Genomic DNA, 91,679 nt, shown 5'->3' with positions numbered 1-91,679 from the left:
CGGCAACCGTCGCGGTGGCTCCGGCTCCCGCAACGGCGGCGGCCAGCGCCGCGAACGCGCCTGATAATTGAACGATCGAAAAGCAAAAAGGCCGGGGATATCTCCGGCCTTTTTGTTATCCAGCGCATCGGCCCGAAAATCGGAATCGATTTTCGGAAAGCACGACGCGTAGATTCAAAGAGTTAGAGCGTCCTTTGCGCGTCCGAAAGGACGCACGGCGCTCTAAACCTCCGCAGGCCTATGCTCGCTGAACGCCTTGCGGTTGGTGAGATAGACGCCTGTCACGACCACTACGGTGCCGACGATCAACGGCAGGGTCAGCGGTTCTCCGAAGGCGATGAAGGCTTCGAGAGCGACCGCTGGCGGCATCAGGTAGATCAGCGAGGCGGCGCGTGACACCTGGCCCCGACGGATCAGATGAAGCAGCAGCCCGACGCCGCCCATCGACAGGCCGAAGACCGACCAGGCAAGCGCGCCATAGGCCTGTGCGGCGCCGTCGAAATGCTGATGCTCGAAGATCAGCGAAAGCGGCAGGGTAAGGATCAGTGCTCCGATATATTGCAAGGTCGCGATGGTTCTGAGGTCGCCGGATTGCAGGTGCTTCTTCTGATAGAGCGTGCCGTAGGTGACGGACGCCATAGCGACCAGGTTGATCGCCAGCGGCAGGGCGGCATGCGTGAGATCGGCGGTCGCCGGATCGAGCAGCTTCGGCGAAACGGCGATGGCAATGCCGATGAAGCCGAGAGCAAGGCCGAGCTTCTGTGCCTGCTGCAGCCGTTCGCCGATGAGGAAGGGAGCTGCCATCGCCGTCAGCAACGGCTGCAGCGCCGCGATGATGCCCGATATGCCGGCCGGCACGCCATTGGCGATCGCCCACCAGAGACCGGCGAGATAGAAACCATGCAGGAAGAAGCCGGAATAGACGGCGCGCAGCGTCGCCGCCCGACTGGGCCATTGCGCCCGCACCACCAGGCAGAGCGCCAGGAATGCCGCCGCCGACAGCGCATAGCGTATCGAAAGAAAGGTGAAGGGCTCTGAATGCAGCGAGGCGTATTTCGCCACTACCCAGCCCGTGGACCAGAGCAGGACGAAAACGGCGGGGGCAAGGCGATCGAGAGACATGGGGCATGGCTCGGGAGAGAAGGGTTCGCCGTGCTGATAGCCCCACCCGGCGGCTGCAGTCAAAAGCGAAGCGTTGATGCTTATTTGAAATTTCGCTGATGCAACGACCCGATGGCGGTTGCCACGGAGGGCGGCGAAGCTCGCGCACATGACCATATTCGATCGCCCTGGCCGAACGAAAAACGGTCACATGCTCAGATTTTGCGCAGCCCTTGCGATTGATTATCCGCCATGCCGCATCGCATCACCTTAAATGCCCAGATTTTCACCCGTTTCCCGCAGCGCAAAATCTTTTCCTCGAACTGCGCATGGTTCTTGCATTGCCATTTGCGTTGTATTCAAATGAACAAAAAGGGGAGCCGAGCCTTTGGCATTTGACGAAATGATTACCGGGGACGAAAGTCCTCGCGCGCCTTATGAAAAATACTTCGAGTGGTACAACAGCCAAGACCGGGCGCATCTGATATCCAAGTCCCGCGATGCGGAAAACATCTTCCGGAAGACCGGCATCACGTTCGCGGTCTACGGCCACGCCGACAGTTCCGAAAAGCTCATCCCCTTCGACATCATTCCCCGCATCATCTCCGCCCGCGAATGGCGCAAGCTCGCCCAAGGCATCGAGCAGCGGGTGATCGCGCTTAACGCCTTTCTGGACGATATCTACCATAAGCAGGAGATCATCCGCGCCGGCCGCGTTCCGCGTGAGCTGATCGAGAACAACGTCACCTTCATCCCTGAAATGATCGGTTTCCGCCCGCCCGGCGGCGTTTACACGCACATCGTCGGCACCGACATCGTGCGCACCGGAGAGGACCAGTTTTACGTGCTGGAGGATAATGCCCGCACGCCCTCCGGTGTCAGCTACATGCTGGAAAACCGGGAAACCATGATGCAGATGTTCCCTGAACTCTTTCATGAGAACAAGGTGCAGCGTGTCGAGGATTACCCCTATCTGTTGCGCCAGAGCCTCGCCTCGCTCGCCCCTCCTGGCTGCAAGGGCAAGCCGCGCGTCGCCGTGCTGACGCCGGGCATTTACAATTCCGCCTATTATGAGCATTCCTTCCTCGCCGACATGATGGGCGTCGAACTGGTCGAAGGCTCGGATCTGCGCGTCATCGACGGCAAGGTGAAGATGAGGACGACACGCGGTTACGAAGCGATCGACGTGCTCTACCGCCGCGTTGACGACGACTTCCTCGATCCCCTGACTTTCCGGGCCGATTCCGCGCTCGGCATTCCCGGCATCATGGATGTCTACCGCTCCGGAAACATCACCATCGCCAATGCGCCGGGCACCGGCATTTGCGACGATAAGGCGATCTACTCCTATATGCCCGAGATCGTCGAATTCTATACCGGCCGCAAGGCGCTGCTCGAAAACGTGCCGACCTGGCGCTGTTCGGAAGCCGATAGCCTGAAATATGTGCTGGAGCATCTGGAAGAGCTGGTGGTCAAGGAGGTGCACGGCTCCGGCGGCTACGGCATGCTGGTCGGCCCGACGGCATCGAAGAAGGAGCGCGCCGATTTCGCCGAGAAGCTGAAGGCCAAGCCGAACAATTACATCGCTCAGCCGACGCTGTCGCTCTCCACTGTGCCGATCCTCGTCAACAAGGGCATCGCGCCGCGCCATGTCGACCTTCGCCCCTATGTGCTTGTATCCGACAAGGTTCAGATCATTCCGGGTGGTCTCACCCGCGTGGCGCTGAAGCAGGGCTCGCTGGTGGTCAATTCCAGCCAGGGCGGCGGCACCAAAGACACCTGGGTATTGGAGGACTGATGCTCGGAAGAACCGCAAACGGCCTATACTGGATGTTCCGTTACATCGAGCGCGCCGAAAATATCGCCCGCCTCGTCGATGCTGGGCTGCGCATGTCGCTCACCCGCAGCAGCGCAGGCGATGACAATTGGGATGGCGTGCTGCAAAGCGCTGGGGTGCGCGAGGCATATGACGAGGGCCACACGAAGCTGACGAATGCCGACGCGATCGACTATCTGCTGCGCGATCGCGCCAATCCATCGAGCGTCATGTCCTGCATCGAGTCCGGCCGCAACAATGCCCGCATGGTGCGCACCGCGCTGACGCGGGAGACCTGGGAAGCCACCAACGAATGCTGGATCGACTTGAAGTCGCTGCTCGAAAAGCGCGTCAAGGCGGCCGAAATGCCAGAGGTGATCGATGTCATCAAGCGCCGGGCGGGCCTCATCCGCGGTGCCTTCCATGGCTCGACACTGCGCAACGAGCTCTATAATTTTGCCCGCATCGGCACCTTCATTGAGCGGGCCGACAATACCAGCCGCATCCTCGACGTGAAATACTACGTGCTGCTACCCTCGGTCTCGGCCGTCGGCTCCTCTCTCGACAATGTGCAGTGGGAATCGATCCTGCGCTCGGTCTCCGCCCACCGCGCCTATAGCTGGGCCTATGACGGCGAGTACCGGGCGATGAACATCGCCGACTTCCTGACCCTCAATGTCCAGATGCCGCGCTCGCTTGCCTATTGCTACGAGAAGATCGTCAGCAATCTCGGCTATCTCGCCCAGGATTACGAGGAGCGGCTCCCTGCCCACGATACCGCGGATGCGATCCGCAAGACACTGCAGACGAGAGCGATCCGGGATATCATGGATCAGGGCCTGCACGAATTCCTGGAGGATTTCGTCTCGCGCAATAACAAGCTCGGCGCGGAAATTTCCGACGGCTACCGGTTCTATGTATAAGCGGATAACAATATGAGACTGAAGATCAGCCACCTCACCGAATACCGCTACGACGGACCGACGCAGTTCTCGCTGCAAAGGCTGCGGCTGACGCCGCCGACGAGCCCCGCCCAGAAAGTGCTCGGCTGGGCGCTGAACGTCGAGGGCGCGACCCCCGAAGTGGAATATGACGACCAGTACGGCAATCACGTCAATCTGGTCTCGCTGGAAGGCGAGCAGGATGTGACGCGTATTCTCGCCGAAGGCGAGGTCGAGACGGAGGACAATAACGGCGTCACCGGCCCGCATACCGGCTTCTGCCCGCTTTGGCTCTTCCTGCGCGACACGCCGCTGACCAAGGGCGGCAAGTTGGTCAAGGAACTGATCAAGGGCGTCGGTGGCGATAACGAGCTTGCCCGCATGCACGCGCTGATGGCCGCAATCCACGAAACGGTCGACTACAAGCCCGGCACCAGCAACACCGAGACGACCGCCGAACAGGCGTTAGAGAAGAAGAGCGGCGTCTGCCAGGACCATGCGCATATTTTCATTGCCGCCGCCCGCGCCTTGCAGGTACCGGCGCGTTACATCTCCGGTTATTTGATGATGGAGGAAAAGATCGAACAGGCTGCGACCCATGCATGGGCCGAGGCCCATATTCCCGGCCTCGGCTGGGTCGGGTTCGATCCCGCGAACGAGATTTGCCCGGACGCGCGCTACATCAGAGTCGCCTCCGGCCTCTGCTATCGCGACGCCGCGCCGATTTCAGGCATGCGCATCGGCACGCCGGGCGAAACGCTGTCGGTTACCGTGAAGGTCGAGGACGGCGGACAGATGCAAAGCCAGAGCCAGAGTTGAGCCGACCGCAAAGACAAATGGCCGGCGATCCGCGCACTCTTCGAACATAGCCTCGACAAGGATCCCAGCATGGCCATGTCGAACGGCTGATTGCCGTTAGCCTGGAAAAACCGGCGGACAAGAAAAAAGCGGGGTGATGCCCCGCTTTTTCCATATCTTGGGTAACCCGACTAGTGGCTGTCCTTGCCGACCGCGTTTCCGCGACATCCCTTGAGGAAGTCGAGGTCGGCGCCGGTATCAGCCCCCTCGACATGCTGCTGATGCAGGAAGGCATAGCCGGATGTCGGCAGATCATGGTTCGGCTGCCACTCGGCGAGCCGCCGCGCAAGTTCCTCCTCGGAAATGTCGAGATGCAGACGACGGTTCGGCACATCAAGCTCGATCATGTCGCCGTTTTTCACAACCGCGAGCGGCCCGCCAACCGCCGCTTCCGGGGAGGTGTGCAGCACGACGGTACCGTAGGCCGTTCCGGACATGCGGGCGTCGGAAATGCGCACCATGTCGAGGATGCCCTTCTTGAGCACCTTCGGCGGCAGCCCCATATTGCCGACCTCGGCCATCCCGGGATAGCCCTTCGGCCCACAGTTCTTCATGACCATGATGCAGGTTTCGTCGATGTCGAGGTTATCATCGTTGATCTTGGCCTTGTAGTCGTCGATATCCTCGAAGACAACAGCCCTGCCCCGGTGCACCAGCAGATGCGGCGAAGCCGCTGAAGGCTTCAACACCGCGCCCTTCGGCGCGAGGTTGCCGCGCAGCACGACGATGCCGCCCGAAGCTGTCAGCGCCTTTTCGGCCGGCAGGATCACGTCTTCGTTCCAGTTGACGACGTCCTTGACCTCGTCCCAGACGGTTTCGCCAGATACCGTCAGCGCATCCTTGTGCAGGAGGCCCGCCTCCCCGAGGCGCTTCAGTACCACCGGCAGGCCGCCGGCATAGAAGAACTCCTCCATCAGGTACTTGCCCGACGGCATCAGGTTGACGATTGTCGGGACGTCACGGCCACAGCGATCCCAGTCGTCAAGCGAAAGATCGATGCCGACACGGCCGGCGATCGCGAGCAGGTGGATGACGGCATTGGTCGATCCGCCGATGGCCGCGTTGGTGCGGATGGCATTCTCGAAGGCTTGCTTCGTCATGATCTCGGAGGGCTTCAGGTCGTCCTTGACCATCTGCACGATACGCCGGCCGGTGAGCTGCGCCATGACCTTGCGGCGGGAATCGACGCCCGGGATCGCGGCGTTGCCGGAGAGCGCCATGCCGAGCGCCTCGGCCATGGAAGCCATGGTGGAGGCCGTGCCCATGGTGTTGCAGGTGCCCGACGAACGGCTCATCGAGGCTTCCGCCTCGAGGAATTCGGCCTGCGTCATCTCGCCGGCCTTCACCATTTCGGAAAACTTCCACAGATGCGTGCCCGAGCCGACCCGTTCGCCGCGGAAATAGCCGTTCAACATCGGCCCGCCGGTGACGACGATCGAAGGCAGGTCGCAGGAAGCCGCCCCCATGATAAGGGACGGCGTGGTCTTGTCGCAGCCGACCAACAATACGCAGCCATCCATCGGCTGGCCGCGGATCGCCTCTTCCACCGCGAGCGCGGCAAGATTGCGGTACATCATCGCGGTCGGGCGGAAGGTGTTTTCGGATGCCGAGAACACCGGCACCTCAAGCGGGAAGCCGCCGGCCTCCCATACGCCGGCCTTCACCTTTTCAGCGAGCTCTCTGAGATGACCGTTGCACGGGGTCATATCCGACCAGGTGTTGAGGATGCCGATCACCGGCCGGCCGTCGAACAGGTCGTGCGGATAACCCTGGTTCTTAAGCCAGCCGCGGTGATAGATCACGTCGCGGCTCGTACCGCCGTACCATTCCTGCGACCTCAGCTTGCGCGGCCATTCCGCTTTCTTTTTCATCGTCTCTATCCTTCGGGATATCGCCGGACCGCCTCGTACGGCCCGGTTCATCGCATTTGTCTCAAGCCAGCGTGTAGGCGGTCTTGACGGTTGTGTAGAATTCGGCGGCGTACTTGCCCTGCTCGCGCGGGCCGTAGGACGAGCCCTTGCGGCCGCCGAAGGGAACGTGGAAATCGACGCCGGCGGTCGGCAGGTTGACCATCACCATGCCGGCCTCGGAATTGCGCTTGAAATGCGTCGCATGTTTCAGGCTCGTCGTCGCGATGCCGGCAGAGAGCCCGAACGGCGTGTCGTTGGCCGTCGCCAGCGCCTCGTCGTAATCCTTGACCCGGATCACCGACACAACAGGCCCGAAGATCTCCTCGCGCGAGATCCGCATCTGGTTGGTCGCTTCGGTAAACAGCGTCGGCTGCAGATAGAAGCCGGGCGTTTCGCGGGCGATCACCTCGCCGCCGAAGGCGAGTTTCGCGCCTTCTTTTCTACCGATCTCGATATAGTCGGTATCGGTCTTCAGCTGCCGCTCATCGACGACAGGGCCGATATGGGTGCCGGCCTTCAGAGCGTTGTCGACGACGAGCGTCTTCAGCTTGTCGGTCAGCGCCGCGACGAATTTGTCGTGGATGCCCTCGGTGACGATGAGGCGCGACGACGCGGTGCAGCGCTGGCCAGTGGAGAAGAAGCCGGAATTGGCGGCTGCCTCGACGGCGATGTTGAGATCGGCATCGTCGAGCACGACCATCGGGTTCTTGCCGCCCATTTCCAGCTGGAACTTGCGGTTATGCTCGATCGAGGCAGCGGCGACGCGCCTGCCGGTGCCGGTGGAACCGGTGAAGGTGATACCGTGAACGTCGGGGCTTTCGAGCATGGCCTGGCCGACGACCGAGCCCTTGCCCATGATGAGGTTCAGCACGCCCTTCGGCAGGCCGGCGCGATGCAGGATATCGACGATCGCCCAGGAACAGGCGGGCACCAGTTCGGCCGGCTTGAAGACGATGGTGTTGCCGTAGCAGAGCGCCGGCGCGATCTTCCAGGCGGGAATGGCGATCGGGAAGTTCCACGGCGTGATGATGCCGATGACGCCGAGAGCCTCGCGGGTGATCTCGATGCCGATATTCGGACGAACCGACGGCAGGACCTCGCCGGCCAGCCTCAGCGCCTCACCGGCGAAGAATTCGAAAATCTGCGATGCGCGGATAACCTCGCCGGTGGCTTCCGGCAGCGTCTTGCCTTCTTCGCGGGCAAGCAACGCCCCGAGCTCGTCCTTGCGCGCCATGATCTCGTCGCCGGCCTTCTTCAGGATGACGTGGCGCTCCCAGATGCCCGAACGCGACCAGGCCGGGAAAGCGGCCTTGGCGGCAGCGATGGCGTTTCTCGTGTCATCAGCGCTGCCGTCGGCATAGAGGCCGACGACCTCATTCGTATCCGACGGGTTGATGTTCTTCGTCGCGTTCGAGCCGACCCATTCGCCGGCGATCAGATTTTGATAAATGGTCATGGGCTTAACAAGCCTCCTTTACCGTTTACGAGCAAAGATCCGGCCGCCAATGCGGCCAGGCCTTGAATTCAAAGCTGCCTGACGGCGATCTCTTCCTCGGCGGCAACCTTGAGCGGATTACGGAGCGAAAGGCCGAATTCGGCGACTTCGATCTCGAAGACATCGCCCTCTTCCGTCTTGACGCCATCGGCAAAGGAAAGGGTCGCCGTGCCGAACATATGGACGTGAACATCGCCCGGAACACGGAAGAGGCCATATTTGAAGTGGTGATATTCCAGATTGGCGAAGGTGTGCGACATGTTCGCCTCGCCGGACAGGAACGGCTTTTCGAAAATCACCTTGTCGCCGCGCTTGATGCGCGAGGTGCCGCGAATATCGTCCGGGGGCGCGCCGACGCGGATTTCCGGACCATAGGCGGCCGGTCGCAGTTTCGAGTGGGCCAGAAAGAGATAGTTGATCCGCTCGGTGACGTGGTCCGAAAATTCGTTCGACAGTGCAAAGCCGATGCGGAACGGCGTGCCGTCCTTGGCGATCACGTAAATGCCAGCCATTTCAGGCTCTTCGCCGCCGTCGAGCGCGAAAGAGGGCGAGATGAGCGGCGCGCCGGGGGCTGCGGCGCCATAGCCGTTGCCCTTGTAGAACCATTCGGGCTGGACGCCCTTTTCGCCGGCCTTCGGCTTGCCGTTCTCAAGGCCCATCTTGAACATCTTCATCGAGTCCGTGAGGGTTTCCTCGGCGGCTTCGGTGGTCTTCTTGTGCATCGAATCGCGCGTTGCCGCCGATCCCAAATGCGTCAGGCCGGTGCCGGTCAGATGCAAGTGGGCGGCATCGGGATGGGTGATCGGCGGCAGGAAGCGGCCGTCCGCATAGGCCTTCTCAAGATCGACGCCATCGCCGTAGCCATGCGCTTCGATGACGGCGGCCAGCGACTTGCCGCCGTCTGCGGCTTCCATCGCCAGCGCATAGACGCTGACGGCATTCTTGATCGACCTGGCAGCGCCGCCCGCCTCGCGCACGGCGACGATGATCTCTCCGTTTGCACCCTTGATCTGTGAAATAAGCACGTTACTCATCCTTTTCCTTTGGCGATGGCACAGCTACGCCTCTCCGGCTCCAGGCGGAGCCGGAATTCAGGTTTCTTATGACTGCGATGCGGGTGCCGAGCTAAGCTCAGCCCTTGTTCTTATTGTAAACGTCGAAGAACACGGCAGCGAGAAGCACCGCACCCTTGACCATCTGCTGCGAGTCGGTGCCGAGACCGTGGATCGACATGCCGTTGTTCATGATGCCCATGATCAGAGCGCCGATAACAGCGCCGGTCACCTTGCCGACGCCGCCCTGGGCGGATGCGCCGCCGATGAAGCAGGCCGCGATCACGTCGAGTTCAAGACCGAAGCCGCCCTTGGCCGTCGCCGAGTTGAGACGCAGGGCAACGATCAGTCCGGCCAGTCCGGCAAGCAGGCCCATGTTTGCGAACGTCAGGAAGGTCAGCCGCTCGGTGTTGATACCGGAAAGCTTCGTCGCCTTCTCATTGCCACCCATGGCGTAGATGCGGCGGCCGATCGTCGTGCGGCGGGTAATGAAGGCATAGGCAGCCACCAGAACGAGCATGACCATCAGCACATTCGGGAAGCCGCGATAGATCGACAGCTGGTAGCCGAGCGCCAGAATGGCGAGGGTGACGAGGGCGTTCTGGACGAGGAAAAAGCCTAGCGGCTCGACGTCATTGCCATGCTTTTCATTCGACAGGCGCTTGCGCCATGCCAGATAGAAGAGGGTTACGGCGCCGACGACGGTGAGAATGATCGAGGTCGAGTTGATGCCGCCCATATCGAAAGCGTTCGGCAGAAAGCCGATGCTGATCAGCTGGAAAGCCGGCGGGAAAGGACCGATGCTGGTGCCGGTCCCCGATGCCGTCATCACGAACAGCGTCAGGCCGCGGAAGACCAGCATGCCGGCCAGCGTGACGATGAAGGACGGGATCTTGTGGTAAGCGACGAAATAGCCCTGGATGCCGCCGACAAGCGCACCCATGGCCAGGCATACGATACCCGCCAGGACATAGTTGGTGTGCCATTGCACCGTCATGACGCCGGCGATGGCGCCGATAAAGCCGACGACGGAACCAACCGAAAGGTCGATATGGCCGGCGACGATCACCAGCAGCATGCCGAGCGCCATGATGACGATGAACGAGTTCTGCAGAATGATGTTGGTCAGGTTGAGCGGCCTGAAGAGAACGCCACCGGTCGAGAACTGGAAGAACACCATAATCGCGATGAGCGCGATAAACATGCCGTATTCGCGGATGTTGCCGCGAACGTAGTCTCCGACGGAGACGACACGCCCCTGCTCAGCGATGGGTTGATTGATCGGCGTCATTGTTTCTTCTCCCCTGAGCGCATGATAGCGCGCATGATGGTTTCCTGGCTTGCTTCTCCCTTCGGCAGTTCCGCGACGATGCGTCCTTCGTTCATCACGTAGATGCGGTCACACGTACCGAGCAGTTCGGGCATTTCCGACGAGATCATCAGAACGCCCTTTCCATCGGCGGCAAGCTGGTTGATGATAGTATAGATTTCGTATTTTGCGCCAACATCGATGCCGCGCGTCGGCTCGTCGAGGATCAAAATATCGGGATCCGAGAACAGCCACTTCGACAGCACCACCTTCTGCTGGTTGCCGCCGGAAAGATTGACCGCCTCCTGGAAGATGCTGGAGGAGCGGATGCGCAACTTCGACCGATAGTCGGTCGCAACCCTCGATTCCTTGACGCTGTCGATAACGGACGCGTTCGACACCGCCTTCAAATTGACGAGCGTCGTGTTGTGCAGGATCGTGTCGTTGAGCACGAGGCCGAGCTGCTTGCGGTCTTCGGTAACGTAGGCGAGACCTGCATCGATCGCCTTGCGCACAGTGCTGACGTCGACCGGCTTGCCGTGCATCAGCGCCTCGCCCGAAACCTTGTGGCCATAGGCCTTGCCGAAGAGGCTCATGGCGAATTCGGTGCGCCCTGCCCCCATCAGCCCGGCGATACCGACGACTTCGCCCTTGCGGACGGTGACGTTGATATTGTGCAGGACCTGACGGTCGCGGTGCTGCTGGTGATAGGCGTTCCAGTTCTTCACTTCGAGAATGGTTTCGCCGATCGGCACCGAACGCGGAGGGTAGCGGTCCTCGAGATCGCGACCGACCATGTTGCGGATGATGATGTCTTCGCTGATCTCGTCCGCATGACAGTCGAGCGTCTTGACGGTCATCCCGTCGCGCAGGACCGTGATCTGGTCGGCGACCTTGCGGATCTCGTTCAGCTTATGGGAAATGATGATCGAAGTGATGCCCTGCTTGCGGAACTCGATCAGCAGGTTGAGGAGAGCGTCGGAATCGCGTTCATTGAGCGAGGCTGTGGGCTCGTCGAGGATGAGCAGCTTGACGCTCTTCGACAGCGCCTTGGCGATCTCGACGAGCTGCTGCTTGCCGACGCCGATATCGGTGACCAGCGTGTTCGGAGATTCGGACAGGCCTACTTTCTTCAGCAGCTGCTTGGTGCGGTTGAATGTCTCGTCCCAGCTGATGACGCCGCTCTTGGCATTCTCGTTGCCAAGGAAGATGTTTTCGCCGATCGACAGCAGCGGCACGAGCGCCAGTTCCTGGTGAATGATGACGATGCCGATTTCTTCGGAGTCCTTCAGGACCTTGAAGTTGCGCGTCTCGCCTTCATAGACGATGTCGCCTTCATAGCTTCCAGTGGGATAGACGCCTGATAGCACCTTCATCAGGGTCGATTTGCCGGCCCCGTTTTCGCCCACCAATGCGTGGATCTCACCCTGGCGAACCTTGAGGTTCACATTCTCCAGCGCCTTGACGCCCGGGAACGTCTTGGTGATGCTCCGCATTTCGAGGATAGTATTGTCCATAGTCAAAGTTCCAGCGCCTGCAGCCGTCAAGCGGCTGGGCGATCATAAAATCGAAGACCGGAACCCGCAAGCGCGGGCTCCGGTCCTTCTCATTACTTCAGCTTGTCTTCAGAGTAGTAACCGCTGTCGACGAGGATCTGCTTGTAGTTGGTCTTGTCGACGGCAACCGGCTTCAGCAGATAGGACGGGACGACCTTGACGCCGTTGTCGTAGGTCTTCGTGTCGTTGACCTCAGGCTCCTTGCCCGACATCACGGCATCGACCATGGCAACGGTGACCTTGGCGAGTTCGCGGGTGTCCTTGAAGATCGTCGAGTGCTGTTCGCCAGCGATGATCGACTTGACCGACGGGATTTCAGCATCCTGACCGGTGACGATCGGGAGCGGCTGAGCCGCAGTACCGTAACCAACGCCCTTCAGCGAGGAGATGATACCGATGGACAGACCGTCGTAAGGCGACAGAACGGCATCGACCTTGGCGTCGGTGTAGTTGGCCGAGAGCAGGTTGTCCATGCGGGCCTGGGCCGTTGCCGGATCCCAACGCAGCGTGCCGACCTTGTCCATGCCGGTCTGGCCGGACTTCACGACGAGCTTGCCGCTGTCGATGTAGGGCTGCAGAACGGACATTGCGCCATCATAGAAGAAGAAGGCGTTGTTGTCGTCAGGCGAGCCGCCGAACAGTTCGATGTTGAACGGGCCCTTGCCGTCCTTGAGGCCGAGGCCGTCAACGATGGAGCCAGCCTGCAGAACGCCGACCTGGAAGTTGTCGAACGTCGCGTAGTAGTCGACGTTGCCCGAATCGCGGATCAGACGGTCATAAGCGATGACCTTGATGCCGGCGTCGTGTGCCTTCTGGAGAACGTCAGAAAGCGTCGTGCCGTCGATCGAAGCGATGACGAGAACCTTGGCACCCTTGGTGACCATGTTTTCGATCTGCGAAAGCTGGTTCGGAATGTCGTCGTCGCCATACTGCAGGTCAGTGCCGTAACCGGCAGCCTGGAGCTGCTTGACGATGTTGTTGCCGTCGTCGATCCAGCGGGCCGAAGCCTTGGTCGGCATCGCAATACCGACAGTGCCCTTATCCGCGGCCAGAGCCGGCGCAACGAACGAAGCGACGCCGAAGGCAGCCGCAGCCATCAATGAGATAATGGATTTCATTTCTCTCTCCCTTGTTAATAAGCAGCGGACGAAAAATCGCCCGCCCCGAAACTGTGGCAGGTTCCGTATTGGATAGTTACTTCAGATGGTGAGAAACGAAGTAGGTCTCCTCCACGATCTCACACGTGTTGAGTGCCAACCAGCACACGGCGGCAAACTGGTATGGATTCCTATAACTGTCAAATAGAATAAGTGCTAACGTGCATAACAATTTTGGTATATCGTTAAAAAGTATTACTTTTGATGGAGCGCAGCGAGGAGGCTGCAACCATGACGGTTATTTCTGAGCCATTTTTGATGGATCACGTCGATATCCACAGCGATAATTTCGGCGATGACAGCCTTTTGCGTGCAGGACTTAAGCTGAATCACCTGCGGATGATCGTCGCAATCGAAGATAGTGGACAGATTTCCGCAGCTGCGGAAGTCCTGAACATCTCGCAGCCCGCCGCATCGCGGATGTTGTCCGAAATGGAATCAATCACCAAGACATCGCTCTATGAGCGCGTGGCCCGCGGCGTGGTGCTGACGACCTTCGGCGCAGCGCTTGCCCGGAGAGCCCGGAAGATCCTTTTGGAACTGCGCGAGGCGAGCCGCGAGATCGGCGAACTGAAAAGCGGCAAGGGCGGCTCGGTCTTCATCGGCTCGGTGACGGCGCCGGCCATGAGCCTCGTCGTGCCGGCGATCAACAAGGTGCGCAAGGCCTATCCCGGCATCGAGATCAACATCCAGGTGGAGACGAGCAACGTGCTTGCCCGCGAACTGCTCGCCGCCCGCCATGACTTCATCATCGGCCGCATTCCCGATGATCTCAACCCGCGCCTGTTCGAGGTGACGGAGATCGGCATCGAGCGGGCTTGCCTGATCGTGCGCAGCTGCCATCCGCTCATGAAGCAAAAGACCAGCAGCCTTTCCGACGTAAGGGATTATGACTGGGTGTTCCAGCCGCCGGGCACGCTGCTGCGCCGCACGATCGAGGACGTTTTCCTGTCGCAGGGTGTGGCGCTGCCGGAAAATATCGTCAACACCTCCTCGCTGCTTCTGACCTGCGCCATCATCTGCGAATCCGATGCGATCGCTCCGGTCGCCATCGACGTCGCCCAGTTCCTTGCCAGCCAAGGCTCGAATGCCTCGGACGTATGCATGCTGCCGATCGATTTCGACATCAACGTCAAGCCCTACAGCATGATCACGGCGAGGGAGCGGGCGCTGCCGCCGAGCGCAAGGCTGCTCTACGACATCATCCTCGAGGAGAGCCGCAAGCAGGCCGGCTGACGACGGCCGCAAGCCCTGCGCCATCTTGCTCTCTTCTAATGCGCCTGGAGCAATTCCAGCAGAAGTGTGCAGCGGTTTTGCGTCCGGAATTGCGTGAACAAGGAGATAGAGCATTTCCGTGGTTCGAAGAAAAACGGAAATGCTCTCAGGGAAAGCGGATGCTGTTCGGGCAGTCGGTATTTCAATCAGTCCTCGAGCGGCTGAAGGCGGAGGACGAGACGGCCGAAGACGCCGAAGCGCCGGCCGCCCATCGCGTGTCCGGCCTCGGCACCGGGCTTGCCTTCGATGTCATGGAGGGCGTCTCAGTCGCGTCGCAGCGCGTCGGCCAGGCTTATTTCGACAATCTGGATCTCGATGCCGCCGCTGGGGTCGTGGAGAAACCGGCGCCTGCGCCTCCAGCCGAGCCCGTCATGCCGGATCATCTCACCCGCACGGCACCGCAGGAGGTTGCCGCCGAACTGGCGATCTCCGCCGCCGATACGCCACTGACGCTCCGCGAGAAGCGCCGCGCCTTCGCCCGCGCCAATCATCCCGATGGCGTAGAATTGCCCTTCCGTGACAATGCGACGAAGCGCATGATGCTGGCCAATCTGCTGATCGACGAAGCACTGCGGCGATTGAGCCGCTGACTATTCCGCCTGCCCGTCCTTCGAAGGTTTTTCAGCGGCCGCCGCGGGTTCGTCCTCGTCCTCGGCATCAGGCTGCACCGGTGGCTCGATGGCCGGAGGCTGCGGATTGAAGGTCCAGAACAGCATATAGAAGGAATAGGCGCCTGCCCCGCCGGCCAGCACCGCCCAGAACGGATCGCCGGTGACAAGTTCGACCACGGCCCAGCCGAAGCAAACGGCAACGATGGCAATCCGCACCCAGAGGCGCCGATATGCCGGATGATTCGGATCGATGAGTTTCATTCCTGCCCCGCGGTCGCATTTGTCGCACTGCCTTCGGCCCGTGCCGCGATTGTCTCTAGAGCCTTTCCTGGCCAGATTAAAGTAGTCTCTTGGCTGAAAGGCCGGGCACTTTCCGCCAGGATCACAGGCAATCGGCTCTGCCCTGACCAAAATCTGCTCCGGCAGAATACGTCAATCCGACCATCAAAGGCTCTGGCCGACCATGAAAGGCTCTGGTTCGAATCTTGCAAATGTGAAAGATCCGCGGGCTTGACGCGGTCCACAGAAGATGGAATGAAAATTCCAGAATATTGGCAATTCGGTTCATTTGTTCCGAATTCAAGGGAGGTTAGAATGACAGTGAGATTTGGTCTTCTCGGCGCCGGCCGCATCGGCAAGGTCCATGCAAGGGCCGTCAGCGGCGACGCAAATGCGACGCTCGTCGCGGTCGCCGACGCCTTTCCGCAGGCCGCCGAAGCGATCGCCTCCGCCTATGGCTGCGAAGTCCGCACCATCGAGGCGATCGAGGCAGCCAAGGATATCGACGCCGTCGTCATCTGCACGCCGACGGATACCCATGCCGATCTGATCGAGCGCTTCGCCCGCGCAGGCAAGGCGATCTTCTGCGAAAAGCCGATCGATCTCGACGTCGCCCGCGTCAAGGCCTGCATCAAGGTGGTGGAAGAGACCGGCGCCAAGCTGATGGTCGGCTTCAACCGCCGCTTCGACCCGCATTTCATGGCGGTGCGCAAAGTCATCGACGAAGGCAAGATCGGCGATGTCGAAATGGTGACGATCACCTCGCGTGACCCCGGCGCCCCGCCGGTCGACTATATCAAGCGCTCGGGCGGTATCTTCCGCGACATGACGATCCATGACTTCGACATGGCCCGCTTCCTGCTCGGCGAAGAGCCGGTATCGGTTTTCGCGACCGCTGCAGTTCTCGTCGACAAGGCGATCGGCGAAGCTGGCGACTATGACAGCGTCTCGGTGATCCTGCAGACGAAATCCGGCAAGCAGGCCATCATCTCCAATTCCCGCCGCGCCACCTATGGCTACGACCAGCGCATCGAGGCGCACGGCTCCAAGGGCCTCGTCTCGGCCGAAAACCAGCGCCCGGTCTCCATCGAAGTCGCAAACGGCGAAGGCTACACCCGCCCGCCGCTGCATGACTTCTTCATGACCCGTTATACCGAAGCCTATGCCAACGAGATCGCAGCCTTCATCGCCGCGATCGAGAAGGGCTCCAAGATCTCTCCATCAGGCGCCGATGGTCTCGCAGCGCTCGCGCTCGCCGATGCCGCGGTCCAGTCCGTTAGGGAAGGCAAGCTTATCAAGATCGGCTGACGGCCCTCTCCCGACCGGAAGCCATTCATGAGATGGCCGGGCACCCGCCCGGCCATTTCGCGTTTGGCAGACATTCAATCAGGCAACGTGCTGTGTCGCGCCCCCCTCAAAGTCGCATACTACAGATCAGCCCGTTGCTGCTGCGATCCCCAGACGCCGGTTGAAAGAAACCCTCAACCCGTCTCTTGAGTGGCCGCCGATCCCTGCACGCCCGAAAGCACGATATCCTCGTCGATCACCGACAGCGCCCGGTTCAGATGTCCTTCGAAGACCAGGATCTGCTCGTCGGCCACCACCCTGATCTCGGGCATGCCTTCCATGCGCACGATATGCGACTGCCCCAGACCCTCTTCGATCCCTTGCCGAAGAAGGTCGTAATACCGCGTGCCCGGTCCGGTGATGGCGATCGGCATGCGCTCCGTCAGGCTCAGCATGCGCGACAGCCCGTTGCCGAGCGCCAGCCCTGCCTGGCGAAAGGCGAAGGCGGGGACGCGGTGGCCCTGGCGCGCCTTGGCGGCGATCTTGTCCAGTTCCGCTACCGGCACGAACTTTGCCGGAATCGTATCGAGCGGCACCTCGAAGGCGCTGCGCAGGATCGCGTAGAAACCGGCATAGGCCTCGATGCAGCCGCGGGTGCCGCAGCGGCAGAGCCCACCATTGGCCATGTGCAGCATGTGCCCGAAATTCGGCGCCGATATCTCCTGGCCCGTCTGGTTTCCGCGCCTGACGATGCCGAGCCCGACGCTATGGCCGAGCGAAAGGGCGGCGAGCGAACGGAAATCGGCGCCTTTCACCATCTCTTCACGCGCGCCGAGCGCTGCCGCGACCAGTAGCGTCTCGTTGTCGAGGATCACCTTGGCCTGCCATTCCGGCCGGAGTGCCGATTCGAAATCGATCTGGTCACTGCCGAAAATCGGCGACCAGACGAGAACCGGCTCGGTGGAATTGACCAGCCCCTTGCTGCTGATCGAGATCAGCAGCACCTTTTCTTGGCTGATCTTCGAGCGATCGAGAATGCGCAAAAGCCCGGCCCGCACTGCCGCGACGAAGCGGCCAGCACCCGCAGGATCATGCGAACGTTCCTCGCTGAAGCGGTCGATCAGCTTGCCGGCATAATCGACCAGCGAATATTGCACCGCATCCGAGGAGATGATGACGACGATGAGATAGCCGCAATCGCGTCGCTGCCGCAGCAGCACGCGCGGCCGGCCGCGGCCGCTTGCCGGCTGATGTTCAGATTTTTCGATGATCTGGGCTTTTTCCAGCTCAGTGGTGATGGCCGAGATGGTGGCCGACGACAGCCCGGTGAAATCGGATATTTCGGTATGCGCGAGCGCACCGTGGCGACGCAGCACGGACAGCACGAGCACGCTGTTTCTCTGCCGGACCAGCTCCGTGCTCGACTTGGTCAGCATGAACGCCGCCCTCTCTCCCTGCTTGCTCCACCCTTGGTTTCCACTGCATCTCCAGCCGATGTTTCGCAAGGAAATTAAGCCGGCAGTGCAGTGTTGACAGTTGAAAAAATCTCTGACACTAAATTTCTCGACTGTCGAGAAAAAAATCCGAACCTTTCTCGACAGCTTTTCGCGGTGGCCGGAGGAAGCATGGGCTGGGCCGGTCGCAATCCACTCGGGAGGACATTATGAAGTCGATTTTGAAATTGATGGCCGGTGCGGCCATCCTCGTTTCCGTGCATACCGCTGCCATGGCTGCCGATCTCGTCGTCGGTGTTTCCTGGTCGAATTTCCAGGAAGAACGCTGGAAGACGGACGAAGCCGCCATCAAGAAGGCTCTCGAAGCCAAGGGCGCCAAGTATATTTCCGCTGACGCGCAGTCTTCTGCCGCAAAGCAGCTTACCGACGTCGAATCGCTGATCTCGCAGGGCGCCAACGCGCTGATCATTCTCGCCCAGGACTCCGACGCAATCGGCCCGGCGATCGAAAAGGCCGCCGCTGAAGGCATCCCGGTCGTCGGCTATGACCGCCTGATCGAAAACCCGGCTGCCTTCTACATCACCTTCGACAACAAGGAAGTCGGCCGCCTGCAGGCTGAGGGCGTTTTCAAGGCCAAGCCGGAAGGCAATTACGTCTTCATCAAGGGCTCGTCTTCCGATCCGAATGCTGACTTCCTGTTCTCGGGCCAGCAGGAAGTGCTGAAGGCCGCCATCGACGCCGGCAAGATCAAGAATGTCGGCGAGGCCTATACGGACGGCTGGCTGCCGGAGAACGCTCAGCGCAACATGGAGCAGTTCCTGACCGCCAACAACAACAAGGTTGACGCCGTCGTCGCATCGAATGACGGCACCGCCGGCGGCGCGATCGCTGCTCTCGACGCACAGGGCCTCGCCGGCTCCGTTCCGGTTTCCGGCCAGGACGGCGACAAGGCAGCACTCAACCGCATCGCTCTCGGCACGCAGACGGTTTCCGTCTGGAAAGACAGCCGCGAACTCGGCAAGCGCGCCGCTGAAATCGCTCTCGACCTCGCCGGCGGCAAGGACATGAGCAAGATCGACGGCGCCCAGGCTTTCAAGGGCGGCCCCAAGGGCGTCGAAATGCAGTCGGTCTTCCTGAAGCCGCTTGCGATCACCAAGGAAAACCTGAACGTCGTCATCGACGCCGGCTGGATCTCCAAGGCTGAAGCGTGCCAGGGCGTCAAGGCAGACAGCGTCGCTGCCTGCAAGTAAGCCACGGGCTGTAAACTGAAATTGCCGGCGCCGCAGCGGAACACCGTTGCGGCGCTGGATGCGGATGAGAATTCCAACGACGAAGTTTTCTCCGCCTCGCCGCACCATCGCGGGTTTTCATTCCCTGCCGGAACGGTGTCGCGACGCCACGCGACCGGTTTCCGGAAGCATCGCGGTGGTGAGTTGAAGAACAGACGCATGACGCTGATGGCAGCCTCTAGCACGCCGGCGCGTCCGTCCAAACAAAGTGGGGGAACGGCAAACCCATGGCCGAAATGGTAAAATCCACAACATCAAGCGGACCGCGAGCGGCGGAAGCCAGTGCGGTGACCCGCTTCTTCCGCGCCACCGAGATCGACACGCGTCTGCTCGGCATGATCGGCGCGCTGATCATCATCTGGATCGGTTTCCACATCATCACCGGCGGTCTCTTCCTGACCCCCCGCAATCTCTGGAACCTCTCGGTCCAGACCACCGACATCGCCGTCATGACGACGGGCATGGTGCTGATCATCGTCACCCGCAACATCGACCTGTCGGTCGGTTCCGTGCTCGGCCTCTGCGGCATGATCATGGGCGTGACGCAGGCCAAGATCCTGCCGGAATATATCGGCTTCGACAGCCCCTTCACCTGGGCGATCACGCTGCTGGTCGGATTGGCGGCAGGCTGCCTGATCGGCGCCTTCCAGGGCATCATCATCGCCTTCCTCAACGTTCCCTCCTTCATCGTCACGCTCGGCGGCCTGCTCGTCTGGCGCGGCGCCACCTGGCTCGTCACCAGCGGCCAGACGGTTGCCCCGATGGACCAGACCTTCCGCATCATGGGCGGCGGCGCCGAGGGCTCGATCGGCGCCACCTGGAGCTGGATCGTCGGTATCGGCGCCTGCCTCTTCGTCATCGCAAGCATCGTCGGCTCACGCCGGCAGCGCCGGCGCTTCGGTTTCCCGCGCCGGCCGATGTGGGCTGAATATTTCCTCGCGGTCCTGAGCTGCGTGCTCATCCTCGGCGCGGTCTGGATCGCCAACAGCTATTACTGGCCGATCAACATCGCCAAGAAATATGCCGAGACCAACAATATTCCCTGGCCCGAAACCGGCCTGGACATTCCCTACGGCATCGCCGTGCCGGTGTTGATCGCGATCGTCGTCGGCATCATCATGACCTTCATCGCGACAAGGCTGCGCTTCGGCCGCTATGTCTTCGCGATTGGCGGCAACCCCGAAGCGGCCGAGCTCGCCGGTATCAAGACCCGCTGGGTCACCGTGCGCATCTTCGCGCTGATGGGCATTTTGGCCGCTATCGCGGCCGCGATTTCCACCGCCCGCCTCAATGCCGCAACGAACTCGCAGGGTACGCTCGACGAGCTCTACACCATCGCCGCCGCCGTCATCGGCGGAACGTCGCTGGCAGGCGGCACCGGCACCATCGCCGGCGCCATGCTCGGCGCGCTCGTCATGCAGTCGCTGCAATCGGGCATGGTGCTCGCGCATGTCGATACGCCGTTGCAGAGCGTTGTCGTCGGCACCGTCCTTGTCGTGGCGGTCTGGCTCGACACCGTCTACCGCGCCCGTGCCAAGTGAGAGGAGCCCTAGACATGGCTGATCAACGCACTCCCCTCGTGGAACTGAAAAACATCTCGATCTCCTTCGGCGGCATTCACGCCGTGGACAATGCCTCGGTCGATCTCTACCCGGGCGAAGTGGTCGCCCTGCTCGGCCACAACGGCGCCGGCAAGTCGACGCTCATCAAGATCCTCTCCGGCGCCTACAAGCGCGATGGCGGCGAGATCCTGATCAATGGCGAGCCTGCTGACATCCGCAATCCGCGCGATGCCAAGAAATACGGCATCGAGACGATCTACCAGACGCTCGCCGTCGCCGATAATGTCGACGCCGCCGCCAACCTCTATCTCGGCCGCGAGCTGAAGACCCGCTGGGGCACGCTCGACGACGTGGCGATGGAGGCCTCGGCCCGGGAGGTGATGGGGCGCCTTAACCCCAACTTCAAGCGCTTCAAGGAGCCGGTGAAGGCGCTCTCGGGCGGCCAGCGGCAATCGGTGGCGATCGCGCGTGCGATCCTCTTCAACGCCCGCATCCTGATCATGGACGAGCCGACGGCAGCACTCGGCCCCCAGGAGACGGCGCAGGTCGGCGAGCTGATCAAGCAGCTGAAGAAGGAAGGCATCGGCATCTTCCTCATCAGCCACGACATCCATGACGTCTTCGATCTGGCCGACCGCGTCTCGGTGATGAAGAACGGCCAGGTGGTCGGCCACGCCCGCACCGAGGATGTGACCAAGGACGAAGTGCTGGGGATGATCATCCTCGGCAAGGTGCCGCCAAAGGCAATCCCCGGCCCCGGCGCCATGCAGATCTGACCGCCGCCAGGCGACAGTCGACGACAATCACGCTCCGCCGCCCGCAAGGCCGGCGGAGTTTTCATATGCATTCACCGGACTGACGGATAAAAACGTCCGCCAAATCGCAAGCATCGGTATTTCCGAGAATTTCGCGATTGAAGCCAGCCGCAAGCTAGGCTAAGAACCACCCATCGGACAGGCGATTCAAACCGCCTTCGGCATGCACCCGTAGCTCAGCTGGATAGAGTGTTGGATTCCGATTCCAAAGGTCACAGGTTCGAATCCTGTCGGGTGCGCCAGTCTTTTCAAACGTTTATCGTATGTTTCCAAACCTGACTGCCATTCGCTCGACGGTCGCCGATGGATCACTCGCAGATTTGCGAGTCGACGCGTTCTGAAAAACTACTGGAATTGCACGGTCGGCCGGCAAGTCGATAACGCTCTTCAACTGAAAGAAAGGCTCGCTACGACGTGGAGCCCGAAACAGGGAAACGAACTCAAAAAAATCTGTCGGCACGGGAACAATATGCTCCGTTGATCGTAAAACCTTCGGGTCGTGCGGAGATTCGTTACACTTCGCTACATGCGACCCACCTCAACCTTAGCCCCGCTCCATAGTGGGGCCTTTTTTGTGTCTACGGCAGTGGTATGGGTGGCCCTCTGCACTAAGGCAGCGCCGTTGCGTTTACCTCGACGAGCGGCGTTGTGGACGGCAGACCTATCTAGCGACTCCGCCTGCGGATAAGCTCCGCAGGCGCCTCCTCCAGGCGAATTCGCGGTATCTAGCTCTGCGACGAGCATTACGAAGTTCCGACCGATTCCGGCACGTGCGACCGTCGACTTCTCCCACCCGAATAATCACATTGATGGTGTCGCCTCGGCGCTGACATCGACGAATTATCGCGAGTGAGTCGGACTTCGGTCCGATGGTAGACAGCAATCTCTCTGCTAATTTCCGTTCCGCTGAGACTGCAAAACTCAGCACGAAAAGGGTGTCTGCCCCTGATCCGGAGCACCCTTTTCAAACTCGTTTTCGGGGCATCTTGCGTGCGATGGTGTTGCCAGTTCCATCGCATCTTAAGCGGGCGGTCGTCAAAGTCGAAGTCTGTGTTTCCTTCCACGGCAATTGCTCATCGATACGGCTCTGCTTGTGACCATCGACGATGGCAGTGAGCGTGGCGGTCAGATAGGTCTGCGGATCGACGGCTCGATGAGCGAAGCAATGGTCGCCCTGTTCTCCTGCCCCTCGCCTTCAAATCGAACGTAGAACGGTCGCGCGCGTGAGCAACACGTCTTCGAGCAAGATCAACCCTGGTTTGGTAACGGCTTACCCTCGTAGCGCACGCGAAAATTCCTCCTGTGAAAATCCTGCTCGAAGCAGACGAAGACGAGTTCCAGGTCATTGGCGCTGTCGCGCTTCCCAAGGAGACTGAGCGTGACAACGATAACGCCACTGTATCCGCGCGTCAGGCGGAAAGCCGCGTTGCGGATGTCGGTCCCTTCTGGATCCCTCCGGTCTTCGCGGCGCTCATAGATGACCCAGAAGCGGGCAGCATCCCAAGTCTGCCGTAGGATTTGGCTGACCTCTGCCTTGAACTCTTCGGCATGCATTGCCGGACCCCAAGACAATGCCGTCTCGCCCGCATCGCTAACGACATTGAGGTAACCGTCATATCGGTAGGCGCCTGACAGTGACCGTTCGATCATCTCGAATGCCGTGTTTTCGGTGATTGTTGTTTTGAAGAGAATTGCCATGGAATCGCTGCGTGCCACTGCCGATATGTCGGTGAGACGGCGAGACTACTGGGTGTCGCCTGGGCGAGCAACGGTGACTTAATTCGGGCATCCGAGTCCGCCGCATCGTTCCGGAGATCTGCCTGCCCATACCGGAGACATAGGTAACAGAACGTCCCTAAGACATGGGTGACAACCTTGTGCCGAACGGGTTCTCGATGGTTTGCAAAGTCCTCTGCTCCAGATCGATATATCGGAGATCATAGCGCATGAAGCTGACGAGCCAAACGCCGTCATCGACCTCCTCGATGTCGAGCTCTGGCCGGCCATGACTGTGAAGATATTGATCTTCTTGGGGTACATGCAGATGCGGCCGCAATCGATCACCAGTACGTCACGGTCGTGGAAGCGGATTCGTGCTTGGCTCCCATGAATGGGCGCAGGGGCGCGATTTCGCCTCGGGTTGGGGCCTGCATCCTCAATTCGCCAAGCTCACGCATCCGCTCGTTAGCAATTTGTTGACCATAAGCTGGCTTTACTAAGCGTGATGGATGCGGAGGTTCCCGCCCGTCGTCGAGTGTTTGGTGTGGGCGGGTTTGTTCGTGTTGAAGTATCCAGTGCAAGGATTGTCGGCCGGGGCCTTGGGCGGAATTGCCACGCTACTGTCGCGTGCGGAACGGTTGGTCGCGCAGACCATTCTGCCGGCTCTGTTTGCGCTGCCGGCCCTTGTCGGCTCTGCATCATTTGCCTCGGCGGAAGATCGGGCCCTGAAGCTGTTCTTTACCCATACGGGCGAGAGGGCCACGATTACCTATAAGCGGGACGGAAAGTTCGATCCCAAAGGCCTCGCCCAGATCAATCGGTTTCTGCGCGACTGGCGAAGGAACGAGCCGACCCGGATGGATCCCCGGCTGCTCGACCTGGTCTGGGAGGTGTACAAGCGCAGCGGCGGCAAGGACTACATCCATATCGTCTCCGCCTATCGTTCGCCCACCACCAACAACATGCTCCGCAACCGCTCGCGCAGCACGGGCGTCGCCAAGAAGAGCCAGCACATGCTGGGCAAGGCGATGGACTTCTACGTTCCCGGCGTGAAGCTTTCGACGCTGCGCGCATTGGCAATGCAGATGCAGGTCGGCGGTGTCGGATATTATCCGACCTCGGGATCGCCCTTCGTGCATCTCGACGTCGGCAATGTCAGGGCTTGGCCCCGCATGTCCCGGCAAGAACTCGCTCGACTATTCCCGAACGGGCAGACCATGCATCTGCCTGCCGATGGCCGGCCGCTGCCGGGATACAATCAGGCAATTGCGAACTACAAGAAGCGCGTCGGCCCCACCTCGATCCAGATCGCCAGCACCGCGGGAGAAGACGAAGAAGCCGGAGCGTCGACCACGTCGAGCAGCGACACCACAGACAATAAGCTCGTGACGGCGCTTCTGCCCGCGCCCCGGAGCCGGGCACTGAATGCGCTGGCGCTGCAGACCGGCGCGGTCGAGCGGGATGACAAGCGATCCGCTTCGGACCTTGCATCTTTGCCGATTCCGATACCGGCGATGCGGCCAGCCACGCTCGAGCACGACGTTGATATGGATGACAAACTGGAGACTGCATCGATCGGTCCAATTGCCGTGCTTCCGGACAGCCCGGCGCCTGCATTGCCGGGCTACGCGCGCTTCGAACCTCTCCGTGTTGCACACCAGGCCTCCAGGCAGGGCGCTGATATGATCGCCTCCCTGCCGATGACCGCTTCCTGGGAAGAAGCAAATTTCCTAGAATCGACGTCCGACGCGGCGCTGATGAAATGGGCGCTGCATTCTCCCGGCGAGGTGATGGAATTGAGCGCGCCTCGCGTTTCCCCCCGCGCGGTTCATCGGGAGGTCAATGCCGCGACATCCGGTGAAGCTATCATTCCGGTGGCCGCCACAGACCTGTTCGATGCGAGCCGGTTTGCGTCGCCTCCGGAGGGCTGACCTCAATCATCAGAGCTTGATGCGCAGCACCTCTTACGACATGCGACTTCGGCGCGGTATCCGCTTATTGTCCCGGAGCGGTCTCTATGGGGTAGTGAGCATCCTCCCACGCGGGAAAGCCACCGGCAAAGTGGTAGACATTCTTAAACCCCCATACCAAGGCTTTGGCCGATGCGTAGGCGGAATCGCCGCAATATTTGCCATGGCATGAGAAGATCACTTCCTCCTCCCTGCTCACGGCCTTCGATAGCGTGTCCCTTGCCAGAACCTCCACGACCGATAGGTTGATGGCTCCCGGCGCATGCCCGCGACCAAAGCTCAGAGCGGTGCGCACATCAACGAGCTTGACGCCGCGGTCGTGCAGCCGCTTGGCCGTCGGGGCGTCTATTTCAGTGGCTCCCTTGATATTGTATTCCCCGTTGCTTTTGCCGATCAGGCGAGCGTATTCGTCATAGGAAATATCTGTGCCCGCTCCCTCCGGCACGCCGGCTTTGCGCAAGCCCTCCTTCAGGCGCTCGCGATAGGTCGAATCGTAGTTGAAAATGTCGCCGTACCAGTACCATCCCAGTTCCTGCACCGTCAGCGGCGAGTAGCCGGCGGGAACCGCGAGCGCGTTGTATTTTTCGATGTTTTCCTGAACGCCGTCCGTCCGCCCGAGGTGGCCGAAGCTCGACACCAGCGTGGCGTAGTCTTCACTGACGTCTGATTGCCTGATCACCAGCAGTTCGAGGTTCTTCACCGCCTCCTCATATTTCTCCTGGTGGAACTGTGAAATCGCAAGAACCCTGAGATAGCTCGGCGGATATTGCGGGTCGACACGCATGGCTCGTTGCACTTCGCGTTCGGCTTCCGGAGCCTGGCCCGTTGCGTTCAAAATGCGCGCTTTGCTGAGGTGATTTTCGGGATCATTGGAATCGAGTTCCATGGCACGACTGATTTTGGCAAAGGCGTCAGCATACCGGCCCTGCCTTGCCAGCACCTCAGCGGAGATCGCATAGGCAAGCGAAGTGGGCTTTCGAACCGCAAGAGCCAGGTGCCGATCCACACGTTCCATCGCCCTCTCGAAGCCAAGGTTGGCGGCCTCCCAATTGGAAACGGCAATCCTCCAATTCGCCGAAGCGAGCGCCGCATGAGCGCGGCTGTAATCGGGGTCGAGCTCGATCGCCTTTTCGAAAAAGGGAATTGCCTTGAGGGTTTCATTCTCGCTGTCGTGGCGCAGGTGATCCCAGCCTTGCAGCAAAGCGTCGTAAGCCTGCGCGCTATTCGTCTCCGCCTGCTCGGACTGAGATCGCTCCGCCATCGTGAACTTGACGGTGAGCGCAGACACGATCTCGCCGATGACCTTATCCTGAAGCGTAAAAATCTCGCTCATCGCGCCGTCATAGCGGTCAGCCCATAGATGATGGCCGCCGAGCGCGTCTATGAGCTGTGCGTTGATGCGGACCTGGTCCCCCTGGCGGCGCACGCTGCCTTCCAGGATATAACGGACCCCGAGTTCCTCGGCCACCTGCTGAACTTTGATGGGCTTGCCCTTGTAGGCGAAGGTGGAGTTTCGAGCGATAACAAAGATGCTGGACAGCTTCGAAAGGTCTGTGATCAGATCTTCCGTCATGCCGTCGGCGAAATAGGCCTGTTCCGGATCGGAACTGATGTTGTCGAACGGCAGGACGGCAATAGACGGCTTGTCAGGCAGCGGGAGTGCCATGCGAGCGATCGATGCCGTTTCCGCGCTGGTCGTCCATGGACCCAGCCATATTGCGACGACGGCAGCCACCAGAACCAGAGCCACCGCCGCGAGCGGTCCCCAACTGCGAAGACGCTGGATTTTGAACTGCCAGCGAGGAGCGTTTCCATCGAACAGCACGCGATAGGTGCGTACGGGGCGCGCGATGTTTTTGACATGCTGCTCGCCAATAAATTCAAGCGGCAGTTCGAGCTTGCCTTGCAAATGATCGAAAGCAGTGCCGGATACAAAAAGCCCTCCGGACTCACATATCTGCTCCAGGCGAGCAGCGACGTTGACCCCATCGCCCAGCAAATCATCGCCCTCCACGACGACGTCGCCCAGGTTGACGCCCATGCGGAACAGAAGCCGCTGTTGGGGCAGGATATCCACTTGCCGTGCTGCAACCTGCTTTTGCAGGGCAACCGCACATAGGACAGCATCCACGACGGAGCCAAATTCCACGATCGCGCCATCGCCCATGAGCTTCACTGTGCGTCCGTGATATTCCGCGAGCAGTGGGTCGAAGACTTCGGAGCGCAATCCCCTCATCGCGGCCAGCGTACCGGCCTCGTCATCCTCGATAAGTCTTGAATAACCAACGATATCGACGGCGAGAATTGCAACCAGCCGCCGCTCGGCATGATCGTCTCCCATGGTCATCCTCTCCAGCGAGGTGACGAAAGCCACGCTTAGCGGATCCTTCGGTCGACGGGAACACTCCTCCGGCCTCCGCTATTCTACTCCCGTTTCCTTCTCCAGACGAATGAACTCTTTCGAAATATGGCTTATCCGGTTCGCGCTGGTCATATCACCGCCTGCGCGACAAGCATGTCGACGTGTACGCCAATGAGTTCGTATTTCCGTTGGAACAGGCGAAGACACTTCCAGACGCATAAACCCGGCAAAATGTTGCGGTATCCTTGCCTGCCTGAAAAGGCGCGCGGGCGCCGTCGTTGGGACGGTCGAACTACGAAGCCCCCCCGTTTCCGCGCGCGCAAACTCAGACCAAAGTCCGACCCACCCCGGACTTCGTGCCCATACAAAACCTTCGCCCGCTGTAATAACAATAATATATTCTCAAGTAACGAGGCGAGGCGATGTGAGAAACTGCGTTCACTTCATTGGATCGCATTTACCTGACGACTTCTACTTGGAAAATGATACCCAGAAACTGGTTGTTGTTGACAATCTTTGCACCAGACCTTTCGAAAATATAGCACATATTCGGGATGCCCGTTTTCACAGGCAACCTCAGCTCCCTGGATCCGGAGTTCGTCGGAGAGGTTCTCGATACCATGCCGGCTCCTTCGATCGAACCCGCAAATGGCGGCGGCCGTCTCATGCGGATAGTCGAGATCGGGCAGGTCGTCATGATCGCGCCACGATCGGCTGTAGCATCCGGTCCGGCCCGGCTGCTCGTCATCGAGCGCGGCATCGACAGAAACACCTTAAAGTAGGTACTTTTAACAATTGACATTAATAAGTGAGTATTTCTTAGAACTCTTCTAAATAATTGTCATGCATTACAGGCAATGCTAATAAACAAGTAGCTTAATCTCAAGTCACGAGGCACGAAGCAATGAAAAGCGTATTGATTTCTGGCGGGGCTGGCTTCATCGGATCCCACTTGTGTGATCGACTTTTGCTGAGGACGGATATTCAGAAGCTGGTCGTTGTTGACAACCTCTGGACCGGGCTTTTCGAAAATATCGCCCACATCCGGGACCCCCGTTTCCACTTCGTGAAATCCGACGTCGAGACACTGCAGACCTCGGATAAATTCGACGAAATCTATCACCTTGCATCCCCCGCATCGCCGCCATGGTACATGAAGGAGCCGAAGAGAACGATCTCCGCCAATCTTCTCGGGGCATTCCGGTTGCTCGACTTGCTGAAGAAAGGCGGACGTTTCGGTTTCACCTCTTCTTCCGAAGTCTATGGCGATCCTCTGGTGTCGCCGCAGCCCGAATCCTACAAGGGTCAGGTCGACTGCACCGGACCGCGCTCATCCTACGACGAGAGCAAAAGGTGCACGGAGTCGCTGCTGTTCGAGATGCAGCGTACCCAAGGGCTCGACGTCAAGATCGTTCGCCCCTTCAACATCTATGGTCCGCGGACACGCTCCGACGATGGTCGCGCGGTCTCCAACTTCATCACTCAGGCGCTTTCGGGTCGCCCGATTACCGTGTTCGGCGACGGCCTTCAGTCACGCAGCTGGGGCTATGTCGACGACATTGTCGACGGCTTCGCGAGATATTTCTGGATGAATCAAACCGACTATAAGGGGCCACTGAACGTCGGCAATGATCGCGAGATTTCGGTTCTCGAGGTCGCCCAATATGTCTCCAAACTCGTCGGCGGCGTGCCGATCGTCTTCGAGCCGTCACCGCCGCAGGACCCCACGAACAGACGGCCGGACCTGACCAATGCGCACTATGTCATGCCCGAGTGGTCGTGCAAAATCACCTACGAACAGGGCGTGGCGATGACGCTCGATTGGTTCAGGGACCAAATGAAGGCGCACGCGGCCGAATAAACCACGATGACTTTCGAGACTCGCGTCCTGGATGCAGGTGGCGTATGTTCACGGTGCGATTGAGAGAGTAATAATGCGAGAACCAATTCCGTCCGATCTGAAGGATATAAGTTTTCCCATACCGATTCACTATCTCGATCTCGCCACCTCTCACCTCGCCGATTCGCCCCCGGTCTCCGATGGGCTCGTGGTCTTTCTGTCGGATGGTCTTCCCGTAGGACAAGCCTATATCGAAAGGCCCGAGGCGGCAGCGGCACTCGCTGAGCGTGTCGTGCGGCCCGAGACGCTCGAGCATGCGCGTCAAGTCGCGCAAACCCCTGTGGGCAACCGTGACGTCAGCATTCTGATTTGCACAAAGGACCGGCCGGACGAACTACGCCGTTGCCTGGCCTCGATCCCCAAACAGTCGCTCAGCCCCGTCGAGATCATCGTGGTGGATAATGCCTCTGCAGGCGAGGCAACGCGTCGCGTGGTAGAGGAATCGGGCGCAACCTATGTCCGTGAAGATCGAGTCGGGCTGGATTATGCGCGCAATGCGGCGGTTCGTGCGGCAAGAACCGAATTCGTCGCGTTTACGGACGATGACGTCGTCCTCCATGAGCGATGGCTGGAGAACCTGATGAAGGGGTTCGAGCTGCCGGAGATCGCCTGCGTCACCGGGTTGGTCCTTCCCGGAGAACTCGCAACGCCTGCGCAGTTTATCTTCGAAAAGCATTGGGGTTTCGGCCGTGGCTATCTGCGGCAGGATTTCAATCAGGACTTCTATACCAGGGATGCACGTTACGGCGCTCCGGTCTGGACGATAGGAGCCGGCGCAAGTCAGGCCATCCGCCGCAAGGTCTTCGACGAGATCGGCCTGTTCGATGTCCGCCTGGACATGGGCGCTGCCGGATGCTCAGGCGATTCCGAATACTGGAACCGGCTCCTCCATCATGGTCATGTCTGCCGCTACGAGCCGACGGCGGTCGCCTGGCACTTTCATCGCAAGGATATGAAGGGGCTCGCCAAACAAATCTACCAATATATGAGTGGCCATGTCGCAGCCCTGCTGGTCCAGTATCAGAACACAGGAAATAACGCCAATCTGCGGCGCATCCTGCTCTCGTTTCCGAAATATTACGCCGGAAGGCTCCGAAGACGGCTTCGCAAAGGCACGACGTCGCACGACGTCTTCCTGAAGCAGGAGATGCTCGGAAGCGTAAATGGCGCTCTCTACGTTCTGCGGCGATGGAAGAGGCCCGCATGGTGATCGCCGCAACGCCTGACATTTCATTCCTCATCCCCGCCTACAATGCAGCCGATACGCTAGCCGAATGTCTTGCCAGCCTGCAGCAGCAGTCGCGATCGAACTGGCAGGCCGTCGTGGTCGATGACGGCTCGACCGACCGCACCTGGGAGGTTCTCGAGAGCATCGCAAACACGGACAGCCGCATTCTCCCCGCCCGTCAGCCGAATGCTGGTGCGGCCGCGGCGCGAAATCACGCCGCAAGACTGGCAGCCGCGCCCCTGCTCTGCATGCTGGATGCCGACGACTGGCTGGATCCGACCTTCATCGAAAACATGCAGCCAGTGGCGGAGAATTCATCTCCAGCAGTTATCGCCTATTGCGCCTTCCGCCGCGTCGCCCCGGACGGCAGGCTTATGCAGGTAGAACAACCTCCCATCTTGACGGGAGACGTCGCCAAGCGTGAGTTCTCCTCTTTTTGTGCACTCGCCATCCATACGGTTGTCTTTCCCAGAAGCCTTTTTGAGCTAGTGGGAGGCATGGATGAGACCTTGCAGACCTGCGAGGACTGGGATCTCTGGCTTCGCATGGCCTTTTCCGGCGCCGACTTTCGTCGCGTCGACAAGTGCCTCGCTTTCTATCGCATGAAGGCGGACTCGCTCTCCGGCGATCCAATCAAGATGGTGCGTGACGCCATTCGCGTGACATCGAAGGCGCAGGCATTGCGGATGCAGCAAGGCTTGTCGGCCGAGGGGCCGGAGACAGGCTGGATCACGCCCCCCGTCAGCCAGCTGCGCATGCTCGCCTGGGTCGTGTCGGCCGGGCTCGACCCGAAGGCGGATATTGCAGCCCTTGCAGCGCTTCTGCCTGAGATGCCGGACGCCGCGGGCTACGAAAACTTTCTTGCCGGTGTAATCCTGCATGGCCTGCAGACCGGGCTCTCTATGGATCGCGCCGACGATCTCGTTGATGTGCTCGACAAATGGCGGCCGGCGTTCCTTTTGCTCATCCAGCTGATTGAGAAAAATTCCTTACCCGGCACTGGGCGCAAGATCATTGAGGCCGTGTCTTGGCACATATCCGCCGCAAACCCTTTGCGATCATTCGCGCTTGGCAATGTCCAAGTGGTCAGTGCCGCGCTCGAAACGCTTTCGCGAATCCCCAGGGCCGAGCCAGCCGACACGCTCGTCATGCACGCCCTGTCCGGCGGACAGCACGTCGGCACCTTTGTCGGGCCGCTCTGGGGCGATCTATCGATCCGGGCGCAGATCAGGCTGATCATGCATGAGATGCAGGCCGAAGAGCATCTGCAAACCCCACCCACGCTCGCCTATATCAGTTCCTGGACAAGGGAGGCGCTACGCGGATACAGAGCCTTCGGCGGCCTCATCATCCGGAACGGCCGTCGGCGAGGACGTCTCGAACGGCTTTTGGCGCATCTCGGACGCAAGGCTCTCCTTGCCTCCGCGCCAAGCGACAAACAAGACAACGACGCCCGACTGTCCGACATCCTTCGGAATCTCGAGCGAGATCCAGCCCCACTGTTTTCAGACCCCTCTGGCCCGCAGCCGGAGGAAAGAAACGCCGCTCCCCCCGTTCGCTCTGAAGAAGAGTACTGGGAACATATCTTCGAACGTCCCGATCCATGGAACTACGTCTCGGTCTACGAGCAGGTTAAATATGAGCAGACGTTGAACCTGATCCCGGAAGGGATCGAGAAGGCCCTGGAACTCGCCTGCGCCGAAGGGATTTTCACCGAAAAGCTGGCGCGAAGGGTCGGCCGGCTGACGGCCACCGATATTTCCCAGCGGGCAATTGACAGGGCGGTCGAGCGCTGCCGAGACCATCGAAACGTCGAGCTTCGCGTGCTTGACTTCGTCAAGAGCGATGTTCCGCCCGAACAAGACCTCGTTATCTGCTCCGAAGTCCTTTACTACATGAAAGACGAGGAGATGCTTGCGGCAGTCTGTCAGAAGATGGCCGCAGCGGTGAAGCCGAACGGCTATCTGATTACCGCCCATGCGCATATCCGTGAGGACGAACCCGCCCGGACGGGCTTCGACTGGGGCAATCCCTTCGGTGTCGGGACGATCAAACAGGTCCTGGCCGCACAAGCTGATCTGGCCCTGGAAGAGACGATCGAGACCGAACTCTACGCCATCCACCGGTTCCGAAAAGGCCCCGTGGCCGATCCCGTCCTGCGCATCGAGGGGCATGGAACCCCATTGGATGCGGATGTGGCGAAACACATCATCTGGGGACCGGCTGGCGTCAACCGCGAGGTAGCATGGACGACGGAGGTCACGACCTCGGTTCCCATTCTCATGTATCACAGGATCGCAGAGCAAGGATCCACGGCACTCCGGCGCTTCCGCACCCCGCCGGAGATCTTCCGCAGGCAGATGCAGTTCCTTCGGCGACAGGGTTTTTATACCCTAACGGCGCAGACCCTGGCGGATCTTCTGCGCAGCGGCAAGCCGATCCAGGGCCGGCCTGTCATGCTGACTTTCGACGACGCCTACCTGGACTTCCTGACGGACGCCTTCCCGATCCTTGCCGAGAATGATTTCAGCGCCGAGGTGTTCGTCGTGACCGATAAAGTCGGCGGTCGGTCAGACTGGGATTCGGCCTATGGAGAACCTGCGCCGCTGATGTCGTGGTCGAACATTCAGGAGCTGCACCAAAAGGGCATCTGCTTCGGCTCCCACCTCGCATCCCACACACCAGCCAGTGCGATGGACAACGAAGTCTTTTTGGCCGAAGCCATGCTGTCGCGCAATGCGCTGCAGAGCCGACTCGGCACCTCCGTGGAATCGATCGCGCTTCCCTATGGCGGGACAGACTTCAGGGTCCCGGGCATTCTGGCGCTTGCCGGCTACGGGATCGGCTTCACGACACGGCCGGCAAAAGCCACATTTTCCGATAATCTCTTCGGTCTGCCACGCCTCGAAGTCCGTGGCGATCACCCTCTTGAAGCCTTCCCTGAACTTATGGGCCTCCCGGGAGCTTATATCGGATGACAATACCATGACTGGCGTTGCGGCCCCTCTCATCACCGTCGTCATACCGGCTTACAACGCCGAGAAGACGCTTGCCGAAACATTGCAAAGTGTCTCCAGCCAGTCCTACGACAAGCTCGAAATCCTTGTGGTCGACGACGGGTCGCGGGATAGTACGTTCGAACTTGCCAGCGACTATGGCCTGACCGATCGCCGTGTACGGGTTCTCCGCCAGGAGAATGGAGGGGTTGCGCGCGCGCGCAACCGCGGCATCCAGGAGGCCCGCGGCCCCTACATCGCCCCGGTTGATGCCGATGACACATGGCATCCCAGCAAGATCGAGCTCCAGCTTCAGGCGCTGCGGAAATTTCCCGACGGACAGGGGGTCGCCTACAACTGGTATGCGGCGATCGACGAGAACGGCATCATTTTCGGCCATTCACGACCGGTCATGCATCAAGGAAACATCTTCGAACCTCTGCTGAGGGAAAATTTCATCGGTAATGGCAGCACACCCCTGATGCCGCGCACGGAGATCCTTCGCTGCGGCGGCTATGACGCCGGCCTGCGCGACAACGGGGCCGAGGGATGTGAAGATCTGAAACTTTATCTGGCCTTGGCCGAGACGCTGCCCTTCGCATTGGTTCCCGATTTCCTGACCGGTTATCGCTTCACCAAGGGAAATATGTCCAGCAACGCCTACCGGATGCTGAAGTCCCATGCGCTGGTGATGGCCCCGATCATCGAACGCTATCCGCAGCTTGCGCGCGATATCCGGACAGCGGAATTCAATACGGCGAGCTGGTATTTCAAGAAGGCGTTTCTTGGCAACGATTATGCGCAAGTCAACAAGCTGGCGCCGATGATGGTAAGAAAATACTCCTTACAGCTCATCGTCCATGGCGTGCAGCAAGGCTGGCGCCAGGCGAAACGCAACGCCAGGGGTATAGCAAAGCGCGCGCTCGGCAAACCTCCGGCCCGGCCAAAAACCCGCTTCGCCGGCGCGATCATTCCGCAACCCGGAACAGCATTTAGCGATCGTTTCACGGCCATGCCTGCCAGGGAAGCAACTGGCCTGACCTCTTCGCGGATGGTCAACAATGAATAGGTTTCGAAAGCCGCCTTCCGCCATGCCCGCAAGAGCCTACAACCTGGTCGTTGCGTCTCGATTTCGCGAGCTTCTGCAACTCGTACCGGCGCTGCGGCTCAAGATGACGGTGATGATCGTCCTGGGAATTCTCACAGGGTTCTCGGAAATGGTCGGCATCACCTTTCTGGTCAGCCTCGTCTTTCTTCTCGGGCAGCAAGGTCCCGTTTCCGGCTCCGCCGTCGCATGGCTTCCAGCGATTTTCGGCGGCATCGACCTCAGTCTTTCGAAGCCTGTCCTGATCGGCATCCTCATCGGCTCCATCCTGTTCCGGATTTTATTGGGATGCGCCAATTCGCTCATTGCAAGCGCAGTGAACCACCGGATTAGCGACCGCATGCGAGACCGCCTCTACGCCAAGGTCTTGACCATGCCCTTCCAGCGCTTTCAAGACTATGAGCGCAGCGACCTGATCAACGTCATCGCGACCGAATCCTATGCGGTATCGTCGGCGCATGCCAGTCTGGTACGGCTGGGGGTGAATTTCGGTACGATTGTGATTTTCGGCGTCGGCATGCTGATAATGGCCTGGCCGATCGCGTTGCTGGCTCTCGCCTTCGGCTTCATCCATAATTTTGTATTGGGTTTCTTTGCCGGTGCCTACCGCCGTCTCGGTGCCTCTGCACTGGCTGCGGTGGAAGCATTGACACAGTTGAGCTGGACAACGCTGCAGACTTTGAAGGCCGTCAAAAGCTTCGGCATGGAAAAGCGCCACCAACAACTCTTCGAGGCGCTTTCCAACGACGTCGGCCAGACCTGGCGCCGGTCAGACGGGATGGGAGCGATAACCTCGCTTCTCAGCGAAATGCTGACCTTCGGGGTCATCCTGACGATCATTCTGTCCTCGGAATTCCTGCCGGTCGATTTCAAGGCGGCGCTCTCGGCCACGATCCTTCTCTACAGGCTTCAGCCGCATATCAAGGGATTTGATTCCCAGATTCTCAGCCTTTACGAGATGGAAGCGTCCCTGCAAAACGTCCTGGCCCTGCTTTCAGAGAAGGATGACATCAAGCAGGCATCGCAAGGGGAGAAGGTAAGCCGCCTGGCGGAGGCGATTGTCTTCCACAACGTCTCTTTTGCCTATGAGCGATCGAACGCCCCGGCGGTTCACGATCTCAGCTTCGCAATCAGAGCAGGCGAGACGACGGCTCTGACGGGGCCGAGTGGCTCCGGCAAAACCACCATCCTCAACATGATTCTCGATCTTAACCCGCCGACCCGGGGCCTGATCACCGTCGACGGCAGGGATCTGACAACCATCGACCGGTCCAGCTGGCTGCAACTGCTCTCCGTGTCGGGCCAGGATGTTGAACTGATGGAAGGCACGGTCCTCGACAACATCCGGTTTCGTCGCGATATCTCGGAGCAGGATATCCGCTGGGCGGCCGATGTGGCCTGCGCAACGGAATTCATCAAAGATCTGCCGTATGGCTTTGATGAATGGCTGGGCGACGAGGCGATCCGGCTTTCGGGCGGACAAAGGCAGCGCATAGGTCTGGCGCGCGCGCTCGCCGGCCGGCCTCAGATCCTGCTGCTGGACGAAGCAACAAGCGCACTCGACGAAGAGACCGAGATGCGGGTGTTTTCGGCGATGAAAGAAGACGCCGGCAGAACGCTGATCGTCGTTAGCCATCGGCCCGCTGTGGCCAGGCTGATGAAGAACCGGATCGATCTCCGCCCCCCCACCCCCACATCCAAGCTCGGGTGACAGCGATGGAGATGCCAACCACATCCCGCATTCAAGTGGCCGTCATTATCCCTGCTTATAACGCCAGCCGCTACCTTGCCCACACGCTCCAGTCGGTCAGCAACCAGACCCACAAGGCGCTGGAAATCGTCATCATCGACGACGGTTCGACGGACGACACGGTCTCGATCTGTCGCCGCTTCGCCGCGGGCGACCCAAGGATGCGGATTCTGTCGACCGAAAACCGTGGCGTCGCTGCGGCCCGCAATACCGGAATAAAAGCATCGAAATCCGCCTATATCGCCTTCCTCGATGCGGACGACATATGGCATCCGACCTATGTCGAAAGAATGCTTGCGGCGCTCCATCCCCTGCCGGACGCCTGGGGCGCGGTCTATGCCCTTCACCGCTTCATCGATACCGAAGGATATTGCACGAGATCCGGTTCGTCGCTGAACGCCCGCGACAGCATTCTCAACCGTCATCTCGTATTCCGCTTCGTCGGCAATGGCAGCGGCTTCATGGTTCGCCGCGCTGTCGTCGACAAGATCGGCGGCTACGATTCAAGCTATGCCAGAAAGGGGATTGGAGGATGCGAGGATTTCGATTTCGAACTCCGCACCGCTGAACATTTCAAGATCGAGACGGTGCCGTTGGGTCTGGTGGGCTATCGCTCACATTCCGCAGCCATGTCTTCAGACAGGTCGCGGATGGCGCGATCGCTTCTGGCGGTGACCGAGCGATGTATCGCTCGCAATCCCCAGCTTCCGGCATTTGTCGTCAGCTGCGCCCGCGCGTCGGCGCATCTTTATGCATTTTCAAAATTTGCCGCTTTGAAAGATTGGCCCAGCGCTGCAACCTCGCTCAAACACATTTATCATCATAGCCCTATGGTCGCCTCCGGCGTCCTCGCCAGATTGATCTTTACAAAATCTGACAGAGCCGCACGCAGGGCGTTGTCGAAAATCTGGCCAGCGAGGGAGCAAAAGCAAAAGAATCTGAGGAAATTCGAAGAGATAGACCCGCTTCTGCCCTTGGTCGGCGGTTGGTCTCGCTTCAGAACGAAGACATTGCTCAGCCGCTTATCTGAGATCGATCGGTCCGGCGAATGCGCTGCGGCGACCTCATTGCAGGAGGCTTGAATCTGTCGGCTGAACGGCTGTCGACGGCGTTTTCCGCTCGGCCGCTATTGTCGCGCCGAAGAGATCGAGCGCCGTCAAACATCCAAAGGTTTGAAACCCCTCCCTTTCCATCAGCCTGGTGACTATCTCACTATTTTGTACTATGAAATTTTATATTGATGTAGAATAGCAATTGCTAAAAAAGAGAGTAATCTAAAGAAAAAAAGAACTACCCCAATAATGATCTTCGACAATGTCGAATTTAACTGAAATCATACCTACGTACAGTGCAGGCATTCCGACTGGAGGACCCGTCACCCACCCCGGCGGGTCCTCAACTTTGCTTCTCGGCTGGTTGCACAAATGCGGTCGCCGTTGTCGCTGCATCAGCGTAGATAGATCTTCCTTCGGATGACGATATTACGCTGTTGAGATCGGCTTGATGAGAAAATCCCGCATCATCGGCAAGTGACGGTCGAATTTCCGGCTTTCCCTGCTTAATATTTTGACCATAATTGCAATTTATCTCCGGATATTTCGAGATCAGCAATGAAATTGCGGAAGCGGAGTAATCGTCATGAAGTTGATATTGTTTTCCAATAGAAATTTATAATTATCGCTGCTGTTCCCAAGAAGAACGCACCCTATGATTATAGTTTGATATAATTTCAATCGTCTTATAATTGATGTTTAAATACAACCATTATCTGAAAACAATAAATTTACCTTTTGATAAATTTTATTTGTTCTACTCAATTATCGTTATTGGTTTTATTAGCTCCTTCATTTCACAAGAATCGGCGTTTAGCTTTCGGAGAAATCTCCCGAAAGTTATTTCCCTCCCCGGTTCTCAACGGTCCGACAACCTGCTGGCGCGCTGGTGAAGTTGTTACGGCCGATGGCCCAATAGTCCTGGGCTGGCCGGGCGTGGAAAAGTTGCCGATGCAATTTAACACCGCCGCACGAAATATTAACAACCTGATAAATAAAGTTATTATACAATTCAATACGATCTGGACTGGCCGATTCAGCCAACAGCATTCGGCCTGTCACATCAAGTCTCGGCATATGAGGCTGTCCTTGCGGCGTCAGAAATTCCTATCCTCTTGGCGAGATATGCTTGGGCGAAGTTGGACAGTCCTGATTCAATACATCGGAGGCCCCGACATGCCCCGACCTGTGTCGAAATGGTCGCACCTCGCCAGCGAATTAACCCTTCATAAAGCATTTGCTTGCTCAACTTATAATTTGTGTCATGGTCACTGTAAGTAGCGAGGGAGCCGACCTGATGAGTGATATGGCATCGCAGATTCCGGAATTTGGTTACGATGAGCGCGTGATGATCTGCCGGAAGCAGATCGAAAAGGCGGTCTATCAGTTCATTACAAATACGAAGGTCGAGGGATGCGATCCGGCGGAAGTCGCCATGGCCATCGCAGACATTGCCGACGATTACATTTTGCTGCTGGCCCAGAAGCGCAATTTGACCCATTGAGGTCAACGGATCGGCCGCCAATCGGCCGATCGTCCGCACGATGTGTGAGACCCAAAATCGCCGCCGCTTCCGCGCGCGCGGCCCAGAATGAGGCGGGCTTCTCCCAACCTACAATTCGCGCCAGCTCACAGATGGACTTCGATTGACCGCTCACTTGCACAGCAACACATGCATAACCCCGAAAATCGATGCCGATTTTCGGGGTTATGCATGTGTTTGAAGTGGTAGAGCGTTTCCAGTGCGTCCGATCGGACGCATGCCGGTCTAATGGCTTCTCACGCTCACTTGCGGAACCGGGGAGCTCAATTCGGCCAATTCCCTGGTCAAGCCCTCCCCGACCTCCTGCTTCACCGCCTCAAGCGCAAGGTCGAGGCAATTCGTCGCAAACGGCAGTTTGACATCCTGAGAGACCTGTCGCGCATAGGCGATCATCCGCGCCAATGCGACGAGTTCTTCCAGTCCGTCTTCTGCCCCTTGATCTGCTTTTATCTTGACAACCGATGTCACGCCCATGCCCCATTTCTCCAATGAATTGAAGGAATGATACGCCTGTGGACGTGATCCAGCCCGTGAAAAAAGCGTGACACAACCCTCGGTGACAAATGCCGAGTTCAATTCACAATGCAGGGCGCGTGGGGAATGCGGTTTCGTGCAGTTTCCACGGCAAATCTGCATTCGAGCGAATGTCGCGGGCGTCCTGCACGGCTTTCAACAATTCCAAGGCATCGATGCGTTTTTGATCGACGGCATTCGACAAAAGTGCCGCCAGCAGCCGCGGACGATCCGGCTCGGCCAGCCCTGCACATTGCTCGACGACCGCCCGCCACGTTCGCTTCTTGAAGAATATCGCGTTTGCGGCATCTTCGAGCTCTTGACGCAACCCACTGGCCAGCTGCCCGCTATCCTCCATCACATCGAGCGTTGCGCTGACATTGACGAGCGGTACCGTCAGCGGCTTGCTGCCCAGCGCGCTCGGCGCGTGAGTGAGTGCGACGGCGGCATCGTCGACCAGCCGACCGATGCGATAGTCTTCGAAAATGCGGCCGATCCCGATCATGCCGAACGGATGGCATTCGGCAGCGCGCAACGCGCCCATGCTTGCCGCCCCGAGAACCGCGACGCCCAGCGAAAGAGCATGGAGAATTTCCTTGTGCCAGACCGGCGCGGCATGTTCGAAGCCGCCGTCGATCAGGCCGATGACATTGGCGCCCTGTTCCACCGCAGCCAAGACATCGCCCTGCGTGGCAGGCGGCAGGACACGTATCCCCTCGCCGGCCAGCGACTCCGCATCGGGAAGACTGGGCCCTGCGAAAATGATCTTCAAAACCCTATTGCCCTGGCAAGCGCCCTCGTTCCGAACAGCCGGGCGCGCTCCCCCTCCGGATTTTCAAGCTCGGGAATGACAATCTTGACGACACTGAAGGGAAGCGTGTCGTCGCTGAGGCGCACGGCGATCACCGAAGCGATCCGCCTGTTGCGCAGCCGGTCGAGCACATGCTGCAGCAAGTGGAGCAGATCCTGCTGCCCATGTCCTGCCACCCCGTCACGGCCGATGGCGGCAGTGGGCGGTGCCGCAACCGCAGCGAAGGCCTGCCGCATCAGCGGCGGCAAGCATCGTGAGAACGTTGCGGGAGAAATATCGTCCCTGGCTCCGCTGATATAGGTCAGTCGGGATTGCACGGCTTCCGTCACCGCCCGAATGGCCGCGCGCACAGGAGACGGATGCGCGCCAGTGCCGCCGGTTACCTCGACGAGGCGAATCTCCCTGTCGCCGTGAAGAGCCCGACGGCCCGGAATGAGATCCCCAGGGCCCAGCATGGCGGTGAAACAGGGGATCCCGATGTCGCTGGTGATATCGAAGAGCCTGAGCGCCAATCCCGATGTTTCGATCTTGTCGATCAGCCCGCCCAAAGCGCCGTCCTGGAAGCCGCGGGGATCGACGCAGCCAGCGTAACGATCCGCTTCCGCGCCCACCTGCCACAGCACATGGGCGTCACGCTCGATACGCTCGAGGACGCCATGAAAGATCGCCTCCTCGGCATTGTTTCCCGACGCCAGGCCGTCCGAAGACATCCAGTATCGCGCGTCACGGGTGCGGTCGAGCACCACCGCTTCAAAGGGGACATAAACCTCGTCGCCGGTGAGGATATTGACGCCGGCAACCCATTCCGTCTCCTCGTCCGGTCCGAGATCGGGTTTATGAAGAGCGGTCAGGCAGTTCAGCATGTCGGTCTTGCGTCCCATCGCCTGCAGACGGGAAGAGGTGCCGTGGACGAGGTCGACGGAGGGTTCGCCGGCAACCGCCCGTTCGAGGGCTTCCATGACAGTGGATACCTTGGCGTCGATATCGGTCAGGCCCTTTCCCTGGGCAATCACGATCGAGCGGGAATTCGGGGCGTATGCGCACCAGACCGGGATTCCGATGTCGTCCAGTCCGGTATGTCGCGCAACCCTGGTAATGCCGAACCCGACCAAAAGAGGTTCGACGCGGGAAAGGGTTTCCCGCGGCGACATAACCCTCTCGGAATATACGGACCAGTCCGTCAGAAGCCGGCTCAGCCGTCGACGTGACCGGAAAGGGCAACCTGCGCCGACGAAACGGCGACGGCGAGGTCGACGCCCTTCACAAATGTGCCGCCGGCTTTGCGCAAGTCGTTCGCAGTCCCCAAATCCCCCGTCGGATTGAGAGGCTTGACCGTACCCGCACCGAGATCGGCAAGCCAGAGACCCGCCTCGCCGGGTATACCTATAATGACAACTTTGGCCATGTAATGCCCCTAAGTTATTGTTAAAAACCGGCCTTCAATAGGCCCTCCCGATATAGCTCTTTTTGCCAATGTTCCTTGAAGGGGACGATGGCGAGCCACTTCTCGACGTCGAAGACCGGGTTGATGCTTTCGGCTCGTTGCCGATGGAAGAGCGCCCGTTTTCGATCGCCGATCATTGCGCAACTGGCCGCGGCGATGCGATGGGCCGGCGCTTTGTCTTTCATCGCCTCGACATAGGCGATGGCCTCCTCGTACTGTTCCAGGAAAAAACTCGCTCCCGCAGCACACCAGAGATAGGCGTCAGGCGCTATCGGATTGAGCAAAATCGCCTTTTTGATCTTGGCGAGCGCATCGCCGGGGCGGGATGCATGCACGAGCGTGTCGGCATGGCTATAGATGACATCGGCAAAATGCGGGCTGAGTTCTTCCGCCAGATGAAGTGCGGCGACACTGGCATCGACATCGCCGAGATAGAGTTTGGTGACCCCAAGCTCGCGATGGCCCGCCGCCGATGCTGGATCCCGTTCGATGGCCAGAAGTGCATTCTGTTCCGCCAGATGCAGCAGCTCATTGTTTCCCTGCGCCGTCACGAGCCACTCGCTGGTGAAGGTCCTCGCCAGCCCGGTAAATGACGGAGAAAAATCCGCCTTATGCGACAATGACTGCTTGAACGCCTTCCGTGCCCGGCGGATATGCGGCAATGTCAACTTGCTCATCAGGCTCGAGCCGACCAGATAGGCGTGATAGGCCTCAGGATTGGCCTCGAAGCGTAAGCGCTCTTCCTCGTTTTCAGCCAGCTCGCGGGCCACCGACATGGTCAGCTGCTGCGCGATCAGCCGTCTCTGACGCGGCAATATATGGGGCGTCATCGCAAAGCGATTGGCCCAGATAATCTCGTCCGTGGGAAAATAAACCAGCTGGGCGAATAATCCCTCTTCGGAAAGCTTTGTATCCAGAAGATAGGCGATCGAATGACGGGCGACCACGGCAGCCTTCTCGGAGTCGCGGCGGATCTGGCCGGCCGTATGTGGCGCGACGATGGAAATGTTTCTGAGCGCGCAGAGTTCGATCGTGACGTCTTCGATCAGGGCGTTGGCAAGCGCAAGTCCGGCATCGGCATGTTTCGACGTCGGGGGAAGCAGCACCAGGCGAGGCAAGATCAGCGGCATCGGCGATATACGTTCGATGTCGGCAGGTGTCTCACCACCGGCCTCGGACCGCTTCACCTGTACCCGGGCATGGTCGTCGCCGTTCGGCAAGCTCTCATTGAGGGACGAACCGCCAGATAGCCGGTGCAGTAAGGCTCTGACCTGCTCGTCTTTCGGATCCCGTTCGAGGATCTGCAGGGCGGCGCTGGAAATGGTGCGCGTCGCGCCGGGCTTTTGCGCATCCGGCAGCGCATCCAGCAATGCCTGCCGCAATTGCAGCGCCTGAGTGTCCCGTTGCGCCCTGATCCACGCATCTATCAACTTTGTCGCTGGTTTGATATTTCCGATGAACCCGCGCTGGGTCAGTTCGGCGATCGCGTTCAGCCGCTCCAGCGGCGAACCGCCGGCGCGAAAAATATCCAGATCGCTGGAAACTACCTGCGTGTTGAGACGAACCGTGGTGGCGGTGAAATCGAAGGGCATTTCGGCGCGTCCGCCGTCTGTCTCGCGGATGCGGGAAAGCAGTTTGCGCAGATTGAGCCGCGCCAGATCAGCTTCGACGTCATTCCATAGAAACTGAGCCAATTCATAGCGGCTGAGTTCATGGCCCGCGCCGGCATAGAGATGGGCCATCATCAACAGGCCCTTGATCGGATAGCGAACCGGATCGCCATTCGTCTCGATCAACCGCAGATCGCCGAATGTCTGCAGATGGAGCACGATACGTCCTCAGCTGTTCATAACCGAATCGTGCAACTCACTGTCGCTTTCAGGTAATCCCGCGGCTGCCAGGCTTTTGGCCAACGCCACCAGCTTTTGCCTGATATTCGGGTCCTCGATGGCGATGAATGCCTTGTTGAGCGCCAGTCCCTCTTTCGAGGACAAAAAGCTGTTCAATTCACTCGTCTCGCCGTCGATCGGCCCGGCGCCGCCGTTCTCGAAGAAAAAGCCGACGGGCACGCGAAGAATCTCGGATATGCGCTGAAGACGGCTGGCGCCTATTCTATTCGTTCCTTTTTCGTATTTTTGGATCTGCTGGAAGGTAATGCCCAGAAGTTCGGCCAAGCCGTTCTGGGTCATCCCGAGCGTCTTCCGTCGAACTCTCACGCGGTTGCCAACATAGACGTCGATCGAATTCGGCGATTTAGCCTTCATGTGAATAAGTCTCCCGCGTTATCAGCACGCCCAGCTGTATAATGGAGAGTTTAAGCAAGAATGCAACTAAAAGTAAATATTTCGTAATGGTTTTTTTCAGCAGTGCAGACAGTAAAAGCAACCTGTGGATTATTGCAACGGGCGGCATTTGGCGCGGGTGCGCGCCGTGCTTTATCGCGCACGTCGCAGCGGACGAATGCCGTCCGAAATCAGTGCAGCTCCGACGCCGTGTCTAAGAGGCTTTTGCGCAACAGCGATCATCGACTTGGCGAAAACGGGAATCCTTCCGACATATTCAAAACGAATATTGTCGAAGCCGGCATCCAGCAACAGCGTACGCAGCGTGTTTTTCGACCAGAACTTGATATGCCCATGATCCGTCAACGGCATGAAATGCTCGTCCATTTTCCCCACCGCAGCCAGGGCAAGGTTCTTCAGATAACCATGATAGGGCGTCGAAATCACGGCGATACCGCCCGGCTTGACGAGATCGTACATCGTCGAGGTGAAAGCCTTCGGATCGTAGACATGCTCGACGACCTCCAGGCTGATGACGGCATTGCCTCCAGGCTGATGACGGCATTGAATGTGCCATATTCCCTGGAAAGCTTGTCATACGCCGAGCCGACATTCAGCGGCAGTTCGGGATAATTGACATTGGCCTTCGCGATGCCATCGCTGGAGGGATCGACGCCGACGACATAATATCCCTTTCCCGCAAGAGCCGCAGCTGCCCCACCGGTACCGCATCCCAAGTCAAAAACGTCGTTCTCAAGAGCGCCGTCGAAATGGCTCTCCAGCACATCGAGCACGGCGGGCAAGATGTAGGAATGCGCGGTGGTCGGTTTGGCGTGAACATAGGTGGTTGCGTCTAGCTCGACGGACATATCCCTTCCCCTCGGCGATTGCGCGGCAAACCCTATCGAAGAATACGTCGAAAATTTGATGAAAATCGCCAAAACCCGTCCGATTCCAAGGATATCCAAAATATAATCTATGGTTTCATAATAAAAATAAAAACTTCTGCGCGAAAATAGACTGAGACTATAATATAAATTAATATATATGGATAGCTATCATATAGTAATTCAGAAATTGTCCAAAATATCCCACCTTAATCATAATAATAAAAACAATAATCCGTCGAAATCACGCGGAAGCCGAGCTAACGCTGATCGATTCATAGACCGAATGGTGAGATCATTCGCCATCTTCCACCGCGATTGCCCCTAGCTATCTTGGAGCTTCCCAATTGACATAGGGTTGAAGCGCCTCCGCCGAAATCTGCAGCGCTCCCTTCCTGATGACACACAAAGGTGCCCAATTGCCGACACGAAGCCAAAGATATTTAACGGCTGAATGTATATGCTTGATCTAAAGCGCGTCGCGATCTTTTAGATTCGCTCCTCGCGCTTTAGGTCTTTGATTTTACGCATGTCGTTGTCGCAAAACCGCTGCACACTTTTGCGCGACATGCTTTGGTGCAATTCCAGCAAAAGTGCGCGGCGGTTTGCGTCCGGAATTGCGCAAAAACAAAAAGATAGAGGGTTCCGTGGCTTGGAGAAAAACGGAAATGCTCTAGACCGCCCGATCGAAACCCTTCTCGCACGCCGGAGAAGACAAGCTTGCCCGATACTTCGTCGTCCGCATATGCGAAACAGCCGGTGAGAAAACCGCGGATTCCCGTTGTCTTCTGGTTGCTGCTGACGATTTCCCTCTCGCTGGTTATGGGAACGGTGCTGCTTTCCAACGACATGAAACACTTAAAGACGGTCAGCCATTATTTTGGCTTCGATCTATTTCCCCCTGAGGTTAGGCCGCCGCCGCCCAAAGCTCTTCCCCGTCCGGCGCCTCCAGCCACCTTCGCGCTTCCCTTGCATGTCATTGAACCGCCGGCCGCACAGACCGCGTCGACTTTTCTACGGACATGGCGGATATCCGGCGCCGCAATGTGTGCGGCGCTGCGCAATGCCGGCATCGAAACCACCGATTGGGCGGCGACGAGCTTCAACGCCGATACGTTCGAATGCTTTTTCGAGCAGAGTGGCAAGCGGGAAAAGGATCAGCTCCCGAACTCCATCTTCGTCATCGTTCGCGGCGACGCCGCCGGCACGATCAACAATATGCGCGTGAAGATCGTCAATCCCGAGACCGATCAAAATGGCCAGCTCGATCCCGGCATTCTGCGAATTTTCCAAATCATGCTGCGGCAACCGCAATGGCTCGATTTTCACGAGACCCTGAACGCCATCAAGAACCTGAGGGATATCAAGGAAGACGGCTTCGGAGCCAGTATCAGCTTCACCCGCGAGGTGCTCAATCCCGGGAATTACAATTTCACACTCTCGCTGGATGCGACTTCAGGACCGCAGAAAAGAACGAGAAATTACTTTTCCGGCAGAATATGGCTGCCATTGCCCGACCATGCGGTCGACATCAACAGCGCGCAACCGGAATCAGTCTCCGAGCCTTCCGATGCCGAGGCCCCGGCAGAAAGTCCGGAGCATCGGCATTAGAGCAATTCCAAAGGTGCGCCGGCTTCACAGAAATTGTGCAAAAACAAAGAGATAGAGCACTAAAAGGCGGACATCTTCTAGATTTCTGACTTCCCGCCGCGCGCCGACTTATCTCGCCATGTAACTTGCATCGTCGTGATCTCTGGCCAGAATCTTGTAAAGCTCCTTCAAACTGTCCGCACTCGGCCCTTCGGTGCTGTCCCCACCCGCTAGGCGCCAGACACGCTCGACATTGAGGTCCTGCGTGACTTGCGCAAGGTTTTCGTTCAGCGAGCGAATGACGATCTCCGATTGACGCAGCCGCCACGACATTCTGACGAGCGCTGCAAGCGGGAGGAAAATGACGCCGATGATGCCGAGAACAAGGGCTGCGAACTGCCGGTCATCGAGGAGCGATAGATCGTTTCGAACAGGCGCCATAAAAAAAACGGCATTTTGAAATGCCATATAAAAATAGCTCATCAGATAGCTGGACCAATCTTCCATCACGAGCGCCCTCCCCGAGCGGTTTATATCTTGGAATATGCTGAAAAGTCTAGCAGACACCAACAATATCCCCTGCGGCGAAAGTATATTTGAGGTTGCATTACTCTGCTGAATTGAACGCGAATCCCGTGATGGATCGGTGCCGACGAGCCTGGCCCTTCAAATTCCAACGCGGACATGAAAAAAGCTAACAGTGAGAGATAGAATGAATAGAAGACGTTTCCTCGCCTCGGTTCCGCTCGCTCTGTTGTATGTTCGTGCGGGCCAGGCCCTAGCGCAGGTGCCTGCCTCTGCAGGGCTGCGCGCCCTCGCCGATAGGAAGTCGTTCCGATTCGGATCGGCAATCGACCTGCAAAACATCAACGATCCAATCGCTTCCGAGATTTACATCGACAACGTCAATTCAATAACGCCGCGAAACGAGCTGAAGTGGAATGCGACGGAAAAGAGACCGGGTGTTTTCAGCTTCGGTAGCGCCGACCGCATGGTTGCATTTGCACGTAAAAACAACATGAGGGTTTATGGCCATACGCTGATCTGGTATCGCGTCCCGGACTGGGTGTCTGATATCACGGACGCAAAGACCATTCAGGCGGCCATGAACCGTCATATAAAACAGGTTGTCACTCGCTATAAGAACTCGATCGATGCTTGGGATGTGGTGAACGAGCCGTTGGAGTATGATGCAGCGGATCTGCGGGATTGTGTTTTCCGACGCCTTCTTGGCGACGATTATATCCGTATGAGTTTCGACATGGCGCACCAAGCTAATCCCGGCGCGACGCTGGTCCTCAACGAAACGCATCTGGAGAAAAAATCCGACGTGTTCGAACAGAAGCGTGCGCGCATCCTGAAAATCGTCGAGGATCTCGTCGCCAAAAAAACGCCGATCAATGCGGTAGGGCTGCAGGCGCATTTCCGCCCCGGCCTCGACCGGATCGATCCGGAAGGAATGGGACGCTTCTGCGCGGCGCTGAAGGACATGGGTGTCGGCGTTTTCATCACCGAACTGGATGCGTCCTGCCACTTCCTGAACCGCGACAAAGCCTTCACGCCGGCATCCTACGCCGATATTTTCAGTGACGTGATCACCGTGGCGGCCGAACATGGCGACTTGAAAGGCGTGACAGTATGGGGCATGTCGGAAAAATACGGCGAGCGCGATGAGAAAGCGGCCGATCCCGCTGCGGCTTGCACGAAGCGCGTTAATCTTTACGACGAAAATAATGCGCCAAGAAGTGCGATCGACGGTATCCGGCGGGCAATAGAGGCGATGTGATGCACAAGACAACGGAGACGCGAACAGATTCATGAAAAAAGCCGTTATTTATGTGGAAAAATTTTTGCCTGCCAGCCAGGCGTTTGTTCTCAACCAGGCGGTAGCGTTTCGTTCTTTCGAAGCTGAAATTCTTGCCGGCTCGCGAATTTCTTCGGCGCATACAAAAAAATCCACTGTTCCGGTTCATGACATCCGTCGCTCTCCCATTGCGCGGGCCGGTGAACTGCTACTGAAAATCCCGCAGATCGGCCTTCCCTTCCTCTTTCCTGCGATCGGCAAAGCCGATCTCGTTCACGCCCATTTTGGAAAGAACGGCTATGTCATCGGCCCGCTGGCCCGGGCCGCCGGCAAGCCGCTGATCACGACGTTTCACGGCTTTGACGCCACCTATGGCGGCGATCCGAAAAAGCCGGGCGGCTTCAATCAGGTGCGTTTCTTCGCCAAGGGCCGGAGTGAGATGGCCGGATGGAACAGCTGGAACATCGCCGTTTCCGATTTCATCCGAGACCGGTTGCTGGCACTCGGCTTTCCAGCCGATCGCGTCTATCGCCATCATATCGGCATCGATCTCGATCTCTTCAAAATGGAACCCCGTCCCCGAAAAAAAGGGCGCGTGGTTTCAATTGCCCGCTTCGTCGACTATAAGGGCCATCGTTTCATGATCGATGCGCTTTCGCGTGTGGCTGCCGCTGGCACCCCGGTCGAATTCGTCATGGTCGGCCAGGGTCCCTTGAAGGAGGAAATCGAAGCACTGGCGCGTCGTTCCTTGCCAAGCGTCACGATCCATGAAAATCTGTCGCAGACGGAGATAAGAGATCTGCTCGCCAGTGCGGAGCTTTATCTCCATGGAAGCGTGACCCTCGACAATGGTCACGCCGAAGCTTTCGGCCTCGCAAATCTCGAGGCGGAAGCCGTCGGTACTCCGGTCGTCGCATTTCGCTCGGGAGGCGTCGGCGAAGCGATTGAAGAGGGGAAAACTGGTTATCTCGTGGAGGAGCGGGATGTCGCAGGAATGGCGGACGCGGTCGGAAGACTGCTCAACGACCAGACCCTGTGGACAGCCTTTAGCGCGCGGGCACCGCTTCTGGTGGCCGAGCGCTTCGACTTACGTCGTCAGACGGGGACGCTCGAGGACTATTACAGTTCCGTGCTAGACGAATTTTCCAGCCGGGGTCGGACTTGATGGTGCAGACAGGAAAAAAGCCGAAGTGGGGACTGAACGTATTTCGGCCACTGCGGAACGGATTTGTGAAGGCCAAGTGGCTCTACTATACGAAATTCTGGGGAATGGACATCGATCCGACGGCCAGCTTTTCCTTGAGCGTGCGTTTCGACAAGACCAACCCTAGGGGATTGCATATCGGCGCGGAAACTTACGTCGCCTTTGAGGCGGCGATTCTGACCCACGATCTCACGCGCGGGCTCTATCTTCACACGAGGATCGGCAAGCGCTGCTTCATCGGCGCCCGCAGCATCATTCTGCCCGGCGTCGAGATCGGCGACGAATGCGTCATCGGCTCGGGCTCGGTGGTGACCAAGAGCGTGCCGCCGCGCTCGCTTGTCGCTGGCAACCCGGCAAAGATAATCCGCAGCGACATCAAGATCATTTCGCGTTACGGACGCATGGCTCGCGAAGAGGACACGGTCTCGCAGATCGTGACGCACTTGCCGACTGGAGAAGCACGATGAAGATGTTTGCCTACCGGGGGAAACACGAGAATTTTGGCGACGAACTGAACCATTGGCTTTGGGAGCGTTTGCTGCCCGGCTTCTTCGACGAGGACGAAAGCCAGCTCTTTCTCGGCATCGGCTCGATCCTCTACGACAATTTCGACCCGAACATGCAGAAGATCGTCTTCGGCTCGGGCTATGGCGGCTACACCAACCCGCCGAAGGTCGACGGCAACTGGACGTTCTATTTCGTGCGCGGAAAGAAGACCGCGGAAATCCTCGGCATCGATCCGAGCTACGCCATCGGCGATTCGGGCATCCTCACGCGCAGCTGCTGGGATGCCAAAAGCATCGAGAAGCGTTATCCCGTCTCCTTCATGCCGCATTATGAAAGCGCCATGTACGGCAGCTGGGATAAAGTCTGCGATCTCGCCGGCATCCACTATATCGATCCCCGCTGGTCGGTGGAAAAGGTTCTGACCGAGATCAGCGCATCACATAAGGTCGTCTCCGAGGCGATGCATGGCTGCATCATATCCGATGCGCTACGCGTTCCTTGGCGGGCGATCCGGCCGATCGCGCCAGGCAATCGCGCCAAGTGGTATGATTGGGCGAGTGCGCTCGATCTGGAGATCGATTTCGATCCGATCGGCCCATCGAACCTTGTTGAAGCCGGAGCGTCGCTGGTACGAAAAAATACCTACCTTTTGAAGAACATAACGTTCCGCCACCGCCGTATCCGACAGCTAACTGGCAACTATGTCTTCGGGTCGACGGTCAAGACGTTGCAGCGGGTAGCAGAGAAGCCGGGCCAGCTCAGCACAGATGAGTCTATCGTGAAAGCGCACGACAGAATGCTGCTTGAGCTAAACCGACTGAAGCAAGATTTTTCCAAGAAAACGGCAAGCGTTCTGTGAGGTCGCAAACCGGGTTCGTGACGAGGCAACAAGGCATGATGCTTTCTAACTCCATCAACCCCTTCTGCACCAGCAAAAGGGAAAGGCATTTTGGATGGGCGTGCAGTCCAATTAAATGGTCAATGTCCTCGACGTGCGGAGCCATTCATTTATGAGCAGTGTTACCGACCGACTGATTCAGGGCAGCATGTGGCTGAGTCTGTCCCGCGCCATCGTCAACGGACTTTCGGCACTCAGCACCTTTGTGCTCGCCTGGTATCTCGTGCCGGCTGATTTTGGTCTCGTCGCCATTGCAACGACGATCCAGGTCATCTTGAGCTCGGTGACCGAACTCTCGCTCAATCAGGCGCTTATCCGCCACGAGTCTCCCAGCGAAACGCACTTCAGCGCGGTGTGGACGTTGAGCGTGACGCGAAGCGCTGTTTTGGCGCTGTTGTTTGCCGCCGCGTCCTATCCGATCGCTGAATTTTATAACGAGCCGCGGCTGACGAGCGTGATGCTTGCCTTGAGTTTCAGCCTGCTCCTGAGTGGTCTGGCCAATCCACGCCGCGTCATGCTGCAGCGTGATCTGATTTTCTGGCAGGAGTTCGTACTCAACGTCTCGCAAAAGCTGGTCGGCTTCGTCGTGACGGTGGCAATTGCTGCCATCTACCAGAGTTATTGGGCGCTCGTTATCGGCACCCTCGCCTATCAGGTCACGAATATCATCGTTTCCTACACCGTCCTGCCGTTCTGGCCGCGCATCACCTTTCGTCATGCACGCGAATTGTTTTCGTTCTCGGTGTGGCTGACGGCGGGACAGATCGTCAACACGCTGAACTGGCGCATCGAATACCTGCTGATCGGCAAGATGCTGGGCGCCACGCAGCTTGGCCATTATACCGTCGGCAACACCCTTTCGACGCTGCCGACGCGCGAGGCGACGGCGCCATTGAACCAGACGATTTACCCGGGCTTTTCGAAGGTCCGCAACGACCCGGTCCGGCTGATCGCAGCCTATCAGCGTGCACAGGCGCTTCTGGCGGCGGTGGCGCTTCCGGCCGGTATCGGCATGGCTGTTGTGGCTGATCCGATGATGCGGCTTGCCCTGGGAGAAAAGTGGGTTCCCGCCATCTTCATCGTACAGGCACTCGCATCGGTCTTTGCCCTGCAGACCCTCGGTTCGCTCGTCCAACCGCTCGGCATGGCAAAAGGCCATACCAAGATGCTGTTCATCCGCGACACGCAGATGCTGGTGGTCCGCGTGCCCATCATCATCACTGGTCTCATGATGGCCGGGCTTCCGGGCGTCGTTTATGCCCGCGTGTTGACGGGCCTGATTTCCACCGTAGTCAACATGCTTCTCGTCAAGCGCTTGATCAATCTGCCATTCTTCCAGCAGCTCGCGGCAAACTTCCGCGCGCTTGCCAGTGTCGCCGTGATGGCTGCCGGCGTCTGGGGATTGTCGCATGTCCTGAACACCCCCACCGACAAATTGGCGTTGGCTCTTCACCTGGCCATCCTCGTCGTCACCGGCGGTATCCTCTATGTCGGTTCCAGCTGTGTCCTTTGGCTCGCGATGAAGAAGCCAAACGGCCCGGAAACCGAAGTTCAGCGTATCGTTGTCAAGTTCCTGTCAAAAGCCAAACGTATTGCCGTACCCAAGTCGGCCTGAAGTTAAACGAACATCAACAAGAGAGGCAGAATGACCAGCCAATCCAGATCGGAGCTGATCTCAAAACTCAACGGCATGATCCATGATTGCCTGAAGGACTATGTCTCGCGCGACGAGCCGCTTGCGATTCTCGACTTTCCCGACATCCGCAATTGCGGCGACTCGGCAATCTGGCTGGGTGAGATGGCCTATCTCAAGGATCGCTTCGGCAAGCGCCCGGACTATGTTTCCAGACTGTACGACTTCTCCGCCGACGAACTGAAACGGCGGGTACCGACCGGCCCGATTTTCATTCACGGCGGCGGCAATTTCGGCGATATCTGGGTTGCCCACCAGGATTTCCGCGAATCGATCATGGAGCGTTTCCCGGATCGGCAGATCATCCAGTTCCCGCAGTCGATCCACTACAGCTCGCCTGAGCGCATCGAGCAATCCAAACGGGCAATCGGGCGCCACAAGAATTTCGTGTTGCTCGTGCGCGACGAAGAATCGAAGGAGTTTTCCGAAAAACACTTCGACTGCACCGTACGACTATGCCCCGACATGGCTTTTGCCATCGGTCCGCTTCCGGAAAGGGCGACACAGATTCCCGTCCTCGCCATGTTGCGGGAGGATGCAGAACGGGTTGGCGGTACCGATCGCACAATCCCTTCCGATATTCCTGTGGAAGACTGGATTACCGAGTCGAAACGGAAGGTCGATATCGCCAAGAAGTTGGGGGTAGCTTCGGCTTATCTCGCATTGAAGCCGAGCGAAGTTGCCTTGCGCAGACTGGACGCTGCGGCACACAACCGTTTCGAGCGCGGCATCAGTCAGATTTCGCGTGCCCGCGCAATCGTGACCGATCGCCTGCACGTCCATATCTGCTCGCTGCTGCTCGGCCGCCCGCATGCCGTGTTAGACAATAGCTATGGAAAGATCCGCCGCTTCATGAATGCTTTCTCCGGCGGAACCGACCTTTCATACAAGGCAACCTCGCTCGAGGACGGAATAGAGTGGGCGCGTCGTCAGGCGGCAAAGGGGCGCGTCGATGCAAAAGAAGCTGTGAGCTTGCGGGCTTAAGGGGGCATTCGATGACACTTGTCACCTTCATTATCCCGGTCCGACATCAGGACAATGCCCGCGATTGGAGCAGGCTGAAGGCAAACCTGACCCAGACCGTGGCTTCCATTTCCAACCAGACCAATGGAGACTGGCGCGGCATCATCGTGGCAAACGAAGGTGCGGATCTGCCTGACCTGCCGGAAAAATTCTCCGCCGTGCGTGTCACCTTTCCGCCGAACGACTTGCATGAGCTCGGAAAGGGCAGCAAGGAAGACTTCCTTGATGCCTTCCGGGCAGACAAAGGCCGTCGCGTTCTGAGCGGCATGCTGAACGCCACCGACAGTCGCTTCTTCATGATTGTCGATGACGACGATTTCGTCAGCTCTCGGATCGTTCAACACGTATCCGACAATCGGGACGCCAACGGATGGACGATCGATCATGGTTATATCTGGGACGATGGCGGCAACTTCCTGTTTGGCCACGACGACTTCAGCCATCTCTGCGGTACCTCGTTGATCATACGTGCCGATCTCTATGAACTGCCGGAACGTTTCGAGGAGGCTTCGCTCGACTGGATCAAGTCGATGCTGGGCAGCCATGTCCGCATAGCAAGCATCCTTGCCCAGCGGGGCGCGCCGCTAACGAAACTGCCGTTTCGCGGGGCGGTCTATCGGGTCGCCCATGGCGGATCGCATAGTCAGGCACCGAGCCTGCTGCGGCAGTATTTCCTCAACCGCGGTGTGCTCACCAAACCGCGGCGGTGGTTACGCAATCTTCGCAAGCTGAGGGTACTCGGCGAGGGTCACAGGCGCGAGTTTTTCGGCAAGACACGGTCAAACCCCGCGTAGGCGCCGAACTGCTCGAACATCGCACAGGCAGTCAAAACATGAAGCTCTTCTCTTACGACTTCACCAAGAGGGTTGGTAACTGATGTCGGATCTCTTCGTCAGCGTGCTCTTTTCATCTTACAATGGCGCCAGCCGCCGGCTGCGCCATACTTTGGATTCCTTGGTGCGCCAGGAGCTTCCCCATGATCGATGGGAATTGGTTGCTGTCGACAATAATAGCAATGACGATACGTTTGAGCTTTTGAAATCGTACAGCGAGAAGCTTCCCATCACCATCCTGCAGCAGCGCAAGCCGGGAAAGTCTGGCGCGCTGAATCTGGCTTTGGATCAAGTAAAGGGAGATCTCATAGTCTTTACGGACGACGACATACGCGCCGAACCGAACTGGCTGAAAGCGATCGTCGACTGCGCTATCGCCCATCCGGGCTATGGCGTGTTCGGAGGCAGAATCGTCCCCGATTGGGAAAAGGAGCCGAAGGGCCGCTTTATCGATTGGATTCCAATGGGCTCGACTTTCGCGATCGTCGATGAAGCGCAAAGCGGACCTTGTGACCCGACGAAAGTCTGGGGTCCCAACACGATCATTCGGCGAGAGTTGCTCGGAACGAGCGTGCGCTACCGGGAAGATATCGGCCCTCTACCAGGGAAAATATTTGCCATGGGTGAAGATGCGGAAATCATCATTCGACTGGCGGCAAATGGCGCCAAGTCCTATCGATGCGCAGAGGCCGTGGTTCATCACTGGATACCGGCATCAAGTGTCACTGAGGATTGGGTACAGAAACGCGGCGAACGGCTTGGCTATGGCATGCCGGCGCTCTTCCCTGACGAGGTACCTGGAGGGGTGAGGCTCAGCGGAGTTCCACTACCGATCTGGATCGAAAGCGCGCAATGGGCATTTCGGGCAGCCATGCTTTATCTCTTGCCGCAATCAAAGAAGCGTTTCTGGGCTATCTGGAAATATTACTACATGCGTGGATATCGTGCTGGAATTCGCCGATATGCGCCCCAGACGCTCGCGCGGTGATCGATTGGCCCAGGAGGCAGTAAATTGAAACTCTCGGTGCTCATCAACAATTTCAATTATGGTCGCTTTTTGCGCCCATGCATCGACAGTGTTTTGTCACAGGCCTACCCCGACTTCGAAGTGGTGGTGGTCGACGACGGATCGACGGACGATTCCCGCCAGATCCTTGCCTCCTACGGTGAACAGATCCTGACGGTATTGAAGGAAAACGGTGGCCAGGCCTCGAGCTTCAACGCGGGTTTTGCGGCCGCAAGCGGTGATGTCCTCTTTCTCCTCGATGCCGATGATGCATTCTTGCCGGGCAAGCTCGCTCGTATAGCCGAAATCTACGACCGCAGCGAGATCGACTGGTGCTTCGACCGGGTGACGACTAAGGAAAGCGACCAGCCTCCAACAGAGCTGCAGGTGACGCGGTTCGACAAGCGGGATACGCTGCGCAGGGGCGGCTTTCCCTCGCTTCCTGTGCCGACCTCCGGCTTGAGCTTCCGCCGCGATCTGCTGTCTCAGATCCTGCCAATGTCTGTCGCGAAAGACGTCGTCCTCAGCGACAATTACATCAAGTTTGCAGCCGCCTATCTGGGTCGCGGCGCCATCGTCGAAACACCGCTGACGTTTCAGCGCATTCATGAGTCGAACCGCTACACGGGCACAAGCAGGGCAAAGACGCTGCGCCCACGGATCATGATCGCGACTGGGCTCGAACTGGCACGCCGCTATGACGGGCTGCAGGCACTCGGCAAGAGCCTCGTGGCCGGCGGAATTGCCGAAACGACATCGCTTCTGAAGCTCCGGGGTGAAGCTCGCAACACGGTGGCCGGCGGTCCGTTCGGCGATGCTGCCGCGACCGAAGTGGCCTTGATGGCGGCGCGCAAGCGTTTGGGAAATATGCTGCGGAGAGGACAGTCATGAATCAGCAAAAGACTTTTCCGCATTCATCCGTCGGCACAGAAGTAGGCGCCGCGCCGCTGAGGATCGCCGTCGGCGTGCTGACCTATCGCCGCCTCGACGGGATCGCCAAGCTTCTTGACGTCATGACGCGCCAGGTCAGGCAGCCGGCTCGCCCCTATCATCTCACTATGGTGATCGTCGATAATGATGCGGCCGGCAGCGCAAGGGCCACGGTAGAGAGCTTTGGCCAAACAGGTGCCTACGACCTGATCTACGTCATCGAACAAAATCAGGGCATACCCTTTGCACGCAATCGCGCATTGGATTCAGCGCCTCCCGGCACTGACCTCTTCTGCTTTCTCGACGATGACGAATGGCCGGTCGATGGCTGGCTGGACGCGATGCTGGAGACACGGGAGAAAAACCGCGCCGATTGCGTCTACGGCCCCGTCCAACCGGTCTATCCCGAAAACCCGCCGGAATATTTCATCAAGGCAAGGGTGTTCGAGCGCAAGAAGAACAAGGACGGTCAACGCATTTCTTATGCGGCCTCTAACAACGTCATGTTCGACTATCCCCTGATCCGCTCATGGAATCTGCGTTTTGAAGAGAAGATGCGCTTCACCGGGGGCACGGATTACCTTTTCTTCAACCAAGCCATCCGCCGTGGCATGCAGGTCTTCTGGGCTGACAAGGCGCTCGTCCATGATATCGTTCCGGCCAGCCGGATGACCTGGAAATGGGTATTGCAAAGACAATACCGGCTCGGCAATACCTTCGCAGTCAGCGAGGTCCTGCATGGCAACCTCAAGCGCCGGATCTATCGCGCGGCCTATGGTGCCACGAGAGTCATCCTTGGGCTGGTCATGCTGCCAGCGATCTTGATTTCACCCTATTGGGGCATGCGAGCCCTCACCCATGTTCTGCGCGGCGCGGGCATGGTTAATGGGATTCTCGGCCATGCATACCAGGAATACAAGCCCAATGCCGCGCTCTGATATTTGTTTACGCGAGCGCCCTTGGAAGAGTTTTGACCCTTATTATGTTCCAGTTGAAAATATCATGAGTGATTGGCTGTCCATGAACTTCAAGGCTTCAATCGACCAAGCCAAAAATGGTACACTTCTATTGAACTATCGTGAGACAATCGCTGTTCGTACAGAACGGTTTTTCGCCCCTATCATCGGTCAAATATAGGAGATGCCTGTCTATGACTGAGAAAAAATTGAAGGTTCTCGCTGCCTCGTCAGGAGGCGGCCACTGGGAGCAACTGATGGCCATGCGCGGCGCATTCGAGGGCTGCGATATCGTCTTTGCAACGACCATCCCGGGATTGCTTGCAAAATACGACATTCGGGACGGACTAGTGCTTCCCGATTGCAGCCGCGACTCGATACCCATGTCGATCCGGTGCTTTTTCAGCGCCTTTTCCATCGTCATCAAACAGAGGCCCGACGTCGTCATCTCGACCGGTGCCGCGCCCGGGCTTTTTTGCCTGCTTGCCGGCAAATTGATGGGCAAGCGGACGATCTGGATCGATAGCGTCGCCAATGTCGAGAAGCTGTCGCTATCGGGTAAATTGGCCGGCCATATTGCGACGCTCTGGCTCACGCAGTGGCAGCATCTTTCACGGCCGGATGGCCCCCACTACGCAGGAGCTGTCCTTTGATCCTTGTCACCGTCGGAACGCAGCTGCCGTTTGATCGCCTCGTCAAATCTGTCGACACCTTCGCAAAGGAACTGTCCAAACCGGTTCTGGCGCAGATCGGCAAGGGCACCTACACGCCACAGAACATGAAATGGATCAAGAATATCGAGCCCGCGGACTTCGATAGAGTCTTTTTCGATGCAAGTGTCATCGTCTCTCACGCGGGAATTGGCACTGTGCTTACGGCGAAACGTTTTGGAAAGCCGATCATTCTCGTTCCCCGGCAGGCATCCCTCGGCGAGCATAGAAACGATCATCAGCTTGCCACGGTAGGCCAGCTCGCAGGCCGACCGGGTATCTACGTTGCACATACCGATGACGATCTCAGGAGCTATCTGCTCGAAGACCTGGATAGCCCGTCTCACGAAGATTCGTCGGAGGCCGGTCGGGCTTCACTGGTCACCTACCTGAAAAACTATATTGCAGCAGTCTGAACCCTGAGAGCCGTCAGGGACTGTGACGGGCATGAGAGAATTTCATTCTCCGCAATTGTTGCCGGCGATACGTTTGGCGAGTTCGGGCGCGATGATTTTGGAGGCCACGTCGGGCAAAGGATGCACACCATCAGGAATTGCCCTGGCCAGATCATCCGGCGTAAGACGCTCCCAGTTGGGCCGGTGGTCGACAAACTCCAGACCACGTATTTCGGCCTCTGTCTGATGGGCAGAGACATAGCTGTCGGCAAAGGGGCGGATTAGCCCCCGCAGCCCCGAAAACGGATTCATGGCCATGACGATGATCCGCGCTTGCGGCAGGCGCTGCCGCAGCTGGTCGAGGATCTCGCCGATATTCTTTCGGCTTTGCGCAAGCGACACGAACCGATGCAATGTCGCATCGTTAGCATAGAGTTCAATCAGGATGATATCCGGCTGCGCGGCAACGACGCGATCAACTTGGGTAAGGGCCCATAGTGACGTCTCGCCGCTCTTTGCAACGCTCTCGACTTTCACGGGCCTTTGCAGGCAGACTGAAAGCCCTGTCTCGAGAGCGGGCTGCCATCCCCCGCGGGCCGTCAAGGATGTTCCGAAAGCCACTATTTTCAGCGGCTGAGGACTATCGGCATGGCCGTTTTTGACCGCGGAAAACATCACCAGACACGCCAGAAACAGAACCAGTCCATAAGCCGGTCGCCTCGCAGTCGGCGCCGCTCGCCAAAGCAGCAAACACATCATCGGGAGACCTTGCCGCAGACTTGAGACAATTTCGTGAAATGGCCGCTCATGCCCGTTCGAGCAACGCGAAACTATCCAATCTCACTCTGGCGGATGGCTGCTTTGAGACGTCCGGGCTTTCAACCACGCGAAACAGCCGCCAATCACTCCTGACGAAATACGTGCTGCATCTGATCGGTCAGCGGCTTCGTCAGATAGGATATGACGGTCCGGTCGCCGATCTTGATAAAGACCTCGGCCGGCATGCCGGGATAGAGCTTTATCGTCTTCATCCTGGCAATGCTTTCAGCTTTCGGCTTGACGCGCAGGGGATAGTAGCTGATGCCCGTGCGCTCATCCTTGACGATATCAGGGGCGATTGAGGTAATCTCACCGCTCACATCAGGCGTCGTGCGTTGATCGAAAGCACTGAAGCGCACATCGACGGACTGACCGACGTGAACCTGGTCAATATCGCGGGTGGCGACTTTCGCCTCGACCGTAAGTTCGTTATTTTCGGGAACGACGAGCATCAACGTCTGACCGGGATCGATGACACCATTGACGGTGTGAACCGAAAGTTCGTGAACTCGCCCAGTCAGCGGCGCGGTAATGTCGAGACGGTGCAGCTGATCGAGTGCGGTTCCGCGGCGCTCTTCATATTCGGCGATCTGTGCCTCGACGTCGGTCAGGTCCTTTGCGATCTCCGAACGACGATCCTCATCCAGCTGGATCGACTGGCGATCGATCTCGATTGCCTTACCCTCGGCCTCGGCCTTTGATGCGATTTCCTGGCCGCTGTTGCCCTGGAGATCGGCGCGTGCGCGCTTGAGCGTATTCAAACGCTGAAGCGTGACGAGACCCTTCTTGTAGAGCGTATCAATGCCCTCAAGCTCCTGTTCGATCAAGCCCAAGGCATCGCTGGTGGCGTTGATCTGAACGACCAACCCCTTTACCTGCTCGGCCAGCTGGTCCTTGCGCGATGCCAACTGGCTCTTCATTCCGATAAGCGCCGTCCTGCGACTGTCGAACAATTTCTGCTCACCATCGAGAAGCTTCGCCGCGGAGGTGCTGGATGTCAGATCAGTGATGTTTTCCTCGACCTCGAACGAATCGGCGCCGATCCGTTCCGCCTTCAGACGGGCGCGGCGCGCATAAAGCTGAGCGAGCGTGCTTTCGACAATCGAGAGGTTCGCTCTTGTCGTCGTCCCATCGAGCCGTATCAGCACCTGCCCTGCCGTCACATGGTCGTTTTCGGCGACCAGCAGTTCCGACACGATACCACCTGTCAGGTGCTGGACCTTCTTGACATCGCCGTCAACAACGATCACGCCCTCGCCGATGACTGCGCTCGAAAGCTCTGTCGTCGCCGCCCAACCGCCGATGCCGCAAACGAGGGCTATCGACAACGCACCGACAACGGCAACATGCCGATTGAGGGAGCGTTTCGATTCACTGATAACTTTATTCACAATCTTCCCTCTGGCCTATTCGGCCGCATTGATGCCGTCGACCACGACTTTAAGCTGAGCCACGCGCTCGGCAATCGGCGTGCGCGCCGCTTCCGGCCGGCTGACCCTTGCCAGAACTTCCTCTTTCGGACCGAACGCGATCATCCGGCCATCTTGCATCATCAGCACGAAGTCACAGACCGCCAGAACGCCGGACCGATGTGCGATGACAACGACAATGCCGCCGCGCGCCCGCACGCTCATGATCGCAGCACTCAGCGCCCGCTCGCCTTCTTCATCAAGATTGGAGTTCGGTTCATCGAGCACGACGAGGAATGGTTCGCCGTAAAGCGCTCTTGCAAGCGCGATCCGCTGTCTCTGGCCGGCCGAAAGCGCCGCACCGCCTTCGCCGATTTCGGTTTCGTAACCGTTCGGCAGACGAAGGATAAGATCGTGAACACGCGCCGCCCTCGCTGCGGCAACCACTGCCTCGGGCGACATCTCCTTCGCGAAACGGCAGATATTCTGCGCGACGGTCCCCGAAAAAAGCTCCACATCCTGCGGGAGATAACCGATATGCCGGCCAAGTGCGTCACCGTCCCACTGGTCGAGTGCCGCACCATCAAGGCGAATGGATCCTCTGACGGTCGGCCAGATGCCCATCATCGCCCGCGCCAGCGACGACTTACCCGAGGCACTGTAACCAATGACCCCAAGCGCGCTCCCTGCCCTTAAGCCGAAGCTGACATCGGAGATGACCAGGCGCTGGCCAGCCGGTGGTCCGCTCGCCAGGCCCTCAACAGTGACTTGCTTGGTAGGAGCCGCGAGCGCAAGCGGGGCTGGAATCTCAGGAATGGTTTTCAGCAGGCTCGAAAGCCGCGCCCAGCTCTGCTGAGCAGAAACGAAGCCACGCCAATTTCCGATCGCTGCTTCGACAGGCGCCAGGGCGCGCGAGGTCAATATCGAGCCCGCGATGATAATTCCCGAAGAGGCCTGCCCTTGAATGACCAGGATTGCGCCGGTCGCAAGCGTCCCCGATTGCAGAGCAATACGGAAAATCTTCGACAAGGTCGCATATCCGTTGCCGACATCCGATGCCTGCCGAGTGATCGTCCGGTATTCACTGTTCTTGCGGTCCCAGATTTCGGCCATCGTGCCTGCCATGCCCATGGCGTGAATGACCTCGGAGTTGCGGATCGAGGTCTGCGCGAAGGCATTCCGCATATTTGCGGAGTCAGACTGCTTTTTTGATAGCGTCCGCGTTCCCTGATTGGTCATGAACGTCAGGATGGCGAGAACCAGCGATCCACCGATCGCGATATATCCGATCGCCGGATGAAAGAGGAAACAGATCACGATATAGAACGGCAACCACGGCAGATCGAACATCGCTGTCGGGCCCATACCGGACAGGAAGGTTCTGATCTGGTCGAAGTCGCGCAACGGCTGAAGCCCGTCGCCGCCGATTTTGACCTTCAGCGGAGCCTTGATAAGCGCCCGGAACACACGTCCGTTCACCATCTCGTCAAGTGAACCGGCAACACGCACGAGCATCCTGCTTCGCAGAACCTCGAACGCTCCTTGAAAGGCGTAAAGCATCAACGCAAGTATTGCCAGGGCAGCCAGCGAGGGTATGCTTTTGCTGGGGATGACCCGGTCATACACCTCAAGCATAAAAAATGAACTTGTAAGATAGAGGATATTGATAAGCGCACTTGCTATTCCAATGAAAACAAGCCCCCCCTTGCATTTCCTCAAGGCTTTGGATGGCTCGCTCGCATCCGCTGTTGAACTCTGAAACACGAAGTAATCCCTCTCTTACCGCATAACCCACAGGCATACATGCCAGCGCACTGCAGCTACGGGTCCATCAAGCCCGATCAATAACACAGCCGCATCTGGCTTGTCGGCACCGGTGCCGATCTTCCGCTTGCAAGCTCACACCTATTATATGAATCCCACCGAAAAATGGCCAAGAAATTCCAATTTATAGCGCGCGCGATTTCAGGGGTTCTAACTTGACGCTACGCTAAATATACCGGCCCAAGCAAGTGAAAATCGCAAACCGCCCAATAACGGGCCAAAGGGATAGCCGTGTCGCGTGCTTAAACACGATGTTTACTCGGGCATTAACTATATATTCAGTCCATATTTTACTCTGAAGATGAACGGCTGAAATATTAGGTCAGCGATCATTCCCCGACTCGACCGCCGGCGAGCACTCATCATCGAGCTTTAATGTCGAGATAAAACGGCTGGCAAGGCGGCCCCGCGACCCGTCCCGTCTGACTCAGACCAGCAGATGTGAGCCATGAAATGCATCCACGTTGATGGAGACGCTCAATGAGTCCGTATCGATGTGTGAAGCACCGTCGGAGATCTTGTACTGGAAGGATTCGCTGACGTTACCGCTAATGCCGGCGAGTTTGGCTGCATCGACCGTATAGGTATAGTCGCCATCGCTGTCGACGTGGATGACGCCGTATTTCCCGGTCAGCGTCAGCCCATGCTTGTCCACCGCACCGTCACCGAAGCGGCGGAGCAGCACAGTCCCGTTGGAGGCACTGTCGTTTTCGAGGAGATTGCCGTGATAGGCGCTGCCGGTGTCACTCGAGATCTTCAGATTGTCATGGACGGCGACGATCTTGGGAACGACGGCTGCGGCTACCGTCGCGGTATGCGTTTCTGTTGCGGGAGCCGGGGTAATTGTTTGCGGCAGCGCTGGTACTTCCACATGCTGCTCGACGACTGGTACGGTAGGCGTCTGCTCATTGTTCGATGACGTATTGCTGCTCGTGCTGCCAGCGGCGCTGTCAAGCTCGGCCTGCGCTTGTTCGAACGTTTTGTTCTCGCAGATGGAGAACGTGTTCTGAGCAGCAATTGCGGGCGGCATCGTCAGCGTCGATACCAGGCTGTCGATGATATTGTCATGAAAAGAACCCGATGCGGACCTGTCAACCTTCAGCGCTGACGAGGACAGGCCGTCAAAGACATTGTCATGGATATCGATGTTCTCACGAACATAGTTTGGATAGCCCGCTGCGCTAACCAGGACGCCATAAACGCCACCATGCACATAATTTCCGCTGATGTCATAGTTCTTCGCATCTCCCTGATCGCCAAGGCCAATACCGTAGGACCAGCTATAGCCGCCGTATCCCGAGATGTCGTTGTCGTGGATGGCGATATTCGTGCCCGCCTGGGCACTCAACCCAAAGCCACCGCCGATGAGCGTGTTGCCATCGACCACGGCGTTTACAGCCCTGACCAACACGAGGACACCCTTGGCGCTATTGGTCTCCGTCTGCTCCAGATGATTGTCCTTGACCAGAATATTGCTGCTATCATTGAGCTGGATAGCGTCTGCCGCTGCACCCTGGCTGTTGGTGACGGTATTGTTGACGAGGGTGACACCGTTGACCTTGTCCATCCATATGCCATCGGCATGCACCCCGGTCAGCTTGCTGTTCTCAATCGTGATGTTCTGGCTGCTTTGGAAGCTGATCGAGCCGGGCTTTCCAGCAAGGCCTGTATTTGTCACCTCGACGTTGCGAACCGTCCAGTTCGACACATTCCCTGCATATATCGCGTTGGCGCCGGTATCGGCGATCTTGATGTTCTCAATGACGATGTTCGAAGCCTTGGAACCGTGGATGCCGTCATTGCTGCTGTGAATGACCGGCGCATCGCCAACACCGTAGCTGCCAATCGTGATCGGAGCGGCAACGCTGCCGGAGTATTTCAAATCGAATTGTTCGTTGAACACGCTTCCGGCAGCCAGGAGCACGCTATCGCCCGGGTTGAGCTTGAGCGCCTCGACAGCGGAAAGCGTCGCGAAAGCCGCCTGCTCGCTCACTCCACTGTTCTGATTGGATCCCGTTGCCGAATTTACATAGTAGACGGTCACACCATGATCTCCCAAAGATACTGGAAAACCTTCTACCTGCGGACCTCTCTCTGCCTCCTAAAATGGAACACTAAAATGCGTTCTATCTCGCGATAATTCTTACGTCCGCTGCAAAATATCTTCATTTCTCAAATATTTCGCATTGCAAAAAAAGTTGCACTGCACAATTATGAAAAAGTTACCTGATATCGGCATTGGCAATAAGATTATCTCCTAGAACACGCATCTTAATTTGTAAAAAATGCGCCTCGAGAGAAACATTACTTGATAAACATATGTTACAAGAGAACGACATCAGTTACTTCGTCGAAAAGCATGAGATAGAGCGGTCAACGAAACAAAACCGCGATATCACGCCATAGCCCGTAGTGATTATATCAACATCTCATCTGAACATCAGAACCTCAACGTATTCTTATAAATTGCCGCTGAATAAACATTCTTTCCTTCTGAAGAAATTTAAATTCGTATCTGTCATTCGACAATTTCACCTATTATTAACGCAACAAACGTCAGGCACTTCATTGTCTTATGCGAGTTGCATGTGTGTCATTATTGTACAATACACCAGAAAATGTTCACTTGCTGTTAATTACGCCCTTGACTCTCTGTATTAAGATATCCTTAATCGGGCAGCTCGCTAAAGGTCAGAATTGACCTATCAAAGAACTATTCAAGGAGAGAACTGATGGCTGTTCACGCAACCGACGATAGTGCAACATTCCTGGAAACAGACGCCATTTCAGGAAATCTGCTTTCCAACGATTCATCCGATAACGGACACCTTTTCCTGCGCGCCTTCGACGGCGCGAGCGTTGGCGCCAAGAGCGGCAACAGCCAGATCACCGAAATCCAGGGCGACTACGGCACCTTCTTCGTCAAGCCCGATGGCAGCTACACCTATGTGCTAAGCGATGCTGCCAAGGTCAACTTCACCAATGGTGAATTGCTCCAGGAGAAGGTTTCGTACAAAATCTCCGACGGCAGCGGTCATACCGATGTCGGCCTGTTCACCCTGAACATCCAGGGCGTAACCCAGGTCAAGCCGATCGCGGTCGACGATCACTATAGCTTCACCGAGGGCGACGCCATCGGCGGCAACGCCTTGGACAACGACATTGCCGGCGACAATGGTCATCTCTTCCTCCGACAGTTCGCCAACACGGCCGTAAACGGCGATCCAAGCGCAACGACCGACGTCGCCGGCACGTATGGCACGTTCCATGTCAAAGCGGATGGAACATTCACCTATGATCTGGCAGTAGATGTTGCTCCGGGCGATCACGTCACGGAAACTATCCAGTTCTACAAGATCTCCGACGGCGAAGGCCACACCGATGTCGGCGTTCTGACACTCAACATCACTGGCGCGGACGCAGACGTCTGATCATTCAATAACCAACTAAAAAGCAACGCCCGCCGCGCAGATGGCGGGCGTTTTACAAGTCGAGCCGCGTCACGAGAATGAGCAGTCGGCAACCATTTACACCGCTTCGAGCTTTCAGCAATGTTCGGAACGACCACCCCGGAACAGCACGAATTATATGCAGTCCGGTGCCGTTGAGCTTGGAACTGTCCAAAAGCCTGCTTTGTTGATTTACTTGCTGCAACGCTGCCGGAACCGCGCCGTCGCAGAATCTCCAACGCTCGTCCAGGCTTGATCGAAGATTGGACGAAGCTGTGGGCTGATCTCTTTTATCGTGGCATTCACCCTGCAACGATCGCCCAGTTTCAGCATCGTCGTAAGATCGCTGTCGAGCGCGTTCCTTGCCGCCGCAAGTGTTGCATCCGTAAAATCGTTCCAGAAGTAAAACCGCGTCAGGATCATCACCTGGTCGTAGGGCGCAAGCACAACCGAACGCTTCATCATTACTGCAACCGCAGCCGGCTCCTCCGCAATTATCGACTGCACGGCCGCAAGGCGAAGCCAAAAATTACTGTTCGTCGGCATGCACGAAAGCGCATACCGCAGATACTGGCGCGCACTCGACGCCGCAGCGGCCCAGGTGTCGTAGTTGACATTGACATTCTGCCGATCGAGTTGCGCCAGAACGAGGGTTACGCCAGCAGCCACAATGTCGGATCGGCAATAATGACCGTCAACAACGTCGACACTACGCGACGCGTATTTGGCCACGACATCGTCCGCGACTGTCTCTCCACGCTCGATCCTTTCGGCGACGATCGAGATGCTGGCCGTTCTTATCGAAGCGTATAGCTCTCGACCGGCCAGCACCAAAAAGACGAGGGTGACGATAATGAAAGCGATCCTGGTAACCGAAACGAACTGACCTCGGAACATCAGCTTTCGGTATAGTATCGCGAATAACGCTTATAATAATACTCGCTCGAACCGAATGTCCGGTAAAGTTTCATCTGCGACGGGTCGACCTTGGTCAATATAGTACCGACGCATTTCGCATAGAGTTCCGGTTCGGACAGCAGTGTCGACTGCACGACCTTGCGCGATGTCTTTCCCCACTCGATAACGAAAACGACCGCATCGAGCTTCGAATTGATTGCGCGCGCATCCACAACCGGCGCCAAGGGCGGCAGGTCGACGATAATATAATCGAAGCTTTGACGCGCCGTTTGAAGAAGCTGATCCATGCCGCGTGACGCAAGCAACTCCGACGAATGCGGAACACGATACCGTGCCACCGTCGGCAAAAATGCGAGTTTTGTTTTGGGATCGAGAAGGATCAAATCCTTGAGCGGACGGCTGTCGACGATCGCCTCGAGCAACCCGGCCTCGGCATGGCGGCCGATCGCCCGGGTGGCACCAGGATTGCGCATGTCGCCGTCGATAAGTAGGCAACGCGCACCCTGCATTGCCAGGAGTTTGGCAAAATTGATGGAGGTCGTCGACTTCCCTTCGCCGGGCAAGCTCGACACGACGCCGATGACCTTGCAGCGCTGATCGGCAGCACTGAGGTCGATGGCAATCTTGGCGCTTCGAAGCGTCTCGGCAAATGCCGAGAGCGGATGCTCCTCGACATAGGTCGTGGTCTTCCCGCCCCTGGCGATGCTTCGTGGATTGCTGGGATCAACGAGCGTCGGATCGTCGACGTTATTTTCAATCAGCGGCATGACACCGAGAGACTCGACATCAAGCACGTCCCGGACATCATCGCCGGTGCGGAAGAACCGATCCCGGAATTCGCGGAAGGCCGCTATACCACTTCCAAATGCACATCCCATGAACATCGCGAAAGCAACGACGAGAGCTCTCTTCGGAGCGCTCGGCTTCGTCGGCGTCTCCGCCGTCGTGATGATTCGCGCAGCGGTGATCGGAAAGCTCTGCTGTTGAATTGCTTCCTGATAACGCGTCAAGAAGCTCTGATAGAGATTCTTATAGGTATCGCGCGTGCGCTCGAGTTCGCGAAGCTGCACCTGGGTTTCGCCAGCCATTGCGGCTACGCCCGTCGCCTGTGTAACGCTGTCGCGCAAAGAGTTTTCCCGCGATTTCGCGACCTGCAGCTCGCTTTGGTAGCTCTCGGCGATACGGTTCAACTCATCGAACATGAGCCTCTTATATTCTTCCATTTCCGCACGAAGCCGAACCGCCTGGACGTGATCGGGACCGAGCCGCGCCTCAATTTCAGTTTCGAGCTTGGAAGCCTCCAGATACTTCTTGCGCAGGTCGTTCGAAATGGAGCTGTCGAGCACATCGGTGACGATCGCATCGGTCTGCTTAGCGTCGATGATCGACTTGACGCGCGCATATTTTGCCTCGGCCTTCGCAGTCTCGGCCTGCGCATTGATCAATTGGGTATTGATCTCGGAAAGCTGCTGATCGCTAATCAGCGTACCGGATCCAGCCTCGACAAGTCCATGCTCGCTGCGGAATTTTTGCACGGCGAGGTCAGTGTCCAGCGCCTGCTGCCGGAGCTCTTCGATACGCTCCTGTAGCCACTCGCCGGCCCGACGTGTCGCCTCGTATTTCGAATTGAGCTTGTCAACCAGATAGACGTCGGCGATGGCAGCTGCGATATCACGCGCTAGATCCGGTGACTGCGAGGTAAAGCTGACATCGAGAACATAGGATTTGCCAACGCGTTCGACATCGATGTTGCCTGCAACAGTCTCCGCAGCACTCCGCCGCCTCATTTCCGGATCGGGTGCGACGGCTGCGTCATCGGCAAACCACGACCGAAAATTCACGAAGGATTTCAGCGTTGAGACAGAAAAAAGCGAGCTTTTCGGTCCCATGAACTCCGCATTGTCGACGAGTTTCAGCTTGTCGACGACGGCATAGGCGATGGTGTCGGACTTCAAAAGCTCGACCTGACTGAGGACAGTACCTTCGTCATCGTCCATCTGGCCGAAAGCCGCCAGCTGGTTGATCACCTGGCTATCGCTGCGGTCGATCAGCACGCTTGTGTCGGCGGTGTAGACGGGCACCGAGGTCAGGACATACACAATGCCCAGAATGGCGAAGGCGAAACCGCACGCCGCAACCATCCGCCACTGTCGGCGGGCGATTGCGATGAGCTTGTCGAAATCGATGAAGTCAGCTTCGTTTCCCGTATCGCGGGAGGGGTCGATACGTGGCGTAAGTTTATCTGGCGATAGCAATTTCGATCTCCAACAAATGCGTCAAGCGCTAAGATCTAAGGGCAATTCCAGCTATTATATGACCGGGATACTAACACTAGTCGATTCCGCCGAGTCAGACGATTGCCCTGCCCCAGCATTCGAAACCTTCAGCGTACCGGCGGTTGTCTCGCTGCCCTCAAAAGGCGTACCGTCGTCCGCTCCCGGCCCCGTCCGGCCAATCGACCCATTATTGCCGATGCCGGATGCGGCGGCTGCAGCACTTCCACCCGGGCCGAGCGCCGCCGTTCCGCCTTCGGCGAGAACCTTCGCAAAGGCGGCAAGGAGCGGCGCAAGATTCGGATCCGCGCTCGCCGCCTCGGCGACGGCTTTTTCAATGGCCAGCTTGAATAGCGGATCCGTTACCTGGCAGCTGTTTGCAGCCCGCCCAAGACCGGAACCGATAGCAGCCATCTGCGCGACATCGGCTTTCCTGGCCTGCTCGATCACCGGCGACAGCGCCTCATTGCTGCTCCCAACCAGCGCGCGGACGCTCGATGACAAAACCAGCGGATCGGACATATCAAGCAGAACGGCGGGGTTGGCCGTAAATCCACTGATATCGATGGAAGTCAGATTTGAAAGCCTCACGCAAGCTGCCGCGAAAGCGCTTGAATTCATGCCGGTAAACATCGCGACGACAATTCCGCTATACGCAAGCTTACGATAAACACCAGACCTTGCCATAACCATAGTCCTTCATCAAATCCGCTATATAGGCCGCCGTCATTGATCATTCGAGATCGATGACGGCCCGCCTATTTCAATCAATTTCCAAGATCGTTTACCGCGTTACGGGTATCATTCGCATCGTCGGCCACACCGGAAACAGTGGACGATACCGAGTTTACGATGTCAAGGAACTTGACCAATTCAACAGAGTCCGAATTGGAAATATAGATAATATCCTTGTCTTCCATCTTGAATTGCTGAACAGCAAACAGGGTTGCCGGATCGCGAAGATTCGCGCGGATGATCACCGGAACCGTTTCACCCGTAAATCTCGTCGCGTCCACGTGCATCGCTGCAACCGTTTTCTTGGGGACAAGGCGATAGAGCAGGACCTGAGCCGGATCAGCGCGATCATCGCGCAGGCCGCCCGCCTTGGCGATTGCCTCTCCAAGGGTCAGGTCGGATTCTTCGAAATCGAAGCGGCCACTTGTGCCTGCGGCGCCGAGCATAAGATAGGTACGGCGCTCATGATCGATCGAGATCGTATCATCCGGTGCGACGTAGATATTTTCGGCCGGGTTCTTTAAGAGCGTATTGTAGGCGACGGTAGCCGTCTTGCCGCGGCGCTGCAGCGTCACATTCGTTTCGATATTGTTGGTCGTCAAACCGCCCGCAGCGGAAATGACATCGAGAACACGCTCACCGGCCGGGCTGATCTCGACGCGCTGGGGATTGTTGACATCCCCGAGCACGGCAACCTGACTGGAGCGACTTGTCGTCGTCGTAATAACCACCTGCGGCTCGATCGCCCGGCTCGCCAGGCGATCCTCGACGTCCTGTTCCACGGTCTCCTTGAGGCGACCGGCAGCCGGAACCCGACCCGCATAGGGAATTGTGATCGTCCCGTTTCTATCGATCGTCTGGCTCGGCAAAGAGATGTAATTACCCGGTCGGCTACCGGCATCGGACGGAATGAAAAGACCGCCGGACTGAGCTTCGAAGATGGCGACCTCAACGACATCCCCGTAACCGAGCGGAATTTCAGGCGCCCCGCCTCGACCACCGCCAAACCCCTTGAAGGAGGTCGGCTGGGGAGCGGAAAAATACGGCAGAACGTTCTTGCTGAGATCAATCAGGGCGTAATCGATACCGACGCGACGCTCCTTCGTTGTCACTTTCACTGCTGCATCCCGATCAACATCTTTGTGATCAGGACCAGATCTTGGCAACGATGTGCAGCTTGCCAATATAGTCGTTAGCGCTACAACAATGGCGACGCGTGTACTACCGATACGAGAACAACCCATAGAATACCCTGTGTTGACGCCTCTGAAGCTACTGCTCCGCAATCTGACAAAATACAAGACGATCCCCGATCAATAACACTGAAAGCCGATTAACATTCCCCTAACTGTGGCAGGCTGGCAACGGCGAGCCCTTTAGGAAGCGAAAAACGACTTCGGTCCGACTTTTCTGGCGTCGCAACAATCCGAAGGCTGCACCCGCTATAAAATTTCTTGGGTTTCAGAGTCAACTGTTCGCACCTGCACAATCGATCTTTTCCGAAAATCTTATTAAAATCCATCCATTTAAACTTTAAGTGGTTAACGGCTGCTCTTATGCCATGCCCAACTCTCCGTTGCTGCGCCCGAGACTTATCGCGACAACCGCACTGAGGAAGGCGGCGTAAAACACCGCAAATCCCGGTATCTGCAGCGAAAAATCGACCGCCGCATGAAGGGCGACCAAAACCGTCGCCGCCAGGCCAAGAAGGACATAGGGCCTCAGACGCCGTCTTTGGGCGAACCCGCGCCAGAACACCCTGGCAAGCACCGAGAAGGTAAGGACCGCCGCAATCGGGAACATTATTCCGAGGCCCAGAAATCCTTCGAGATAGAAATTGTGCGCACGGTCGAAGATCCCGAAAATTCCGCAGGCCGGATCGCGGTAGGCAGAAAACACCGTCCGAAAAGTTCCGAGCCCCGTCCCCGTCCACCAATGATCCGATATGGCACGCCATATGCCCGGCAGGATGCAGAAACGATCATCATCCTCGAGCCGCCGCTCTTGCGCGCGCAAAATCGCCTGGCCTGCAAACATCGTCAGTAACACTACGATGAAAGCAATCGCCGAGAGGAGCTTCAGCATCGAACGCCATCTTGGCGCCGGTCTCAAATGACGCCTCGAGCCGTTCCAATTGATGACAAGCCATGGAAAATAGATGAGAGCGGCAACAAAGGTCGCAAATATCCCGGCGCGAGAGCGGCTCAGCATCAGCGCGGTGAAGCATGCGCATAAGAGCAGGATATAGATCCACGATCTCAAGAGAAGCGCGTTTCGGCCCGGCTCGCCGGGCGGATAGTTCGAACAGGCACGGGCAACGTCCCTGACCAGGGTTAGCATGAGCAGCGTTCCAAGCCCGAGGAATGTCGCTGCGGTATTACGGTTGACGAAGACCGCGGTCAGGCTGTCGAGGTAGGCGTGTTTCTCGACGACGATCAGGATGTTGGGAAACAGCAAAAACTGCAGCAGGCCGAAAGTAGCGATGATGCCCGCCGAAAGCCCGAGGCCGGCAAGCACTTTCCTCGCGCGCTGATCGGTATTGCATAAGAGGAGCCCGGTCAGGAACGTGACGAAAGGCAGAGCGACCCAGAGGATCGACGCGAACGTGTCGGCCGGTTCGACGGAGATCGCTGCGTAATTGACACCCGCTAGGTGACGCGCGGCATCCCAAGCGGGATTTGCCAGCCACCGCGAAGGCAGTTCGATCGTCTGAATAAACGTCCATCCTGTCAAAACGATCAATAGAAACAGAGCGATGCCGAACACCCATCTGCTCTGTCTCGGCTCTCCGAACAACAGTCCCGAGATAATGGCGAGAGCAAACATTCCGATCGCCGCGAAGGCGAAAGCCAGGGGTGTAACACTCCCGAACGGTATGAGCGTCAATATAACGAGGCCGATGAAGGCGAAAAGCAAAACCTCTCGCAAGACCCGCCTATTAATGAGGTGGGAGAACATGTGAATTAATTTACCAGAGTAGGCAGCGACCAAAGCCATTACAACCGAAGAGTTTAATTTACTCGTACAAACATAAGTTGAACATCAAGCACCTGCGTGCTAAAGTGTAACAGAATTCCACATCGTTTAAAATTGTCGCGATAGGTTTAAGCCAATCGAGACAAGGCCCGGCTATGCTCCTTCCAAGCAGCAGAAACGGGACAGATATTCTGCGCCCAATACTTGGCAGATCATCAGATCGCCATGCCATTGACCGAGAAAAAAGGCAAGCCTGATCTCAATCGGTTGCCCTGAACGGGGATTTAACAGATGAAGAAAACATTCGTTACACTTCTGGCGCTGGCCTTTACAGCAGGCAATGCCTGCTCGGCATTTGCCGCCGGTCCCGCAGGTTTCGCCCGCGGCCTGAACGGTAGTTCGGCGGTCAGCTATATCTCCGAAAAAGGCAAGATCATCCCACCCTTCGCCCAGGTATTGTTCTGCGCCCAGAATCCGGCGGAATGCCGTGACAACAATGGGCTCTCGGTCGTTGCGCTCACTGACGAGCAGATGCTGCAGCTGAAAAATGTGAACAGCACGGTCAATCGGACGATGATCGGACGCAACGACTCCAGCAGCGAACTGAACGGCGACGTCTGGAAGGTGAATGTGCGCAGCGGCGACTGCGAAGATTTCGCATTGACCAAACGCAGCCGGCTGATAGCGATGGGCTGGTCGTCGCGCGCGTTGCGGATCGCGACGGCATATACGCCCTCCGGTGAAGGACATGCGGTCCTCGTCGTCAGAACCGACAGGGGCGATCTCGTCCTCGACAACAGGAAAAGCAGCATCAAGAACTGGCGCGATACCGATCTGCGCTGGGACAAGATCCAATCGGGAACAGACCCCTATGTCTGGTACCGGCTATAACAGCCGAGGCAGCGACATAGACAGATTGATCCTGTTTCCGGATTGAAGTCGAGCCTGCTCTGACGAGCCGCTCGACTTGTCATATCGCCCACACAAACCTATGTTTTGGCTATCGACGGGGCAGCGTGCGGCAAGCTGCGGTGCCCGGAGTTCGATATCCGATGTGGGTTTCAGGCGATCTTCGGTATTGTCTTTTCGTCCAGATTAACTATGACGAACTCATGCTGCGACGCAGCATGACGTTCTACTCTAATGATTTGAGGGAAATATGCGCATCACGATGATTGGATCAGGCTATGTCGGCCTCGTTTCAGGCGTTTGCTTTGCGGATTTCGGCCACGACGTCATCTGCGTCGACAAGGATCTGAGTAAGATCGAAGCGCTTCGCGAAGGCCGCATTCCGATCTACGAGCCGGGTCTGGAGCAATTGGTCGCTGAAAACACCAGCACCGGCCGGCTGTCATTTTCGACGGATGTCGGCGAAAGTGTCCGCAGTGCTGACGTCGTGTTCATCGCAGTCGGCACGCCCTCCAGGCGCGGCGACGGCCATGCGGATCTCTCCTATGTCTACGCCGCTGCGCGCGAGATTGCCACCTATGTGGAAGGCTTCACTGTTATCGTCACCAAGTCGACGGTGCCGGTCGGCACGGGAGACGAAGTCGAGCGCATCATGCGCGAAACCAATCCCACGGCGGATGTCGCCGTCGTCTCCAATCCCGAATTCCTGCGCGAAGGCGCCGCCATCGAGGATTTCAAGCGTCCTGACCGTATCGTCGTCGGGCTGAACGACGACCGGGCACGCGAAACCATGACCGAGGTCTATCGCCCGCTTTACCTCAACCAGGCACCCCTGGTCTTCACCACCCGCCGCACCTCGGAACTGATCAAATATGCGGCCAATGCTTTTCTCGCGATGAAGATCACCTTCATCAACGAGATCGCCGATCTCTGCGAACGGGTCGACGCAAACGTTCAGGACGTTTCGCGCGGGATCGGTCTCGATGGCCGTATCGGCTCCAAGTTCCTGCATGCCGGGCCGGGTTACGGCGGCTCGTGCTTCCCCAAAGATACGCTAGCTCTTGCCAAGACGGCGCAGGATTACGATGCGCCGATGCGTCTCATCGAGACGACGATCTCGATCAATGACAACCGCAAGCGGGCGATGGGACGCAAAGTCATTTCGGCCGTCGGCGGAGACATTCGCGGCAAGAAGATCGCAATCCTCGGGCTGACTTTCAAGCCGAACACCGATGACATGCGCGACAGCCCGGCAATCGCAGTCATCCAGACCCTGCAGGACAACGGCGCGCAAGTGGTCGGCTACGATCCCGAGGGCATGGAAAACGCCCGCAAGGTGATCGAGAACATCGAATATGCAAGCGGACCCTACGAAGCAGCTGCTGGTGCGGATGCGCTTGTCATCGTCACCGAGTGGAACCAGTTCCGCGCGCTCGATTTCAACCGCCTGAAGCAGTCGATGCGCGCTCCGATCCTGGTCGATCTGCGCAATATCTACCGCAGCGACGAGGTCCGCAAGTACGGCTTTACCTATACTGGCATCGGCACCAATCTCTATCACGATGTGACCAACACCTGAAATAGCCTGCTGAACATCTGATCTTCCTGACGCCGCGGAACACAATCCGCGGCGTTTGGTTTGACAGCACCGTCGTCTTTCAGACGCGCAAAGGACGCTCTAACTCTTTCAATCCTCGCATCCTGCCCCGAAATTCGATTCCGATTTTTGGGAAGCAGGTCGCTAGAGGATCCCGACCCGTGTTCCCTTTATCGTCAGCACGGTCAGCCGGCCCGTCGCCGAAACCGCAGTGTCGATACCGATCCGTTGCGGCCCGAATGTCGGGGTTCGCGCCGGGGTATGCCCGTGGATCACGAGGACAGGAAGCTGCGGTCCTTCATCCAGGAAGGGCTGACGGATCCACATGAGGTCGCTGTCTTTCTGCTTTTTGAGGTCGATGCCCGGCTTGATGCCCGCATGAACAAAGAGAACCCTTCCTATCCGCAGCATGATCGGCAGCGATTCCAGGAATTGGATATGTCGTTCGGGTATCATGTTGCGAATGACGCGGGCAATTGTTTCGTTTCCAGCCGCCGACTGCAGCAGATGCTCGATATCGATACCGTATGAGTGCAGCGTCTCCGGTCCGGCAAAGCCGAGCCATTCGAGAATGCGCGCCGGTTTGCGATAGAGCTTCACCAGCTCCGCGTCGTGATTGCCGCACAGGACGAAACGTTGAAATCCCGGCGGCGGGGTCTTGCTCAGGAACTCCAGCACCGCGCTCGAATCAGGCCCGCGATCGACATAATCGCCGAGCATGACGATGAGTTTCGGTCCCGGAATGCGCGCGGCATCCTCCTCGATGCGGCGTTGCGCCTTGACGAGCTCATTATAACATCCGTGAACATCGCTCATCGCGTAGACCGCAGCGAATTCGCCTTCGGCAAACGTCAACCGAGCGCGTCCTTTGCGGTTGCCAGCCAATATCGGTATCTGTTGTCGCCACGGCCCTAGATAGTTAAACATGTAACCCATTTATGAGACCCGACCGAATGGTGGGTTGTCTGAAATAATCCATCTCTTATCCATCGCTGCAACGGCATGAGGCTCAGTATTCCATAAGAAGTTGGCCTGATCGCGGCCCCACCGAAGTTGTAACCGGAACCACCACATTGGTGGCGACATAGTTCTTCGCCATTTGCTGCGCCGCTTGCGCCACGTTCGCCTGGCCGGTCGCCACCGAACGCTGCGCATCCAGCACATCAAGCAAGGATGATTGTCCATCCTTGTAGCTCCCGATTGAAAGCGCAAGAGTCTCCTGCGTGGTCTTCACCTGAGCGCGCTGCGCCTGAACGGTTTGTGTGTCGCGGTGAACGGACGACAATGCCTTCTCGACCTCTTCGATGGCTGTCAGAACGCTTTGCTGCCACGCGAGATACTGCATCTTCGAATCGGATCTCGTAATCTCCACATTCGCGCGCAGCCGTCCGCCATTGAAAATCGGCAGGGTGGTCCGAACGACCAGGTGGTCAGGGCCGCTCACGCAACTCGCCAACGAAAGTAAGCCGACTGTCGCGAGAAACGGCCATTTGTAATCATTCATACTTGGGAGGGTGCTGCGGTTAATATTACGCTATAATTTGCTATATGATGGTTAATCCGGCGTTAAACCGGCGATTATTGCGTTTCTCGCGACTTTATCGGCCAATATTCCCCAAATGGAGGAGGCGCAGGTATCGGATATCCACAGGCAAGGCGTCCGAAAAAGCTGTAAAAATCAACTATAACGAGAGCCATCAGGAAAAAATAAACGTTAAAGAAGATCATGCTTGACGCCCCCGCGGCGCAGCATAATGATGGCGCGTTGCGAGTGTGAATGACATTTCTTGATCAGGAATCTCAGATCCAAAACTGCGGGGTGCAAAGTGGAAACTGCGGTTGATTCGAAACTTATCGAGGCGATCACCTACGACGAAGACAGCCGGCATCTACGGGTCTATCTGACCAATGGTCAGAGGCGAGAATATGAAGGCGTTCCCAAGGGCGTCGTCGTCGGGTTGACGATGGCGGAATCACCGGGAAATTTCTACATGAAGGCAATCAGGGGCAAATATCCTCCTCGCCCCTAATATCCTATCGATCACGACGATAGGATCCTTGTTCCAGCAAAGATGCGGGACCGGCATTCCCGGTCCCGCAATCGTTTTCCCGCCGAGCGGCGGTGCACGCGTCAATAACCGCCGAGGAAATCGCGAACCGCATCGATCTCGAGCGGCGCAATCTCGTGACCGCCGGGATGCCAGACCGTTCTGACCTCCGCCCCTCGGTTTTTCAGATGTTCGGACAGCGCCTCGGTCATGGAAACAGGCGCGATCGGGTCTCGCTGCCCGGCCGTCATCAGCACCTTTCTTCCCGCCAGCGTCGACTGGGCTTCGGGTTGAAACGGAATGAGCGGGTGCATCAGAACCGCGGCATCGAAGATACCCTTCTCGATCAGCACATTGGCAAGAATGTTTGCGCCATTCGAAAAACCCAGGCCGAGAATATCGGAAGCCTGGTACTCGTCCGCGAATGCCTTGACGTAGGCCGCCATCTTCTCCGTCGCCCGGGAAAGGTCGGCCATGTCGTAGACCCCCTCCCCGGTGCGGCGGAAGAACCGCGCCGCGCCATGTTCAGAAACGTCGCCGCGCGGCGAGAGAATCGTCGCTTCGGGCAGCAGGCGCCGACCGAAGTCGAAAAACTGGTTCTCGTCGCCACCGGTGCCGTGCAGTAGCAGCAGGATGGGTTTATCAGGTGCGCCGGCATGCAGCCGGTGCACATATCCAGTTTCGGTCATATCGCCTCTCCCTATGCTTCGAGCGGCTGCAGGTGCTGTTCGAGCAGCGCGCGAAGATGGGCGTGTTGCTGCGGCAATTTCAGTGCTTCGCCGAGATGGGCCGTATCCTCGTCACGGTCGAAGCCGGGCTCATTGGTCGCGACCTCGAACAGCACGCCGCCCGGCGTGCGGAAATAGATCGCCCAGAAATAATCGCGGTCGATCACCGGCGTGACCTGATAGCCGGTGTCCATCAGCGCCTTGCGCACTTCGAGCTGCTTCTCGCGGTTTTCGACGGCAAAGGCGACATGGTGGACCGAGCCGGCGCCGGGAAGCGCGCGGGCAATGTTCGGCATCGTCTCGAGATCGATGCGATGCGCCCCATTGCCGGAGGGCATGATCAGCCGCTTGACGCCGTCCCTTTCCTCGGCAACTTCATAGCCCATGAACTTCAGCAGTTCGGCCGTGGCGCCCTCGTCCCTCAGCCGCATGGCGACGGAGTGGAAGCCGCGAATGGCATGGTCCTCGCTGATGCCGCCATGTGTCCAGGCCTGACGGGCGTCATCCTTGACCTCGACGAGCGCAAAGCCGTCGCCATCGGGCCCGGAGAAGTTCAGCCGCTTTTCGCCGAAACTTTCCTCGGCCTTCAGGCCGCCGACACCAAGCATGGCAAACCGATCGCTCCAGAAGCCGATCGAGCCCTGCGGAACAGAAAACACCGTCGTGCCGACTTCGCCGGCACCGGGACGGCCCTGCGCCATCTTCGGGAACGGGAAATAGGTCATGACCGTGCCGGGCGCACCGGTCTCGTCACCATAATAGAGGTGATAGACATCAGGCGCGTCGAAGTTCACCGTCTTCTTGACGCGGCGCAGGCCGAGCGCATTGGTGAAAAACTGGTTGTTGGTGCGGGCGTCCTCCGCCATCGACGTGACGTGGTGCAGACCCTTGATCTGATCGAGCATGTGAAACCCCTTTCATGCCCGCCGTTGCGGGCTTTCGATGAGGCTAAGATGCGCGCTGAAGCGCCCACAGAACAGACCCGCAGACCAAAACGCATTGTCTTCTTTTAGTGAACGAACACCGACTCGCGTTCACATCTAAAGCATGTCGCGCAAAACTGTGCAGCGGTTTATGCGATAACGACATGCGCAAAAACAAAGAGCTAAAGCGCGAGGAGCGAATCTGAACGATTGCGACGCGCTTTAAGCATCATGGGGATTGGCCGGCAATTGCCAGTCGATCGGCGCGCGCCCGCGCGATTGCAGGAAGGCATTCACCTTCGAAAAATGCCCGCAGCCGAAAAAGCCGTTATGGGCCGAAAGCGGCGAGGGATGCGGCGCCCTGAGCACAAGATGGCGCGTCGTATCGACGAAGGCGGCCTTGCGCTGAGCATAGGAGCCCCAGAGCATGAAGACGACGGATTCGCATTCATCGTTGACCTTGCGGATGACGGCGTCGGTGAAGCGTTCCCACCCCTTGCCCTGATGGGCAGCCGCCTGCCCTTCCTCGACGGTCAGCACGCTGTTCAGCAGAAGCACGCCCTGTCTTGCCCAATGTTCGAGAAAACCGTGACGTGCCGGTGCTATGCCGAGATCCGTCTCCATTTCCTTGTAGATATTGACGAGGGAGGGCGGTATGCGCACGCCCGGCCGGACACTGAAGCACAGCCCATGGGCTTGCCCGAGTCCATGATAGGGATCCTGGCCGAGGATGACGGCCTTGACGTTGGAGATTGGCGTCAGATCAAGAGCGCGGAAATATTCGCTGCCCTTGGGGAATATCCGCTTGCCGACCTGCTTCTGCGCGATGAGGAAGGATTTGAGCTGTTGCATGTAGGGGCTTGAAAACTCCCCCTCCAGCGCAGCCTTCCAGCTCTCCTCGAGACTGACGGATGTATCGCTCATCTAGGAAAATCCTTCGCATAGGACGAAACAACGGACACACGGTTCTAACAAAATCGATCTACGCTGCAATGCCTGCCGGCTCGGCGATAGGTTTACACCTTGAGAATTCGGTGAGCGAGGATTGCGAGAGGCTGTCCGAGGCACCGTCCTCCGTGTTTAACTATATGATGGCTTCGGTATTTACGCCGGCAGGCGGCCTGAGTAGAACCTTGATTGTGAAATCGGAGTCATGTCTTCCTATGAAATTCGGCACGAGCGGCCTTCGCGGACTTTCAGTGGATCTAAAGGGACATGCCTCCGCCCTTTATGCCACAGCGTTCGGCAAATATCTGATCGGAACTGGTAGGGCCAAAGCTGGCGATGCCATTCTGATCGGCCGCGATTTTCGCGATTCTAGCCCTGAAATCTCGGGAAATTGCGCCGATGCACTCGCTGCGCTCGGCTTCCGGATATTCGACTGCGGCAATGTACCGACACCCGCACTCGCCCTCTATGGTCTCGAGAGCAACGCCGCATGCCTGATGATTACGGGCTCGCATATTCCGGCCGACCGCAACGGCATCAAGTTTTATCGCCCGGATGGCGAGATCGACAAATCGGACGAGGCGGCAATTACCGCATTGGCGACAGAGATCGAGCGGACCGGCGAAGCGGTGGTTCAGGCGCCGGCCGGGACGGAGGAGCATGAAGCGATCTGTCGGCAGCTCTTTTTCGAACGCAATGCCGCCCTGCTTCCGCAAGGCGCGCTGTCCGGCCTGAAGATTGGCGTCTACCAGCACAGCACCGTCGCCCGCGACCTGCTGGTTGACGTTCTCGCCCATTACGGCGCCGAGATCACCGCTCTCGGGCGTTCGGAGAGCTTCATTCCCGTCGACACCGAAGCCGTTTCTGACGAGACGATCACGCTGATGAAGCGCTGGGTGTCCGAGCACAGGTTCGATGCGATCGTCTCGACTGATGGCGACGGCGACCGCCCGCTGGTCGCAGACGAAACCGGCACACCGCTGCGCGGTGACCTACTCGGTCTTGTGGCAGCCAATTTCCTCGGCGCCGGCACGGTGGTGACACCGGTTACCTCCAATTCGGGCATCGAGGCCGCGGGCTCTTTCGCCGTCAGGCGCACCCGCGTCGGCTCGCCCTTCGTCATCGCTGGCATGGAAGAGGCCGTAGCGGCCGGCGAAGATCATGTCATGGGCTTTGAAGCCAATGGCGGGCTGCTGACTGCAACCCCATTCGACATCAACGACAGAGCCGTGCGAGCCCTGCCGACGCGCGATTGTTTTATCCCGATGCTCGCGATCCTCTCGCTCGCTGCCATTCGCAGGCAGCCGCTTTCTGCCGTTGCCGCGTCCTATCACCTGCCCTTTGCCGCGGCCGATCGCCTGGAGAATTTTCCGTTGGAGACGAGTGCCGCGCTGATGGCGCATCTGCGCGCTTCGGAAGAAAATCTCTCGGCTTTCCTGCAGCCGATCGGCGAGGTAGCGACAAAATCCGACATCGACGGACTTCGCGTGACGCTAAGGGATGGCGGGATCATTCATTTCCGCCCGTCCGGCAATGCGCCGGAAATGCGCTGCTACACGGAGGCCGGCAGCGAAGCTGCAGCCCGGGACCTGCTGAATGCAGGGCTCAATCGAATAGGAGACTGGGCAGGCGCCCGGCAACATGCGACGAACAAGCCGTTTATTTCAAGGAACCCGCCTATGACGCAGAAAATCATTCCAGTGATCATGGCCGGCGGCAAAGGCACGCGGCTCTGGCCGCTTTCCCGTGCCACCGCACCGAAACAATTCATCCAGTTTGTCGGCGACAAGACGTTGTTTCAGGAAACTCTCGAACGCGTTTCCGATCCCGAACTCTATGAAGCCCCGATCGTCGTCACCAATGAGGAATTCCGCTTCCTAGTCGCCGAACAGGCTCGCGAGCGCGCCATCCCGCTCGCAGCGATCCTGCTCGAACCGGTCGCCCGCAACACAGCCGCAGCGGTGGCCGCCGCGGCAACGCTTGCCGCCGACCTGTTCGGCAAGCACACCATCATCCAGATGCTCGCCTCGGATCACGAGATCCTTGCCGACAAGAGCTATTTCGATTGCATCCGCATCGCCCGCGATGCCGCTGCCGACGGCAAGCTCGTAACCTTCGGCATCACCCCGACGGAGCCGGCGACGGGTTACGGCTATATCGAGATCGGCGATGCCCTCGAAAACGGTGCACACAAGGTCAAGCGGTTTGTCGAAAAGCCGGCACTTGAGAAGGCCGAGCAGATGCTCGCCGACGGCGGCTTCTACTGGAACTCAGGCATCTTCATGTTCCCGGTGCCGGAACTCATCGCCGAACTCCAGGAATATGCGCCCGATGTGCTGAAGGCGGCCAGCAAGGCCGTTTCGAAAGCAAGCCGCGACCTCGATTTCACCCGCCTCGACGCCGACCATTTCGCCAAGAGCCCCGATATCTCCATCGACTATGCGATCATGGAAAAAACGTCCAAGGCCGCAATCGTCCCCTCGCCGTTCAAATGGTCGGACATGGGTAGCTGGGATGCCGTCTGGAAATCAGGCGCACGCGACGAAAACGGCAACGTCGCCGCCGCCAACACCACCGTCGTCAATACCCGCAACTCGCTCGTCATGACCCATGGCGTTCATCTTGCCGTCCAGGGCATGGATGATGTCGCCGTCATCGCCAGCGAAGACGCCGTCTATGTCGGACCGCTCAAAGACAGCCAGAATGTCGGCCAATTGGTCAAGATGCTGGCCTCTACGTCCGCCACGGCGAAATTCGCCGAAACCCATCCGACATCCTATCGCCCTTGGGGCGGCTATACCTCCATCTTCAACGGCGATCGTTTCCAGGTGAAGCGCATCTTCGTCACGCCGGGCAAGAAGCTGTCGCTTCAAAAACACCACCATCGCTCCGAACACTGGGTCGTCGTCAAGGGAACGGCTGAGGTGACGGTCGGCGAGACCGTGCGGATGCTGCGCGAGAACGAAAGCGTCTATATTCCGCTTGGAGAAGTCCACCGCCTCGCCAACCCCGGCAAGATTCTTCTCGAGCTCATCGAGGTTCAGACGGGCTCCTATCTCGGCGAGGACGACATCATCCGCATCGTCGATGAGTTCGGAAGAACGTAAAATCGCAGCCGGAGCGATGGTCGGGCCTTTTCCGGCGCAACCATCCTCACTGTTGAATTTCCTCTTGGGGTTCTCGTAGAATGGATGTACCGACAGACATGACCGGAGATATCCCCCTGATGCGTACCTTGCCCGTCCTCGCCGGATTTCTTGCAATCATGGTGCCGGGAATGGCGTTTGCCGAAACGGCAAGCATGCGAACCGCAAGCGAGTCGGAAATTCGCCAGCACCTGCCCGGTACATCCGAATTGAAAGAAGGCAAGAACGGCTACGAATATCGCGACGGCAATAAGAATGGCTACAAGATAACCAATGGCCAAGTGTGCGTCCTGTTCCCGAGCAAGAAGACCGATTGCGTCAACGTGAAGACCGACGGCAAGACGTTTCAGATGATCGACAAAAAAGGCGGCCGAACCAGATTCTGATTTGTAGGCTCGGCAAGATTTCCTTGCCCAGGCAAAGTCATTTTGCCGGTGAAGTTTCGCCGTCCTTGTCGAGAACGAAGTCGGCGACCAGGCCCGAATGGTTCGAGCCGAGATTATCATTGAGACGTTTCAGCGATGTCAGATGAAGCGGCGCGCGCGCAAATATGTGGTCGATGGCGATCCCGAGCGCGCCGGCGCCGATCGGCCATGTTGCCGGTTCTGGCGTGATCGTTTTCAGCTTCTGCTCACGCAGGAAAGCTTGGATGCTCGGGGCGATCGCCGAGGAGTTGAAATCACCTGACAGCACCAGAGGGCCGTCGATCGAGCCGAGCGCTTTGGCGAGATCTTCCAATTCAGCCATCTGGAAATCGTCGAAATATGGTTTGGTCAGGTGCGCTGAAACCAGATTGATAGTCTCGCCGCCGAAATCGACGCTTGCTATAACAAGCCTGTTTTTTCGCAGACTGCCCATACTTGCGACCTGCCGGCTGACGAACGGGCGTTTGGAGAGCACCAGCGTATCGCATGTATCCTTCCCGGCATCGCAACCGATATGGTAGGGATAGGCCTTGAACAATTGCTGCAGGTGGAACGTCAGCGGCTTGGCTTCGAGCAGATTGACGACATCGGCATTCGACGCGATCACCATGTCGGTGATTTCAGTCGAGTTTTTCCAGTTATCGATCGCGATGTTGAACGACATCAGACGAAAAAGTGGCGGCTTTTTCATCGCTCTGTCGTCCTGCGAGAACTCGCCCAGCATGATGACGCCGTGAGCGGCGAGAAAAAGCGAGGCAAGCAGAAGGATAAAGCCGTAAATCTGCCTTTTGATGCCCAGAACGACGAGACTGGCGGCGACGAACACGACGCCGAGGTGAACCTGAAAGCTGTAGACGAAGGACAGAAGCCAGAAGTTCGTGACATAGCGTAACGACACGATCGCGATGGCAACGGTCAGAAACGCGCAGAGAATCCAATAAATTATATCTCTCATCGATCCTGACCTGCTTCCAGACGACCGGCCGGCCATAACATGCAAGCAATCATGTTGCAATGCAGCATAGCGGCCGAGAGCCGCGGCTGATCGGCAGACGATATCGATGGTCTCGCCCTCATCCGGCAAGGCAGCGGCCGACAGGCCGCCGACAGTAGAGACAGCGCTGTGACCTTCTCTTTCAAAGACCTATCGACTCGGCCTCTTTTTATCTTGTAAGTGGGGTCACTTGATACGGAATCGGCTCTTTGCCGCCGGCAGGGAGCCGAGAAAAGGTGGGAATGCGCTACTTCATTACAGGGACTGCCGGCTTTATCGGTTTTCATCTGGCCAGGCGCCTGCTGCAAGAAGGGCATGACGTCACAGGCTTCGATGGCCTCACTCCCTATTACAACGTCAAGCTCAAGGAGATGCGCCATGCGGCACTCTCCCAGTTTCCGACCTTCAAACCCGTCATCGCGATGCTCGAGGACCGCCCAGCCCTGGAAGCGGCCGTTCTGGAAGCCAAGCCCGACATTCTGATCCACCTCGCCGCACAGGCCGGCGTGCGCTACAGCCTGGAAAATCCAGAGGCCTATCTTCGTTCGAACGTCGAAGGCTCGTGGAACATCATGGAAATCGCGCGGCGCGTCGAAATCCGCCATCTGATGCTGGCCTCGACATCATCGATCTATGGCGCCAATGCGACCGTCCCCTTTCGCGAGACCGATCGCGCCGACGAGCCGCTGACCATCTATGCTGCGACCAAGAAATCGATGGAGCTGATGGCGCATAGCTATGCCCATCTTCACAAGATTCCAACTACGGCATTTCGTTTCTTCACCGTGTATGGTCCGTGGGGCCGGCCCGACATGGCGCTGTTCAAATTCACCAAGAACATGCTTGAAGGCCAACCGATCGAGATCTACGGCGAAGGCAAGATGAGCCGTGACTTCACCTATATCGACGATCTTATTGAAGCGATCGTCAGACTGTCGGCAATCGGCCCGAGTGAGGAAAACCGTCTCGACGACGCGGCTGTCGAAACGCTTTCGCGCCAGGCGCCCTTTCGCGTCGTCAATATTGGCGGAGGCCAGCCGGTCAGCCTGATGGATTTCGTCGAAACGGTAGAAAAGGCGCTCGGCCGTCCTGCCATCCGCAAGATGCTGGCGATGCAAAAGGGTGATGTGCCGCGTACCTTCGCCGCCCCCGATCTGCTCGTCGCACTGACGGGCTACAAGCCCGATACGACCTTGGAGGTCGGCGTCAAGGCCTTCGTCGACTGGTATCTCGACGTGCGCGGTGAGCTCGACACCTAGAGCATTTCCGTTTTTCTTCGAATCACGGAAATGCTCTATCTCTCTGTTTTCACGCAACCGCTGCGCACTTTTGCTGAAATTGCTCTAGGTGCGGACGATCGTAGGTCGGATCGGCCTAAGTTCTGGCTAAGTGTCAGCGAAGAAACGCAACTGCCTGCACGGCCTCGACCGCCGTCGAAAACACGTAACCGACGACAACGGTGAGGCTCTGCGAATAGGTCTTGAGCCGGGAGCCCTCGCCCTCGACGGTCGCGGGGCTGCGCAGGACGAAAGGAACGCCAGGGCGCACGAAACCGGCGCGTGTCGTCAACGGAACCTCGGGTGAATGGCCGATGGCGGAGGTGTACATCAGATCGCGGGCAAGGCTGGCTGGACCGATGGCGAAGGCCGGCTCGGCAGCGGCGGCGATGGTCAGAGTCAAGGCGATGGCGGCAAGAGTTCTGTGCATGTCGAAGTCCCCGTTTGCTGATCGGCGGGCTTTCGGTTTGCCCGGCTCCAAACGATCGATGCGTCTGTCCACGCCTCGGTCGCTTTCATGAGGCCACTCTACACATCAGTATTTTCAGGGCTTTTAAGCGGATCGGTCAAATTTTACGAAATTTGACTTTCTGTCCGGAAGGGCTCGGGACGCACAAGGAAAAATGTCTGCTGGCCTGCAGGCCAACAACGCAACATCAGAAAACGTGTTGATGACCTGGACGCTGCATCGCAGTCTACAGAATGCGATCCAGCTTCTTGTTGAGGTGCAGGTTCGGCATCAATCCTGCGCTTTGCGCGGCATGATAGGATTCTCGCGCCGCATCGAACGAGATCGACCACATGATGGCGCTGAGCAGCAGCGCGATGATATAAATCTGAATACGCATCGAACCGGCGATACGGAAAGAGCAAGGCAGTTTTGTGTCAAAACATAGCCACAGGAATCACAAAAAGTGGCACTTCTTTATTTCGCAGCCGGCAGGCGCCAGACACATTAGTGTCGTGAAAATTAGCGATATTGTATCGCTACCTGTTAGCAGCCGACCCCGAGGCTTGGTTCCTCTTCCCACCCCGAGAACCCTGAGAGGTCCGTTCTCCACGGGCCTCTTTGCCTTCTTTCCGGAACAGCTGAGATCGCCAGATCCGATAGACGCTGAACCGCGCATCTCGATCCCAATCAGGCACGCGTCCCGCCATGAGCGATGTCACGTTACTTTAGTATCGTTAGCCTATATGTGTTGAAATGGACTCAACCGACGATAGAGTTGGTTCACTCGAGATCTGGGGTGCGCATGCCTGCAGAGCCAATTGCCCCGGCAACGGGTGGCATGGCAGGCGCATGCGATCTTCATCGTCATGGCGGATGCAATCGTGGTCTGAGCAAACAACGGGCGGGAGGCAGGCATGGGAAGGATTACCAAGGCAGGCGCATGGTGCAACGGCGAGGTCGCCTACCTCGCCTGGATGGCTGACGGCCCGATTGCCGATTGCCTCGGCTTCATGATCACCCGCGTACACGAGACCGGGCCGGAGGCCGGAGCCCGGCGCATCCTGCCGACCTGGATCGCTTTTACCGACCAGTCGAATCCAGACTGGCTGGAGCAGGACAGTTCGGTCTGGCCGATCCAGCAATATCAATGGCGCGACCTGACACTGCGCCGCTCCCGCGACGAGGCGACCGTTCGGCCGATCGATTTCAGGATTCACTATGAAATTACGCCGGTCGGCCTTGCAGGCCCCGGCCGGAAACCGGTTCCCGCCTCCGACACCGCCCCCTATCGCGACGAAAACGGCAAGCCGCGTTATGTGGGGCCGCCACGGCCACTCTTTTTGCTGGACGAACCCTTCAAGACCGAGAGCATCGACGTCACCCATGATTTCCCGGGCGGCGGCGCCATCAAGGCGACCTATACCAACGGCATCCTTTCGACGCAGAACCTGCTGCGCCAGCTGGAAAAGGTCCAGGGCGTCAAGCCGCAGAATATTGCCCCCGGCCCGGCGATGCGCATTACCGAAGGCCTGCTGAAGACGCTGAAGGCCCACATCCCGAAAAAGGGCGATCCAATCCGCCTGTTCCTGACCGCCGATGTGCTGAGCTTCCTGACGATGCTGATCGACCGCGCCGAGACGGGCAACGGCGAGCTCTATCTCGCGCTCTACGAGCTGCACGATCCCGAACTGATCGAGCGGCTGACGGCACTGGTCAAGGCCGGCAAGGCGCATGTGATCCTTTCCACCTCGGGCTCGACCGATCTCAACAAGAAGGGCGACCCGCTGCCGAGGAAACCGGTCGTCTGGGATACCGGCAACAATGATGCACGCATCGGCCTCCATGCCGCTGCTCCCGCGGCAGAGCGCATGCAGGATCGCCTCTTCAACAACAACAGCCATATCGGCCACAACAAGTTCGCCGTCTATGTCGAGGGTGGCGTCGCGCGAGCCGTGATGACCGGCAGCACCAACTGGACCGAAACCGGCCTCTGCACCCAGTCGAACAACGTCATCCTGATCGAGGACAAGAATGTCGCCGCCCGTTTCCTCGCCTATTGGAAGCTTCTGCGGGACGATCCGCAACCTGTGGGCGTTCCGCTGACCGTTTCCAACCATGGTGAGACCGCCGAGGGCTTTGCCCCGAGCAAGGGCGTGCAGGGCCCCGCCCTGCGCTTGGCGAATGCCGCGCCGACCGGGCCGGTGACGCTGAAGGACGGAAAGACCACCGTCGAAATCCTGTTTTCACCCAACACCAAGGCGCCGAGCAAGAACAAGACTTCACCGACACCCGTCGATCTCAGCCGCGTCTATTCGCTGATGGAGCATGCCGACAGCGCCATCCTGTTCCTCACCTTCTATCCTGGTGTGCGCGGCGAACAGAACGTCATCGGCCAGGCAGCGGAGCTTGCCGTCAAGCGGCCGGACCTGCTCGTCCAGGGCGCGATCAGCAATCCGGCAGCACTGCCGCCGGCAAAACCCGGTGAACCCACAACCTATGTCCATCAGCCGGATGGCGAGGTCAGGGACCTGCCGCAGCGGGCGATCTGGTGGCCGGGCGGCGATACCGGCCGTGTCGTCATGGTGCGCGCAGCGGCCATCTCCGCCCAGTTCGGCGATCTTCGTCCCGAATTGCTGAGCGCCGGCCACGCGATCATCCACGACAAGATCGTCGTCATCGACCCGCTCCATCCTGACAATTGCACTGTCATCACCGGCAGCCACAACTTGGGTTACAAGGCCTCCTACCAGAACGACGAGAACCTGCTGATCGTCCGCGGCAACCAGTCGCTTGCCGTCGCCTATGCGATCCACATTCTCGACGTCTATGACCACTATGTCCTGCGCGCCAAGCTGCAGGAGGAATTGCGCCAGTCGTTGATTGCCACGGGCCGGCCGCCCAAGGCGGAATCGGGTGGCTTCCTCAACGCCAAGGCAAGCTGGCAGGGGCGTTGGTTTGCCCCTGCCAAGGCTCCGTCGAGCCGAGATTACTTCCTAGGCCTCTGATCGCCACCCAAGCATTGCGCCCATCGAATTGAAGACATCCGGATAGCGGATGCCTTCTTCTGGTTCTTGCCTTCGCATCAGCGAAGGCATCAGGGATAACAGCCGCCCAAAAAATATATCAATCGATTGACTTATTTTCCTGTCAATGTTATAAAATTGTCATGACCCAAGAACAGGACAACCAGCCACCGGCCTCCGCCCGCGCCGAGATCGCACGCCAGAAGATGCTGTCCGCTGCCCTCGACGTCTTCGGCCGCTATGGCTTCGACGGCGCCTCGACGCGCCAGCTCACGGAAGCGGCCGGCGTCAACCTGCAGGCCATCCCCTATTACTTCGGCAGCAAGGAAGGCCTCTACATCGCCACGGCCGAATATCTGATGATGCGGATCAATACGCATGTCGGTGACATGAGGGCGCGCGTCGGCGCGCATCTGCTGGCGCTCGATGCTGCGGGCAAACCGCTTGGTGAAGCTGAGGCCCGCCATTTCCTGACCGAGATTTTGCAGACCATGGTGACGCTGTTCGTCGGCAGGGAATCCGAATCCTGGGCGCGCTTCCTGATCCGCGAGCAGATGGAACCGACGGAAGCCTTCACACGGGTCTATCAGGGCCTCATGCGGCCGATGATTGAGATGGGCCGGCGGCTGATCGGCGCCATCCTTCATGAGGATCCCGCCTCGGAACATGTGCGCCTGCGCACCTTCACCCTTCTCGGCAGCATCCTCGTCTTTCGCGTTGCCCATGCAGCCGTGCTCGCCCAGATGGAGTGGGATGGCGTCGGCCCCGAACAGGTGGAAACCGTGCGCGGCCTGGCCGCAGAGCTGGTCGATGCCATCGGCCCGCTGAATGGAAGTGCAGCATGAAACGCATCCTTCCCATCGCCATCCTTCTTCTCGTTGCGGCAGGGGCCGCCGCCTGGTGGTACGCCCTGCCCCAAAAGCTCGGCTGGTTGCCAGAGGCCAGCCGCGAATTCGTCCTTTACGGCAATGTCGATATCCGTCAGGTCTCGCTCGGCTTCCGTGTCAGCGGCCGCCTCGCCGAACTCCACGCCGACGAAGGCGACGTCATCAAGAGCGGAGACGTTCTCGCAAAGCTCGATGCAGCTCCTTATGAATTCGCGGTCCGCTCGGGCGAGGCGAATGCCGCAGCCCTTCAGGCGACGCTCGACAAGCTGAAGGCCGGTCCGCGGCCGACCGAGATCGCCCAAGCGCGCGCCGCCTATGACGAAAGTCTCGCCGATCTCCGCAATGCCAACCTCGCCTATGACCGCGCCCGCCAGTTGCGCCCGCAGGGCACAATCTCCGAGGCGAGCCTCGACCAGGCGACTGCCGCAAGGGCGATGGCCGCCGCACGCTCCGATTCCGCCAACGAAGCACTGAAACTGCTGCTGGAAGGCTCCCGTGTTGAGGATATCGCCGCCGCCGACGCCCAGTTGAAGGCGGCTCAGGCAACACTCGCCTCCGCCCGCACTTCGCTCGATGATACCGAGCTGCGCGCCCCGAACGACGGCGTCATCCTCTCGCGCGTGCGGGAAAATGGCGCGATCGTCTCGCCGGCGGACACGGTCTTCGTGTTGTCTCTGACCGAACCTGTCTGGGTGCGCAGCTATGTCGCCGAGCCTGATCTCGGCCGCATCCATCCCGGCATGAAGGTTTCTGTCGCCTCCGATACGTCGCCTGACAAGCCCTATGAAGGCACGATCGGCTTCATCTCGCCGGTCGCCGAGTTCACCCCGAAATCGGTGGAGACGCCGGAGCTTCGGACCGACCTCGTCTATCGCCTGAGGATCGTCATCGACAAGCCCGGCCCAGATCTGCGCCAAGGCATGCCGATCACCGTGCGCTTTCCCACGCCGACAGCGGGCGGACAATGAGCGCCGCCGAGACCGGCCGGGACGACAAGCCGCTCGTCCGGATCGACGGCGTCACCAAGCGCTTCGGCACCGCG

General features: G+C 58.2%; 76 protein-coding genes, 1 tRNA gene and 4 pseudogenes. 43 read left to right on the top strand and 38 right to left on the bottom strand.

What is annotated here, in order from left to right:
- Window positions 1-222 precede the first annotated feature (222 nt).
- On the bottom strand, window positions 223-1,122 hold the full coding sequence (locus tag MOV76_RS10060; protein WP_112906634.1) for a DMT family transporter: 900 nt from the start codon (window positions 1,120-1,122) through the stop codon (window positions 223-225).
- A gap of 367 nt (window positions 1,123-1,489) precedes the next feature.
- Between MOV76_RS10060 and MOV76_RS10055 the strand changes: the two genes are divergently transcribed.
- From MOV76_RS10055 to MOV76_RS10045, 3 genes are read left to right on the top strand one after another with little or no spacing between them, the layout of a single operon-like run.
- Complete coding sequence (locus MOV76_RS10055; protein ID WP_018446777.1) at window positions 1,490-2,899, top strand: circularly permuted type 2 ATP-grasp protein; 1,410 nt, start codon at window positions 1,490-1,492, stop codon at window positions 2,897-2,899.
- Window positions 2,899-3,840, top strand: coding sequence for an alpha-E domain-containing protein (locus MOV76_RS10050; RefSeq protein WP_018446778.1), 942 nt, complete (start codon window positions 2,899-2,901; stop codon window positions 3,838-3,840). Before MOV76_RS10055 ends, MOV76_RS10050 begins: the two co-directional genes overlap by 1 nt.
- A 12-nt stretch (window positions 3,841-3,852) precedes the next feature.
- Complete coding sequence (locus MOV76_RS10045; RefSeq protein ID WP_018243168.1) at window positions 3,853-4,677, top strand: transglutaminase family protein; 825 nt, start codon at window positions 3,853-3,855, stop codon at window positions 4,675-4,677.
- 170 nt (window positions 4,678-4,847) lie between these two features.
- On the opposite strand, the gene araD is transcribed toward MOV76_RS10045, so the two are convergent.
- The 6 genes from araD to chvE all read right to left on the bottom strand — a co-directional run bounded on the left by araD (window position 4,848) and on the right by chvE (window position 13,156).
- Window positions 4,848-6,587 carry an L-arabinonate dehydratase gene (gene araD, locus MOV76_RS10040; RefSeq protein ID WP_018243169.1) on the bottom strand — a complete coding sequence of 580 codons (1,740 nt, stop codon included), beginning with the start codon at window positions 6,585-6,587 and terminating at the stop codon, window positions 4,848-4,850.
- Window positions 6,588-6,648: 61 nt separating this feature from the next.
- A complete protein-coding gene (locus MOV76_RS10035; protein WP_247264445.1) occupies window positions 6,649-8,082 on the bottom strand; it encodes an aldehyde dehydrogenase family protein in 1,434 nt (477 codons plus the stop codon).
- 68 nt (window positions 8,083-8,150) lie between these two features.
- Window positions 8,151-9,146 (bottom strand): AraD1 family protein, encoded by a 996-nt coding sequence (gene araD1 / locus MOV76_RS10030; protein WP_130759630.1) that lies wholly within the window; start codon window positions 9,144-9,146, stop codon window positions 8,151-8,153.
- A 106-nt stretch (window positions 9,147-9,252) separates the two neighbouring features.
- Window positions 9,253-10,464: a multiple monosaccharide ABC transporter permease gene (gene mmsB, locus MOV76_RS10025; RefSeq protein WP_018243172.1), complete on the bottom strand. Its 1,212-nt coding sequence runs from the start codon at window positions 10,462-10,464 to the stop codon at window positions 9,253-9,255.
- The gene (gene mmsA, locus MOV76_RS10020) at window positions 10,461-11,999 is read right to left on the bottom strand and encodes a multiple monosaccharide ABC transporter ATP-binding protein (protein ID WP_018243173.1); all 1,539 of its coding nucleotides are present in this window, start codon (window positions 11,997-11,999) and stop codon (window positions 10,461-10,463) included. Before mmsA ends, mmsB begins: the two co-directional genes overlap by 4 nt.
- 92 nt (window positions 12,000-12,091) lie before the next feature.
- Complete coding sequence (gene chvE / locus MOV76_RS10015; protein WP_003561803.1) at window positions 12,092-13,156, bottom strand: multiple monosaccharide ABC transporter substrate-binding protein; 1,065 nt, start codon at window positions 13,154-13,156, stop codon at window positions 12,092-12,094.
- A gap of 270 nt (window positions 13,157-13,426) precedes the next feature.
- Here chvE and MOV76_RS10010 point away from each other — a divergent pair, with 270 nt between their 5' ends.
- Both MOV76_RS10010 and MOV76_RS10005 read left to right on the top strand, forming a co-directional pair.
- Complete coding sequence (locus MOV76_RS10010) at window positions 13,427-14,431, top strand: LysR family transcriptional regulator (RefSeq protein ID WP_247264444.1); 1,005 nt, start codon at window positions 13,427-13,429, stop codon at window positions 14,429-14,431.
- Window positions 14,432-14,589: 158 nt separating this feature from the next.
- The gene (locus MOV76_RS10005; protein WP_018446781.1) at window positions 14,590-15,060 is read left to right on the top strand and encodes a hypothetical protein; all 471 of its coding nucleotides are present in this window, start codon (window positions 14,590-14,592) and stop codon (window positions 15,058-15,060) included.
- Here MOV76_RS10005 and MOV76_RS10000 read toward each other — a convergent pair whose 3' ends face one another.
- Window positions 15,061-15,342: a hypothetical protein gene (locus MOV76_RS10000; protein WP_018073832.1), complete on the bottom strand. Its 282-nt coding sequence runs from the start codon at window positions 15,340-15,342 to the stop codon at window positions 15,061-15,063.
- 333 nt (window positions 15,343-15,675) lie between these two features.
- Here MOV76_RS10000 and iolG point away from each other — a divergent pair, with 333 nt between their 5' ends.
- Entirely contained in the window at window positions 15,676-16,668 is a 993-nt protein-coding gene (iolG, locus tag MOV76_RS09995) for an inositol 2-dehydrogenase (protein WP_247264443.1), read from the top strand.
- 173 nt (window positions 16,669-16,841) lie between these two features.
- On the opposite strand, the gene MOV76_RS09990 is transcribed toward iolG, so the two are convergent.
- Window positions 16,842-18,083 carry an ROK family transcriptional regulator gene (locus MOV76_RS09990; RefSeq protein WP_247264442.1) on the bottom strand — a complete coding sequence of 414 codons (1,242 nt, stop codon included), beginning with the start codon at window positions 18,081-18,083 and terminating at the stop codon, window positions 16,842-16,844.
- 227 nt (window positions 18,084-18,310) lie between these two features.
- Between MOV76_RS09990 and xylF the strand changes: the two genes are divergently transcribed.
- From xylF to MOV76_RS09970, 4 genes are all read left to right on the top strand, one after another.
- Window positions 18,311-19,351: a D-xylose ABC transporter substrate-binding protein gene (gene xylF / locus MOV76_RS09985; protein WP_018073829.1), complete on the top strand. Its 1,041-nt coding sequence runs from the start codon at window positions 18,311-18,313 to the stop codon at window positions 19,349-19,351.
- Between the two features lie 266 nt (window positions 19,352-19,617).
- Window positions 19,618-20,931, top strand: coding sequence for a sugar ABC transporter permease (locus tag MOV76_RS09980; protein WP_247264441.1), 1,314 nt, complete (start codon window positions 19,618-19,620; stop codon window positions 20,929-20,931).
- A gap of 14 nt (window positions 20,932-20,945) precedes the next feature.
- Window positions 20,946-21,728, top strand: a complete 783-nt coding sequence (locus tag MOV76_RS09975; protein WP_003542059.1) for an ATP-binding cassette domain-containing protein — start codon at window positions 20,946-20,948, stop codon at window positions 21,726-21,728.
- A 204-nt stretch (window positions 21,729-21,932) separates the two neighbouring features.
- A tRNA-Arg gene (locus MOV76_RS09970) sits at window positions 21,933-22,009 on the top strand.
- 818 nt (window positions 22,010-22,827) lie between these two features.
- Here the strand turns inward: MOV76_RS09970 and MOV76_RS40315 are convergent.
- Window positions 22,828-22,917: pseudogene (locus MOV76_RS40315) on the bottom strand (transposase domain-containing protein); the annotation flags it as partial.
- 98 nt (window positions 22,918-23,015) lie between these two features.
- Complete coding sequence (locus MOV76_RS09960; protein ID WP_047618758.1) at window positions 23,016-23,465, bottom strand: hypothetical protein; 450 nt, start codon at window positions 23,463-23,465, stop codon at window positions 23,016-23,018.
- A gap of 530 nt (window positions 23,466-23,995) precedes the next feature.
- Between MOV76_RS09960 and MOV76_RS09955 the strand changes: the two genes are divergently transcribed.
- Window positions 23,996-25,417: a DUF882 domain-containing protein gene (locus MOV76_RS09955; protein ID WP_247264440.1), complete on the top strand. Its 1,422-nt coding sequence runs from the start codon at window positions 23,996-23,998 to the stop codon at window positions 25,415-25,417.
- Window positions 25,418-25,481: 64 nt separating this feature from the next.
- On the opposite strand, the gene MOV76_RS09950 is transcribed toward MOV76_RS09955, so the two are convergent.
- Entirely contained in the window at window positions 25,482-27,797 is a 2,316-nt protein-coding gene (locus MOV76_RS09950; RefSeq protein ID WP_247264446.1) for a rhodanese-like domain-containing protein, read from the bottom strand.
- Between the two features lie 575 nt (window positions 27,798-28,372).
- On the opposite strand from MOV76_RS09950, the gene MOV76_RS09945 reads away from it, so the two are divergent.
- From MOV76_RS09945 to MOV76_RS09915, 7 genes are all read left to right on the top strand, one after another.
- Complete coding sequence (locus MOV76_RS09945; RefSeq protein WP_247264447.1) at window positions 28,373-28,600, top strand: hypothetical protein; 228 nt, start codon at window positions 28,373-28,375, stop codon at window positions 28,598-28,600.
- 122 nt (window positions 28,601-28,722) lie between these two features.
- On the top strand, window positions 28,723-29,679 hold the full coding sequence (locus tag MOV76_RS09940; RefSeq protein ID WP_247264439.1) for an NAD-dependent epimerase/dehydratase family protein: 957 nt from the start codon (window positions 28,723-28,725) through the stop codon (window positions 29,677-29,679).
- A 31-nt stretch (window positions 29,680-29,710) separates the two neighbouring features.
- Complete coding sequence (locus MOV76_RS09935; RefSeq protein WP_247264438.1) at window positions 29,711-30,928, top strand: glycosyltransferase family 2 protein; 1,218 nt, start codon at window positions 29,711-29,713, stop codon at window positions 30,926-30,928.
- Window positions 30,922-33,924: a trifunctional glycosyltransferase/class I SAM-dependent methyltransferase/polysaccharide deacetylase gene (locus tag MOV76_RS09930; RefSeq protein WP_247264437.1), complete on the top strand. Its 3,003-nt coding sequence runs from the start codon at window positions 30,922-30,924 to the stop codon at window positions 33,922-33,924. Before MOV76_RS09935 ends, MOV76_RS09930 begins: the two co-directional genes overlap by 7 nt.
- A gap of 7 nt (window positions 33,925-33,931) precedes the next feature.
- Window positions 33,932-35,011, top strand: a complete 1,080-nt coding sequence (locus MOV76_RS09925) for a glycosyltransferase family 2 protein (RefSeq protein WP_130729355.1) — start codon at window positions 33,932-33,934, stop codon at window positions 35,009-35,011.
- The gene (locus tag MOV76_RS09920; RefSeq protein ID WP_047618775.1) at window positions 35,004-36,758 is read left to right on the top strand and encodes an ABC transporter ATP-binding protein; all 1,755 of its coding nucleotides are present in this window, start codon (window positions 35,004-35,006) and stop codon (window positions 36,756-36,758) included. The genes MOV76_RS09925 and MOV76_RS09920 overlap by 8 nt, the downstream gene beginning before the upstream one ends.
- Window positions 36,755-37,879 carry a glycosyltransferase family A protein gene (locus MOV76_RS09915; RefSeq protein ID WP_247264436.1) on the top strand — a complete coding sequence of 375 codons (1,125 nt, stop codon included), beginning with the start codon at window positions 36,755-36,757 and terminating at the stop codon, window positions 37,877-37,879. Before MOV76_RS09920 ends, MOV76_RS09915 begins: the two co-directional genes overlap by 4 nt.
- A gap of 810 nt (window positions 37,880-38,689) precedes the next feature.
- Here the strand turns inward: MOV76_RS09915 and MOV76_RS09910 are convergent.
- Window positions 38,690-38,926 (bottom strand): hypothetical protein, encoded by a 237-nt coding sequence (locus tag MOV76_RS09910; RefSeq protein ID WP_247264435.1) that lies wholly within the window; start codon window positions 38,924-38,926, stop codon window positions 38,690-38,692.
- Window positions 38,927-39,146: 220 nt separating this feature from the next.
- Between MOV76_RS09910 and MOV76_RS09905 the strand changes: the two genes are divergently transcribed.
- Window positions 39,147-39,353 carry a hypothetical protein gene (locus MOV76_RS09905; RefSeq protein WP_032980530.1) on the top strand — a complete coding sequence of 69 codons (207 nt, stop codon included), beginning with the start codon at window positions 39,147-39,149 and terminating at the stop codon, window positions 39,351-39,353.
- 264 nt (window positions 39,354-39,617) lie between these two features.
- On the opposite strand, the gene MOV76_RS09900 is transcribed toward MOV76_RS09905, so the two are convergent.
- The 7 genes and pseudogenes from MOV76_RS09900 to MOV76_RS09870 all read right to left on the bottom strand — a co-directional run bounded on the left by MOV76_RS09900 (window position 39,618) and on the right by MOV76_RS09870 (window position 45,311).
- Window positions 39,618-39,866 (bottom strand): hypothetical protein, encoded by a 249-nt coding sequence (locus MOV76_RS09900; RefSeq protein ID WP_065277190.1) that lies wholly within the window; start codon window positions 39,864-39,866, stop codon window positions 39,618-39,620.
- A 103-nt stretch (window positions 39,867-39,969) separates the two neighbouring features.
- A complete protein-coding gene (locus MOV76_RS09895; protein WP_222284035.1) occupies window positions 39,970-40,677 on the bottom strand; it encodes a TfuA-like protein in 708 nt (235 codons plus the stop codon).
- On the bottom strand, window positions 40,674-41,867 hold the full coding sequence (locus MOV76_RS09890) for a YcaO-like family protein (RefSeq protein ID WP_247264434.1): 1,194 nt from the start codon (window positions 41,865-41,867) through the stop codon (window positions 40,674-40,676). The genes MOV76_RS09895 and MOV76_RS09890 overlap by 4 nt, the downstream gene beginning before the upstream one ends.
- Before the next feature lie 41 nt (window positions 41,868-41,908).
- Window positions 41,909-42,121 (bottom strand): hypothetical protein, encoded by a 213-nt coding sequence (locus MOV76_RS09885; RefSeq protein WP_018243194.1) that lies wholly within the window; start codon window positions 42,119-42,121, stop codon window positions 41,909-41,911.
- Window positions 42,122-42,141: 20 nt separating this feature from the next.
- A complete protein-coding gene (locus MOV76_RS09880; RefSeq protein ID WP_247264433.1) occupies window positions 42,142-43,989 on the bottom strand; it encodes a peptide antibiotic resistance protein in 1,848 nt (615 codons plus the stop codon).
- Between the two features lie 9 nt (window positions 43,990-43,998).
- Window positions 43,999-44,424 (bottom strand): helix-turn-helix domain-containing protein, encoded by a 426-nt coding sequence (locus MOV76_RS09875; protein WP_018446802.1) that lies wholly within the window; start codon window positions 44,422-44,424, stop codon window positions 43,999-44,001.
- A gap of 171 nt (window positions 44,425-44,595) precedes the next feature.
- Window positions 44,596-45,311 (bottom strand): annotated as a pseudogene (locus tag MOV76_RS09870) (class I SAM-dependent methyltransferase).
- Window positions 45,312-46,049: 738 nt separating this feature from the next.
- Between MOV76_RS09870 and MOV76_RS09865 the strand changes: the two are divergent.
- Entirely contained in the window at window positions 46,050-46,940 is an 891-nt protein-coding gene (locus MOV76_RS09865; RefSeq protein ID WP_018243198.1) for a DUF6030 family protein, read from the top strand.
- A 108-nt stretch (window positions 46,941-47,048) separates the two neighbouring features.
- On the opposite strand, the gene MOV76_RS09860 is transcribed toward MOV76_RS09865, so the two are convergent.
- A complete protein-coding gene (locus MOV76_RS09860) occupies window positions 47,049-47,492 on the bottom strand; it encodes a hypothetical protein (RefSeq protein WP_247264432.1) in 444 nt (147 codons plus the stop codon).
- Window positions 47,493-47,631: 139 nt separating this feature from the next.
- On the opposite strand from MOV76_RS09860, the gene MOV76_RS09855 reads away from it, so the two are divergent.
- From MOV76_RS09855 to MOV76_RS09800, 12 genes are all read left to right on the top strand, one after another.
- On the top strand, window positions 47,632-48,705 hold the full coding sequence (locus MOV76_RS09855) for an endo-1,4-beta-xylanase (protein ID WP_247264431.1): 1,074 nt from the start codon (window positions 47,632-47,634) through the stop codon (window positions 48,703-48,705).
- 31 nt (window positions 48,706-48,736) lie between these two features.
- Window positions 48,737-49,888, top strand: a complete 1,152-nt coding sequence (locus tag MOV76_RS09850) for a glycosyltransferase (RefSeq protein WP_128408351.1) — start codon at window positions 48,737-48,739, stop codon at window positions 49,886-49,888.
- Entirely contained in the window at window positions 49,888-50,394 is a 507-nt protein-coding gene (locus MOV76_RS09845; protein ID WP_026230735.1) for a DapH/DapD/GlmU-related protein, read from the top strand. Before MOV76_RS09850 ends, MOV76_RS09845 begins: the two co-directional genes overlap by 1 nt.
- Window positions 50,391-51,293: an exopolysaccharide glucosyl ketal-pyruvate-transferase gene (pssM, locus tag MOV76_RS09840; RefSeq protein WP_018243203.1), complete on the top strand. Its 903-nt coding sequence runs from the start codon at window positions 50,391-50,393 to the stop codon at window positions 51,291-51,293. The genes MOV76_RS09845 and pssM overlap by 4 nt, the downstream gene beginning before the upstream one ends.
- Before the next feature lie 151 nt (window positions 51,294-51,444).
- Window positions 51,445-52,947, top strand: coding sequence for a lipopolysaccharide biosynthesis protein (locus MOV76_RS09835; RefSeq protein WP_247264430.1), 1,503 nt, complete (start codon window positions 51,445-51,447; stop codon window positions 52,945-52,947).
- A 30-nt stretch (window positions 52,948-52,977) separates the two neighbouring features.
- Entirely contained in the window at window positions 52,978-54,009 is a 1,032-nt protein-coding gene (locus MOV76_RS09830) for a polysaccharide pyruvyl transferase family protein (RefSeq protein ID WP_018243205.1), read from the top strand.
- Between the two features lie 11 nt (window positions 54,010-54,020).
- Complete coding sequence (locus MOV76_RS09825; RefSeq protein ID WP_018243206.1) at window positions 54,021-54,842, top strand: hypothetical protein; 822 nt, start codon at window positions 54,021-54,023, stop codon at window positions 54,840-54,842.
- Window positions 54,843-54,924: 82 nt separating this feature from the next.
- On the top strand, window positions 54,925-55,869 hold the full coding sequence (locus MOV76_RS09820) for a glycosyltransferase family 2 protein (RefSeq protein ID WP_112904663.1): 945 nt from the start codon (window positions 54,925-54,927) through the stop codon (window positions 55,867-55,869).
- A 24-nt stretch (window positions 55,870-55,893) separates the two neighbouring features.
- On the top strand, window positions 55,894-56,778 hold the full coding sequence (locus MOV76_RS09815) for a glycosyltransferase family 2 protein (RefSeq protein ID WP_247264429.1): 885 nt from the start codon (window positions 55,894-55,896) through the stop codon (window positions 56,776-56,778).
- Window positions 56,775-57,755, top strand: a complete 981-nt coding sequence (locus MOV76_RS09810; RefSeq protein WP_018243209.1) for a glycosyltransferase family A protein — start codon at window positions 56,775-56,777, stop codon at window positions 57,753-57,755. Before MOV76_RS09815 ends, MOV76_RS09810 begins: the two co-directional genes overlap by 4 nt.
- Before the next feature lie 212 nt (window positions 57,756-57,967).
- Window positions 57,968-58,426, top strand: a complete 459-nt coding sequence (locus MOV76_RS09805; protein WP_018446812.1) for a glucuronosyltransferase — start codon at window positions 57,968-57,970, stop codon at window positions 58,424-58,426.
- A complete protein-coding gene (locus MOV76_RS09800; RefSeq protein WP_018243211.1) occupies window positions 58,423-58,899 on the top strand; it encodes a glycosyltransferase in 477 nt (158 codons plus the stop codon). The genes MOV76_RS09805 and MOV76_RS09800 overlap by 4 nt, the downstream gene beginning before the upstream one ends.
- Before the next feature lie 42 nt (window positions 58,900-58,941).
- Here the strand turns inward: MOV76_RS09800 and MOV76_RS09795 are convergent, their stop codons facing one another.
- The 4 genes from MOV76_RS09795 to MOV76_RS09780 all read right to left on the bottom strand — a co-directional run bounded on the left by MOV76_RS09795 (window position 58,942) and on the right by MOV76_RS09780 (window position 64,974).
- Entirely contained in the window at window positions 58,942-59,637 is a 696-nt protein-coding gene (locus MOV76_RS09795; RefSeq protein ID WP_130652901.1) for an SGNH/GDSL hydrolase family protein, read from the bottom strand.
- 143 nt (window positions 59,638-59,780) lie between these two features.
- Entirely contained in the window at window positions 59,781-61,088 is a 1,308-nt protein-coding gene (locus MOV76_RS09790; RefSeq protein WP_018243213.1) for an HlyD family type I secretion periplasmic adaptor subunit, read from the bottom strand.
- A gap of 15 nt (window positions 61,089-61,103) precedes the next feature.
- Window positions 61,104-62,870, bottom strand: a complete 1,767-nt coding sequence (locus tag MOV76_RS09785; RefSeq protein WP_018243214.1) for a type I secretion system permease/ATPase — start codon at window positions 62,868-62,870, stop codon at window positions 61,104-61,106.
- A 487-nt stretch (window positions 62,871-63,357) separates the two neighbouring features.
- Window positions 63,358-64,974, bottom strand: a complete 1,617-nt coding sequence (locus MOV76_RS09780; protein ID WP_247264428.1) for a right-handed parallel beta-helix repeat-containing protein — start codon at window positions 64,972-64,974, stop codon at window positions 63,358-63,360.
- A 688-nt stretch (window positions 64,975-65,662) separates the two neighbouring features.
- Between MOV76_RS09780 and MOV76_RS09775 the strand changes: the two genes are divergently transcribed.
- The gene (locus MOV76_RS09775; protein ID WP_047618813.1) at window positions 65,663-66,361 is read left to right on the top strand and encodes an Ig-like domain-containing protein; all 699 of its coding nucleotides are present in this window, start codon (window positions 65,663-65,665) and stop codon (window positions 66,359-66,361) included.
- A 210-nt stretch (window positions 66,362-66,571) separates the two neighbouring features.
- Here the strand turns inward: MOV76_RS09775 and MOV76_RS09770 are convergent, their stop codons facing one another.
- The 5 genes from MOV76_RS09770 to MOV76_RS09750 form a co-directional block, all read right to left on the bottom strand.
- Window positions 66,572-67,276: a hypothetical protein gene (locus MOV76_RS09770; RefSeq protein WP_247264427.1), complete on the bottom strand. Its 705-nt coding sequence runs from the start codon at window positions 67,274-67,276 to the stop codon at window positions 66,572-66,574.
- Window positions 67,276-69,552, bottom strand: a complete 2,277-nt coding sequence (locus MOV76_RS09765; protein ID WP_047618818.1) for a polysaccharide biosynthesis tyrosine autokinase — start codon at window positions 69,550-69,552, stop codon at window positions 67,276-67,278. The genes MOV76_RS09770 and MOV76_RS09765 overlap by 1 nt, the downstream gene beginning before the upstream one ends.
- A gap of 54 nt (window positions 69,553-69,606) precedes the next feature.
- Complete coding sequence (locus MOV76_RS09760; RefSeq protein ID WP_247264426.1) at window positions 69,607-70,263, bottom strand: sugar transporter; 657 nt, start codon at window positions 70,261-70,263, stop codon at window positions 69,607-69,609.
- A gap of 74 nt (window positions 70,264-70,337) precedes the next feature.
- Window positions 70,338-71,549, bottom strand: a complete 1,212-nt coding sequence (locus MOV76_RS09755) for a polysaccharide biosynthesis/export family protein (protein ID WP_130653560.1) — start codon at window positions 71,547-71,549, stop codon at window positions 70,338-70,340.
- Window positions 71,550-71,859: 310 nt separating this feature from the next.
- Window positions 71,860-73,263 (bottom strand): O-antigen ligase, encoded by a 1,404-nt coding sequence (locus tag MOV76_RS09750; protein WP_247264425.1) that lies wholly within the window; start codon window positions 73,261-73,263, stop codon window positions 71,860-71,862.
- A 309-nt stretch (window positions 73,264-73,572) separates the two neighbouring features.
- Here MOV76_RS09750 and MOV76_RS09745 point away from each other — a divergent pair, with 309 nt between their 5' ends.
- Window positions 73,573-74,172 carry a transglutaminase-like cysteine peptidase gene (locus MOV76_RS09745; RefSeq protein ID WP_018446822.1) on the top strand — a complete coding sequence of 200 codons (600 nt, stop codon included), beginning with the start codon at window positions 73,573-73,575 and terminating at the stop codon, window positions 74,170-74,172.
- Window positions 74,173-74,440: 268 nt separating this feature from the next.
- The gene (locus tag MOV76_RS09740) at window positions 74,441-75,769 is read left to right on the top strand and encodes a UDP-glucose/GDP-mannose dehydrogenase family protein (protein ID WP_113544224.1); all 1,329 of its coding nucleotides are present in this window, start codon (window positions 74,441-74,443) and stop codon (window positions 75,767-75,769) included.
- 162 nt (window positions 75,770-75,931) lie between these two features.
- On the opposite strand, the gene MOV76_RS09735 is transcribed toward MOV76_RS09740, so the two are convergent.
- Window positions 75,932-76,723 (bottom strand): metallophosphoesterase family protein, encoded by a 792-nt coding sequence (locus tag MOV76_RS09735; RefSeq protein WP_018243224.1) that lies wholly within the window; start codon window positions 76,721-76,723, stop codon window positions 75,932-75,934.
- A gap of 73 nt (window positions 76,724-76,796) precedes the next feature.
- Window positions 76,797-77,221: pseudogene (locus MOV76_RS09730) on the bottom strand (TolC family protein); the annotation flags it as partial.
- Between the two features lie 353 nt (window positions 77,222-77,574).
- Here MOV76_RS09730 and MOV76_RS09725 point away from each other — a divergent pair.
- Window positions 77,575-77,817, top strand: coding sequence for a KTSC domain-containing protein (locus MOV76_RS09725; protein WP_012758625.1), 243 nt, complete (start codon window positions 77,575-77,577; stop codon window positions 77,815-77,817).
- 101 nt (window positions 77,818-77,918) lie between these two features.
- Here MOV76_RS09725 and MOV76_RS09720 read toward each other — a convergent pair whose 3' ends face one another.
- The 3 genes from MOV76_RS09720 to ung all read right to left on the bottom strand — a co-directional run bounded on the left by MOV76_RS09720 (window position 77,919) and on the right by ung (window position 80,410).
- Window positions 77,919-78,524, bottom strand: coding sequence for an alpha/beta hydrolase (locus tag MOV76_RS09720; protein ID WP_018243225.1), 606 nt, complete (start codon window positions 78,522-78,524; stop codon window positions 77,919-77,921).
- Window positions 78,525-78,535: 11 nt separating this feature from the next.
- Window positions 78,536-79,468: a VOC family protein gene (locus MOV76_RS09715; protein ID WP_247264424.1), complete on the bottom strand. Its 933-nt coding sequence runs from the start codon at window positions 79,466-79,468 to the stop codon at window positions 78,536-78,538.
- Between the two features lie 240 nt (window positions 79,469-79,708).
- Window positions 79,709-80,410: a uracil-DNA glycosylase gene (ung, locus tag MOV76_RS09710; RefSeq protein WP_247264423.1), complete on the bottom strand. Its 702-nt coding sequence runs from the start codon at window positions 80,408-80,410 to the stop codon at window positions 79,709-79,711.
- Window positions 80,411-80,649: 239 nt separating this feature from the next.
- On the opposite strand from ung, the pseudogene MOV76_RS09705 reads away from it, so the two are divergent.
- The 3 genes and pseudogenes from MOV76_RS09705 to MOV76_RS09695 all read left to right on the top strand — a co-directional run.
- Window positions 80,650-82,071, top strand: a pseudogene (locus MOV76_RS09705) (phosphomannomutase); the annotation flags it as partial.
- 42 nt (window positions 82,072-82,113) lie between these two features.
- Window positions 82,114-83,541 (top strand): mannose-1-phosphate guanylyltransferase/mannose-6-phosphate isomerase, encoded by a 1,428-nt coding sequence (locus tag MOV76_RS09700; RefSeq protein ID WP_018245172.1) that lies wholly within the window; start codon window positions 82,114-82,116, stop codon window positions 83,539-83,541.
- Window positions 83,542-83,660: 119 nt separating this feature from the next.
- Window positions 83,661-83,966, top strand: coding sequence for a hypothetical protein (locus tag MOV76_RS09695; protein WP_026188498.1), 306 nt, complete (start codon window positions 83,661-83,663; stop codon window positions 83,964-83,966).
- A gap of 37 nt (window positions 83,967-84,003) precedes the next feature.
- Here MOV76_RS09695 and MOV76_RS09690 read toward each other — a convergent pair whose 3' ends face one another.
- The gene (locus tag MOV76_RS09690) at window positions 84,004-84,960 is read right to left on the bottom strand and encodes an endonuclease/exonuclease/phosphatase family protein (protein WP_247264422.1); all 957 of its coding nucleotides are present in this window, start codon (window positions 84,958-84,960) and stop codon (window positions 84,004-84,006) included.
- 281 nt (window positions 84,961-85,241) lie between these two features.
- On the opposite strand from MOV76_RS09690, the gene MOV76_RS09685 reads away from it, so the two are divergent.
- Entirely contained in the window at window positions 85,242-86,258 is a 1,017-nt protein-coding gene (locus MOV76_RS09685; RefSeq protein WP_113542522.1) for an NAD-dependent epimerase/dehydratase family protein, read from the top strand.
- A gap of 133 nt (window positions 86,259-86,391) precedes the next feature.
- Here the strand turns inward: MOV76_RS09685 and MOV76_RS09680 are convergent, their stop codons facing one another.
- Both MOV76_RS09680 and MOV76_RS09675 read right to left on the bottom strand, forming a co-directional pair.
- Window positions 86,392-86,706, bottom strand: coding sequence for a hypothetical protein (locus MOV76_RS09680; RefSeq protein ID WP_028733309.1), 315 nt, complete (start codon window positions 86,704-86,706; stop codon window positions 86,392-86,394).
- Window positions 86,707-86,971: 265 nt separating this feature from the next.
- A complete protein-coding gene (locus tag MOV76_RS09675) occupies window positions 86,972-87,124 on the bottom strand; it encodes a hypothetical protein (RefSeq protein ID WP_018243232.1) in 153 nt (50 codons plus the stop codon).
- A gap of 517 nt (window positions 87,125-87,641) precedes the next feature.
- Between MOV76_RS09675 and MOV76_RS09670 the strand changes: the two genes are divergently transcribed.
- The 3 genes from MOV76_RS09670 (at window position 87,642) to hlyD (ending at window position 91,605) form a co-directional block, all read left to right on the top strand.
- Window positions 87,642-89,732, top strand: coding sequence for a phospholipase D-like domain-containing protein (locus MOV76_RS09670; RefSeq protein WP_247264421.1), 2,091 nt, complete (start codon window positions 87,642-87,644; stop codon window positions 89,730-89,732).
- 161 nt (window positions 89,733-89,893) lie between these two features.
- On the top strand, window positions 89,894-90,595 hold the full coding sequence (locus MOV76_RS09665; protein ID WP_247264420.1) for a CerR family C-terminal domain-containing protein: 702 nt from the start codon (window positions 89,894-89,896) through the stop codon (window positions 90,593-90,595).
- The gene (gene hlyD, locus MOV76_RS09660; RefSeq protein WP_247264419.1) at window positions 90,592-91,605 is read left to right on the top strand and encodes a secretion protein HlyD; all 1,014 of its coding nucleotides are present in this window, start codon (window positions 90,592-90,594) and stop codon (window positions 91,603-91,605) included. Before MOV76_RS09665 ends, hlyD begins: the two co-directional genes overlap by 4 nt.
- The last annotated feature ends 74 nt before the right edge of the window (window positions 91,606-91,679 follow it).

This window comes from Rhizobium sp. PRIMUS64 (assembly GCF_023006465.1).
Classification (GTDB): Bacteria; Pseudomonadota; Alphaproteobacteria; order Rhizobiales; family Rhizobiaceae; genus Rhizobium; species Rhizobium leguminosarum.
The sequence above is the reverse complement of the archived record's forward strand: the minus strand, read 5'-3'. Positions and strand labels throughout refer to the sequence as shown.

Excerpts from the sequence above, each read along its gene's own strand:
- MOV76_RS09690 (WP_247264422.1), bottom strand. The coding sequence starts at position 84,960 with ATGAGAGATATAATTTATTGGATTCTCTGCGCGTTTCTGACCGTTGCC.
- MOV76_RS09810 (WP_018243209.1), top strand. The coding sequence starts at position 56,775 with ATGAATCAGCAAAAGACTTTTCCGCATTCATCCGTCGGCACAGAAGTA.
- MOV76_RS09760 (WP_247264426.1), bottom strand. The coding sequence starts at position 70,263 with ATGGTTATGGCAAGGTCTGGTGTTTATCGTAAGCTTGCGTATAGCGGA.
- MOV76_RS09875 (WP_018446802.1), bottom strand. The coding sequence starts at position 44,424 with ATGAAGGCTAAATCGCCGAATTCGATCGACGTCTATGTTGGCAACCGC.
- MOV76_RS09675 (WP_018243232.1), bottom strand. The coding sequence starts at position 87,124 with ATGCGTATTCAGATTTATATCATCGCGCTGCTGCTCAGCGCCATCATG.
- iolG (WP_247264443.1), top strand. The coding sequence starts at position 15,676 with ATGACAGTGAGATTTGGTCTTCTCGGCGCCGGCCGCATCGGCAAGGTC.
- MOV76_RS09835 (WP_247264430.1), top strand. The coding sequence starts at position 51,445 with ATGAGCAGTGTTACCGACCGACTGATTCAGGGCAGCATGTGGCTGAGT.
- MOV76_RS09755 (WP_130653560.1), bottom strand. The coding sequence starts at position 71,549 with ATGGGTTGTTCTCGTATCGGTAGTACACGCGTCGCCATTGTTGTAGCG.
- MOV76_RS09955 (WP_247264440.1), top strand. The coding sequence starts at position 23,996 with ATGCGGAGGTTCCCGCCCGTCGTCGAGTGTTTGGTGTGGGCGGGTTTG.
- MOV76_RS09750 (WP_247264425.1), bottom strand. The coding sequence starts at position 73,263 with ATGTTCTCCCACCTCATTAATAGGCGGGTCTTGCGAGAGGTTTTGCTT.
- hlyD (WP_247264419.1), top strand. The coding sequence starts at position 90,592 with ATGAAACGCATCCTTCCCATCGCCATCCTTCTTCTCGTTGCGGCAGGG.
- MOV76_RS09720 (WP_018243225.1), bottom strand. The coding sequence starts at position 78,524 with ATGACCGAAACTGGATATGTGCACCGGCTGCATGCCGGCGCACCTGAT.
- MOV76_RS09940 (WP_247264439.1), top strand. The coding sequence starts at position 28,723 with ATGAAAAGCGTATTGATTTCTGGCGGGGCTGGCTTCATCGGATCCCAC.
- MOV76_RS09670 (WP_247264421.1), top strand. The coding sequence starts at position 87,642 with ATGGGAAGGATTACCAAGGCAGGCGCATGGTGCAACGGCGAGGTCGCC.
- MOV76_RS09960 (WP_047618758.1), bottom strand. The coding sequence starts at position 23,465 with ATGGCAATTCTCTTCAAAACAACAATCACCGAAAACACGGCATTCGAG.
- MOV76_RS09925 (WP_130729355.1), top strand. The coding sequence starts at position 33,932 with ATGACTGGCGTTGCGGCCCCTCTCATCACCGTCGTCATACCGGCTTAC.
- MOV76_RS09830 (WP_018243205.1), top strand. The coding sequence starts at position 52,978 with ATGACCAGCCAATCCAGATCGGAGCTGATCTCAAAACTCAACGGCATG.
- MOV76_RS09845 (WP_026230735.1), top strand. The coding sequence starts at position 49,888 with ATGGTGCAGACAGGAAAAAAGCCGAAGTGGGGACTGAACGTATTTCGG.
- MOV76_RS09950 (WP_247264446.1), bottom strand. The coding sequence starts at position 27,797 with ATGGGAGACGATCATGCCGAGCGGCGGCTGGTTGCAATTCTCGCCGTC.
- MOV76_RS09825 (WP_018243206.1), top strand. The coding sequence starts at position 54,021 with ATGACACTTGTCACCTTCATTATCCCGGTCCGACATCAGGACAATGCC.
- MOV76_RS09795 (WP_130652901.1), bottom strand. The coding sequence starts at position 59,637 with ATGATGTGTTTGCTGCTTTGGCGAGCGGCGCCGACTGCGAGGCGACCG.
- MOV76_RS09700 (WP_018245172.1), top strand. The coding sequence starts at position 82,114 with ATGACGCAGAAAATCATTCCAGTGATCATGGCCGGCGGCAAAGGCACG.
- MOV76_RS09900 (WP_065277190.1), bottom strand. The coding sequence starts at position 39,866 with ATGGGCGTGACATCGGTTGTCAAGATAAAAGCAGATCAAGGGGCAGAA.
- MOV76_RS09990 (WP_247264442.1), bottom strand. The coding sequence starts at position 18,083 with ATGCTGACCAAGTCGAGCACGGAGCTGGTCCGGCAGAGAAACAGCGTG.
- MOV76_RS09855 (WP_247264431.1), top strand. The coding sequence starts at position 47,632 with ATGAATAGAAGACGTTTCCTCGCCTCGGTTCCGCTCGCTCTGTTGTAT.
- MOV76_RS09885 (WP_018243194.1), bottom strand. The coding sequence starts at position 42,121 with ATGGCCAAAGTTGTCATTATAGGTATACCCGGCGAGGCGGGTCTCTGG.
- MOV76_RS09945 (WP_247264447.1), top strand. The coding sequence starts at position 28,373 with ATGCCCGTTTTCACAGGCAACCTCAGCTCCCTGGATCCGGAGTTCGTC.
- MOV76_RS09920 (WP_047618775.1), top strand. The coding sequence starts at position 35,004 with ATGAATAGGTTTCGAAAGCCGCCTTCCGCCATGCCCGCAAGAGCCTAC.
- MOV76_RS09770 (WP_247264427.1), bottom strand. The coding sequence starts at position 67,276 with ATGTTCCGAGGTCAGTTCGTTTCGGTTACCAGGATCGCTTTCATTATC.
- MOV76_RS09680 (WP_028733309.1), bottom strand. The coding sequence starts at position 86,706 with ATGCACAGAACTCTTGCCGCCATCGCCTTGACTCTGACCATCGCCGCC.
- MOV76_RS10005 (WP_018446781.1), top strand. The coding sequence starts at position 14,590 with ATGCTGTTCGGGCAGTCGGTATTTCAATCAGTCCTCGAGCGGCTGAAG.
- MOV76_RS10060 (WP_112906634.1), bottom strand. The coding sequence starts at position 1,122 with ATGTCTCTCGATCGCCTTGCCCCCGCCGTTTTCGTCCTGCTCTGGTCC.
- ung (WP_247264423.1), bottom strand. The coding sequence starts at position 80,410 with ATGAGCGATACATCCGTCAGTCTCGAGGAGAGCTGGAAGGCTGCGCTG.
- MOV76_RS09850 (WP_128408351.1), top strand. The coding sequence starts at position 48,737 with ATGAAAAAAGCCGTTATTTATGTGGAAAAATTTTTGCCTGCCAGCCAG.
- xylF (WP_018073829.1), top strand. The coding sequence starts at position 18,311 with ATGAAGTCGATTTTGAAATTGATGGCCGGTGCGGCCATCCTCGTTTCC.
- MOV76_RS10035 (WP_247264445.1), bottom strand. The coding sequence starts at position 8,082 with ATGACCATTTATCAAAATCTGATCGCCGGCGAATGGGTCGGCTCGAAC.
- MOV76_RS09775 (WP_047618813.1), top strand. The coding sequence starts at position 65,663 with ATGGCTGTTCACGCAACCGACGATAGTGCAACATTCCTGGAAACAGAC.
- MOV76_RS09905 (WP_032980530.1), top strand. The coding sequence starts at position 39,147 with ATGAGTGATATGGCATCGCAGATTCCGGAATTTGGTTACGATGAGCGC.
- MOV76_RS10045 (WP_018243168.1), top strand. The coding sequence starts at position 3,853 with ATGAGACTGAAGATCAGCCACCTCACCGAATACCGCTACGACGGACCG.
- MOV76_RS09740 (WP_113544224.1), top strand. The coding sequence starts at position 74,441 with ATGCGCATCACGATGATTGGATCAGGCTATGTCGGCCTCGTTTCAGGC.
- MOV76_RS09685 (WP_113542522.1), top strand. The coding sequence starts at position 85,242 with ATGCGCTACTTCATTACAGGGACTGCCGGCTTTATCGGTTTTCATCTG.
- MOV76_RS09935 (WP_247264438.1), top strand. The coding sequence starts at position 29,711 with ATGCAGGTGGCGTATGTTCACGGTGCGATTGAGAGAGTAATAATGCGA.
- MOV76_RS10000 (WP_018073832.1), bottom strand. The coding sequence starts at position 15,342 with ATGAAACTCATCGATCCGAATCATCCGGCATATCGGCGCCTCTGGGTG.
- MOV76_RS09665 (WP_247264420.1), top strand. The coding sequence starts at position 89,894 with ATGACCCAAGAACAGGACAACCAGCCACCGGCCTCCGCCCGCGCCGAG.
- mmsA (WP_018243173.1), bottom strand. The coding sequence starts at position 11,999 with ATGGACAATACTATCCTCGAAATGCGGAGCATCACCAAGACGTTCCCG.
- MOV76_RS09980 (WP_247264441.1), top strand. The coding sequence starts at position 19,618 with ATGGCCGAAATGGTAAAATCCACAACATCAAGCGGACCGCGAGCGGCG.
- chvE (WP_003561803.1), bottom strand. The coding sequence starts at position 13,156 with ATGAAATCCATTATCTCATTGATGGCTGCGGCTGCCTTCGGCGTCGCT.
- MOV76_RS09820 (WP_112904663.1), top strand. The coding sequence starts at position 54,925 with ATGTCGGATCTCTTCGTCAGCGTGCTCTTTTCATCTTACAATGGCGCC.
- MOV76_RS09805 (WP_018446812.1), top strand. The coding sequence starts at position 57,968 with ATGACTGAGAAAAAATTGAAGGTTCTCGCTGCCTCGTCAGGAGGCGGC.
- mmsB (WP_018243172.1), bottom strand. The coding sequence starts at position 10,464 with ATGACGCCGATCAATCAACCCATCGCTGAGCAGGGGCGTGTCGTCTCC.
- MOV76_RS09890 (WP_247264434.1), bottom strand. The coding sequence starts at position 41,867 with ATGTCGCCGCGGGAAACCCTTTCCCGCGTCGAACCTCTTTTGGTCGGG.
- MOV76_RS10050 (WP_018446778.1), top strand. The coding sequence starts at position 2,899 with ATGCTCGGAAGAACCGCAAACGGCCTATACTGGATGTTCCGTTACATC.
- MOV76_RS09930 (WP_247264437.1), top strand. The coding sequence starts at position 30,922 with ATGGTGATCGCCGCAACGCCTGACATTTCATTCCTCATCCCCGCCTAC.
- MOV76_RS09745 (WP_018446822.1), top strand. The coding sequence starts at position 73,573 with ATGAAGAAAACATTCGTTACACTTCTGGCGCTGGCCTTTACAGCAGGC.
- pssM (WP_018243203.1), top strand. The coding sequence starts at position 50,391 with ATGAAGATGTTTGCCTACCGGGGGAAACACGAGAATTTTGGCGACGAA.
- MOV76_RS09715 (WP_247264424.1), bottom strand. The coding sequence starts at position 79,468 with ATGCTCGATCAGATCAAGGGTCTGCACCACGTCACGTCGATGGCGGAG.
- MOV76_RS09910 (WP_247264435.1), bottom strand. The coding sequence starts at position 38,926 with ATGCCGAGACTTGATGTGACAGGCCGAATGCTGTTGGCTGAATCGGCC.
- MOV76_RS10010 (WP_247264444.1), top strand. The coding sequence starts at position 13,427 with ATGACGGTTATTTCTGAGCCATTTTTGATGGATCACGTCGATATCCAC.
- araD (WP_018243169.1), bottom strand. The coding sequence starts at position 6,587 with ATGAAAAAGAAAGCGGAATGGCCGCGCAAGCTGAGGTCGCAGGAATGG.
- MOV76_RS09735 (WP_018243224.1), bottom strand. The coding sequence starts at position 76,723 with ATGGGTTACATGTTTAACTATCTAGGGCCGTGGCGACAACAGATACCG.
- MOV76_RS09975 (WP_003542059.1), top strand. The coding sequence starts at position 20,946 with ATGGCTGATCAACGCACTCCCCTCGTGGAACTGAAAAACATCTCGATC.
- MOV76_RS09695 (WP_026188498.1), top strand. The coding sequence starts at position 83,661 with ATGCGTACCTTGCCCGTCCTCGCCGGATTTCTTGCAATCATGGTGCCG.